The following is a 115,343-nucleotide window of genomic DNA, read 5'->3' on the forward strand; positions in this document are numbered from 1 at the left end:
CGCGGGGCGCCATGTCGAGGGCTTCATTCATTGTGCCGTGGCGGATGGGCGCAGCTCGGGCGACGGTCACGCGGCGAAGCATCGACTCGCACAGCTGGTCGGCCGGGCCAACGTACAAGTGGAGGGGCAACGCAGCGATGGCATGCGATTTCCGCTTGAACTGGCGGTGACCGCGGTCAACGTCGAGGCGGACAAGCGTCTCGTGGTAATCATGCGCGACATCACCGAGCGCCAGGCCCTCGAGCGCAAGCTCGAGCGGATGGCGCAGTACGATGCGCTGACAGGGTTGGCCAACCGCACCCTGTTCGTCGACCGGCTGCGTATCGCACTGGCCCGCAGCCAGCGCCTGCAATCGTCGCTGGCGCTGCTGTATATCGATCTCGATGGCTTCAAGCAGGTGAACGACACGAAGGGACATCACGCGGGGGACGAGCTGCTGCTTGCCGTGGCGCAGCGCATCACGGCAATGGTCCGGCGTACCGATACGGTCGCCCGGTTGGGCGGCGACGAATTCACCGTCCTGCTGGAGGACGTGAACGAAGCGGGCCGGAATGCTCTCGCGGTGGCGGAAAAGATTCTCGCCGAGCTGCAGGTGCCGTTCCCGCTTGGTGCGGCCAGTGTCCGGGTCGGTGCCAGCATCGGCGTGGTCGTGCAGAACGGCGCCGGGCCCGCGACCGATATCGAGCGCATCGTGCAGTTGGCGGATTCCCGCATGTACCTGGCCAAGCAGGGTGGCAAGAATCGGGTCATTGGTCCGTGACCTCCCGGCAAGAGACTATTTTCAACTTGTTAGCTTCCTTCCATCGGGTTCGTGGCGTCGTATCCGTTAAGTCTTTCAAATACCTGGGATGTGTTTGCTAAAAACTTGAAAGGCTACAGCGTGAGAGTCAAAGATTTGTCGATTGCCAAGAGACTGGGCATGGGATTCGGCGTCGTGAGCGTCTTGCTCGTTTTCCAGATCGTGATGAGTAACATCATGCTTGGGCGCATGGATGCGAGCACCGATGCGATCGTGCATGACCGGATGCCAAAGATCCTGGCGACCAAGGACATGCTTCTGGAAGTGAACGATATCGCCATCGCTTTGCGCAATATGATACTGACGCCCGTCGCAGCCGACCGGACGGCGCAGATGGACGAAGTCAAGGCGTCGAGAACCGCGATCGTCGCCATCCTGGGCTCGCTGGATGGATCGATCAAGCGACCCGAGGCACGGGCACTGCTGGAACAGGTCAGGAAGGATATGGATACCTACGTCGCTGGCCAGGATCGGCTGATCCAGCTCGTCAACGACGGAAATGCGGACGCGGCGCGAGCGCTGTTGAGCACGGAGCTCCGGCCCTTGCTGGCGCGCCTCAAGGGTGAGGCAAATGACCTGGTCAGCTTCCAGAGGGGGTTGAGCGATGAGGCGGCCGCAGCCGCCGCGGCAACGCACACCGAGTCGAGATTAGTTTCCATCGTCATCGGTGTGCTCGCCGTCGCCTTCGCTGGCGGCGTGGCCTGGTGGATCACGTCGTCGATCGTGCGACCCGTACGCCGCGCCCTGGAAGTCGCCAATACTGTCGCTGCTGGCGACTTGACCAGCCAGATCGACGTCGAGACGGCGGATGAAATGGGGCAGTTGCTGCAGGCGATGAAAGCGATGAACGACAGCCTGGCGCAGACGGTTGCGACGGTTCGGTCGGGTACCGACACGATCGCGACCGCGGCGGCGGAGGTGGCTACCGGCAGCCAGGACCTGTCGGCGCGCACGGAGCAGCAGGCCAGCTCCCTCGAAGAGACGGCGTCGTCGATGGAAGAGCTGACGTCGACCGTGAAGCAGAGCGCCGACAATGCCCGCCAGGCAAACTCGCTCGCGGAGAGTGCTTCCACCATCGCTACCAGGGGCGGCGACGTGATTGGACAGGTCGTCACGACCATGGACGATATCCGTGCCTCGGCGGCGAAGATCGGCGACATCACCAGCGTCATCGACAGCATCGCGTTCCAGACCAATATCCTTGCGCTCAACGCGGCTGTCGAAGCTGCTCGCGCCGGCGAGCAGGGGCGGGGCTTCGCCGTGGTGGCAAGCGAGGTGCGGAACCTGGCGCAGCGTTCCGCGGCAGCCGCCAGGGAAATCAAGCAGCTGATCGGCGATTCGACGGAAAAGGTCGCCAACGGTGCCGCGCTGGTAGCGCAGGCCGGCGCCACAATGGCGGAAATCGTCTCGAGCGTGAATCGTGTCACTGGCATCATGGGCGAGATCACCACGGCCAGCGCCGAGCAGACTGCGGGGATCGAACAGATCAACCAGGCGGTGGGAGAGATGGATTCGATGACCCAGCAAAACGCCGCACTGGTCGAGCAGGCCGCGGCGGCATCCGAAACCATGAGCGAGCAGGCTGGCAAGCTGGCGGAGGCGGTGTCGGTATTCCGCTTGCACTCGGCTCACGCGCCGCTGCGCAGCGATGCCGGACGCCCTTCGTCACCGGCGAGGCATCCACGACTGGCAATGAGCTGACGAGAAGCGTTTGATGATTGCGGCCTGCAACACTCCACAAGAGTTCGCCGCGAAAAAGGTTCGGCTTCGACACGCAGATCGCTCGTCACCCGCTCCCGGCCGGATCCCGGCTCAGGAATGGGTCAGCACGGCCCGGTCTGCCCGGCCCGGCAGGAAGCAGGCGACCGCGCAGGCGGCGATGGCGGCGGCGGCCAGACCGAGGCTCGCATAGCCCGACAGCTTCACCACCGTGCCGCCGAGGATGGGGCCGATCGCCGCGCCGGTCATCAGCATGGCCGGTGTCGCGCCCACCGCGCGGCCGCTCGGGTCGAGCGCCGCCAGCAGCCCGAACGCGAAGGTGTGGGTAAAGATCATCACGGCGGCGAAGCACGCCGCGCCGGCGGCATAGGGCAGGAAGGTCTGGCTCTGCGTCATCAGCAAGGCCAGCACTGCCTGGACGACGGGACCGCACACCAGCACCACGCGTGGATTGACGCGCTGTTGCAGGAACGCGGCAAGCGGTGCGGGAAGCAGGTTGACGAAGCCCAGTGCGATCAGCACGCCCGCCACGGCAGCGGCGTCGAAACCCCGCTCGGCGCCGATGCGCTCTACGAAGGCGAAGATCATCGCCTGGACGAGGGCCATGCAACTGACGCCGATCGCCGCCAGCCATACCGCGCGCGGCAATTTGCCCGCCATGCGCTGCGCCTCCGTGCTCGCGGCGCGGGACGTGGGGAAGGCCAGGGCGGCGACGCAGGCGGCAAAGGCCATGATGCCGCAGAAGCTCCAGAACAGCGCCGGCGCGCCAAAGGCCGCCACCAGCTTCGGCACGCCGCCCATGAACAGGATGCCGAAGACGCCCAGTGAGAAGCCGACGATGGCGAACAGCCGGTGCGGGTTGCCGCTGCCGCCGATGGTCGCATGCGTCACGCTCAACGCGGTCGCGGCAGCCAGTCCGGCCACCACGTGCAGCACGGCCATCGCCGCATAACCGTCGACCAGCCCGACAGCGCCGAAGGCCAGCGCCGCCACGGCGAAGCCGCCGGCCGCGGTGGCGCGTGCGGGCATGCGGACCGAGCGGGGAGCGACAAACAGGCTTGCGCACACGGCGCCCACCAGGAACAGGGTGGCCAATCCGCCCGCCTGCTGCGGGTCCAGGCCGTAGCCGCTGATCAGCACACCGACCCAGACCGGCAGTGCGACCAGGTCGACCATCCCGGCACAATGCGCCACCATCAGGCAGGCGCGGCCAGCCCGGCTTTCACTGGTTGTTTTCATTCTTGTCTCCTGTATTTTTGGGCCGTTCGTGCGAACGCACCGGCAGGCCGCGCCGATGCGCCTGCCCGCGGCGATTCACTCACCGTTCACGCGGCATGGGACGCCGCGAGACGAGTGCCCTTGTATTTGTGTGTGCTTGCAACGGCTCCTCAATGTAGCGGTGGCATGTCACCGTCACAAGTCGGACCTTTCGATTGCAGGTATCGGCCAGGACGATGGATACCGTCCACCGATAGCGCCGGCGTGCCGGAAAGCGGGCGTGCGTTCCGGCGCAGAGCCGGCGTTTCCCCTGCTAGGAGGTGGCGGACTGCAGGATGACTTCCACCCGATCGCGCCCGCCCGACTTGGCAAGGTACAGGGCGGCGTCGGCGCGCTTGATGGCTTCGCCGAAGTCTTCGCGGGGAGCCAGGGCGGTGACGCCGAACGAGGCGGTCACTTTCAGGCCGCATGGCCAGTCATGCCGGGACATGGCCAGGCGAAGCTTCTCCGCGATCCCCGCAGCCAGCTCCGCAGTCGTGCCGGGGCAGATGATCAGGAATTCCTCGCCGCCCCAGCGCACCAGTTTGTCGCTGGAGCGGATCGCCTGCGTGACCACCTCGGCAAAGGCGCGCAGCACGTCGTCGCCGGCGGCGTGGCCGAAGGTATCGTTGATCGACTTGAAGTGGTCCAGGTCCATGAAGATGATCGACACGCCCTGGGTCATGTCGCCGGACCGGTTCCATTGCTTGAGAAGGAGTTCGCGAAGGCCTTGCCGGTTTAGCGCGCCTGTCAGCGGATCCAGGAAAGCCTGGCCGGCCAGTTCGCGTGTTTCCAGTTGCAGCGTTTCGTTCAACGCACTCAGTGCGGCCAGCCGGGCCTCCCTGTTTCGCAATGTCGAGCGCAAGTGCAGGGCACCGAGCAGGGGCCAGACGATGCCGCAGCAAAACCATGCGGCGGTCAAACCCATCAGCAAATGATTCTGGCTGATCCACTTGCCGTGGAACCGGATCGAACGAAGGTCGATCTCGTGCTGGCCGACCTCGTTGGCCACGCCGCTCGACAGCTCGACGGTCGTGACGTTGTCCAGCCGTACGCGCGATTCCTGCAGTGAACGGTTCTGCAGCTTGACCCACCATGTGGCGGTATGCAGGAGGTCGTAGGGAACGGACAGCGCGCCGTTTTCCGGCACGTCGAATTCGATCTCGTTGACTTTCTGGGAATTGAGTTCAGCGAGATTGGATATGCCCTGCTCGAAATTGCGCAGGTACAGGCGCAACCGACGCGGTCCGGGTCCCCGGTGCCTGACGTCGAGGCTGATGCTGTCGAAATCGGACATGTCCATCCCATGCGATGCGTGGCCCAGGGTGAACCGGATACTGCAATACGGCCACTCGAACTTGCGGACCAGCGTGCAGCGCATCTTGATCACATTGCCTTCCACGACATGCGAAACGATGCTCCCGCCGTGATCCTTGGCATCGTCGAGGACCTGGTAGCTGAAATCACCGTTGGCGGACAGTTCCACCACCCGTTCCATGCCGTAGTGCTGCCATGCCAGCAGGCCGACCGTCAGACAGGTGAGCACGCCCACGAGGTAGTGCATCCATTTCAAGGCTCGGGCTGACAGTTCCATCGTTGTTCCATTGTTGTGCTGCACTGGCAGGCCGGATACGGCGCGGCAACGCATTGGCCATCACGGCCGGGCATGCCACATGCGGAGTGCTGGCAATTTCCCAAGGGCAACAGTTTGCCTCAGCCTTTGCCGGTAGTAAATCGATTCGCGACGCCTATGGCCACGCAACAACGAAATCGGTCGCTAGTTGCTGGAACATTGCCGATTCCGCCTCGACGGCAGTGGGCTGGGCAAGTTCTTCCGAAAGTGGGAGTCTTCGCTCCCCAAATGCGAATGATTCGTATTATTTGCGAACCGTCTATAATGATGCACCATTTTTTCTCACTGCCTTCCATGATCCCGTCCGCGTTTCCCATGACTTCCTTCACGCCCATCGCCTGCGCCGTGGCACTGCTTGCCGCGGGTACCGCGCATGCACAGGAAAGCGGAGCCCCGGCGCCGCAAACCATGCAGACCGTCGTGATCAGCGCCTCGGCGGACGCGTCGGCCGAGGGGCTGACGAAGGCCTATTCGGGCGGCCAGGTCGCCCGGGGAGGGCGGGTCGGCCTGCTGGGCAACGTGGACATGATGGATACGCCGTTCAACGCCACCAGCTACACCCAGCAGCTGCTGCAGGACCAGCAGACCCACAGTGTGGCGGATGTCCTGCAGAACGACCCTGGCGTGCGGGTCACGCGCGGCTTCGGCAACTACCAGGAGATGTACGTGATCCGTGGTTTCGCGGCCAACTCCGACGACCTGGCCTACAACGGTTTGTACGGCATCCTGCCGCGCCAGTATGTGGCGACCGAGCTGCTGGAACGTGTGGAAGTCTTCCGCGGCGCCAGCGCTTTCCTGAACGGCGCCGCGCCCGGTGGCGGCGGCATCGGCGGTTCGATCAACCTGCTGCCGAAGCGTGCCGGCAATGCGGCACTGACCTCCGTCACGGCCGGTATCGAATCCGGTGGACAAGGCTATGCGGCGGCCGATATCGGCCGGCGTTTCGGGCCCGATGGCCGCGCCGGCATCCGCGTCAATGCCGTGCGCCGCGATGGCGACACCGCCGTGGACCGGGAACAGCGCGAGCTGTCGCTGGCTTCCGTGGGGCTGGACTGGAATGGCGGGCACTACCGCCTGTCCGCCGACGTCGGATACCAGGATCACCAGCTGACGGCTGCCCGCCCCAGCGTCAATGTCAACGCCGGCGTGCCGGTTCCCGTCGTGCCGGATGGCCGCAGCAACTACGCGCAGCCATGGACCCATTCGAACGAGCGCGACACGTTCGGCACGCTGCGCGGCGAGCTCGATCTTGCCAGGGACACGGTTACCTGGGCGGCGTTCGGCGCACGGTCGGGGCGCGAGTCGAACATCCTGGCCGCGCCGCGTGTCGCCGCGGCCGACGGCACCGCCGCGATGTACCGCTTCGACAACGAGCGCAAGGATACGGTGCGTACCGGCGAAGTGGGTGTTCGTACGAGGCTGCGCACCGGTGCCGTCGGCCATGCCATCAGCGCCACGGCGACAGGTTTCTGGAGCGATTCGCGCAACGCGTACGCGATGAGCAATTCCACCAGTGCCGGCATGTTCCGCACCAGCCTGTACGCGCCGGTGGACAACATCGCGCCGGCGGCCACCTACCTGGTCGGCGGCCGCCTGGATGCGCCCCTAACCACCAGCAAGACCATCCTGTCGAGCTATGCGATCGCCGATACCCTGTCGCTCCTGGACGAGAAGGTGCTGGTCACCGTGGGGCTGCGCCACCAGCGGATCAAGGATTACAGCTACAACTACAACACGGGTGCGGAAACGTCCGCGTATGACCAGAGCCGCAACACGCCCGTCGCCGCCGTCGTGTTCAAGCCCGCGAAGAACGTCTCGGTCTATGCGAACTATATCGAAGGCCTGCAGAAAGGCATGACCGCTTCCGGCACCGGCGTGATCAACCTGGGCGAGACCTTCGCGCCGACGGTGTCGCGGCAAAAGGAAGCCGGCGCCAAGTACGACGCCGGCACCATCGGCTTCACGGCCGCCGCCTTCGTCACGGCGCAGCCGCAGGCGTACGTCGTGAACAACGTGTATGGGCTCAATGGCGAGCAGCGCAATCGCGGCGTGGAGATGACGGTCTTCGGCCAGCCCGTGCGCGGCCTGCGCCTGCTGGGCGGGCTGACGCTGATCGATGCCGAACAGCGCCGCACCAATGGCGGCCTGCGCGACGGCAACGATGCGGTCGGCGTGCCGGACCGGCAACTGAACCTGAACGCCGACTGGGACGTGCCCGCCGTGCGGGGCCTGGCCCTGAATGGCCGCGTGGCCTACACGTCGAACCAGTACCTCGATGGCGCCAACCTGCAGCGGGTGCCATCGTGGACCCGGACCGACGTGGGCGTGCGTTACCTGGCCAGCCTGGGCGAGCGGACGGTGACCTTGCGCGCGCGCATCGACAACCTGTTCGACCGCGACTACTGGGCCTCCGCCGGTGGCGCGTCGGGTGCCGGCTATCTCGTGCAGGGCACGCCCCGCACGGTGGCAGTGACGGCCGCGATCGAGTTCTGAGGCGCCGCGTCGCGGCCCGGCAAGTCGCGTCGCGGGTTGTCAGGGCGGCGCCGGCGGCGCCGCTTGACCCGGTCGAGGCAACGAAGCCGTGGTGGAAAGTGGCCTCACCCAGATATTCCGGAAGCTGACTGGATCGCCATGATCCTGCAGCTTGATTGGCGCGGCACCATGCTGGCGATAGGACGGCTTGCCGGCATAGACCGTCTCTCCCTGGAGCGCGACATGATGCTGTACCAGCACGCCGTTGTGCAGGGCGGTGACATACGCGGGTGACAGCAAGGCGCCATCGCTGGCAAAGCGCGGCGCGGTCCATAGCACGTCATAGGTCTGCCATTCCCCGGCCGCGGCGCAGGCGTTCGCCAGCGGGATGTGCTGCTTGTAGATGCTGGCCGCCTGGCCGTTCGCGTACGTACGGTTGTCGGCGCAGTCGAGGATCTGGATCTCGTAGCCGCTGTCGATGCCGGTCGAGGCCAGGAACAGGCCGCTGTTTCCCTTGCCCTGGCCGCTGCCCGTGGCCGATGCCGGCACACGCCACTCGAGATGGATCTGGTAGTCCGTGAACAGCCGCCTGGTCTGGATGTTGCCGCTCCCGGCGCGCACGGTGAACACGCCGTCCTTCACGGTCCAGCTGGCCGGTTGGCCGGGCGATGCGGTCGACACCCATTCGCGAAGATCCTGCCCGCCGAACAGCACGATCGCATCCGACGGGGCGGCGGTCGGGGAGCCCGGAGCGACGCGCGCGGGTTCCGGTGCCCATGCTTCCGTGTCCTTCGGGTCCGGCTGGGGAGGCGCCTGGTGTTGCGCGGTGGCGGAAACCATCGCCGAGAATGCGATCCATGCCACGGCCGTCCTTGCAATCATCATTGATCCTGTCATTGTTTTGCCCGGCACGCCCGGGTCGGCGATGCATCCATGCCGCTTGCTTGGCGCTTCCTTGGCTTGGCACTAGCACATGCATCTACCCAAGACCCAACTGCTGGGGTCAGACCCGACGGGTCTGACCCCGGAACTTGCATCGGGGTTGGCTTAACCAAGCGGTATGTTGGCCAGGCTCGATTATGCGATATGCAACGCAGGCCGGCTAGCCGGAGGCACCCGGCGGCGGCCTGGCAGCATTGCAGCATGACAGTGCCCGCGCGCCATCGGCGCACACCGGCGACTATACTTGCAGTCAACGGGCCAGGCATCGGCTCATCGATCGCGAGTCAATTCATGAAGCAGCGCGCGGTATTTGTCGCAACGTCACTGGCGATCCTTGTCGCGCTCACGGTGCCCCCATGGCTTGCATTGCGTGAAGCCCGGCAGCAGGCCTACCGGGCGGAAGCCGACCTGGCGCTCGGCTACGCCAGCGATATCGTGCGGCGGGCCGACGATACCGAGAAACAGGCGCTGGCTGGCATCGACCAGCTGGCGCGATCGGGCCATGCTCCCTGTTCCGCCGCGTCGCAGGCGCTGATGCGGCATATCGACCTGACCTCGATCTACCTGCAGGCCATCGGCCATGTCAGGGATGGTGTCCTGGTCTGCTCATCGATGGGCAACGAGCCGGTCCCGCTGGGGGCGCAGGTGTTTCGTTCGTCGACCGGGCTAGCGCTGTACGCGAGCGTTCCGCTGGACGATGGCCTGAAGAGTCCACTTCTCGGCTTCCAGAAGGGCGACTTCGCGGCGCTGATCCACCGCGACCTGCCGCTCGACGCCTGGACGGCGGTGCCGGGCGTTTCGCTGGCGATGATGCACCTGGAATTTTCGCGCAACGGTCCGCCGGTCACCCATCGGGGGCATATCGAACGGAGCTGGCTGGCGCGGCTGGGAGAGCGCCGCGAGGCGACGATCGTGATGGACGGCCATCTCGTCGCGCTGGTGCGTTCGCGGCAGTTTCCCACGGCGGGTATCGCCGCGGTACCGGTTTCCTACCTGGACCGCCGCACCAGCGCCCTGGCAAAGCGCTTCGTGCCCGCCGGGGTGATCGCCGGCCTGGCTTTGGCGGCGGCGATCTGCATGCTGGCGCGCCGCCAGCTGTCGCTGGCCAGCGCCTTGCGCCAGGGGCTGCGGCGCAACGAGTTCTTCCTGGCCTACCAGCCGATCGTCGAACTGGCGACGGGCCGCTGGGTGGGAGCGGAAGCGTTGCTGCGCTGGCGCCGCTCGAATGGAGAACTGATCGGGCCCGATCTCTTCATTCCGGTCGCGGAGCGCACCGGAACGATCACGAAGCTGACCGAACGGGTGCTGGAACTGGTGGCGCGCGACGTCGGCGATTTCCTCGCCAGGCACCCGACGTTCCATATCGCCGTGAACCTGTCCGCGGCCGACCTGAACTTGCCGGTCACCAGGACCTTGCTCGACAAATTGCTGGCCGACGCGGGCGCCACGCCGTCCAACCTGATCGTGGAGATGACCGAACGCGCGCTGCTGGACATCGCGACGGCGAAACCGGTCATTGCCGGCCTGCGTTCCGGGGGCATCGAGGTGGCCGTGGACGACTTCGGCACGGGCTACTCGAGCCTGTCGTACCTGGAGTCGTTCGAGCTCGATTTCCTGAAGATCGACCGGGCCTTCACCGAGGCCATCGGCACGCGCTCGCCCACCGACCAGGTGGTGCACCACATCATCGCCATGGCCCAGACCATGAGACTGCGCATCATCGCCGAAGGGGTCGAAACCGAGGCGCAGGCCGAGTACCTGCTTGCGCGCGGCGTGCAGTTCGCCCAGGGCTGGCGCTTCGCCAGGGCCATGCCCTGGAACGAGCTGCGGGCCGCCTTCGAGCAGCATAATTCGGGCAGCTGGCGGACCGCGGCGAACGACGTGGCGGACGTGCGGTAACGCGGCCGGCCGCTTGCCGCATGGCGAGCCCGGCGCCGGATCGTCTTCAGCCGGATCGTCTTCAGCCGGATTATCTCCAGCCGGATCAACTTCAGCCGGAGAATGTGCTGGCGGACGCGGTGTCCGCTTCCTGTGCCAGGAACGCCTCCAGCTCGGCCATCGGCATCGGCCGGGCAAACAGGTAGCCCTGGCCTTCATCGCACGCGGCGTCGCGCAGGGCCTCCATGGCCACGGTGGTCTCGATCCCCTCGGCCACCACGGACAGGTTGAGCACGTGCGCCATGTCGATCAGCGCCCGCACGAAGCCGTCGCCGGCGGGATTCTCCGCGACGAAGGAGCGGTCCAGCTTCAGCACGTCGATCGGCAGGCGTTTCAGGTAGGACAGGCTGGAATAGCCGGTGCCGAAATCGTCGATCGACAGGCGCACGCCCAGCGCCTTCAGGCCTTGCATCACTTGCACGGACTGGCCCAGGTCCTCGATCAGCGCGCTTTCCGTCAGTTCCAGTTCCAGGGCCTCCGCCGGCAAGCCCGATTCGGCCAGTGCGGTGCGCACCTGGCCGATCAGGTCGGGCGAGCGCAACTGGCGGGCCGAGATATTGACCGACACATGCAGGGCCAGGCCGAAGCGGTCGTTGACGTGCTGCACGTCGCGGCATGCCGCTTCCAGCACCCAGCAGCCGATGGTGCCGATCTGGCCACGTTCCTCGGCCAGCGGAATGAACTCCAGCGGCGGCACGCGGCCGAACTCGGGATGCTGCCAGCGCAACAGCGCTTCCACGCCCAGCGTGCGCAGCGAGCGCAGGTCCACGCGCGGCTGGTAGTGCACCGAGAACTGCCGCTGCTCCAGCGCGCGGTGCAGCGCCGCCTCGAGTTGCAGGCGGCGCCGGGCGGCCAGGCTCATTTCCGGCTCGAAGAACTGGAACGAACCATCGCCGAGCGCCTTGGCCTTGTACATTGCCGTGTCCGCTTTCTGGAACAGCTCGTCGGTCGACGTGACATCGGTGCCGGCGTGGCTGATACCGATCGACGCGCCGACCCGCATTTCCATGCCGTCCGCGACGAACGGCGTCTCCATCGTCGCCAGCAGGCGCCCGGCGATGGCGACCGCCGCCTCGCGGCCCACGCAGCTGGCCGCGACCACGAACTCGTCGCCGCCCAGCCGCGCCACCACGTCGCCCGGCCGCATGCACGCCTGCAGGCGCTGGCCCACCTGGCGCAGCAGCCGGTCGCCGGTGGCGTGGCCCATCGAATCGTTGACTTCCTTGAACCGGTTCAGGTCGATGAAGAACACCGTCGTCTCGCCGCGGCACTGGGCCAGCATGTCCGACACGCGCCGGTTGATCCAGGCGCGGTTCGGCAAGCCCGTCAGCGTGTCGCGGGTGGCCAGCTCCTCCATCCGGGCCTCGGCGCGCTTGCGCTCCGTGATATCGGTGACGAACGCCGTCAGCGACCGTGCCTGGCCTTGCGCATCGAGTTCGATGGTCTGGTTCACCAGGGCCACCACGTGGTGGCCCTGGCGGTGCAGCAGCACCGTCTCGAGTGCATGTTCGCGCGGGCCAGTGTGGCGGACATCGAGCGCTGCGCCGGCGTGGCCACCCACCAGGATCTGCGCCACCGGCCTGCCGAGCAGCTCCTCGCGCGAATACCCGGACAGCTGGCACAGCGCGGGATTGATGTCGTCGACGATGCCGTCGCCGTTGACCAGCACATAGCCGGCCGGCGTGATGCGGATCGTTTCGCGGAAGCGCCGCTCGCTGACCCAGACCCCCGCCGGTTCGTAGAAAGCCTCGAAGCTGATGCTTTCGCGGCGTGCCATGGCGATGCGCAAGTGCTCCCCGACCACCGATTCGCTCAAGCCGCCGGCCACGTCCCACACCACCTTGCCGATCGCCGCATCGCGGTCGATGCCGGCGAATGCCGCCGCGCGATGATTCGCATACACGATTTCCCATTGCGCGTTGACCGAGAAGAAGCCATCGGTGATGCTCTCGATCAGGGTACGGTTTTGCTCGGCCATGCATTCGAGGCGCTGCAGCATCTCCTTTTCGCGCGCGATATGGCGCGAGACGAACACGGCGCCCAGGCAGTCGCCCGTGACCGGATCGGTGACCATGCGTGTCTTCGATGCCAGCGCCAGATAACGGCCTTCGGTGTCGCGCTTGCGGATCTCGATCGCGTCCGGCCGGGTCTCGCCGGCCAGGATGCGCCCCATGTCATCGTTGGCGTGGGCATGGTCGTCCGGGTGGACGAAGTCGATCGCGGGTTGCCCGATCAACTGTTCCCTTGTCCAGCCGAGGCTGCGCGTGAACGACGCTGAAATGTCGATGTAGCGCCCGTCCAGGCCACAGTAGGCCACCAGGTCGGTCGCGTTGTCGACCATCAGCCGCAGCGTCGCCGCGTCCCGGACCGCGGCCTCGAGCGCATCGCGCCGCTCCGTCATGTCGACCAGCGTGCCCGCATGGCCGCCGCCCTGTTGCCGCGGCAGTCCGGTGACCAGCACATGCCGCCGCTGGCCATCGCTGCAGGCGACCTCCAGCTCGCATTCAAAGGGCTGGCGCCGGGCCAGCACGCCATCGAGTTCGCGCGCCACGGCGGCGCCGTCCACGGTGGCGACCGCTGCCATCCAGTCCGCCAGCGGCATGCCGGCCATTTGCGGCAGCAGCCCGGGACACCACTCCAGCGGCGCTCCGCAGACACCGTCCGCATCGGTGGACCATGCCAGGTGAAGGAACTGTTCTCGGGGCGAGCTGCGTTCGCGAATCATGGTGGGACGGCCTCGTGTGATGAGCAGGGCGGGGCGCCTTGCTCGCATGCTGGATGTTCGATCGGAAGAGTGCCCAAGCCAGTCAATCGGCGGGGGCGAGAGCTCGCGAACCGCATGGCGGTGGGCAGGATGGCCGCAGTGGGAGCTGAATCGACACGGTACCACGAATAATTCCGTGCGGCAATATTCCTGCACGGATGCCGGCCGTTTGTGGCGTCCCGGCAACTTCGCCTGTCTGGCCCTCTAGCGGCCTTTACTGGGCAGGCAATGGTTGCGGCCAATGACACGACGTGTCATACTGGATTTGTCGTGTCATCGGCCGTATCGGAAAGGCCGGCGCGCGGCGGCACGCATTTTTTCCTTCATTTTTCCTTCATTTTCCCTTCACGCAGGAGCCAGGATGACCAACACACTTTCGATGACCAAGCAGGAACTCGTTTCCATCGCCCAGGAGCGCCTGGACCGGGAAGCCACCGACAACGGCTGGTCGGCGCGGCAACGGCTAGCCCTGGCTTGCCGCATCCTGTTCGACGGCGGGCATGATTCCGGCCTCGCCGGCCAGATCACCTGCCGCGCCGGAGAACCCGGCACTTTCCTTACCCAGCAACTGGGCCTGGGCTTCGACGAGATCACCAGCACGAACCTGATCCAGGTGGACCGGGACTTGCAGGTACTGGCCGGAAGCGGCATTCCCAATCCGGCGAACCGCTTTCACACGTGGATCTATCGGGAGCGCCCGGATGTCAACTGCATCATCCATACGCACCCCACGCACGTGGCGGCGCTGTCGATGCTGGAAGTGCCGCTGGAGGTGTCGCACATGGACACCACGCCGCTCCATGACGACTGTGCCTTCCTGAAGACCTGGCCCGGCGTCCCGGTCGGCAACGAGGAGGGCGTCATCATCGCCGGCGCGCTGGGCGGCAAGCGGGCCATCCTGCTGGCCCACCACGGCATGCTGGTGGCGGGCAGTTCGATCGAAGAGGCTTGCGTGCTGGCGCTGCTGATGGAACGCGCCGCGCGCCTGCAGCTGCTGGCGATGGGCGCCGGCACGATCCAGCCGATTCCTACTGCGCTGGCAAGCGAGGCGCACGACTGGATCTCGACCGCCAGGCGCGACAGCGTCACTTTCAATTATTTCGCCCGGCGCGCGCTCCGCCAGCACGCCGATTGCCTTCTCTGACACAGGAACCGTTCACATGACAACTCCATTCAAGGGCATCATCGCCTATCCGGTCACCCCGTTCCGGGCCGATGGCAGCATCGATGCCGCCATGCTCACGCGCCTGGTCGAGCGCATGATCGATGCCGGCGTGCACGCGATCGCGCCACTGGGCAGCACCGGCGAGAGCGCCTACCTGGACGACGACGAATGGCGCCTCGCCGCCGAGACATCGATCGCCGCCGTGGCCAGGCGCGTGCCGACCGTCATCGGCATCTCCGAGCTGACCACGCAGGGCGCCATCCGGCGTGCCCGGTTTGCCGAACGCCTCGGCGCCGACGCGGTGATGGTCTTGCCGGTGTCGTACTGGAAGCTGACCGAGGCGGAAATCATGGCCCACTACCGCGCCATCGGCGACGCCGTCGGCCTGCCGATCATGCTCTACAACAATCCGGCGACGAGCGGCATCGACATGTCCCCCGAGTTCATCGCGCGCATCTGCCGCGAAGTGCCCAGCGTTACGATGGTCAAGGAAAGCACCGGCGACCTGCAGCGCATGCACCGTCTCGACCAGCTGACGGAGGGCCGGGTGCCGTTCTACAACGGCAGCAACCCACTGGCTTTCGCGGCATTGAATGCCGGCGCCGCCGGCTGGTGCACGGCCGCGCCGAACCTGAATGCCGCCCTGCCGCTGGCCCTGTACGAGGCGATCACCGCCGGCGACCTGGCACGCGCGCGCGCCGTCTTCAGGCGGCAGCTGCCGCTGTTGCAGTTCATCGTGAAGATCGGCCTGCCGACCTCCGTCAAGGCCGGTTTGCGCCTGCAGGGCATCGACGCGGGCGACCCGCGCCTGCCCCTGCGGGGGCTGGACGCGGAGCACGAGGCCACGCTCGCGGCCATCCTGGCGGCGCTGGAAGAGTAGGGGAAAAGGGGGAGAAAGCGGCGGGAAAAAAGCGGCGAGTTGCGGCGCTGATGAAGGCCGCGTGGCCGCCCGCCCTTACTCGCCGTCGTGGCTGACGACGACCAGCACTTCCGCCTGCTCCTCGCCGATGCTGCGCGTCCGGTGCGGGATCAGCGCGTTGAAGTACAGCGAGTCGCCGGCGGCCAGTTCCACGGTATGGGTGGGGAACGCCACTTCGATACGGCCCTTGTGCACGAACAGCAGCTCTTCGCCCTCGTGCTCCTTGAAGGCGGACGTCGTGAATTCGCGCGGCGGAAAGACCACGAACGGCAGCATCCGTTTCGACACCGCGCCCGAGGCGATGCTCTGCACCTCGTGCCGGTCCGCATGCTGGTTGCCGAGCGATGTGCGCTCGCTGGCGCGGGTGACGGTGATGTCGTTCGCGGCGTGGCTGTTCGAGATGAGCTGCTCGATATCGACTTCCAGCGCCCGCGCCAGCTTGATCGCGACAGCGATCGACGGCACGCTCAAGCCCCGCTCGACCTTGGAAAGATAGCTCTTCGTCAGTTCCGCCCGCTCGGCAAGCTCTTCCAGCGACCAGGATTTCTGCTTCCTCAGTAGTTTGAGTCGTAACGTCATGGTACTTCTGGCGAGGTGAAAGGCGCATTATAGGTGACGAGGCGGGTGCGTTCGCTGGTATTGCCGGCGATGACGCAAAGCCGCCGACCGTTGCGTGGCACAGACGCCATGGCGCGGTCCAGCCGATCCAGTTGCGTTATGGCGCCGCTGGCACTAGCATGGATCGCAGGACAGGGGCCTGCCTTGAGCCAACGCCTGTGGCGGATCGCGCTGTCATCAGCTATTCCTGACAGCTATTCCTGACTGAATCGGCAGGCCGTTCGAGGACAGCTTGCCGGACCGAACGACCAACCCTGCAAGGACTGCGCATGCCCCCCACATCTGGCAGCCAATCGTCGTCACAGGAAAACCTTGCAGGCACCGGGCCGTACGATGCCGGCACCACCGCGCCTGCCGGCCTGCAGGAAATCTATGAAGCTCTGGAGCGGAAGGCCACCGAAGCGATGGCGTGGTATGCATCGCGACAGCGGGCCAAGAAGCGCGGGGCGCGTTACATCCGCACGGCGGCGATCCTGCTCGGCGCGTTGACCGCGATTATTCCTTCGGTGATCGCGATGATGCCGGAACGGATTTTCATCATGGGAGCGGAAATGGCGGTGGTGCGCTTCAACCCCGTGGCCACCATCACCGGTGTCGCGGCCGCCACCGCCGTCCTGTTCGACCGGTTCTACGGCTTCTCCGCCAGTTGGGGGCGTTATATCGTCACCTATCAGCGCATCCAGCAAGACCTGGACGACTTCCGGATCGGATGGCGCAAGCAGATGCTCAAGTTGAACAGCAACATGCCGCCCACGGATGAGCAGATCCTGGCGGTGTACGATTTCCTTGCCGCGTTTCTGCGATCCGTGAACGACGCGGTACGAGCGGAAACGGAAGCCTGGCTGACCGATTTCAAGAGCTCGGTCGCGGACATCGACAAGACAGTCGACGGCCAGCGGGCCGCCGCCGCGAACATCGCGGCCGGCGGTGCCAAGGGCGCGCTCTCGGTGGTGCTCGCCGATGCGGAGGAACTCGACGGTGCACGGTGGACGCTGCAGATCGACAACCGCAAGGAGGAAGTGAAGACCGGTCAATCGACGGCAACCGTGCCGATGCTGGACCCCGGCATCTACAAGCTGCGCGTGGCGGGTATCCGCAGGGGCCGGCCGGTCGCGGCGGAGTACCCGGTCTGCGTGACTCCCGGCGATGTGACCACCCTGAAGGTGGACAGGCTTGGCTGACCTGGCCGACTTGTGCCCCAACTGCGGGCATGACTACGCGCCGCACGTGGATCGCTGCGAGAACTGCCACCACGACCTCGGTGCACCCAACGTGCGTGCAGCCATGGCAGCCGGCGAACGAGCGGCACTCGAGAAACGCTGCCGCGATGCGCTGGAATACGCGGCAAGCCATGGCTATCGGCACGTCGTCGAAAAATTCAAGCAACATGCCGCGCGCTCCCGTGCCGTGATCTGCAAGAACATCGGTGCAGTCTTCGGTATCGCCGCGCAGGCAAAGGGCAGCTGGCTGATTTCCAGCTATCACGCGCAAGTCGCTGGCGGAGGCCGTGCGCCGGATGGCGACGATTGGGACTTCGCCAGGGCGCACGAGCGCCGCTGGTTCCCGAACTACTCCGACAAAATCCAGTACGGGGCTCTTTCGCTGACTGACACGGGCCTGTCTGGCTGGGGCGAGGTGTCGCTGGTACTGAACGAAACCGCGATCCGCGGCCGCGCATCGGTGGGGGAAGAGAATGCCGTGCATTTCGCGCAGCGGCTTTCCTCGGCGGAGCCGTTCCCCAAGGGCTTCCGGGCGACATGGGACGAACGCGGTGAACTGTGCGTCGCCAAGCTCTTCAAGAAAGTGGACGCCACGACCGGCGAAGCGGATTTCGCCGGCATCCTGATGTCGACACCAAGCGATCGCGACGAGGCCAACTTCGTCGAAGTCCATATCTATGGCACGCTGTTGCTGGAAGGCGTGGAATGCGTGCGTGTCGCACGGGGGTACGAAAAGGATTTCGCCAGCTTGTGGGCGACGCTGGACGACCGGGACATCCGGGTCGAGTTCTTCGACGATGAGAAGGTACAGGCATGAATGCCGTGATTTCCGGCGCATCCGGGATGGCGCTGCTGGTGGATGCCGGATCGTTCCATTCGTTTCACCTGAAAAGCCCGGACACCCGGCGGCTGCGCCAGCCGGAAGAGTATGCGCTGCTGTTCGGCGGCGATCCCAGTGTCGAGTTCCTGGAAAATGTGACGGAGGAAGAGGTACTGTCCCGGCTTCGGGATGCGGTGGAAATTGAACGCGCCACGCGCTTCATGTTGCTGCTGCTGGACGGCGCCTGGCCCACCGACGTACGTGTCGAAGCGGCAAAAAAACTCGAGGACATGCTGGACACGGACAAGGAGCAGCGCATCAAGGACCTGCTCTTCTCGCTGCCACTGCCACCCGGGGAATCCGTGCAGAGCGCATTGCTGCTGTGCCGCGGTCCGCGCGTGAAAGTGCTGCTGGCGGAATTGGTGCTGTCGCAGGAGGCAATCGCTGAAACGCGCGCCGCCTGGGACGCAGCCGTCATGCAGTCGCCGGCAAGCGAGCCCGATCTGCTTCACGCCCGCGCACTGGCGGTGCGCAGCGGCTTGTTCCGCGAGATGGTCGCCTTCACGCTCCAGCGCGCCAGGTTCGACGAGGTACGGGTGCACGCGCGCGCTACCGGCTTCAAGGAGATTCCCGGGTGGGATGCCTTGTTGAACAGCTGGGCTGCGCCGATGCATTCGCGATGGCAAGTCGCTGGCGAAATCATCGCTGCCACCTGGGGCCACCTGCGGCACCTGCACCTTGCCCGGCCCAGCAACCCGCTGCCAGGCATCGCGCCGGCCATGCAGTGGCCGCGTGCCGAATCGGCCGCGCATGGCCCCGATGCCATGGACGATGCAGCAGGCGCCGGGATGCGACGCGTCCGGCGCCTGCGCGACGGCCCGCATTGGTCATCCCTGCTGGGCATTGGCTTCGTGCTGGTTTTGTACATGCTGCAACAGGTGGCCCCTTTCGCCGTGGACGCTCAGCTGCTCCCGCAACTGGCGGGCTACCTGGTCATCATCTTCCTGCTGCTCCAGCGCGCGGGATTCCATTCCGGTGCCGCGACGTATGTGCCGCCATACGTGCCGGCCGGTGACATACAGGCGGACCACGACAAAGCCAGCGTCAGCCAGGCGCTGCTCCGTGCACAGGTCGACGCATTGAATGCGAGGATCGATGCCACCGCCGACGAGGCCCGGCGCATCCGCCGCTGGCGCAACCTGCCTTCCTGGCTGTACCTGGTGCTGGCCGTGGGTTCGCTGCTGGTCTGGTACGTCTTGCCAAACGTGATCGCCTTCGCCGTGGAGCTGCAGTGGTTCTTGATCCAGGTAGCCATCCTTGCGGCGGCCATCGTGGTCTTCCAGCTCTTGAACCACGCCTTTGGCGCATCGCGGGAGTCGCTGCGGCGCGCATTCGCGCAATCCATCGGGGCGCAGGCCGTCCGCGAGGAAGCCAGCCTTGCGCTGGCAGTCGCGCTATCGCCTGCCGGTCCTGCCCGGGAAGCCAGCGCGGGCGGGGCAGGCTGGCTGCATGTGCGCATCCCGGAAATCGACGCATTCGCGGATCGCTCGGTCGACATCATCATCGATGGCAAGGCGCAGCACCATGAAGGCACGAACAGCGTGGTACTGCGGTTGGCAACCGGATCCCATGCACTGGAGTTTGCGGGGCGGAGCAACGCTGGCCACGAGGTCCGGAAGAAGAAGCTGTTCGTCGCGGACAGCGGCACGGTGCGGGAAGCCACGCTGAGGATGTCGGCTGGCGGGCCCGGGCAGGCGGACGACATCGTGCTTTCCATGTGAATCATGGCAGGGAAGCGATGCGGTGTTCAGCGCCACGTGATCACCGGCATTCCATCCCCTACAGCGCCTCCGGCACATACGCGATGTGCCGCTCCTCGTAGATCTCGTAGATGATCGCCAGCATGTCCGCCAGTTCCTGCGAACGGTCCATCGCCCGCGCGCTGAAGATGATGGGCGAGACGGCCTGCCGGTCGTCGATCGGCCGGTAGGCCACGTCGGTGCGGATCATGCCCTGCAGGCTGTCCGGCACGATCGCGATGCCCTGGCCGGCGCCCACCAGGCCGATGGCGATCTGCAGTTCGCGCACTTCGATCACCTGGCGCGGCACCAGCATCCGTTCGCGGAACGTGGCCAGCACCTGGTCGGCAAAACTGGGGCGTGGCGTTTTCGGGTAGACGATCAGTGGGTCGTCCATCAGCTCGGACATCTTCAGCGGCCCCGGCAGCCGCGTCAGCCGGTGGCCGACCGGCAGCGCCACGATCAGCGGCTCCTCGCGCAGCACGATGCGGCGGATCGCCGCGTCTTCTCCCTTCAGCCGGCCGAAGCCGACGTCGATGGTGCCCTCCTTGAGCGCCTTCAGCTGGTCGATGGTGGTCAGTTCGTGGAAGCTGATCTCCACCGTCTGGTACCGGTCGCGAAAGCGCCGCACGATTTCGGGCAGCAGGCCGTACAGCGTCGAGGCCACGAAGCCGATCGACAGCTTGCGCTCGATCTTGCCGACCCGGCGCGTCATCGCCTTCAGGTCCTGCGCCTTGTCGAGCAGTTCCTGGGCATGGGCATGGAAGAACTGGCCCGCCTCGGTCAGCCGCAGCGGCCGCGAACCCTTTTCGATCAGCACCACGCCCAGCTCTTCTTCCAGCTGCTGGATCTGGCGGCTCAGCGGCGGCTGTGCGATGTTGAGCCGCTCGGCGGCCCGGGTGAAGTTCTTCTCGTCCGCGACAGCGACGAAATAGCGCAAGTGGCGCAGTTCCATGACTATACCTTCCAGGTATGGAAAACATACCAAATCAGTGTTGGACGGGGGCTCGTACGGGGCATATTGTACTCATACCGCCCCATACCATACTGACTGAATATGATCTCCAACATCACAACCTATCTCGTGGACGTGCCGACCATCCGGCCGCACAAGCTGTCCGTGGCCACCATGCGTACGCAGACGCTGGTGCTGGTGCGCATCCGCTGCGCCGACGGCATCGAAGGCTGGGGCGAGGGCACCACGATCGGCGGCCTGGCCTACGGCGAGGAAAGCCCGGAAAGCATCAAGGCCAACATCGACACGCACATCGCGCCGCTGCTGGTCGGCATGGACGCCGGCGCGGTCGCGAAAGCGATGGCGAAGGTGCGCAAGGCGATCCAGGGCAACCGCTTCGCCAAGTGCGCCATCGAGACCGCGCTGCTCGATGCGCAGGGCCGCCGCCTGGGCGTCCCGGTCAGCGAACTGCTGGGCGGCCGCGTGCGCGACACCCTGCCGGTGGCGTGGACCCTGGCTTCCGGCGATACCGCGAAGGACATCGCCGAAGCCGAGAAGATGCTGGAACTGCGCCGCCACCGCATCTTCAAGCTGAAGATCGGCGCCCGCAGCGTCAACGACGACGTGGCCCACGTGCTGGCCATCAAGCGCGCGCTCGGCGATGCCGCCAGCGTGCGGGTCGATGTCAACCAGGCATGGAGCGAATTGCAGGCGGTGCGCGGCATCGCCGCCCTGCAGGATGGCGGCGTGGACCTGGTCGAGCAGCCGGTGCGCGCCGAGAACCGCGAAGCGATGCGCCGCCTGGCGCGCCGCTTCGACGTCGCGCTGATGGCCGACGAGGCACTGCATGGCCCGGTCGACGCCTTCAATATCGCGCGCAGCGAAGGCGCCGACGTCTTCGCCGTGAAGATCGCGCAGTCGGGCGGCCTGGTGCCGGCCCAGCAGGTTGCCGCGGTGGCGCAGCTGGCTGGCATTGGCCTGTACGGCGGCACGATGCTGGAAGGCGGCATCGGCACCGCGGCCACTGCCCAGCTGTGCGCCACGTTCGCCGACCTGTCGTGGGATACCGAGCTGTTCGGCCCGCTGCTGCTGACCGAGGAAGTGCTGCGCGAGCCGCTGGTGTACCGCGACTTCATGCTGGAAGTGCCGTCCGGGCCCGGCCTGGGCGTGACCATCGATACCGACAAGCTGCATCGGCTGTCGCGCAAATAAGGAGAACACCATGCTGTTCCATGTCCGGATGGATGTCCAGCTGCCGGCCGCGATGCCGGCCGGGCAGGCCGCGCAATTGAAGGCCGACGAGAAGGCGCTGGCGCAGCGCCTGCAGGAAGAGGGCAAGTGGCGCCACCTGTGGCGCATCGCCGGCCAGTACGCCAACGTCAGCATCTTCGATGTCGGCGGCAACGAAGAGCTGCATGCGCTGCTGATGTCGCTGCCGCTGTTCCCCTACATGAAAATCGAAGTCACGCCGCTGTGCCGGCACCCGTCCTCGATCCGCACCAACGACTTTTGACCAGAACACAAGGAGACAATCATGACCCATACAAATATGACGCACGCCGACATCGACCAGCTCGTGCACAGCTGGATCGTGGCATCGGCGATCCGCCCGGCCAATCCCCGCGTGCAGCAGATCGTGGTGCGCCTGGTGGGCGACCTGTGCAAGGCGATCGAGGACCTGGACATCACGCCGAACGAATTCTGGAAAGGCCTCGAGTACTTCTCGGCCGCCGGCGCGAACAATGAACTGGGGCTGCTGACGCCGGGCCTGGGCCTGGAACGCTTCATGGACATCCGCGCCGACCAGGCCGATGCGAAAGCGGGCCTGGAAGGCGGCACGCCGCGCACCATCGAAGGCCCGCTGTACGTGGCCGGCGCGCCGGTCTGCCAGGGCTGCGCGCGGCTCGACGACGGTACCGAAAGCGAGCGGGCCGAGGTGCTGTTCATGCAGGGCACCGTCTACGGCGAGAACGGCCAGCCGGTCCCGGGCGCGCAGGTGGAAGTGTGGCATGCGAACCTGCTGGGCAATTACTCGCACTTCGACCAGTCGCAGTCGCCGTTCAACCTGCGCCGCACGATCATCGCCGACGACCAGGGACGCTACCAGTTCCGCACCATCATGCCGAAGGGCTATGGCTGTCCTCCGGGCGGCAGCACGCAGCAGCTGCTCGACCTGCTGGGCCGCCACGGCCAGCGCCCGGCGCACATCCACTTCTTTGTGTCCGCCGACGGCCACCGCAAGCTGACCACGCAGATCAACATCGATGGCGATGAATACCTGTGGGACGACTTCGCGTTCGCCAGCCGCGAAGGCCTGGTGCCGCCGGTGGTGCGCGTGGAAGATCCTGCCGCCATCGCGGCGAAGGACCTGAAGCAGCCGTTCGCATCGATCGACTTCGACTTCCGCCTGCATGCCGACAGCGCGGCCGCACCGGCCACCGATGTCGAACGCGCCCGCGCCGCCGCCTGAGGAGCATTGCCATGAATTCGCGAACCATCCCGATCCATCCCGCAAAGCCATCCGCGCAAGCGTTCATCGACGGCCTGCTGGTCGAAGACGAAGCAAAGGGCGATTACCGCCTGCACCGCAGCGCCTTCACCGATGCCGACCTGTTCGAATTGGAGATGAAGCACATCTTCGAAGGCAACTGGATCTACCTGGCCCACGAGAGCCAGATCCCGAACAACAACGATTACTACACCACGCACATCGGGCGCCAGCCGGTGTTCATCGCCCGCAACAAGCAGGGCGAGCTCAATGCGTTCATCAACGCGTGCAGCCATCGGGGCGCGCAGCTGTGCCGCCACAAGCGCGGCAACAAGGCCACCTATACGTGTCCGTTCCACGGCTGGACGTTCAACAACAGCGGCAAGCTGCTGAAGGTGAAGGACCCGGAAGGCGCCGGCTATCCGGAATGCTTCAACAAGGAAGGCTCGCACGACCTGAAGAAAGTGCCGAAGTTCGCCAGCTACCGGGGCTTCCTGTTCGGCAGCATCAACCCGGACGTGGTGCCGCTGGAAGAATTCCTGGGCGGCGCCGGCAAGATCATCGACATGATCGTCGACCAGTCGGCCGATGGCCTGGAAGTGCTGCGCGGCGCGTCCACCTACACCTTCGACGGCAACTGGAAGCTGCAGGCCGAGAACGGCGCGGACGGCTACCACGTCTCGGCCGTGCACTGGAACTACGCGGCCACGACGAACCGCCGCAAGGAACAGGAAGCGCAACCGGGCCGCGAAGACAAGATCCGCGCGATGGATGCGGGCACCTGGGGCCGGCAGGGCGGCGGCTTCTACGCGTTCGAGTACGGCCACATGCTGCTGTGGACGCAGTGGTCGAACCCGCAGGACCGGCCGAACTACCCGCGCCACGCCGAGTACGCCGAACAGTTCGGCGAAGCCACGGCGAACTGGATGATCCAGCGCTCGCGCAACCTGTGCCTGTATCCGAACGTGTACCTGATGGACCAGTTCGGGTCGCAGATCCGCCTGCTGCGCCCGATCTCGGTCGACAAGACCGAGGTGACGATCTACTGCATCGCGCCGAAGGGCGAACCGGACGAAGCGCGGGCCCGCCGCATCCGCCAGTACGAGGACTTCTTCAACGTCAGCGGCATGGCCACGCCGGACGACCTGGAAGAGTTCCGCGCCTGCCAGGCCGGCTATGCCGGCACGGCGATGGCATGGAACGACATGTGCCGCGGCGCCACGCACTGGATCAAGGGGCCGGACGAAGCGGCCAGCGAGATCGGCCTGCAGCCGGTGATGTCCGGCGTGCGTACCGAGGATGAAGGGCTGTACACGGTGCAGCACCGCTACTGGCTGGACGTGATGCGGAAAGCTGTAATGCAAGACGCTCCGAAGGAGGTCCAGCCATGAGCACCGTGACGATCGACACCATCGCCGCCTTCCTGTACCGCGAAGCGCGCCTGCTGGACGACGAGCAGTGGGACGACTGGCTCGAATGCTATCACCCGGATGCGCGGTTCTGGATGCCGTCCTGGGACGACGACGGCACGCTGGTGACGGATCCGCAGCGCGAGATCTCGCTGATCTACTACCCGACCCGCCAGGGGCTGGAAGACCGGGTGTTCCGCATCAAGACGGAACGTTCGAGCGCGACGATTCCCGATACGCGCACCAGCCACAACATCGCCAACATCGAAGTGGTGGCGCAGGAAGGCGAGGAGGGGAAACGCGTCACGGTGCGCTTCAACTGGAACACGCTGAGCCACCGCTACAAGACCGACTTCGCGTACTTCGGCATGTCGCGCTACGTGATCGATTTCGGCGGCGACCGGCCGCGCATCCTCGACAAATATGTCGTGCTGAAGAACGACTACATCAACCAGGTCATCGACGTGTATCACATCTAGTCGATCACGAAGCCACCAGGAGACAGATGATGAACACCCATCGCATCGCCCTGCAGTTCGAAGACGGGATCACCCGCTTCATCACCTGCAACGACAACGAGAAACTGGCCGACGCGGCCTATCGCCAGAAGGTCAACATTCCGCTGGACTGCCGCGACGGCGCATGCGGCACCTGCCGCGGTTTCTGCGAGTCGGGCAGCTACGACATGCCCGAGTCGAGCTACATCGAGGATGCGCTGGAGGCGGAGGATGCCGCCAGGGGATTCATCCTCGCCTGCCAGTGCAAGCCGACCTCCGACTGTGTCGTGAAGATTCCCGCCACGTCGGAGTCGTGCAAGTCCGGGGCCCACACCTTCACCGGCAGGATCGCCGCCGTCGATCACCTGTCGGCGTCGACGATCACGTTCGCCATCGATCTCGACGGCGCCGGGCCGGATTTCCTGCCGGGCCAGTACGTCAATGTCGCCATTCCGGGTACCACGCTGACCCGCTCGTACTCGTTCAGTTCTCCGCCCGGCGCCACGCGGGCGCGCTTCGTGGTGCGCAACGTGCCGGGCGGCCGGATGAGCGGCTTCCTGTCGAACGAGGCGGCGCCGGGCCAGGCCATCACCTTTACGGGATCGTATGGCAGCTTCTACCTGCGGCCGGTCGCGCGGCCCGTGCTGCTGCTGGCCGGCGGTACGGGCATCGCACCGTTCCTGTCGATGCTCGACGTGCTGGCGGCCAGGGGCTTCGCGCAGCCTGTGCGGCTGGTCTACGCGGTGACCAACGACCACGACCTGGTCGGGCTGGAACAGCTGGACCGCATCGCCGCGGCGCATCCGGATTTTACTTACGTGACGACCGTGGCGGCGGCGGACAGCCAGCACCGGCGCAAGGGCTACGCCACGGCGCACGTGGAGCCGGGCTGGATGAACGGCGGCGATGTCGACGTCTACCTGTGCGGCCCGGTGCCGATGGTGGACGCCGTGCGCGGCTGGTTTGCCGAGACGGGTGTCGCCCCCGCCAGTTTCCACTACGAGAAATTCTCGTCGACAGGAGCATGAGATGACGGATCAAGCAAAGACGCCGCGTGAACGTTTCCGCGGCAAGGTCGTGATCGTGACCGGGGCCGCGCAAGGGATTGGCCGCGGCGTGGCGCTGGCCGCCGCGCGCGAGGGAGCGCAACTGGTGCTGGCCGACCGCGCCGGGCTGGTGACGGAGGTGGCCGCCGAGTGCGCCGAGCTCGGGGCGCAGGTATCGGTCGTGCGGTCGGACCTGGAAACCTATGCGGGCGCGGTGGCCGTGGTCGACCAGGCGCTGGCGGACTTTGGCCGTGTCGATGTGTTGATCAACAATGTCGGCGGCACCATCTGGGCCAAGCCCTACCAGGAATACGCCGAAGAACAGATCGAGGCGGAGATCCGGCGCTCGCTGTTCCCCACGCTGTGGTGCTGCCGGGCCGTGCTGCCGGCCATGATCGAACAGCGCGGCGGCGCCATCGTCAACATCTCGTCGATCGCCACGCGCGGCATCTACCGGATTCCCTATTCGGCGGCCAAGGGCGGCGTCAACGCGCTGACCGCCAGCCTGGCGCTGGAACATGCGCAAGATGGCATCCGCGTCAACGCGGTGGCCACCGGCGGCACGGCGGCACCGCCGCGCGTGGTGCCGCGCAATCCGGCCCCGCTCAGCGCGCAGGAGCAGGCGTGGTACCAGGGCATCGTCGACCAGACCCTCGCCAGCAGCCCGATGCACCGCTACGGCACCATCGACGAGCAGGTAGGCGCCATCCTGTTCCTGGCCTCCGAGGAAGCGTCTTATATCACGGGCAGCGTGCTGCCGGTAGGCGGCGGGGACCAGGGATGAACACCATTGAACTCAACGGCGCGGCCTGCCGCTACCGGACCGACGGCGACCCGCGCAATCCCGCCGTACTGATGTGCAATTCGCTGGGCACCGACCACACGATGTGGGATGCGCAGGTCGATGCGCTGTCGCGCTGTTTCTACGTGGTGCGCTACGACACGCGCGGCCATGGCGCATCCGCCGCGCCGCCGGGCCCGTACAGCCTGGAGTTGCTGGCCAACGACGCGCTGGGCTTGCTGGATCACCTGGCCATCAGCAGTGCCCACGTGGTCGGCCTGTCGATGGGCGGGCTGGTCGCGCAATGCCTGGGGCTCTATGCGCCGCACCGCGTGAACCGGCTGGTGCTGGCCAACACGGCGGCGCGCATCGGCACGGCGGCAGGCTGGCGCAGCCGCGCCGAAACGGTGCGCGAGGATGGCCTGGCGACGATCGCCTCCACCTCGCCCGCGCGCTGGTTCACGCCGGCGTTCGCGGCGGAAGACCGCGCCACCATCGAGCCGCTGCAGCGCACCTTGCGCAGCCAATCGCCGGAAGGATATGCGGCCTGCTGCGATGCGCTGGCCGACGCCGACCTGGGCGACGACATCCGCGCCATCACGGCACCGGTGCTGGTGATCGCCGGCGAAGCCGATCCGGTGACTACCGTCGCCGAGGGCGTCGCGCTGTGCACGCGCATCCGCGACGCCAGGCTCGTCACGCTGCCGGCATCGCACCTGTCGAGCATCGAAGTACCCGCCGTCTTCACGCGGGAAATCCAGTCCTTCCTTCACTCCTGAGGCCACCATGAGCGAGACGGTTCGGCCGGACGCCCCGGCCGGCGTGGCGGCGCGCGCGCTGCCGCTGCCGGCGATCGTGGCGGGCTTCCTCGCGGTGCTGGTGTCGTTCGCCGGCCCGCTGGCGATCTTCTACCAGGCGGCCCAGGCCGCGCAGGTGGATGCCGCCACGTTTGCCTCGTGGGTGTGGGGCATCTCGATCGGTGCCGGCGTGACCGGCATCTTCCTCAGCCTCCGCTACCGGGTGCCTGTCATCACCGCCTGGTCGGCGCCCGGCACGGCCCTGCTGATCACGCTGTTCCCGGCGCTTTCCGTGGCCGAGGCGATCGGAGCGTACATCACGGCGGCCGCGATCCTGCTGCTGCTCGGATTGACCGGCAGCGTCGACCGCATCATGCGCCATATTCCGCACGGCGTGGCGGCCGGCATGATGGCCGGCATCCTGCTGCCGTTTGGACTGAGTGCATTCCGCAGCGTGGGCAGCCTGCCGGTCGTGGCGATCGGCATGATCGCAGCTTACCTGCTGTGCCGGCGCATGCTGCCCCGCTATACCGTGGTCGCCGTGTTGGCGGTTGGCGTGGCCCTGGCGCTCGCGGCGGGCCGGGCGGACTTCAGCCACGTCGGCCTGGCGCTCGTCGTGCCGGTGCTGGTCGCACCGGAATGGTCGCTGGGCGGCACCTTCAGCCTCGCGCTGCCGCTGGTCCTCGTCACGCTGACGGGGCAATACCTGCCCGGCATGGCGCTGCTGAAGACTTCCGGCTATGACTTGCCCGCCAGGCCGGTGATGGTGGCCAACAGCGTGGTTTCCCTGCTGGTCGCCGCTACGGGCGGCATCACGATCGCCATCGCCGCGATCACGGCGGCGATGTGCACCGGCCCCGATGCGCACGAAGACCCGCGCAAGCGCTACATCGCCGGGGTGGCAAACGGCGTGTTCTACCTGCTGGCGGGATTGTGCGCCGGGTCGATCGTCACGCTGTTCGCGGCGCTGCCGAAGGAACTGGTCGCCACCGTCGCGGGGCTCGCCCTGCTGGGGCCGATCGCCGCGAATGCCGGCGCCATGATGGCCGCGCGCGACCGCGACGCGGGCCTGGTCACGTTCGTCGCCACCGCTTCGGGCATGACGTTCCTCGGCCTGGGCGCCGCGTTCTGGGGCATCGCGATCGGCATCGCCGCGCATCTCCTCCTGACCCGCGAATAAGGAGAAGCGCACCAGCCTCCAAACAACGCCCATACAGCGATTCAGAACGACGACTATCCAAACATCAGAGGAGACACGAATCATGCGGCAAATCGACCTTCAGCAACTGGCGGACAAGGCCCGCTTCAACCGCTACCACGGCGGCATCCTGGCGTGGTGCGCCATCATCATCATCTGCGACGGCTACGACCTGGCGGTGGCCGGCATCGCGCTCCCGTCGATCATGAAGGACATGGGCGTGACGGCGCAAAGCGCCGGCTTCATGGTCAGCTCGGCACTGTTCGGCATGATGTTCGGCGCCATCTTCCTCGGCACTATCGCCGACCGGATCGGCCGCCGCGCCGCCATCGCCATCTGCCTGGCGCTGTTTTCCGTGTTCACGGCAGCAGCGGGCCTGACGAACGATCCGTACGTGTTCAGCGCGATGCGTTTCCTGGCCGGCCTCGGCATCGGCGGCGTGATGCCGAACGTGGTGGCGCAGATGACCGAGTACTCGCCGAAGAAAATCCGCGCGACGCTCGTCACGCTGATGTTCTCCGGCTACGCGGTGGGTGGCATGCTGGCGGCCTTGCTGGGCAAGGGCATGCTGGAAGCGTGGGGCTGGCAATCCGTGTTCCTGGCCGCCGGAGTGCCCGTCGTCCTGATTCCCTTCGTGCTGAAGGCGCTGCCGGAATCGATGGCGTTCCTGGTCCGCCAGGGCCGCATCGCCGAAGTGCAGGAGATCGCGCGCCGGCTGGAGCCGTCGTTCGTGCCGCAGCAGGGCGACTCGTATGCGCTGGCTTCCGATGGTGCCGCGGCGGGCACGCCGATCAGCCAGCTGTTCAGGGATGGCCGCGGCTTTTCCACCGTGATGTTCTGGATCGCCTTTTTCATGTGCCTGTTCATGGTGTACGCGCTGAGCTCGTGGCTGACGAAGCTGATGGCGGGCGCCGGCTACAGCCTCGGCTCGGCGTTGACCTTCATGCTGGTGCTGAACTTCGGCGCCGTGATCGGCGCGGTCGGCGGCGGCTGGCTGGCCGACCGCTGCCATATCAAGTACGTGCTGATGGGGATGTATGCGCTGGCAGCCGTGTCGATCACGTTGCTGGGCTACCCGGTATCCACGCCCGTGCTGTTCCTGCTGGTCGGGCTGGCCGGCGCGTCGACCATCGGTACGCAGATCGTCACCTATGCGTATGCGGGCCAGTTCTACCCGGCGGCGGTGCGGGCTACCGGCATCGGCTGGGCCTCCGGCGTCGGGCGCAGCGGCGCCATCCTCGCACCGATCGTGATCGGCACGCTGGTCGGCATGGCGCTGCCGCTGCAGCAGAACTTCGCCGCGATCGCCGTGCCTGCCGTGGTTGCGACGATCGCGGTCTCGCTGATCCGGCATGGGCGGTCGGCTTCGGCGGTGGAGCGTGTCGTCGGGGTCTCCGCGTGACTGGCAGCCGGGACCGCACTTGCACTATGATCGCGCCATGGCTGACAACTCTACTTTGCACGGCAATCGACAGATCCTGCGTGGCGAAATCTACTGGGTGGCGCCCGAGGAAGATCGTGGCTCTGTTCCTCCCATTGAGCACCCCGGGAAGTCGAGTCATCTTTCGTACTGCTGCCGCCCACTGAAGCTATTTTCCCGGCAGTGCAAGGTGCAATAGCGGATACGGCTGCCCGAAGGGATCCTTCTCGGAGCGCCCGACCATCCGGAAGCCCATCCTTGCGTAGAACCCGACGGCCTGGTGATTCTGTTCGTTGACATCCACCTTTGTTGCGTTCAGATGGCTGACGGCGAAATGAATCAATGTGCGCCCTGCGCCGCCGCCGCGATGCGCGGGATGCACGAACAGCATCTCGATATTGCCGTCCGCTACACCGATAAACGCGAATGGCTGGTTTGCGGTATCGCGCAGGCAGTACAGCGGCGCGAACGTTTGCAGAATCCGACGTACCAGGGGTATCAGATCGCGGATACCCTCTTCGCTGAGGAAATCATGCGTTGCACGCACGGATTGTTCCCAGACATCGAAAAGACGCGGCAGATCGTTTTCATTTACTTTATCGACAGGCATTCCTTATCCTTGCATTCAGCCAGCGCTATCCTGGAGCGCCGGAAAATTACCATCACATGTGAAAATAAGATCCAGGCCGTGCACGGAAGTGCGACATCTGCCTGGCCACCGGTCAACCAACCCGGTGCGTCGACTGGGCATGCGGCATTTGTTTGCGTCATGCTGCCATTGCGGTGGACCGGTGCGGGAAATGGGAAATGGGAAATGGGAAGTGCAAGAACTATCGTCATGGACGGTGCACTTCGAACCATTCACAAATCAACTCCGTCCTGTCATCGAATTCCACGCCATGGGAAGCTGCGTCCAGCCTGTACCATGCGCCGATGTGGGAGCGGAACCAGTCCAGCGAACGATCGCCCTCGCCATAGTCGAATGCGAACGCCTTGCCAATGTCGCCGAACGCCGTGACGGCGATGCGCTTCGTCTCGAGGATTGCCAGCGGTCTTCCATCGCCATCGATGAGCGCACTGAGTGCGCCCACGAAGGGTACGTCGCCATCGGCATAGTGCCACGCGGCCGACGACGTGGCTGTTTTCACGCCTGACAGGACAAGCTGTGCGCCCCTGTCGGCTTCCGCGCGCGTGCTGCCGATCTTGACAGGGTAGTAGAAGCGGGTTTCCTCGCCAGCGAAGTGGCTCGCGAGGTAGGCCGCGATACCGGGATCGAGGTTCACGGGCAGGCGATTTTGTTTGCTCATAAGATGCTTTCGTTTTTATCGGCATTCCGCTCCGCTTGCGCCAGCCGGCATGCTTTTGGCGCGCAAGGTATCCGCTTTATGGCGTCCGTGCGCCGCATCGATCGCGGGATCGCATCCGTGCCGAAGGTAAAAAGACGCCTCCAGGGCGGCTGCCGAATGTCGTGAGCGTTATGCTCTGAGGGCGTTCCATGGGGCCTACTCAGCCAGTGTCTTGCGCATGACGGCATTGCGCAGCGCTACGCCTCTCACGACTGGAGTCCGCTGTTCCTCTATCAGAAAGCCGAAACGGGCAAAGAACGGCTGCGCAGTCAGGCTGACGCAGGAGAACAGTGCTGGCAGCCGGCGAGCCGACGCAATATCGAGCAGGTGGCGCATCAGGGCAGTCCCAACGCCTTTTCCGGCAAAATCCGGTGCCACGAAAAACTGGTCGATATAACCCGTGTGCTGCAAGTCGGCGAAGGCCACCGGCCGGCCATCGATCTCGACTGCCCACGGACGATTGGCGTCGATCCGGCGATCCCACGACCGCCGGGATTCGGCATCGAGTACACGGGGAGCCCAGGCCGCGATCTGCTCGGCCGTATAGTCACGGCTGGCCAGGCCATGGACGGACGATTGAAAGATGGCGAGAAGAGCGCCTTGCTCTCCTTCGGTATAAGGACGGATGCGCATGCTGTGCAGCGGAAAAAGCGCCAGTATGCCGTCCAGCCTCTTTTAAGTCTGTCAACAATTGTAATCAGATGTCGGCAATCGTGCGGGATCGGCCGTTCACTGAACGGCCGAGTTCGGTAAATGGCGGTAATAAGCCGAAAAGCGAAGCCTCCGCAGGCAAGGGGGTATCGGTTCAGGGTGAAGTAGGCGCTTCGGAAAACCGTGCAGCAATGGCGTCGAGCTCGTTACCGGTCGCTTCGCCGATCCGGCTGTAGAGCGCAGGCCGGCGGCCACGTATCCATCTGCGGCCCGTGCAGCGGTCGAGCAGCGACAGGTCAAGCTGGCCGCAAACCATTTCGTCGCCGGCCTTCCATGTTTCGTTGATGATGCGCCCATAGCAGTCGATCAGCATCGCGTTGCCCGTGCGGACTTCGCCATGATCCTCGCCGACGCCGTTGGAAAATACCAGGAACATGCCGTTGTCGTGCGCCCTCGCGGGCAGCCAGCGCATCAGCCAGCCGCGCCCCTTGTCACCGCGAAACTCGGCCTCGATTGCTCCCGGATCGTTCTTGCGGTTGCGCCACAGGGCTGGATCGATCACGCCCATCGCATGCGGGCTCCTGGATGCGGTGCCGCCTGTCTGGTGCGGCGCGAGCAGGATGTCTGCGCCCAGCAGAGCCGTCATGCGCGCGTTCTCGACCAGATTGTTATCCCAACAGATCAGGATGCCCAGTTTGCAACCCAGCGTCGAGTCGAACACCGTGTAACGGTCGCCGGAAGCGATGTGTTCGCTTTCGAACGCATGGAGTTTCCTGTGCACGTGCCAGCTTCCGTCAGGCTCCGCCACGACATAGCTGTTGTACAGTGTTCCCCGATCATTTTCGATGAGCCCGGCCCCGATGACCATATGGTGTTGCCTGGCAAGTGCCAGCAGGTGCCGGGTACTCGGCCCATCCGGAACTTCTTCGGCCAGCTGTTCGATGCTGTCGCGCGGCATGCCGATGACATGCCAGTACCCGGTGATGCACATTTCGGGAAAGACCGCGAGCTGTACCTTTCGGGATGCCGCTTGCGCGGCAAAATCCGCTATCAATGTCAAGTTGGCTTGCTTGTCTCCCGGGATGTGCTGGAACTGGATGGATGCCGCCTGGATAATCATTTGCCGTGAGCCTTTCGATCTGAATATGGCGTGTGGAGATACTCATCCTGATAATCGTATGGTCAAATGGCCGGCCAGATGTCGGGAAATTGTCGATACGACCGCACGCCCAGCAGACGGCCTCGAGCGACAGCGAGGGCAATTGCTCATCCGTGCAGGGGTGGCGGTCTTTCCGGGCATGCTATCTCCCATATCAGTACTCTTCTGTCGTGCGACCTCTCTTGCTGTCTTCGCCAGCACCCGCTTTGATCGTCGGCACGTTGACCGCGCCTACAGCACCGCGGAGTATATGGCAGGTGCTTGGGCGGCTGCCCGGCATCAAGCCTGACCGGACATTGGCCACTGTCGGCGCCCGCGCAGCGCGGTGCCCCGCGATCGCGCTACCTCTCTCGCTGCCCTGGCCAGTGCCGTACACGGTGGCATTCGACGCGGCGAAAGGACGCTCGTACGACGTGCGGCCTTTGTGATCCTGATGCGAAGCTGCCCGGACGAGCGTTGACTTGCCCGGCCGTGGCGTAGATCATGGAAGAGGTCGAACCCCGGGAACAGGAGAGCACATCAGATGGGCACCCACACGCAAAGCGTCATGGACCGAGCGACATCCGATACGGAGAAGGCGAAGCGCCTTGGCGAATGCATCGTCGCCTGGCTGGTCGAGCAGGAGATCATCCAGCACCGGTTGACCGACTGCTGCTACAAGCCCGGTTATCCTCCCGGGCCGCATTACAGGCGGGCTTGCGGGGGCATTCCCGAGAGCGAGCGGGAAGCCGATTATGCCGATTTCCTGAAATACAACCCCAACGGCATGGAACTGTCGACGACGCGGAATGCCTTCTTCAATGGCCAGGGCGACTACGGCCCCGCGCGTTGCCCCCACTGCGCAGCGGAGCACGATATCCACCGGTTCTATGCGGCTGCCGACGTATGGCTGAAAGGAGGCGAGGGCGAACTGGCGTGCATGCAATGTGGCCAGGACGCGCCGGTGACGGCGTGGGAACACGACGATCTCCTGTTCGGCACGCTGGGCCTGCAGTTCTGGGAATGGCCGGACCTGTCACCTGAGTTCCTGCTGGAGCTCGAGCGGCGCACCGGACATCGGTGGACCTACATGTTCGGGAAGCTCTAGTGTTCCAGATCAGAATTCGCTGGATGAACCCAACGCAACGGTGCTTGTCGGAGCCGATGCTGTGTTGACATACCAAAAGCCGTGGAAGGCACAGCCCGTCACGGCCCACCAAAAGACTTTGGCATGTCCCTTCAGGAAGAAAAACATCTTTCCATTGAAAGCCTCGCGTTGCCCGGCTTTCCTCGCGCCAGGACGATCGGCCGGTATTGTCTGCCAGCCAACGCTGTACGAGTTCCCTCACCAACATGTCGGGCGTCACCCCGGGGTGCGTACCAGTGCCCGACTCAATCGCCGGCACGTTGACGACGCCAGCAGCACTCCGGAGGATCGGGCGTGCGCCCGGGCGGCAGCGTGGCGCCAGGCTGGACCGGACGATAGCAGTTGCCGGTGGTGTAATTTTCTAAATAGACGCGACGTTTTGGAAATTGCTGCGATTACCGGCGTAAGGTAGCAAGGCCCACCGCTTCTTGCTGAGTTACACTTGTCGCAATGAATTCCGCTATCGGCCCAGGCTGTGTAAAAACTCAGAAATGGATAGAGGTGATCAGTTTGCACCCGGCCACTGCATTTCTGCGGTTTGATGGGGCGCTACGTGAGCTGTTCCCATCTTTCGAGCTCGGCGACTGGACCAGTAGGATAACCGCTGCAAACGCACGTTGTAATGCCTGTAAAAGGGCATATGCCCTGACTGCTTCGATCATGCCATCGACACCAAGTAACGTCATCAAGCGCTTCAAGTTATAGGCGAGCACGTGCAGGCTCATCTCGGCCTTCACACGCTCAAGTCCTTTTGTCAGGAAATGCGTGGCGCCCATCCATGACTTGATCGTCCCGAAGGGATGCTCGACCGAGCAACGCCGGATTCGCATGGCGTCCGGATTTTGTTCAAGACGCTCCTGCATGTCGTCAAGCACGTCCTGGTGTTCCCAGCGCGTCACCCGGCGCTCCTGGCTCGGCGTGCACTTATCCTTGAGCGGGCAAGCCTTACAGTTCGAGCTCCAGTAGCGATGAAGCGTCATGCCCTTTTCAACGCCGGAAAATCGCCAGATCAGGGATTGGCCAGCTGGGCAGCGGTACTCGTTCTTCTCCCGATCGTAGACGAAATCGGCTTTGTCGAATCGCCCGTCGGCCTTGGCATTGGACGTCTTTGTCGCTGGCACTACTGCAGTGATGCCGGCTTGGCTGCATGCCAGGACTTCCTCGCCTTTGAAGTAGCCGCGATCAGCGATCGCAGTTAGCGTGTTGGTCCCGATTGCAGTGCGGGCCTTCTTGGCCATCCCTGACAGTTGATCGCGGTCGCTGCCGATATTGGTTACCTCGTGCTCGACGATCAGGTGGTGCTTGGCGTCGACCGCGGTCTGGACGTTGTACCCGACGATGCCCGAGCCTCGCGTCATCATTGAACGGGCATCCGGATCGGTCAGCGAGATCTGCGTTTCGCCAGTCGCTTCCAGCTTCGCTTCGATTTCCTTAAGGACAGCCATCTGCGACTTCATCGCCGCGATTCTATCGTTCAGCCGGGTGCTGCGCGCTTGTTTCGTCGCCGGTTCTTGCCTGTCAGCCGTGTCCAGGTCTGCCAGGTAACGACCGATGTTGGCCTCGATCTCTTCCATCCTGCGCTTGAGCTTGGCCTGCGTGAAATTGCGATCACTGCTGTTGACTGCCTTGAACTTGCTGCCGTCAATTGCGACCATTGCATCGGCGAACAGGTCCAGTTGCTGGCACAGTACGATGAACTGCCGGCAGACATTGCGAATCGCCTTGCCGTTGTCCTTTCGGAAGTTGGCAATCGTTTTGAAGTCCGGCGTCAGCCGCCCCGTCAGCCACATCAGTTCCACATTACGCTGCGCTTCACGCTCGAGCCGCCGGCTCGACTGAATGCGGTTGAGGTAGCCGTAGATGTAGAGCTTGAGCAGTACTGCTGGATGGTAGGACGGTCGTCCGGTCCTGGCCGGCTGCACACGCCCGAAGCCGAGTTTTCCCAAGTCGAGTTCTTCTACAAATACATCGACCACGCGAACCGGATTGTTCTCGGCCACGTAGTCGTCCAGCAGCTCAGGCAGCAACGTCCCCTGTCCTCGGTCTTCGCCTTCGATGAAACGCTTCATCTTGCACCCCGGTTGATGAGATACTCACCCAACGTTTACCGAACTGGTTTCGTTTACACTGCCGGCGTTTTTACACAGCCTGGGCCAGGAGCGGACCTTCACTAACTCTACATAAATTATACGTGTCCTCAGGTTGAGAAATTTTCATGAACAGTGAATTGCATAAACTCCTAAAATCATGCGATGTCCTCGGCGCTTGGGAGTTTCCCCCTGGCGCGAATTGGGATCAATCCATTGACGAGATTAGAAGCCTGAAAATGGAAGTCGACCGTGTACTTGGCGTTCCTACTCGGCTGGATGACCAAGTACAGGACGCGTCTTTTTTTGCGGATCTAGGTGTATTGAAGCAACTGCCTTCGCCCGACAAGACATTGGTTTTATCATATGATTTTTGCTTAAGGTTCTCATGGTTCTCAAGGCTCTTCACCGTATTTGGGGACCGGTGGACAGAATATGACGTGAGCCGAATTTTTGAAGTCCTCGACAAGAATGGCTTCGTTTACGTTCCGTCAAGTGAGCTTGATGAGCTATATGACGGGATCAACGAGCCATTTGAGACTGGCCTCACCTGGTGGACACGGTACTTCGATTATTTATAGACTGGGTTAGCTGCGGCCTGACATGGCGAGCTAAAGACACAGTCCCATTTGAACTTCTACCAAGTACTATGTTGGCGAGTCCGAGTCTAAAGGCAAAGGGTCTGCTTCGGGACGAAACCGGCCATTGGCGAAAGCCCGCGATCAGCCCGTCTATCGACGCCAAGCGGCCTGGCGTTTTGCCAACGGTTTATTCCCTTCGTCCCACTCGACAACCATCCGCCGGCCCCTGACGGCCCACTGCGCAAGTGCGGCGGATTCGCAAAATCGAAGTGCCAGGGCGCGGCCTCGATCGGGTCAGGCGGCGGAAGATAGCGCCGCCAGCGGCTCAGGCATCTGGTCCGATACCGGGCTGGAGTGCGCAGCGATCCAGTCGCTCAGGTCACGCCCGAGAACGCGCAGGCGCGCTGTCTCGACCTGGCGGCGCTTGTACGCGTCGTGGCTGGACGGCCCGGTCATGCTGCGCCGGTGGCTTTCCTTGTCCATCAACTGCAGTTCATAGTCGAAGAAAAAGCCGACGTCATAGTCCTGGCCCGCCGTTTCAGGATAGCCTTGCCCGGCCTGCAGATGGATCATCTTGCGCACCGTGACCTGGATGCTGCTGAAATCGGCCCCGCTGTGGGGATTGTCGGCGCGCGTCTGGCGCTTGGCGACGGCCAGGAGCTCCGCGTCCATCTTTTGCAGCAGCTCGGCCGGATACTCGTGGCTACGCTCCAGCATGCAGCGGTATTTCACGAAGATTTCCTTGGCCGCTTCCAGGTCGAGCAAGGTATTGCGGGTGCGATTGGGTTCAATATTGGTAATGGACAGGATGTGCGCGCGCTGCAGCGTCTCCAGCGCCAGCAGGCATTCGAAGCGGGTGCCGAAGACGAGGCGCACGCCCAGGTGGTCGTAAATGTCCTGCGCGAGATAAGCCGCCTTTTGCAGCAGCTTGAGCAGGATGCTGTTGCGCCCCTTGTTGCGCTTGCGTTCGTGGTGGTGCAGGGGTAGGCACAGCTCGCCGTTGGACAGGAAAAATTGTCCCTCGTCGTCTTCGTGGATGACTTCGTCGAGCGTGGCGAACACCTGGTCGCGGATCGTATTGAAGTGCCTCAGCTCCAGGTTGTTGTCGATGTAGAAAATCGCATGCATCACCTTGAGGATGGCACAGGACCACATGCGCTGCTCGCTATGTTGCTGCGCCTGGTGGGACGCGTAGACCAGCAGCTGGACCGGATCACCGGGCTCCAGCACTTCGCGCGGAATGAGCTTTTCCTGGCCCGGCTGCAGGAACGTGCCGATGATGAAATCGACCGCCTCGCGGTGGCCGTTGCGGATGATTTCTCGCGCGGCCGGCTGGTCCAGGTCGTAGCCGTATTCGCGCACGAATTCGCGCGCATCGTGCAGGTTGCGCAGGGCAAGCGCGCCGAGGTCGATTGCCGAGCGTCCGCTGGCGATGGCCCCGAGGTAGCCCCAATTTAACGAGAATTTGCGCTTGGTCTCGAGCGTGGGCCGGAATTCACTCATATCTGCTGCCTTGATTTGCTTCGCTCGATCAAGTATCCGGTCGTTCGGAATTGAGGTCAATCAATATCCGATGCTGTGGTGCATCAATTCTCCTTCCGGCCACAACGTTGCGTGCCGTGTCGCCAGGAATACATGGACGGGTACCCGGCACCTCCCTTGGTCATGGACATCCCTGCAACGTTACAAGAATCCCGCTGTAGGGTGAAACCTCCTAGTCGCGGCGTTCCGTCAGTTTTCGCTACACTCCGGTATTGGCGAAAAGGCATCTCGCGCCCGATCTAGTGTGCAGCTGTCGCCGGTCAGCCCTGGCTGAGCCATCTGGTGCGCCCCCGCCGAGCTAGCGTGCATGATTTAAACTCCATGCTTATTTCTGCACTTCGCCGTTTAGTTGCAGAACATTGGTCTGATAGTCGAACTCATAATTGTCCTCCCCGTTACCTTCAGTAGCCGATATGGAGGCGCGAATTTTTTGTCCAACTAGGCTGGTTTTTAGTTCCGCTTCATGATGGCAGCTGATCGAGCTCGACAGCGCCGATTCGCCGCCTTTCATCGTGAGGAAGTAGTAGGCTACGGGGCAAGTACCATTAGCCCCCGTGCCTATGCTCAGCACTGCTACCTCAGTGTTGCCGATACTATACTTCGCCAGTATGTCGAGATCCATTACGTCTTCTAAAAGAACTTTATCATTAAGCATAACGTTTCCGTAGATGCTGTCCTTTTTTGACAAGATGAGTACGCCGCCATTCGTTTGAAACGGCTCTAAAGAGGGTTTCGTCCCTGGTTGACCCGGCGACTCTTCAGCGCGGGAAAGGTCGCCCGCCCCCTGTTGCGTGTCGCCTCGTGCCTTTGCACCAGTTGGACGCAGTTCTACGACGCCTGCAGAGTCAACGGGTTGAAATTCAAGATTGTCCAGACCGTCCAGCAGGCGCCATCCTTTTTCGGACTTGATTAGGGAGCCAGTACCCTTTACATCGTATTCCTTAGCGCGGCTAGGCTTACCATTTTGGGCAAAAAGCAGGAGAGGGATCCATTTCGAACACGCCATCAGTTGCTCAGCGGTCTCGGGCGTCGGTGCTGCGAAAAACTCATCAAACTGCTGATCCGATACGGTTACCCGCAGTTTCCCTTTAAACTCAACAATATATTGTCCTTCGCGCGGAATTCCATCCGTTTTGACAACGTCACTCACTTTCCATAAAGGGCACGAAAGCTCTTCAATAACAAATGGTGTAATATCTGCAGCCCCTGGCTTCGACGGCGAGCAAGCACCTATCGAAAACGATAACCCTATTGCAAGGAGCGGACTGATTAAGTTTTTCATCTCACGCGAATATAAATTTGTTGAGGTACGAGGGTGACATGCACGGCTGCGTCTCGCGCGATGCTGGCGCCCGGCCACGATGCTGGGAAATTGTCTCACGGCAATTGGCTGGGATACCGGGTTCGTTCCGATTTCTCGTTTGCCGGTTGCATAGCTGCAACGGCGAAGGCGTGGTAGCTATTCCTGAAGTCGTAACAACGACGCTTTCAGAATCGCGTCAGCAGCGGTAACAAACTGCTCGTAAGTCTAAGAGTATTCGACGACGAAATGCGCGCCCGGCTGCGCGCGGAAGACCGCCTGGTTCGCTGGGGTGGCGAAGAATTCCTGGTGCTGCGCCGCGGCGCCTCCGTCGATGAAACGCTGGCGCTGGCCGAGCGCTTGCGTGGCGCGATGGCCGATATCGCCTGGCCGTCCGGCCTGCGCGTCACCGCATCGTTCGGTGTCACCGGCACGCACGAGGGCGAAGACATCGGCGTGGCGCTGCGCCGGGCCGACCACGCGCTGTACATCCCCAAGAAGAACGGCAGGAACCGCGCCGAGTGCGCACGGGATGCGCAGCGGGCAGTCGATCATGGTGTCGCATCGTAGCCGTTATCGCAGGTGGAGCGCCGCCCGATGCCGCCCAGCGCGGCGCGTGGCTCATCCATGCAACACTCCGCCCCATTTTGGTAGCGCTAATCCAGTCTCCGCGTTAAAATTTCTTCTGGGTAAATAAAGTAACCCAAAACCCAACATCCGGCCGTAACGCCGTGAAGTTAGGCCGACCCCAAGGGCAACTTCCGGGGTCAGACCCGGCGGGTCTGACCCCAGCCCCTCGCCGTTGGGGTGCTTGCATGCGCTTTCAATGTGTCAGGTAACGCTTAACTTAACGGCATTAACATCCGGCCGCTAATGCCGAGACCCTTTCGCCTCCGGCGAACATTTCCGGAGCAGGGCGTGATCCATACCGATTCCCGTATTTCCAGGCCATCACCGTCGGGCTCGATCCCGGGCGGCAGCCGTGCGAGCGCCGCGGCAGTGGCAGCCTGACTCCGCAACCCGATCGCCGCCACACCATGGTCCTGTATCCCCGCACGCTGAAGTCGCGCATCGCCATCCTGGTGGGCGTGCTCGCGCTCGCGTCGGCGGTGCTGGCGTCGCTGGCCGTGCTGCATCCGATGCGCCAGCAGATGCGCGCCGTCGTCGGCAACCAGCAGGCGGCGCTGCTCGCGAGCACGGCGGCCGCGCTCGACCAGCAGATCAGCGACCGGCGCACCCTGCTGCGTGCCGTGGCGGAAAGCGCCGCGAGGGAGGGCGGGCTGCGGCCCGCTGGCCTCCAGTCGCTGCTGGAACAGCATCCGGTACTGCGCGACGAATTCGACAACGTCGTGGTGCTCGATGCGTCGGGGACGCTGATCGCCAACCTGGCCGACCGGCGGGCCACCGGTGACCGGGGCGCCGCGAAGGCCAGGACGTTCCGGGAAACCATCGCTACCCGCGAGGGCGTGATCTCGCCGCCGTATCGCAGCCCGTTCACGGGCAAGCCGACCATCGTGCTCCTCGAGCCGGTGATCGGCGAGGACGGTTCGGTCGCCTATGTCCTCGGCGGCGCCCTCAGCCTCGTCAACGCCCGCTTCATGGGGCAGTTCCTGGCATCCCGGCCCGGCTCGTCGGCGTATTTCTTCCTGATCGACCAGCAGGGCACCATCCTCTATCATCCCGATGCATCGCGCGTGCTGCGCAATGTCTGGCGCGAGGAGGGCGGCATCACCGACACCACGCGGCAAGCCCTGGCAGGGTTCGAAGGGTGGACCGAGGGCATTACCAAGGAAGGCCAGCGCGCGCTCCTCGCCGCCACGCACCTGCGGCGCACCGGGTGGACGCTCACGGTCGTCTATCCCGCGGCCGAAGCCTTCGCGCCATTGCAGCAAGGCGAGGATGCTGCCTGGCTGTCGGCGGCAGCGGTCACGTTGCTGGCCGCAGGCGCCGGCCTGTGGCTGGTGTCCCGTTTCCTCCGGCCGCTCAGGCGCCTGCACCGGCAAGTCGACATGCTGGCCGCCGGCACGGCGGACATCGGCGTGCTGGATTCGGCACGGGCCGACGAAATCGGCAGCCTCAGCCGGGCGTTCTTCGGCCTGTCGCAGCAGCGGCGTGCCGCCGAGGAGCGGCTTGCCCTGCTGAGCCGGACGGATGTGCTGACGGGATTGAACAACCGGCGCATGTTCGAGGCGGAGCTCCCGGCGGCGATCGCGCGCGCCCGCCGCCAGCACCAGGGGCTGGTACTGGCGTTCCTCGATATCGACCGCTTCAAGGACATCAACGACACGTTCGGGCATGCCATCGGCGACCGGGTGCTCGGCGAGTTCGCCGACCGCCTGCGCCGGAGCGTCCGCGAAGTCGACACGATCGCGCGCCTGGCGGGCGACGAATTCGTCATCATCTTCGAGACCATCGACACGCAGGCGCGCATCGCACCGATCGTGGACAAGCTGCTCGCGGCCATCCGTGAGCCGTTCGCGTGCGGCGGCATGATGCTGGACGTGACGGCGACGGTCGGGGTGGCGTACAGCACCGGCAAGGTCGCGCCCGACAAGCTGCTCAAGATCGCCGACGATGCCCTGTACGAAGCCAAGGCCGCCGGCCGGAACACCTGGGCGCTGCGCCACGTGGATGTCGCCGCGGATCCGCTGAAGGATGCCGGGCCGCCGGCGTCCTGACCATCAGGGCCGGGGCGCCGGTCTGCCGCACGGGAGCGGCGCGCGCGGATGACGGGGGCACCTGCTATACAATCCGGTCTTCAAGACAACGATTGTCATGTTTACCCGCGATGGCGTTACCGATATGTCGATAGCAGTGCTCCCGGATCCGGGCTTTGACGATGCGCGGCAGGGCGACGATGGCCTGTTCGACTACCGCGGCCCGATGGCCAGGAAGATGCGCGAGCTTGACTGGCGCGCCACGCCGCTGGGACCGGTGCACGCCTGGCCCGCCAGCCTGAAGACCGCGGTCAGGATCCTGCTGCAGTGCCAGCTGCCGATGTACATCGCCTGGGGCCGCGAATTCGTCCAGCTGTACAACGATGCCTACTTGCCGATCCTCGGCGCCAAGCATGCCGGCGCGCTGGGTGGCGCCGCGCCGGAGACATGGCACGAGATCTGGCATGTCATCGGCCCCATGTGGCAAGAGGTGTGGGAGGGCAAATCGTTCGGCTTCGACGACTTCAAGCTCACCATCGACCGCTTCGGCTACAGCGAAGACTGCTACTTCAACTATTCGTACAGCGCCGTGCCGGACGACGCCGGCAACGTCGGTGGCGTCCTTGTCACGTTCACCGAGACCACCCAGAAAGTCCTGTCGCAGCGCCGCCAGAGCTTCCTGCTGTCGACCGCGCACAGTTTCCGCGAGCTGACCGACCCCTTCGACATCATGCGCGCCGCCAGCGAGCTGCTGGGAACGCACCTGGGCGTCGCGCGGGCCGGCTATGGCGAGATCGATGCGGCGGGCGAAACCGTGTCCGTCAAGGACGACTGGACCGCGCCAGGCATGGCCAGCCTGGCCGGCGAACAGCGGCCGCTGGCCAGTTTCGGCCCGGCGATCATCGACGTGCTGCGCCGCGGCGAGGTACTGCGGCTGGACGATATCGCCACGGATGCCCGCTCCGCCCCGTATGCGGCGGGCTATGCCAGCATCGGCACGCAGGCGCTGCTGGTGGTGCCGATCATCCGCGACGGGCGCTTCGCGGCGATCCTGTACCTGCACCAGCCGGCGCCGTGCCAGTGGCGCGACGAAGACGCGGCGCTCGCGCGCGACGTGGCCGACCAGACCTGGGAAGCCGTGGCGCGCGCCCGCGTGGAACTGGACCTGCGCGAAAGCGAGGATCATTTCCGCCACACCGTCGCACTCAATCCCGATGTGCAGTGGACCGCCGACGCGCAAGGCATCGTCGATCCGCTGCCGCCGCGCTGGCAGGAGTGGACCGGGCAGCAGGCCGGCGATGGCGACTGGATGCTGGCCGTGCATCCGGACGACCGGCCCAGGGCAGCGCATGCCTGGGCGCATGCCGTGCTGGCAGGGCAGCCCTTCGACGTGCAGGCGCGCATCCGCCTGGCCGATGGCCGCCATCACTGGATGCACGCGCGCGCCACGCCGCGCCGCGACAGCGCGGGAAGCATCGTCAAGTGGTACGGCATCACGCAGGATATCCAGGCGTACCGGGATGCCATCGACGACCAGGAACGGCACCGCCAGGATTTTCGCAAGCTGGCCGAGACCATGCCGAACCATGCGTGGGTGATGGACGGCGCGGCCCGCCTTTCCTGGTGCAATAACGAGTTCCTGGCCTATGCGGGCATGGGCGAGGACGCGCTGCATGGTACCGGCTGGACCGCCATCGTGCATCCGGACGACCTTGGCCATGCGCTCGACGCCTGGCGCGAGTGCACGGCGACCGGCGCCGCCTACGACAACGAACTGCGCCTGCGCCATGGCGGCAGCGGCGCCTACCGCTGGTTCATCGCCCGGGCCCTGCCCGCGCACGATCCGGTGACGGGCGAGCTGCGCTGGATCGGCACCAGCACCGATGTGCACGCGCAAAAGTCCCTGGCCGATTCGCTCGCCACCATCAACCATGGGCTGGAAGAAGAAGTGGCGCGCCGGACGGCCGACCGTGACCGCATGTGGCGCCTGTCCACGGACGTGATGCTGGTGGCCCGCTTCGATGCGACCATCGTCGCCGTCAATCCGGCGTGGACGGAGCTGCTCGGCTGGACCGAACAGGACCTGCTGGGCCAGCGCTTCCTCGACCTGGTGCATCCCGACGACGTGGCGGCGACCGTGGCGGAGTCCGGGCGCCTCGCCGACGGTATCAAGACCATGCGCTTCGAGAATCGCTACCGGCATCGCGACGGCTCGTACCGCTGGCTATCCTGGACGGCGGTGCCGGACGAGTCGTTCATCCATGCGGTGGCGCGCGACGTCACCCAGGAAAAGGAGCAGCGCCTGGCCCTGCAGCACGCCGAGATGGCGCTCCGCCAGGCGCAAAAGCTGGAGTCGATCGGTAAGCTGACGGGCGGCGTGGCGCACGATTTCAACAATATCCTGCAGGTGCTGCAGGGCAGCCTGCAACTGCTGCAGGGGCATGTCCGCGGCAACGCGGCGGCCGGGCAGCGCATCGCCACGGCGCTGCGCGCGGTGGAGCGGGGCGGGCGGCTGTCCGCGCAGCTGCTGGCGTTCGCGCGGCGCCAGCCGCTGCAGCCCACCGTCCTCGATCCCCGCCTGGTCCTGGAAAGCATGGACGAACTGCTGCGCCGGGCGGTGGGCGACGAAATCGCGTTCCAGGTGGTGTGCGGCACGGCGCCATGGCCGGTATCGGTCGACAAGGACCAGCTGGAAAACGTGCTGCTGAACCTCGTCATCAATGCGCGCGACGCCATGCCCGGCGGCGGCACGCTCGCCGTGGAAATCGCCAACGTGGCGCGGGTCGACGGCGACCTGGCCAGCCACGCCGGATCGATCGCGGGCGAGCACGTCATGTTCGCGGTGGTGGACACGGGCACCGGCATGACGCGCGAAGTCCTCGAGCAGGCCTGCGAGCCGTTCTTCACCACCAAGCCGGTGGGCGAGGGCACCGGCCTCGGCCTGAGCATGGCCTACGGCTTCGTGCAGCAGAGCGGTGGCCATTTCCGCATTGCCAGCGAGCCGGGCAAGGGCACGGCCGTGCGCCTGTATTTCCCGCGCTGCACGGAGGCCGGCGCGCCCGTGTCGCCGGCAGCGCCGCCGCGCTGCGAAGGGGGCAGCGAGACCATCCTGGTGGTCGAGGACGATCCCGACGTGCAGGCTACCGTGGTGGGCATCCTGAAGGACCTCGGCTATCACGTGGTGTGCGCAAGCTGCGCCGAGGCCGGGCTGGAACTCATCCGGAGCGGCACGCCGGTCGACCTGCTGTTCACCGACGTCATCATGCCCGGCGCGATGCGCAGTCCCGAGATGGTCCGCCATGCCAGGGCGCTCCTGCCGGGGCTGGCCGTGCTGTACACCTCGGGGTATGCGCAGGACGCCATCGTCCACGACGGGCGGCTCGACCCGGGCGTGCAGCTGCTCTCGAAGCCGTACAGCCGGGAGCAGCTGGCCGGCCGTATCCGCCGGATGCTGGGCAACGGCAACACGGGCCGCTGATCCCGCGCGCCGGCGCAGGGCCGCCGGCCCGGCGCCAATCGGGCGCGACTTGTGTTGCGATTACATTACCATTGCATGCTTGCAGCATAGAAGGATGTCCGTGGGCGCTTCGCCCGGCAAGGCGCGGCGCCACGGACGATGCCACGATGATCAACCGGACCGGCACGTGCGCGGAGGCTCGCCGGTCATTGCGGGAGCATGCCCATGAAACACACCCAGACTCCGCCGCCGGATCGATCCGAGATCGATATCGACAGCATCGTGCCGGCCGATTTCCCCGTGCCGGACGACGTGCTCGACATGATCGACGATGCGGTAGCGGCGCCCGATGCCGCGTTCGACGAACACGCCATCGCGCTGCAATATTGCGGCACCGCCTATCACGCCCGTTTCGCCACTTGCCAGGCCCTGGCGCAGCAGCTGTGTGCGCTCATCAGGGAACGCGGCGAAGGCTCCCCTTCGCAGGCGGAACAACGCCATGTGCTGGTCCGCTACCGGAGCGCGCTGGCGCTTTCCGGCTGGACGTCGCTCGAGGAAGCCTACTGGGTAACGCACCGGATGGCGCTCTGGCTCGGCTGGCACGGCGCCGTGGCGCGCACGCGCGGGCCGGTGCACTGACGCGGCGAATGGATTGATTTCCCGCGCCCGGCCGGCAGTTCGCCGGTTTCGCGGTCCGCAGCGTGATCAGCGTGATATCGGAAGGCCTGCCCAGCCGGATCGGGAAGCCCGGCCACAGCCCGGCGCCATTGCTCACGTAGAGCATCCCCCGGCCCACCGCATAGCGCCCGGATACAAAACCCCTGTTGAAGCGCGCGATGATCCAGTCCAGGCCGACGGCGTGCCCGCCATGGGTGTGGCCGGACAGTTGCAGGTCGACGCCCAGCGGCTGGTTGTGCAGCACGTTGGCCGGCCGGTGATCGAGCAGCACCACGGGCAGGCCAGCCGGCTTGCCGGCCAGGGCGGCGGCGGTGTCGGGAACGCGCTGCCCGTGGCGGGCGGCCATCAGGTCGGGAACGCCGGCCAGCACGAAGCCCTGGCGGATCACCACGTGGCGGTTCTCCAGCATGGCGATGCCGAGTTCGTCGAACTTGCGCATCCACGCCACGTAGTCGGCATAGTATTCATGGTTGCCCGCCACCGCGTACACGCCGTCCCTGGCCGACAGGCCGGCCAGTGGCGCCACGTCGGCGGCCCGCGCGGCGGGCGTGCCGTCGACCAGGTCGCCCGAAATGACGATCAGGTCCGCCCCCGCGGCATTGGTGGCCGCGACGGTCGCCGCGGCCCACGGCGCCTGCAACAGGCGGCTCAGGTGCAGGTCGGTCAGGTGCGCGACCTGGTAGCCGTCGAGTTCCGCCGGCAGGCCGGCCAGCGCGACGTCCATCCGCTTGACGGCCGGCACCCTGATGGCCTGCGCCACACCGATGCTGGCCAGGACCAGGCTGGCGACCAGGAAGGCATGGGGTGCCGCCCGGTTGCCCAGGATGGCCCGCCCGGCCGCGCGCGACGGCAGCCACGCCGCCAGGCCGGCCAGGTCGCGGAGCAGGAGCAGCGCCGCCGTCGTGGCCAGCGTGCCATACGCCACGCTGACGCCGATCAGCGCGGCCCGGGGGATTTCCGGCGACGCGATGGTGCCGCCGAAGACGCGGGCGACCAGCCAGTGATGTTCGATCAGCGCCATGAGCAGGGCCGCCAGCGCGGCCTTGCCGGCCACGCCGAGGCGCAAGGTCCAGACGTACCGCCAGATCAGGTACGCGCCGAGGACGAGGTTTACGATGGGCAGCACGGGAAAATCCTTGGAGTCGTTCGATGACCCTGCACCGCTGTGGGCAGGGCCGTTCGGGATGAGTGGAAAACGCGGGCGACAGCGTAGCACGGATGGGCTTTTCATGGCTGAGCACTGCGCGCTTCCGACCGCGGTCAGCCAGGCGACGCCGGTCGTGGAGCCCGCCATGCGCGGCGAAGGGACGCCAGGGGATGTGAGGCAGGGCAAGCAGTGACAACAAGTCCGTGCGATGCGTCCTTGCCGGCTGCAATGCGGTACTCTCTTGTTTACTTTCAGTTGCATTCCCTGGTGACGGCGCGCTGTTGCGCTGGCCAGATGAATGACGGTTCATACATGAAGTGCATACGCTTCGCCAAGCTGGCATGGCCACTGTTTCCTTCCTCGTCCGCGTGCTGCTGGCGATCGGCCTCTGCCTGTCCACGGCGGCCTTCGCCGCGCCCCTGCGCGTGGTGCTGGAACGGAACTACCCGCCGTTTGCCTTCCGCAATGCCGACGGCAAGCTGGAAGGCTATTCGGTCGACCTGTGGCGCCTGTGGGAGCAGCAGACGGGCATAAAGGTCGAACTGCATCCGGTCGACTGGCCCGATGTGCAGCGGCTGCTGCGCGAAGGCCGGGTCGACGTGGCCGACACCATTTTCCACACCGAAGGGCGCACCGCGTACCTGGATTTCTCCGCGCCCTATGCGGACGTGACGACGTCGATCTATGCGCACCGGGCCATCACCGGCATCCATGATTTCGCCAGCCTGAAAGGATTCGCGGTCACGGTGCAGGTCGACGATGCCTGCGTGGAGCGGCTGCAACGCCGCCGCGTGGATGTGCGGACCATGTCGTACCAGGCGCTGCTTGCCGGGCTTGCCGATCGCAGCGTCAAGCTACTGTGCATGGACGACAACGCAGCCAACTACGATTTCTTCCGGCTCGGCGTGCATGACGAGTACATGAAAACGGTCGAAGTCGCGCAAACGCAGGTGCGCCGGGCGGTCAGGAAGGGCGACGCGGCGACGCTGGCGCTGGTCGAGGGCGGCATGGCCCGCATCAGCCCCGACGATATCGCCGCCCTGCACGACAAATGGATGGGACGCCCGCTGGGCTTCGCCAGCTACGGGCGCCCGCTGCTGCAGGCGCTGGCCGTGCTGGGCGGGCTGGTCCTGCTGCTGGGTGCGTGGCTGGTGTCGGTGCGCAAGGCGGTGCGCACCCGCACCGGCGAACTGGAGTACGAGAAGGCGCAATTGCGCACGCTGATCGAGAGCAGCACGGACCTGATCTGGCTGAAGGATGCCGCAGGCATCTACCAGGCCTGCAACCGGCAATTGACGGCACTGCTCGACCGGCCCAAGGAAGAGATCATCGGCAAGGACGATGTCGCGCTGTTCGGCGCGCAGGCGGGGGAACGCTTCCGGCGCGACGACATCGCCGCGCTGCTGGCCGGCCGCGCGCTCACGGCGGAAGACCACGTGGCGCTGCCGGGCCAGGCCGGCGAGCGCGTGTTCGAAACCATCAAGACCCCGATCCGGAACGCCGACGGCACGGTGCTCGGCGTGCTGGGCGTGGCGCGCGACATCACCGAGCGGCGCGAGCGCGAACGCCTGCTGTTCGAGCAGGACAGGCTGCTCCAGGAAATGAGCGCGCTGGCCCGCATCGGCGCCTGGGAGCTCGACCCGGCCGATGGACAATTGCGCTGGACCGACGAGGTGGCGCGCATCTGCCAGGCCGTGACGGCCCGGCCGCTGACGCTGGAACTCTTCCTGGGCTGCTGCAAGGTGAGCGACCGGAAAGTGGCCGAGCAAGCCTGCGCGGCGGCCATCGCGCGCGGCGAGCCGTTCGACCTGGAACTGGAGTTCGAGACGTCGGGTCCGCGCACCTGGGTGCGCATGCTGTGCAGCCCCGTGCTCGACGGCGACCGGGTGGTCAAGCTGCGCGGCACGGTGCAGGACGTGACCGAGCGCCGCGCGCTGGAAGAGTCGATGCGCATGGCGAACCTGATCTACCAGACCAGCCCGGAAGCCATCGTCGTCACCGATGCCGACAACCGCATCGTCGACGTCAATCCCGCGTTCACGGCACAAACCGGCATGTCGCTGGCCTCGGCCCGTGGCACGCGCCCGGGACTGTTCGAATCGGCCATGCACGACAGCGGCTTCTATGCGCACCTGTGGCAGCACCTGGTGGCCGATGGCCAGTGGCAGGGCGAAGTGCTGGACCGCGATGCCAACGGCACCGAGACCACCATGTGCGTCGATATCCGCATGATCCGCCAGCCGGACGGCGGCATCTTCCGCCACGTGATCCAGTTCCACGACATCAGTGCCCAGAAACAAAAGGACGAGCTGATCTGGCGCCAGACCAACTTCGACGCGCTGACCGGGCTGCCGAACCGCCGGCTGTTCCTCGACCGTCTCGAACAGGACATCCGCAAGGCGCACGGCGCCGGCGAGGCGCTGGCCGTGCTGCAGCTCGATTTCGACCGCTTCCGCGACATCAACGACAGCTTCGGCGCCGCCCAGGGCGACCGGGCGCTGATCGAGCTGACCGGGCGCATCGCCGGCTGCCTGCCCGACGATGCGACGATGGGCCGCCTCGGGGGCGATGCGTTCGCGCTCGTGATCCACGAAGTCGAGGGGCAGTTGCATCCGGAGCCGCTGGCCCAGGCCGTGATCGAGGCCGTGGCGGCGCCGCTGCACCTCGACCCGGACGGCGTGGCCTACGCGTCCGCCAGCGTGGGCATCAGCGTCTATCCGGAAAACGGCAGCGATGCCATCCAGCTCGTCAGGCATGCCGAGCACGCGGTAAGGCTGTCCAAGGAAGCCGGACGCGGGCAATTCCAGTATTTCATGCCGGAGCTGCACGAGCGGGCGCATGTGAACTTCTTGCTGACCAACGACTTGCGCGAGGCATTGGCCCGCCATGAGCTGGCCGTGCACTACCAGCCCATCGTCGAAGTTGCCACGGGCAATATCCGCAAGGCCGAGACGCTGCTGCGCTGGCGCCATCCGGAACGCGGCATGGTCAGCCCGGCGCTGTTCATCCCGCTGGCGGAAGAGGCGGGGCTGATCCGGGAGATCAGCGAATGGGTGGTGGAGGAAGCCATCGCCAGCGTGTTGCGGTGGAACCGGATGTACGGCCGCGTGATCGAACTGAGCGTCAACATATCCGCATCGCAATTCGAGCAGCGCGGCCCGCTGTCCTGGCTCGACCGCGTGGTCCAGGCGAACTTGCCCCACCACAGCATTACCGTGGAAATCACCGAAGGGGTGCTGGTCCACGATGCCGAGCAGGTGAACCGGTGCCTCGGCACGCTGCATGCCGCCGGGGCAAAGGTGTCGATCGACGACTTCGGCACCGGCTTTTCGGCGCTGTCCTACCTGAAGCGCTTCGAGATCGATTACCTGAAGATCGACAAGTCGTTCATCGACAACCTGCCCGGCGACAGCGGCGACAAGGCGCTCACCGAAGCCATCGTCGACCTGGCGCACCGGCTCGGCATCGAGGCCATTGCCGAAGGCGTCGAGACGGGCGCGCAGCGCGATGCCCTGGCCGCCATCGGCTGCGACTACATCCAGGGCTATTTCTATTCGAAGGCGGTGACCCGCGAAGTCTTCGAGCGGCTGCTGGAAGGGCAGGTGGCCCATTGAGGCTGGTGCTGTTTGGCCAGTTGAAGGCGCCACATATCTCAAGCGCGCCGGCATGCCACCAGCCGTTCGCCGTTGGGGTGTATGCATGCGCTTTCAATGTGTCGGGTAATGCTTAACTTGACGGCATCAACCACGGCGCAGACTCAGGCGCGGCCATGCCAAGAACACCCCCTGTCATTCTTGCCAAAACACCCATATAATTGAATGATAATGAGAACGATTTGCGTTTAATGGGGATGCACGCATGGTTCATGATTCAACAGTGTCACGTTCCTTCGCATGGGTGGCCCCGTGACCGCCGCCATCATCGGCTTCGTGCTGCTGGCCGCCGGCACGCTGGCCATCTACCTCGCTTCGCCGCACCAGAGCTGGCTTGCCAGGCCCTTGCCGGCCCGCCCGGCGCGCGTGGCGGGATCGCTGGCGCTGCTGGCGGCCCTGGCGGCCATGCTGCAGGCATGGCGCCCGCTGGCCGCCGTGTTCCTGTTCTGCACGTGGACCATGCTGCTGTTCGTCGCGTGGCCGTACCTGGGCGCCTGGCGGCGCGCACGGCCATGAGCGCGCGCGAGCGCACGCCCGCCACGTGGTGGGCGCAGACCCTGGCCGGCATCGCCTGCGGCTTCGTGCTGGCGCTGCTGGCCAGCGCGCTGTTCGTCCGGCTGGGCCAGTCCATCGCGCCGCCGACGCGCACCCAGCTGGCGATGTGGCTGATGCCGCCGGTATGGCTCGGCGTGGCCGGCGGCGTGTATTTCTTCCCCACCGGCCGGCATGCGTGGGCCTGGCTCGGCGGCGCATCGCTGCTGGGCATCCTGCTGTACTCCCTGACCCGACCGTGACGCCATGCGCAGTGAACTGATCCGCACCTACAAATCCCTGCATACCTGGACCGGCATCGTGGCCGGCATGGCGCTGTTCATCGCCTTCTATGCCGGCGCGCTGACGGTCTTCAAGGAGCCGCTGTCGCGCTGGGCCACGCCGCCGGGCATCCACGGCGCGGCGGTACCGCTGGGAGACGCGCCGGCACTGATTGCCGCCACGCTGGCGGCGCGGCCGGCCACCGCGGATCGCTTCCGGCTCGACCTGGTCGACGAGGGCACCGGGGCCGGCGGCGTGCGCCTGAGCTGGGATGAAGCCGGCGACATCGCGGACGACCACGACCGCAGCAACGACCGCCATTTCAGCGCCACGCTGGCACCCGACGGCAGTGTCCGGGTAGCGGAACAGCGGCCGGCAAAGCTGGCCGAATTCCTCGACGTGCTGCACCGCGTGGTCGGCCTGCCGTACGACACCGATCCGAACCGCTGGGTGATGGGCGTGGTGGCCGCGCTGTATGCGCTGGCGCTGATATCGGGGGTGGTGGTGCTGCTGCCCACGCTGGCCAAGGATTTCTTCGCACTGCGGCTGGGCCGCAACCTGAAGCGCATGTGGCTCGATGCGCACAACGTGATCGGCATCGTCAGCCTGCCGTTCCACGTGATCATGGCACTCACGGCCACCGTTTTTGCTTTCCACGACGGGCTGTATGCCGCGCAGGATACTGCCCTGTACGACGGCAAGATCGACGCGCTGTGGCGCGCGGGCACGCCGAAGCCGCCGCGCGTGGCGCCGGATCCGGCCAGGTTGCTGGCGCCTGCGGAACTGGTGGCGCGCGCCCGTGCCGCGGCGCCCGGCTTCGAGCCCGTCGCGCTGCACTATGCGCGGGTGGGCAAGCCCGGCGCGAATATGCGCGTGTGGGGGCGCGCGCCCACCGATATCGCCCGGACGCCGGAGGGCGGTTTCATCCTGATGGATCCCTATACGGGCCGCATCGGCGGCACCGACTACACGCCGGGACTGCAACCAGGATCGGCGGCCACGCTGACCAGTTTCTTCGCGCTGCATTTCGCCAGCTTCGGCGGGCCAACGGTGGCGTGGGCGTATTTCGTGCTGGGCCTGGCCGGCGCCTTCCTGTTCTACACGGGCAACCTGCTGTGGGTCGAAAGCCGGCGGCGCAGCGAGCGGGCCGGCCATGGCCCCGTCGAGCAGCGCCGCGCCACCCGGTGGATGGCGGCGGCCACGGTCGGCGTCTGCCTGGGCTGCATCTGCGCCGTGTCGCTGGCGATCGCCGCGGCCAAGGGCCTGCACGGCGTCGTCGCCGATCCGGGCGAATGGCACCGCGTGGTCTACTACACGGTGTTCCTGGGCGCGGTGGCGTGGTCATTCGTGGCGGGCGCGGCGCGCGCCGGCGTGCACCTGCTTTGGGGCGCCGCCATCGCCACTGCGTTCATCCCCGCGCTGTCGCTGGCCGCCTGGCTCGTGCCGGGAACCTGGTGGGTGTCGGCCGACACGGCAACGCTGGCCGTCGACCTGGTGGCCGGTGGCGGCGCGCTGGCGTTCGCGGCGATGGCGCGGCGTACCGGCCGCAGGGTTGCGGCGGGCCGCAGCGACAGCGTCTGGGCAGCGTCCCGGCCCGGGATGGCCGCCTGACGGCCATCTTTTCGTCCGCCTACCGGTACCGGATGGTCCAGCTGACCACCAGCGGTTCGCGCATGGCGAAGGCGCCGGCGCGGCACCGCACCACCGATTTCATCGGGCCATACGGGGCGCGGTACAGCGCGCTGTCGCCCGCCGGTTGCACGGTGCAGTTAGCGGGGCCGCGCACTTCGAAGGCATGCACGGCGCCTTCCTTGAAGCGCACCGTGCCGCCTTCCAGCGCGGCGCCGGCCGAGAACGACGCGAACTCCAGGCTGAGATCGGCCACGTCGAGCGGTGCCGCAGGGATGTAGCGGTCGGTGCGCGTGATGGCGCCCGGCTGCAGCGTGTATTCGGTTTCGACGCGGATGCGGGCATCCTGCTGCGGCAGGTTCTTGCCGAGGCGGGTCAGCTCGTCCTGCCGGTACGTCACGGCATGGCCAGCGCCCCGCGCGCTGCTCTGGATATCCTTCATGAACGCTGTGGCCATCAGCTCGCTGCCGTCCGCCAGCGTGAACTTGGGCAGCAGTTGCGGATGGGCGTAGCCGCTGTCGGCGATACCGGCCACGACGTTGTCGGCGAAGGGCAGGGGATAGTACGGGCTGTTGGCATGCTGGCCCTGGCCGCCGTTGATCAGCGACAGGCTGAAGACATGCCCGCTGTCGCGCCAGATCGCCAGTGCGCGGTCGTACTCGCCGCGCGCGAAACGGGTGAGGCTGAACTTCGGGCGCGTGCGGTCGAGCCATTCCGCGAGATCCTTGCGCGGCGCCACGCCCTTCATGCCGGCGCGGTCCCACATCTCGCTGGTGGCGATCAGCTGGTGCAGCAGCGAGAAGTTCTCGCCCAGGATACGGTGCTTGCCGCGGTACGTGTCGGTGCGCCGCCCCTGGTTCCACAGGTCGACGGAGCCGATGCGCGGGTCGTACCAGAAATCCATGTAGCGCTCGGCGATGCGTGCCGAGTAGGCATAGGCGTACTCCTTTTCCTCGGGGCTCAACACGCCGAGGTAGGCCGCTGTGGACAGGATCTCCAGCATGGCGGTCTCGCCGTAGGGCCCCAGGCTGCGGCCCATGGTGAAGCCGCTGCCGTTGGCGGTGGCGCTGTTCAGGGCCACCTCGGCCGACTTGCGCAGCAGCGCCCTCAGTTCCGGCGTCACCGTCATGCCGGTCTCGATGAAGCGTTCGCAGATCTCGGCGCTCAGGAGGATGCTGTAGCGGTCGAAGCGGCCTTGGCCATCGGTCTCGTCGCTGAAGCCGTACTCGCCGGAGTAGGCGGCATAGTGCCTGAGCATCTTGTCGAGCAGGACTTCGCTGGCGCCCTGGTCTTCCCAGCCCATCAGCATGCGCAGCCGGGCGATGCTGAAGGCCACCCCGTAGTAATTGGTCGGCAGGTCGACCAGTTCGAAGCCGGGCTGGCGGACGAAGGTGCGCCAGTCGAGGCGATCGCGCAGTTTCGCCAGCGTGGCGGGGCGCACGGCGCGCTCCAGCAGGCCGACCTGCTTCAGGCGGTACAGCGCGCCGATGTAGTAGTAGATGCCCCAGGTCTCGTTCTCCATGCCGATCGTCAGGTCGGCCAGGCCGGCATAGTCGCGCAGCATGCCGGGCAGGCGCGGATCCGCTGGGTCGAGGTGGACCAGCAGGTCGGCCAGGCCGGTGGCGATCTTGCCGGGCAAGAACTTGTCCTTGCTTTTCAGGGCGGCCTGGCCGTCGATCGTGATGGCCTCCCGTTCCTTCACCAGTTTCTGGAACAGCGTTTCAAGTTGCGGGTAGGCCTTCGCGACGCTGTGCTGCAGCGGTTGCTGGGCGAGGGCGGGCGCGGCGAACAGGCTCGCGGCCGCCAGCAGGGGGAAAACAAGGCGCATCGTGTCTCCATTTTGTTAAACGTTTTCTAAAAATATAGGATATGACGTTGGGAAAGTAAAGTCTGCATGATTAATAGCCACCCCAAGAGCGAATTCCGGGGTCAGACCCGCTGGGTCTGACCCCAGCACTTCGCCGCTGGGGTGAATGCTTGTGCCTCCGATACGCCGAGTAGCACGTGGCCGGGGGGGCGGATCGGCTAGTTAACACCATTGACCCGCTACACGCTTCAGTTATACTCGGCGGAATTAAGTTAAACGTTTTCCTTCACCACGGAGCCAACCCATGAGCCACGAACCCTCCTCCAAACCCTTCCAACGCCTGCTGCTGACCGGTGCCGGCGGCGGCCTCGGCACCCTGCTGCGCGAGCGCATCAAGCCGTGGGCGGAGGTGATCCGCGTCAGCGACGTACGCGACATCCCCGCCGCGCAGGCCGGCGAGGAAGTCGTGCGCTGCGACCTGGCCGACCGCGACGCCGTGCTGGCGCTGCTCGACGGCGTGGACGCCGTGCTTCACTTCGGCGGCGTGTCCGTCGAAGAAGAGGCCAGCAAGATCGTGCAGGCCAATATCGTCGGCCTGCACAACCTGTATGAAGCGGTCCACAAGCACGGCATCAGGCGCGTGATCTACGCCAGCTCCAGCCACGTGGTCGGCTTCTATCCCACCACCGAGGTGGTCGACGCCAGCGCGCCGCTGCGCCCCGACTGCCTGTATGGCGTGTCGAAGTGCTTCGGCGAAGCCCTGTCGCGCTACTACTACGACCGTTTCGGCATCGAGACCGTCTGCCTGCGCATCGGCTCTTCGTTCGAGGAACCGCGCAACGCGCGCATGATGGTCACCTTCCTTGCCCACGAAGACCTGGTGGAGCTGGTGCGCTGCGCGCTGTTCACACCCCGCGTCGGCCACACGATCACGTTCGGCGTGTCCGACAACACCGTGCGCTGGTGGGACAACCGGCAGGCCGCGCACCTGGGATTCGTGCCGAAGCACAGCTCGCGGCCCTATGCCGAACGCTTCCCGCAAGCCGGCGCCTGGCCGCCGGCGGACGACATCGCCGCCACGTTCCAGGGCGGCCCGTTCGTGCTGGCCGGGCCGATCTACAAAGATTGACGGCGCCGCAGTGACGTCGCAGCATTGACGTCCCGCTTTGCGGCGCCCCCCTTGCGGGACGGCGCCGCGGCCGCGGAGCGAAACGGTCAGAACTTCACATCCAGCTTGGCGCTGAAGTAGCGGAACACATCGCGCGGCGGCACCCAGCTGTCGACCGTGATGTTCGGCGACGTGGACGTGGGCCCGGCCCGGAAGCTCGGCCCGCTGGCGTTCGCGTTGGGGATGTAGAACCGGTCGAACAGGTTGTTGACGCGGAAGCTCAGGCGCCAGCGGTCGCCCGCTTCGCGGATGCCGAAGCCCAGGTCGGCGATCGTGTAGCCGGCGTTGACCGACCGCGGATCGTTGTTGATGTTGGTCTGGTAATCCCCCTGGTAGCGCACATTGCCGTTGACGAAGGCGCGGAAGGGCAGCGACGTGAAGCGCATGTCGTAGTTGCTGCCGATATTGACCTTGATCTTCGGCGTGCCCGGGAACACACCGCCGGACAGGTCCTGGATGCCGGTGGTGGCGCCGGCGCGGATCGGGAAGCACTGGCGGTTCCAGCCGCCCAGCGAACCGCCTTCGCCCAGCCCCGTGCCGCCGATCGCGGGATTGGTGTTGTCCTGGTAGCAGGGGCCGTTCTTCCAGTCGACGATGCCGGGCCGCGTGTAGGCCAGCGCGGCGTTGACCGACCAGTTGGCCGACAGCAGCATGTTGGCGTCGAGCTCGAAACCCTTGGTGCGGATTTTCGGGATCGAGTGGAGCTGGGTGTAGATGGTCGGGTCGTCCGGCAGCACGAACGAGGTGTTCTGCTGGTAGTGCTCGAAGTCGGTCTTGTAGACCGTCGCGGCGATCGACAGGCGGTTGTTGAACAGGTTGGCCTTCGCGCCCAGCTCGTAGGTGCGGCTGGTTTCCGGATCCACCGGGAAGGCGGCCGATGCGCGCAGGCCGCTGGTCACATCGTAGGCCTTGCCCTTGTGGCCGGTGGCCGTCATCGCGTACACCATCCAGTCGGCGTTGAGCTGCTTCTGAAGGCTCAGCTTGCCGGTGGTGGCCCAGTCCTCGTTGCCGCTGCTGCTGAACACGTCCACGCCCACCGGGCCGGGCACGAAGGTGGAGCGGTCCAGCTGGTCGGTGTAGAAGCTGCGCTCGTAGTTGAAGCCCGATTCCTCGAGGTTGCGGCGCACGCCGGCGACCAGGGTCCAGGTGGGCGCGAAGTCCCAGGTGCCCTGGCCGAACACGGCCTTGTTCACGTTGTAGATGTCGGTGTAATAGTTGGTGGGGCTCGATGGCGAGTTGGCCGCGCAGCGTACCGGCGCCACGCAGAAGCCGCGGATGAAGTGGCGGTCGATCTCGTTGCGGGCCCACCACAGGCCGGCCACGTAGCGCAGGGCGCCGCCGTCCGGCGAGACGAGGCGCAATTCCTGGGTCTTCGAGCGGATGTCGTAGGAGCCGAACTGGCTGTTGCCGACGGTGAAGCGGGTCTCGCCGGGGCGGGCGATGGTCGGCACGTCCGTGAAGTCCTGGTCGCGCGAGTCGTTCGCCTTGTAGCGCTGCCAGGACGAGATCGACATCAGCACCGCGTCGTTGGGCAGGGTGTACGACAGCTTCAGGCCCGTTCCGGTCGTGCGGGAACTGATCCCGGTTGGGAAGTCGCGCCGCACCGACCGGTTGTCCGGATTGGTGGGATCGATGCCGGCCAGGACCAGCGTGGCCGGCAATTGCGGATTGCCGTTCATGTAGGCGGTGGACAGGTCGACCGGCACGCGCGCCAGGTCGCCGTTGGCGGCCGAGCCGGTGGTGCGGTAGAACGCGTTCACGGCGGTGACGCCGCGCGTGTTCGACTGCTCGTTATATTGCGGCATGAAGTCGATGTCCAGGTTCGGTATCGGCGTCCACGTGAACTTCGCCATCATGGTCTTGCCGGACGATCCATTGACCTTCTCGCCGGTGGTCAGGTTGGTGAAGTTGCCCGGCATGTCGCTCTTGTTGACGGCGATGCGCATGCCGAAGGTGTCCGTCATCCGCCCGCCCACCGAAGCGGCCAGGCGCCATTCGTGGTCGTTGGTATAGTAGGCGCTGCCCCGGTACACGACCGGCCCGCTGATCGGCTTGGTGACGATGTTGATCGCGCCGGCCACGGCCGACTTGCCGAAGAGGGTGCTCTGCGGGCCTTTCAACACTTCCACGCGCGACACGTCGGCCAGGTCGCGGAAGGCCTGGAACTGCACGGCGATGGGGATATCGTCGATGATCACCGAAACATCCGATTCCACGCCGATGCCGACCGACACGGTGCCGATGCCGCGCATGAACAGCGCGTTGTTGGCGGCGGTGGTGCCGGAAGCCTGGGTCAGCGATGGCGTGAGCGCGACGACATCCTCGATCTCGCGCACGTTATTGCGCTGCAGGGTTTCCTCCGACAGCACGGAAATGGCCATCGGCACGCTCTCGAGTTTTTCGACGCGCTTGTTGGCCGTGACGACCACCGACTGCAGCCGGTTCGGATCGGGCTGGGCTTCGGTTTCCGTGGCTAGCCTGGCTTGCGATGCCTGTGCGGTTTGCGTGGCTGGTGCAGCCTGCGTGGCGTCCCTGGCTTCCTGGGCCAGTGCGGGCGACGCCCACTGCGCGACGGCGAGCGCGACTACCGCGGCCACGCGCTTGCGCGCCGGCAGGGTTCGGGCTGCGGCCGGGCCTTCTCCTGCGGTGCGGGCTCCTTCTGGTTCCATGGCCATGCCGGCCCCTGCGATTTCGCTCTTGTTCAATCTGGTCTCCTCCAATTGTTCAAAAAACAGCCGGGCCCGGGTAGCGGCCGCCGCGGTCCATCCCGCGGCGCCGATCCCGATGCTCCGGCCCCTTGTTTCAGCTGCCGCCCGGCGCCGCCTTCAGGCGCAGCAATGCTTCAAGAAAGCCGTCGTCGGCTCGATTGAGCGGCACCGCGGCCTGCTTGCGCGCGGGCCGGTGGCCGGCGGCATGCCTGAGGAGGAGGCCGCCGTGTTCTCCCAGCGATGGGGGAAGTAATGAGGGAAGGATGAAGGGTGCAAGATGATCGTCTCCTGATATATTAGCTACGTCGATCGTAGGCAGGAGAAAGCTTGAAGTCAACAAAATCAGGAAAACGATTAACTTCGACTTGCAAAAGTGTTGCGGGGAGTGTTCAGGGGTGTGGGAAAGGAGGAAAGCCTGCACGCACTGGCATTCTTGCGGCAGTTTGAGAAAACGTTTGCACTGATGCGACCCGCTACATCGCCGTCGCATCAAGGAAGGTGGCCCGGGAGATCGGGATCAGGGATGCCGTTCAGATTAGTCCACCCCAACTGCAAATTCCGGGGTCAGACCCGGCGGGTCTGACCCCAGCCGTTCGCCGTTGGGGTGAATGCGTGCTCTTCCGATGTGCGGGGTTAACGCTTGACCGGACGGCGCTACATCCAAGCCCCGTCACCGCACCCGGCGGCAAAGCGCCAGCCCGAGCACGCCGATGCCCAGCATCAGCCACGATGCCGGCTCGGGCACCAGCGAAATTGCGCCCGGCCCGGTGATGGTCACGCTGTACGCGCCGAACTGCTCGTTGTTGAACCCGGCCATGACGAGTACATATTCTTCGCCGCCGATCAACTCGTCCGCGAAGCCTGAGGAATTAGCGCTGAACAAGTCATCGCTGGCGGCCAGTCCTCCCATCAGCGGGGTCGCGGGATCGAAACCATAGTAGAGAAAGAGAAAAGTGTCGAAGAGTCCCGTGCCGTAGAACGCATACTCGCCACTCTCCGCGACTGTGAATTCGATGATGTCGTAGTGCGAACCGATGCCGTTCGTCGACAGGGCGGTGAAATCGGCAAGCGGGCGGTCGAAGGTCGGGCTGCCGGTGGTATCGCCGGTGACGGTCACGATATCGGCACGGGCCGATTGGGCCAGTCCGGCAAGGAGGAAGACAATCGCTAGGACGGGGCGGAACAGTGCGGATGGTTTCATGGCGTGCTCTCCGTGGATGGTGGGTTGCCTGACGATAGGCAAACCAAGTATCACGCCGCCATGGCGACCGGAGGTTGCTGCGCGGGGACAGCTGCAAAAAGTTCCTCGCACCGCCTCCTCGCTGGGCAAGCTGGACAGCGCGGAGGTCCGCACCTCTCCCTTAAGGCATGGGCGCCGCGCCGATGCCCGGCCTAGAATGGGATTTTCCGACCAGGGAGTGCCCCATGACGACCCCTCGACAGCACCAGCCGGCGAAACGCCCGGTTCCCGCCGACGCCAGACCGGCCAGCGTGCCAGATGACGAACTGGACGAGGCGCTGGACGAATCGTTCCCCGCCAGCGATCCCGTGGCGGTGTCGATCACCCACGTCGACATGTCCCCGACCCGGCCCGCGCCCGCGGTCAAACCCCGGTCCAGGCCGCGCTGACGCTTCGCGCGCAGCCCGCGCCGGTCACGCTCACAGCAGGACGCTCACAACAAAAATTTCCGGCTTCCATCCACCGCCAGCGCCGCGGGGGCGCCGCTCTCGTCCTTCAACCCCACCCCGGTCAGCTGCCGCCGGCGCGCTTCGGCCAGCAGGTAATGCAGCCGGGCCGCCGCCTCGCCATAGGTTTGCCCGGCGGGCCGCACGTTCGAGATGCAGTTGCGCCGCTCGTCGGTCAGGCCCACGGCCGGCATCCACGTGATGTACAGGCCCATGCTGTCCGGCGAGCTCAGGCCCGGCCGCTCGCCGATCAGCACCACCACAAGCTCCGCACCCAGCAGTTCGCCGACCTCGTCGCCGACCGCCACGCGCCCCTGCCGCACCACCGACAGCGGGGCCACCGACCAGGGCTCGCCCTGCACCCGTTCGCGCAGCAGCGCGAGGAACGGAGCGGCGTGCTGCGCGACGGCGAGCGACGAGAGACCGTCCGCCACCACGAAGGCGACGTCGAACGGCCGTGTATCGGCGATGGACGGATCGCGCCGGGCCAGCGCACGCGACGCCGCGTCCAGCCTGCGGCCCAGGTCCGGCCGCTGCAGGTAGACGTGGCGGTTTTCCGCGGCGCTGTGCAGCGCCAGGCAGGGGCCCGCTTCCGGCCACGCCGCCTGCAGCTCGCGTGCCAGCGCTTCGGCATCGAGCGCGAGGTGGACGGCGTCGCGGGCGCGCGCATGGGCCAGCTGGAAGTCGAGCTGGGCGGCGGTAGGCTGGCTGACGCCCGTGTGGCCGAGCGCGATGCGCGCGGCGGTGAACTGGCGCAGCCCCTGCCAGGGGTCGGGTTTGCCGAGGGGATCCGGCATGGCGGGCTCCTTCAGGAAAGCTGCAGCAAAGCATGCTGGAACGGCGCGGGCAGCGTGCGGCCCAGGGTCGCTTCGCCGTCGGCGGTGAAGATGCCCAGGTCGCGCAGCCACCTTTCGAACTCCGGCGCCGGCCGCAGCCCCAGCGCGCGGCGCACGTACAGCGCATCGTGGAACGACGTGGTCTGGTAGTTCAGCATGATGTCGTCCGAACCGGGAATGCCCATCACGAAGGTGCAGCCGGCGGTGGCCAGCATTGTCAGCAGCACGTCCATGTCGTCCTGGTCGGCCTCGGCATGGTTCGTGTAGCACACGTCGCAGCCCATCGGCAGGCCCAGCAGCTTGCCGCAGAAATGGTCTTCCAGCCCGGCGCGCGTGATCTGCTTGCCGTCGTACAGGTATTCCGGGCCCATGAAGCCGACCACGGTGTTCACCAGCAGGGGCTCGAAGCGGCGCGCCACGGCATAGGCGCGCGCTTCGCAGGTCTGCTGGTCGACCCCGTGGTTGGCATTGGCCGACAGGGCGCTGCCCTGGCCCGTCTCGAAGTACATCACGTTGTTGCCCACGGTGCCGCGCCCGAGCGACAGGGCGGCGGCGCGCGCCTCGCCCAGCAGGGCCAGGTCGATGCCGAAGCTGGCATTGGCCGCCTGCGTGCCGGCGATCGACTGGAACACCAGGTCCACCGGTGCGCCCCGTTCGATGGCGGCGATGGTGTTCGTCACGTGCGTGAGCACGCACGACTGGGTGGGAATGGCGTAGCGGGCGATGATCTCGTCGAGCATGCCGACGATGTGGATCACCTGGGCCACGTTGTCGGTGGCCGGATTGATGCCGATCACCGCATCGCCGCTGCCGTACAGCAGGCCGTCGAACAGGCTGGCGGCAATGCCGGACGCATCGTCCGTGGGATGGTTCGGCTGCAGCCGCGTCGACAGCGTGCCGGGCAGCCCGATCGTGTTGCGAAAGCGCGTCACGGGCCGGCACTTGCGCGCCACCAGCACCAGGTCCTGGATGCGCATGATCTTCGACACGGCGGCCGCCATCTCCGGCGTGATGCCGGGTGCGAGCCGCGCCAGCGCGGCCGTATCGGCTTCGTCGCCCAGCAGCCAGTCGCGGAAGTCGCCTACCGTCAAATGGCGCACGGGGGCGAAGGCGGCGGCGTCGTGCCCGTCGACGATCAGCCGCGTGACCTCGTCCGTTTCATAGGGCACCACCGCTTCGTTGAGGAAGGTGGTGACGGGCAGGGCGGCCAGCGCCATCTGCGCCGCCACGCGCTCCTCGGCGCTGCCGGCCGCCACCCCGGCCAGGTAATCGCCCGAGCGCGCCGGCGTGGCCTTTGCCAGCAGCTCGCGCAAGCCGGCGAAGGTATAGGTCCGGGCGCCGACGGTATGGGAGTATTGCGGCATTGCTGTCGAGCTCCACTGTTGAGATGACGGTCAGAACGTCTGCGACGCGCTGACCACCAGTGCCGATCCTGCCACGTGCTTGCCGGTGCCATCCGCATCGAAGAATGTCCACAGCGGGACGGCGCCGCGCGCCGCCTCGCCATCGTTGTGCATGGCGGCCACGCTGAACGACCAGGCCTTGTACTGCTTCGTCACGCCGATCTTCACGTCCGTGAAATCATAATCGCCCAGGTGCCGCAAGTGCTGCCGGCCAGCGTGCAGGTTGAGCACGAGGCCGGGCGCCAGCTCCGGCGACCAGTTGACTTCCAGGTAGCTGGTACCCCGGGTCGCCACTGGCTGGCCGCTGAAAGGATCGGCGGAGAAACCGAACCAGTGCTTGCTCAGGCCCACCCAGCCCGTCACATTGACGCTGCCCAGGTTGACGGCCAGCTTGGCTTCCTGCGTATCGTAGTCGATATGCCGGCCGCCCGATTGAAAGCCCGCGCCGGGGAACCAGTAGGTCACGATGCCGGCATCGATATTGTTGCCGTCGCCCCAGGCGAAGCGGTAGCCGCCATACACGTCGATCTCGGTACCGCTGCCGTTGTTGTAGGCCGCCTGCGAGACGCTGGAGGCGAACAGCCCGAGGTACAGGCCGCTGGAGTGCACGCCATCGAACGTGCCCTGCACCACGGGCCGTTTCTGGGTCTGCGTCAGGCCGCGGAAGCGGTAGTCGGATGCCAGCGTGAGGTTGCCGGACAGCGTCCACGGGGCATCCTGGGCGGCCGCGCCGGCGGCCCAGGAGGCGATGGCGAGGGAAACAAGCAGGTGGGCAAAGGTGCGGGGCATCAGATGGTCTCCACGGTGGGGGCGGCGGGGTGCCTGTCGCGGCCGAGCAGGAATACGGCATAGCCGGCGGCCAGCAAGCCGAGATAGACGCAGAAGATCAGGAAGTTGTAGTACACCATGGTGACCAGGCACACCAGCGCCGCGGCGACGGCGAAGCCCGGCACCCACGGATAGCCGGGCGCGCGCCACGGGCGCACCATGTCGGGTTCCGTGCGGCGCAGCTTGAACAGGCTGAGCATGCTGACGATGTACATCGTGATGGCGCCGAACACGGACATGGTGACGATATTGGCTGTCAGCGTCTGGCCGCCGAAGCTCACCCACTGGTCGCTGAAGATGGCGGCGATGCCGATCACGCCGCCGGCCAGCACGGCCAGGTGGGGCGTATGCAGGCGCGGATGGATGGTCGCCAGCCGGCGCGGCAGGAAGCCTTCGCGCGCCAGGGCGAAGATCTGCCGCGAGTAGCCCAGGATGATGGCGTGGAAGGAAGCGACCAGGCCGAAGAGGCCGAGCCAGACCAGCATGTGGAGCCAGCCGCTGTCCGCGCCGACGATGGTCTTCATCGCCTGCGGCAGCGGATCGTTGATGTTCGACAGCTTGGTCCAGTCGCCCACGCCGCCGGCGAACACCATCACGCCGATGGCCAGCGCCACCAGCGTGAGGATGCCGGCGATATAGGCGATCGGGATCGAGCGCTGCGGGTCCTTGGCTTCCTCGGCCGCCATCGCCACGCCTTCGATCGCCAGGAAGAACCAGATCGCGAACGGGATCGCCGCGAGCATGCCGGGAACCGCCGCCATGCTGAAGCCATCCTGTCCGGCCCAGCCGCCGCGCACGAAGTTGGCCATCGAGAAGCCGGGCGAGACGACGCCCATGAAGACCAGCAGCTCGCCGATGGCCAGCACGGTGATCAGCAGCTCGAAGGTGGCCGCCAGCTGCACGCCGGCGATGTTGAGCGTCATGAACACGAGGTAGGCGCCCACCGCGATCCATTTCGGATCCAGGTCGGGGAATTGCACGTTCAGGTAGGAGCCGATCGCCAGCGCGATTGCCGGCGGCGCGAAGACGAACTCGATCAGCGTGGCCGCGCCGGCCAGATAGCCGCCGGTGGCGCCGAACGCCCGCTTGCTGTAGGCGAAGGGGCCGCCGGCCCGCGGGATGGCGGTGGTCAGTTCCGTGAAGCTGAAGATGAAGCAGGTGTACATCAGCGCGACGAAGATCGCCGTCACCGTGAAGCCCAGCGTGCCCGCCGAAGCCCATCCATAGCTCCAGCCGAAATACTCGCCGGAGATCACCAGCCCGACGGCGATTCCCCAAAGCTGGACAGTGCCCAGCGTTTGCCTGAGCGCCGGCGCGCCCGGTTTGCCTGCCATGTTCATGCTGTTCTCCTGTTGGCTCATGCATTGACATGCCCCACGCGGGAAGCATCGTGGAACGCAAATTGCTAAATCGAGTGTAGGAAAGCTTCGCTCGACAACGTTAGTGGAAATCGGCAAAGTTCCCGTCAGTGCGGCGCATTTACCACGGCGGCGGCCACCCGCACCGCCGCCGGCAACCCCGTCCCAAGGTGAACCAGTCATGCACCAGATTGAAACCACGTCCGCACCTTCCTGCCGCTCGGTGGAACCCGGCTTGCTGCGGCGCGTCACGGCCGACGATGCCGATGACCTGGCACGCCATCTCACCGGCTGGGAACAGGTCTACGACCAGATCACGTGCGGCGCCTTCGTCGGCGCGCTGGATGAATGGCAGCTGCCCGGCGTGCAGGTGTTCCGCGAGCGCATCAACCAGTCGGTCCACCAGGCGTGCCGCGTACGCGAGGATGCGCTGTGGTTCGGCCTGCCGCTGGAGCTGGAGGCCAGCCGCATCAACGGCCGCAAGGCGGGCGCCGCCACGGTGATGGCCCGGCCGGGCGGCAAGGCCTTCGAACTGGTCACCCCGCGCGACCACGATATCTATGGCATCGTGGTCAGCCGCGGCCTGTGCGAGGACAGGGCGCGGCAGCTGGGCTGCGAGGAAGGACTGGCGGGGCTCGACGGCGCTGAAATCCTGCGCGTCGACCCGGCCGCCCGCGCCGCCTGCCTGCGCATGCTGTCCGCCTTGCTGGACGGTGCCCGCGACGGCGACGGCTGCGACGAAGCATCGGCCGGGGCCACCCGGCATCGCGTGGTGGACACGCTGCTGCGCATGCTCGGTGCGACCAGCATCGAAGCGGCCGCGCTGAAGAGCCAGCAGCGGCGCCGCGGCATCGTGGCCAAATGCCGCGACTACCTGTACCTGCACCGCGACCGGGCGGTCAGTATTCCCGAGCTGTGCGAACACGCCTGCGTCAGCCGCCGCACGCTGCAATACTGCTTCGAGGATGTATTGGGCGTCAGCCCGGTGGTGTACCTGCGCAGGCTGCGGCTCAACGCCATCCGCCGCATGCTGCGCGACGAGCCGCCGCATGCCCGCGGCATCGGCCGGCTGGCGGCGGACTGGGGCATCGATAACTTCAGCCAGTTTTCCAGCGACTACAAGAAGCTGTTCGGGAAAACGCCGTCGGCCTGCGCCAGGGGGACCGCGCGCGCGGGTTGACGAATGGCGCCCGTTCGTTGTCCTCGCGCGATGCCTTACTTGCGCCCGGCCGCCGAGCGGATGGCGCGGCTCACTTCGAACGATGCCTGGCGCGCCAGGCGGCCCAGGATCTGCGTGCCGTCGGCGCCGAGCTTGCGTGGTTTGGTATCGATGACGCACAGCGAGCCGAGCGCAAAGCCCCGGTCGTCCACGATCGGCGCACCGGCGTAATAGCGGAAATGCGGCGCACCCGCGACGGCGGGGTTGTCCGCGAAACGGGGATCGGTGTCCAGTTCGCAGATTTCCTGGACACCGGACTGCAGCAGCGTGTGGTTGCAGAAAGCCCAGTCGCGCGGCGTTTCCTGCAGCTCGAGCCCTACCCGTGCCTTGAACCATTGCTTGTCCTCGCTGATGATGCTGATCAGGGCGACCGGCATCGCCAGGCTCAGGGCAGCCAGTTCGGCGATATTGTCCATCGTTGCTTCGCGCGCGCTGTACAGGAGCCCCGAGCGGTGCACCGCCGCCAGGCGCGCGGCTTCGTTGGCGCCCACCGGGAACGGCGCATCCAGCAGCGCCGGGGGCAGGGGCATCGGGATGCCCGGCTTCAGCGGCGAATGCTTCGCCAGTTCCTCGGTCAGGTGCTCCGGCATCGTGTGCAGGGGGATCAGCGTATAGCGCAGGTCGGGACCCACCATGGCGGCGATCCGCGCGCGCGGCAGGCCGGTCGCGATCACCAGCCGCAGGCGGTTCAGCAGCGGTACGTCCTGCAGCGCCGCCAGGAAGTCCGGCAGCAGGTCGTCCGCCGTTTCAACCTGCACCACCAGCATGTCCGGCACGGTGGCGCCGAGCATCACCGCGGCGGCAACCGGATTGTCGAGGCAGGATATGCCTGCCGCCCGCAGCGATGTGAACGCCCCGTACCAGTTCGCATGGTGGCGTGCCGGCGCCAGCACCAGCACTTCCCAGCCGGGCGCCTTGACGTCGCCACCCTGTGCCAGCGTTGCCAGCACATCGGACTCGTACATGCGCCGGTGGCCGCCGGGCGTCTTCCACGACGGGATCACGCCGCTCTCGATCCAGAGCTGCGCCGTGCGCGCCGAGACGCCGAGGATTTTCGCTGCCTGGGCCGTCGTGATGATGGAGCTGTTCATGGCCGGCAGTATAGCCGAGGCGCTGCTTGCAGGCGGGCGCGCGCCGTCACTGCGGCACCGCGTCGAGCACGCCCTCGCCGGCCAACCGCGCGGCCTCGTCGACCAGCGCGCGCAGCTTCGGCTGGTTCTGGCTGCGCATCGGGAAGTACAGGTACAGGCCGGACGTTTCCGGGACATGGCGCCCCAGCGTGCGCACCAGGCTCCCGCTGGCCAGGTCGCCGGCGATCTCGATGTCGGGCAGGCAGGCGATGCCGAGGCCCTGGCGCGCCAGCTCGGCGATCAACCGCGTATCGTTCGCGCACAGGGCGGCTGGGGTATCGATCTGGATCTCGCCCTCGCTGCCGGTGAAGCGCCAGGGCGGCAGGACGCCTGCGGTGGCGAAGCGATAGCGGATGGCCGCGTGCTCCAGCAGGTCGCGCGGCGCGGCTGGCTCGCCGTGCCGGGCGAAGTAGCCGGGCGATGCCACCATGGACCAGGGCAGCGGGCGGCTGAGCCGGATGGCCACCATATCCTGCGCGATCGCCTGGCCCAGCCGCACGCCGGCATCGTAGCCGGCCGCCACCAGGTCGACGAGCCCGTCGTCGAGCGACAGGTCGAACGTGATATCCGGGTACTTCGCCCGCATGCGCGGCACCAGGTGGCGCGCCAGCAGGAAACCGAATGCGCGCGGCGCCGTGACACGCAGATGGCCGGACGGCCGGGCCTGGAACCGGGCCAGTTCGGCGAACGCGCCATCGATCTGGTCCACCGCGGGTTTCAGCTCGCCCAGCAGGGCGGTGCCGGCATCGGTCAGCGAGACGCTGCGGGTGTTTCGCGTGAACAGCGTGACGCCATGCCGGTTTTCCAGGGCCCGGACGCCCTTGCTCACGGCGGTCGGGCTGACATTGAGGCGCCTGGCCGCCAGCGTGAAGCTGCGGTGTTCGGCGACGGCCAGGAACAGCCGGATCAATTCTAGCGAGCTCATCGTATTCATTATGAACCACAGGTTCATCGAGCATCCCTGTACCGCTAGTTTTTCGCCATGGTGAGCGGCCCTACACTGGGTAAAACACTCAAGGAGAACACCATGAACAAGAAGCCTTCCACCTTGCCGCCTTCCCCCGTGCTGCCATCCGCCGTGGCGGCTTATATCCAGGCAGCGAATGACCAGGACGCCGCAGGCGTCGCCGCCTGTTTCGTTGCCGATGGCACGGTGCGTGACGAGGGAGCGACCCGGCGCGGCAGCGCGGAAATCGCCGCCTGGGTGCGTGACACCGCCACGCGCTATCAGTCCACCATCGAGCCGCTTGCCATGGTGGGCGACGATGCGCAGTGCGAACTCAGCGCTGTCGTGTCGGGGAATTTCCCCGGCAGTCCCGTCACCCTCAAGTTCCATTTCGTGCTGGTGCCAGGCGGCATCGCCTCGCTGGCGATCGGCGCGTGAAGCTCGACTGCGCGCTATCCCAACGTAAAATAAATTCGATAGAATCGGAAAAATCGATATAATCGGCACTGCATTCAAAAAATGCAACAGCCCGCCGGGGCCTGTCGTGGCTCCTGGCGCCCTCCTTTTATCGAAAGCATGCACATGACCAGTACGAACTCAACGGAACCCGGCTTCGCGGAAGCGGTCCGCGCCAACCAGCTGCACCTGTCCACGTCACAGAACACCCGCTTCGACTTCATCGTGTGCGGCGCCGGCTCGGCGGGGTCCGTCGTCGCGGCGCGGCTCGCCGAGAATCCCGAAGTGCGGGTGCTGCTCCTCGAAGCGGGGGGCAGCGACGAGGTCGCCAGCGTCACCGATCCCGCGCAGTGGCCCCTGAACCTGGGCTCGGAACGCGACTGGGGTTTCATGGCCGAGCCGAACGAACACCTGGGTGGCCGCGCCATCCCCATGAACATGGGCAAGGTGCTGGGCGGCGGCTCCAGCATCAACGTGATGGTGTGGGCCCGGGGCCACCGCGCCGACTGGAACCACTTCGCCGCCGAGGCGGGCGACGATGCGTGGGACTACCAGTCCGTGCTGGGCATCTACCGGCGCATCGAGGACTGGCATGGCCCGGCGGACCCGGAGCGCCGTGGCCGGGGAGGGCCGGTCCACGTCGCACCCGCCGCGGATCCCAAGCCCGCCGCGACCCTGATGCTGGAAGCGGCCCGTTCGCTCGGCGTGCCGACCTTCGACAGCCCGAACGGCGCGATGATGGAGGGCGACGGTGGCGCGGCCCTGAACGACCTGCGCATCGCCGGCGGCAAGCGCCTGTCGATCTTCCGTTCCTATACGTATCCGCGCATGGCCGCGCCGAACCTGACCGTCCTCACCGGCGCGCTGGTGTCCCGGCTGGTCTTCGAGGGCAACCGGGTCACCGGTGTCGACGTCATCGTCGATGGCCGCCTGCGGTCGTTTACCGCGGAGCGCGAAGTCGTGCTGTCGCTGGGCGCGGTCAACACGCCGAAGGTTCTGATGCAGTCGGGCATCGGGCCGGAACAGGAATTGCGGCGGCATGGCATCGGCGTGCGCCAGCACCTGCCCGGGGTCGGCCAGAACCACCAGGACCATGTGTCGTTCGGCTGCATCTGGGAATACGCCGAACCGCAGGAAGTGGGCAATGGCGGCTCGGAAGCCACGCTGTACTGGAAGAGCGATCCCGCCCTCGACGCGCCGGACATGCTGCACTGCCAGGTCGAGTTCCCCGTGCCCAGCGCCGAGAATGCGGCGCTCGGCGTTCCCGCGCATGGATGGACGATGTTCGCGGGGCTGGCGCACCCCAAAAGCCGCGGCCAGCTGCTGCTCTCCGGGCCCCGCGCCGGCGATGCGATGATCATCCGGGCCAACACGCTGGCCGATCCGGACGACATGGAGGCGGCGCTGGCCAGCGTACGCATGTGCCGGGAGCTGGGCAACGCGGCGGCCTTCAAGGGCTTCGTCACCCGCGAGAGCATGCCGGGCAACCTTCACGGCGAAGACATGCGGCGCTACCTGCGCAATGGCGCCGTCACCTACTGGCACCAGTCGTGCACGGCGAAGATGGGGCGCGACGCCATGTCGGTGGTCAACGGGAGCCTGGAAGTGTATGGCGTGGCGGGCCTGCGCATCGCCGATGCATCGATCATGCCGCGCATCACCACCGGCAATACGATGGCGCCCTGTGTCGTCATCGGCGAGCGCGCCGCCGATGCCATCAAGGCGAAGTACGGGATCTGACCGCAGTGCCGTCAAGTCAAGGCAAGGCAATTGGTTGAGTTGGCGTTGGCGTGCCTGGTGTCGGACATTTTTTCCGGGCGATTCATCCGGGAAAATTGTCGGACACCGGTGTTCGCCGGTTGCCATGCCCGCGCCCGCGACTGGCCTGTCATTCCAGGTCCCTCACGCCCCGGCCCGCACCAGCACGCGGGCCGGCGAGCCACTGACGCCGGTGAGCCGCAAAGGCAGGGCGATGATGTCGCCAGTGGACGCCAGTTCGCCGATGTCTTCCAGCGTATCCTCGGCGAGGAATTTTCCCGCCTGCGCCACGCGGCGGTGGAACCACAGCGGGTCGTCGTGCGCCGGCGTCACGCAACCGACCATGACGATCATCCGGGGCGGCAGCGCCAGCAGGGCGTCGATGGCCGGCGTGGCGGCCCGGTGCGGCGCGCGCGCATCCAGCAGGAGGTGCGATTCGCCGGCCCACTCAGGGCGGAAGTCCGGGTCGGCGAGGTGTCCGGCCATGACCAGGCGATAGGTGCCGACGCATGCGGCGGCGGGCAAGGTGTCCAGCGTGGCGCCACCATCGGCGAAGTGGCAGGGCGCATCGATATGCGTGCCCGTCTGCGTGCCCAGCGCCAGGCGCCAGACCTCGAAGCCCGCCCTGCCCCGTTCGGCCCATCGCTCGACGACCAGCGGCGGGTCGGCATAGCCGTCTTCCTGGTAGATCCACAGGTCGTCGTCCAGCTTGCGCGTCAGGTCGATCCATTCGCTCATCGGGTTGCCTCCGTGGCCAGTCAGTGCCAATGGTATCGCGGCTGCGCATTGTCGTCGCGGCAATGCCGACCGCGGCGATTTTGCTTGTCCAATGGTGACCACTGTTGTACACGGGCGTCAGGAAGCAGCGGCGCTGCGACCTACCGCATAGTTTCCTTGGGGAAAGTTCGCCATTCAGCCATAATCATCAGTATCCCACTACCAGCCGGCTCGCGTTTCCGGAGCAGCCCATCCGATGCCGTCCATCGCCCGCGTTTTAATTCCTGTCATGTTCGCCGCCTCACTGTCTGGCGCCCTTGTCGCGCGGGCTGAGGGTGGCAATGCGGAACAGGCCAAGCTGAAGACCGTTCACGCCCTGGCGGAACGGTCGACCACGGAAGCACTCACCCTGTTGCAATCCTTGCAGGCCGCACTCAGGGACGATGCGCCCTATGCGCTACGGCAGCAGCTGTTGCGCACCGAAGTCGACTTGCGCACGGATGCGGGGCAGATGGACGAAGCATACGCTGCGGAACGCAAATCTCTGGCACTGGCGATTGCACACAACGACCGTCCAGCTACCGTGCGCGCGCGGCTCGGCGAAGTGCGCCAGCTCCTCGACAAAAACCGCCTGGATGCGGCGCAGGCTGCGATGGACCGGATACTGGCCGGACTGCCTGCGGACTTGCCGGTAACCGTCAAGGCGGCCGTCGAGAGCGTCCAAGGCGATATCGCCAACAACAAGGGCAAGTTCGATGCGGCGCTTGCCGCTTTCCTGCGCGCCTTGCAGCTGTTGCAGGGTGTACCGGACGCCGGTGCGCAGCGGGCTGCGTTGCTCGGACGGATCGCCCAGATCCATATCAATACCGACAATCCGCGAAAAGCCGTCGAGACCACCCGCCTGGGACTGGCCGAAAGCGGCCTGTCCGCCGCCGCCGCCGGGCCGCTGGAGTACACCGAGGGCATGGCCCTGATCAGGCTGGACCGTGGCGCGGAGGGCATCGATGCGCTGCAGCGGGCGCTCGCCGCCGCCAGGGGCGCTGGACTGGTCAGGCTGGAGGCGACCGTACGGGGCAATATTGCCGATTACTACTTGCGGCAGCATGACTACGCGCGCGCCGAGCGCGAAGCGCGGCTGGCCATGGCTGCCTCCGGCAAAGCCAACGATGCGAACCTGGCCATGATGGCCAGTGCCAACCTGGGCTTTGCGTTGATGGGACAGGGCAGGATGGCCGAGGGCGCGACGTACACGGATGCCGTGATTGCCGAGATGCGCCAGGCGGGTATCGACGCGGACCTGGAAGCAATGCTGGACGAAAAGGGCCGCGCGCTGGAGAGAGCCGGGCTCTACAAGAGCGCCCTGGCGGTCGTGCGCGAACAGCAGCAGGTACAGCAAGGTACCGCTCGCATTGCGCGCGACCAGGCGATCGCCAGGCTCCAGGAAGAATTCGATGCCAGCCGGCGCAGCCAGAAGATCGCGCTCCTGGAACGGGAAAACCACCTCAAGGATGCGGAACTGGGCAGCCGGCGCATGGCACAGCTGGCTACCACCTTTGCCGCCGTACTGACAGTGCTGGCCGGAACGGCCATCTTCCTGTTGTACCGCCGCACGGCCAGGAACAATGCGCACCTGCAGCAGCTCAACGCCCAGCTGGAATTCCATTCCACGCGCGATGCGCTGACGGGCTTGCTCAACCGGCGCTCCTTCCTCGACCGGATGCAGGCACGCGCCGGGCACGGCGAGGACGACCGCCGTGCCGGCCCGGAGCAAGGTGTCGACTGCTTCGTGCTGCTCGACATCGATCACTTCAAGAGCATCAACGACACCTGGGGCCATGGCGTGGGCGATGCCGTACTGGTCGACGTGGCACGCCGCTTGGCCAGTGCCGTTCGCGATACCGACATGGTGTTGCGCTGGGGCGGCGAGGAATTCCTCGTCTTTGCCCCGGCCATCGATCCGGCGCGCATCGCCGGCATGGTAAAGCGGGTGCTGGAGGCGATCGGATCGGCGCCGGTCGCGGCCGGTGCCAGCACGGTGCCGGTTTCCGTCACGGCGGGCGTCGTCGCGCTGCCGTTCGCCGGCGCCGCGGATAGCCGCGCTGACTGGCAGGCCGCCATCCGTATCGCGGACTGGGCGCTCTACCAGGGCAAGGCGCAGGGGCGCAACCAGGCACGCATCGTCACCCACCTTGCCGCCCCCGTGGCCACGGTGCTCACGGCACTCGACGGGACCGCGGGCGCCGCGCCGGTGGACGGCATGATCGGCATGGAGCGGGTCGACGGGCCGTGAGCGGTCGCTGAACCTGACCGGCGATATGGCCGCCAGCGTGGCATCTACCGGTAATCGTCCGCCACCAGCCCGTACTTCTGCATCTTGTGGTACATGGTCTGCTTGGGCAGCGTGAGCGCGGTGCAGGCTGAGCCCACGTTGCCGCCGGCGCTGCGCAAGGCCTGTTCGATGAGGGCGCGCTCGAACGCGCCCACCTGGTCCGCCAGCGAGGCCGCCGGCGTCTCGGCCGCCGCCGGGCCGGTGGCCATGCCGGGCAGGGCGCCGCCCAGGCCCAGCACGTAGCGGTCGGCGGCGTTGCGCAGCTCGCGCACATTGCCGGGCCAGTCGTGCCGCAGCAGCGCCTGCATGTGCGCGGCGGGCACGGACGGTACGTCGCGCCGGTAGCGGCGGGCCGCATCCAGCATGAAGTGCTCGAACAGCAGCGGGATATCGTCGCGCCGCTCGCGCAGCGGCGGGATATGCAGCACGATCAGGTTCAGGCGGTAGTACAGGTCGGCGCGGAACTGGCCGGCCTTGACCAGCTCCTGGAGGTCGTCCTTCGAGGCGGCGATCACGCGCACGTCCACCGGCAGCGGCTGGACCGAGCCGAGGCGCTCGACATGGCGTTCCTGCAGCACCCGCAGCAGCTTGACCTGCATGGCCAGCGGCAGGCTCTCGATCTCGTCCAGGAACAGCGTGCCGCCCGACGCATGCTCGATCTTGCCCACCTGGCGCTTGCCCGCACCCGTAAACGCGCCGGCCTCGTGGCCGAACAGTTCACTCTCGAAGATGGTTTCCGGGATGGCGCCGCAATTGATGGCCACGTACTGGTGGCGCGCGCGCTCGCTGAATTCATGCAGGCAGCGCGCCACCAGTTCCTTGCCGGTTCCCGTCTCGCCATACACCAGCACATCGGCGGGCTGGCTGGCCACCTCCAGGATCAGGCGACGCAGTTCGCGCATGGCGGGCGCGTTGCCGAGCAGCGCGGCATCGATGCCCTGGCTGTGCGCCAGGCGCTGGCGCAGCTCGTGCACTTCCAGCTGCAGGCGGCGCTTGTCGGCCGCGCGCCGCACCACGTCGGCCAGCTGGACGGACGAGTAAGGTTTTTCAATGAAATCGTAGGCGCCGTCGTGCATGGCCTGGACCGCCATGGCGATATCGCCATGGCCCGTCACCAGGATGACCGGCAGGTCGGGATCGACTGCGCGGACCGCCGCCAGCAGCTCCAGCCCGCTCATGCCGGGCAGCCGCACGTCGCTTACCAGCACGGCGCGGCTTTGGCTTGCCAGCAGCTCGCGCGCCGGTTCGGCGCTGTCGAAGGCACGCACGGTGAAACCGGCCAGGTCGAGCGCCTGGGCGCTGCCTTCGCGCACGGCGGGGTCATCCTCCACCAGGATGACTTCGATCGCATTCACATCCATTGCAATGGCTCCTCTCTGTTGCATCACGGCCCCGCGGAGGCCGGCCGGAGTTCGATGATAAAGCAGGCGCCGGTGGCGGCGCCCTCGGCGCGCAGGGTACCGCCGAAGTCGCGGATGATCTGTTCGGAAATGGCCAGGCCGAGCCCCAGGCCTTCGCCTTGCGGCTTGGTGGTGAAGAAGGGTTCGAACAGGCGGGCGCGCGCTTCGTCCGACAACCCCGGGCCGCTGTCGGCGACGCGGATCAGCACCGATCCCGGCTTTTCCCAGACGCTTACCGACAGTTCGCGGCGCGCGCCCCGCTCCAGCGTGCCCAGCGCGTCGAGCGCATTGCTCAGCAGGTTCAGCAGCACCTGTTCCAGCCGGTTGCTGTCGCATAGCGCATAGATGTCGCCCTGGCTGATGTCGAGCGTGAAGGCCACGTTGTCCAGCTGCAGGCGGCGCTCCACCAGCACCAGCGCATTCGACACGGCGGTGTGCACCGAGACCGGCGCCAGGTCGGCGTTGGACTTGCGCGCGAAGCTCTTCAGCTTGCCCGTGATGCCGCCCATGCGCGCCACGATCTGCGAGATCTTGGCCAGGTTGTCGCGCGCTTCGGCCATGCGGCCGCGATCGAACAGCAGCACGGCATTGTCGGACATGGTGCGCAGCGCCGTCAGCGGCTGGTTCAGTTCATGCGTGATGCTGGCCGACATCTGGCCCAGCACGGCCATCTTGCCGGCCTGGTACAGCTCGTTCTGGGTGCGATGCAACTGCTGCTCGGCCTGGCGGCGCACGGCCATTTCATCGATCAGGCTTTGCGTCGTCTGTTCCAGCCGGGACGTGCGTTCGGCCACCATCAATTCCAGGTTGTTGTAGGCCGCCAGCAGTTGCTCCCGCGCTTGCAGGCGCTGGCGGTTGCCGCGCCGGCGCTGGCGCAGGTACAGGAACAGCACCACCAGGAAGCCGTAGGCCATGCAGGTGAACAGCACGGCCGCGCGGGCGTTGGCGCGGGCCTGGCTCAGGTCGGACAGGTAGATGAAGGTCCACTGGCGCGGTGCCAGCGAACGGGTTTGCGCCAGCAGGGGCGGCGCGGTGCCGCTCCGGGTGACGCCGGGCGTATCGATGACGAGTACGCGGGTACCGTCGGCGCGTGCCTCCTCGTGGCGGATGGGCAGCGGCGGCAGCGGCAGGCGGTGGTACTGGCGCGTTTGCGACAGGCTGGCGCGCACGCTGGCGGGCAGCGGGCGCAGCGCATGGTACTTCCACGCCGGCAGCGACGACAGGAACACCACGCCGTTGGCATCGGCCAGCATCACCTTGTCCGCGCCCTGGATCCAGCCCCGTTCCAGCGCTTCGATATTGACCTTCACCACGGCCACGCCCAGCATGCGCCCGTCGCGGTACACGCCGCGCGCATAGAAATATCCCGGTTCGCCGCTGGTGGTGCCCACGCCGTAGAAGCCGCTGGGGCGGCCGCGCAGCGCGTTCTGCAGGTAGGGGCGGAAACCGATGTCGTCGCCGACGAAGCTGTCCTTCTGGCGCCAGTTGCTGGCCGCCAGCGTGCGGCCGCGCAGGTCGACGATGTAGATGATGCGGGAGCCGGCCTGCCGGGACAGGCGCTCCAGGTAGCTGTTGACTTCATGGCGGCGCGCCGCATCGCCGGGGTGTTCCAGCAGTGCCAGCACGTCCTTGTCCAGCTCCAGCATGTGCGGCAGGAAGTCGTATTTGTCGAGCAGGTTTTCCAGGCTGGCCGCGTAGGTTTCCAGGCGTTGCGCACCGGCCGCGCGCAGCCGGTCCGTGCTCACTTCCCCGGTCCACCAGTAGGCGGCCCAGGCCAGCGCCACGCCGCCGGCCAGCGCCAGGCACCATGCCAGACGCACCGGCTCGAACCAATGCCGACGCGGCGGCCGCCCGGGTGGGGCGGCCGCCGCGTCGGAGGGATCGGCAATGGTGTCGGGCAGGGCGGGCATCCCGGCAACTATAGCAAATGCGGCGTGCCGCGCCGCTTAGAACTTGTGGCGGATGCCGAGGTTCAGGGCGGCGTTGCCGGTACCGTCGTCGCTGGCGTTGCCGACCTTGTAGCTGGCGCCGTTGTCGTTGTCGATATGGCCGTAGGCGGTGTACAGGTCGGTACGGGGCGACAGGCCGTACAGGTAGCCGATACCGAACTGGCGCGCATCGCGCTTGGCGGCCGAGCTGTCGTCGCTCTGGACGGCGGAGAACAGCACGCCGTGCGGACCGGTCACGTACGTCAGGCCGAGCAGCACGTCGCGGCTGTCGTCGCCCAGGCCGCGGTTGCGCGCGAAGGCGGCATGGCCGATCAGGTCGCCCAGCTTGTAGCGCACTACCACCGCCGAGTTGCTGGCGTGCTGCGGCAGCAGCGGGTCTTCGCGGCGATGGTGGGTGAGGATCAGGGTCAGGTCGCCCGGTGCGTAGGTCAGCGCACCGCCCATTTCGCGCCTGCGGGTGGCGTCGCCCGCCACTTCGCCCGCGCCGTATGCCACCTCGGCCGAGAAGCCGGCCATGACAGGAGTGCCGTACACCACCGAGTTGTCCATGCGGCGGTTGGCCGCGATGATGTTCATGGCCTGGCCGGCCAGGCCATCCTCGAACGGGTCGGCGATGTCGCCCAGCGCCTTGTAGTACGGCGAGTACTGGCGGCCGGCCGTCAGGCTGCCGAACTTGCCGGCCAGGCCCACGAAGGCCTGGCGGCCGAACAGGCGGCCGCCCTGGCCGGACGTGCCGGTATCGATATTGATGCCGCTCTCCAGCGTGAAGATGGCGGACAGGCCGCCACCCAGGTCTTCCTTGCCCTTGAAGCCCAGCCGCGAGCCGTAGGCCACGCCACCGGTGAGGTTGGCGCTGCTGCCGTTCGGCGTGCCGTATTCCTTGACCAGGCCGGCGTCCATGACGCCGTAGACCTTGACTTCTGATTGTGCGTGGGCGGTGGCGCAGGCCATTGCCAGCGCGGCGGTGATTGCATATTTCATGGCATCTCCTTGTGGTTATAAATGTTGGGAATGATTGATGTGAGGGGTGAAAAACTCGTGTGCTTCATGCTGCCTGGATGTCGCGCGGCTTGTCGCGCGCCGGGGCCTCGTCGTCGAGCGCGCCTTCCCATTTCGCCACGACGGCCGTGGCCACCGCGTTGCCCACGGCGTTGGTGGCCGAGCGGCCCATGTCGAGGAACTGGTCGACGCCCATCAGCAGCAGCAGGCCCGCTTCGGGGATGTTGAACTGCGTCAGCGTAGCGGCGATCACCACCAGCGATGCGCGCGGTACGCCGGCCATCCCCTTGGAGGTCAGCATCAGCAGCAGCAGCATGGTGATCTGCGTGCCGACCGACAGGTCGATACCGTAGGCCTGGGCGATGAACAGCACGGCGAAGGTGCAGTACATCATCGAGCCATCCAGGTTGAACGAGTAGCCCATCGGCAGCACGAAACTGGAGATGCGGCGCTCCACGCCGAACTTGTCGAGTGCCACCAGCAGCTTCGGATATGCCGCTTCCGAGCTGGCGGTCGAGAAAGCCAGCAGGAACGGTTCGCGGATCAGCCCGACCAGGCGGAACACGCGCGGGCCCAGCACCGCGAAACCGGCACCGATCAGCAGCAGCCACAGGCAGAGCAGGCCCAGGTAGAAGCCGCCCATGAATTTGGCGAAGGTGGCCAGGATGCCCAGGCCGTTGGTGGTGACCACGGAGGCCATCGCGGCAAACACGGCCAGCGGTGCCATGACCATGATGGCGCCGGTAATGCGCAGCATCACCTGCGCCAGTTCGTCCACCACGGCCACCAGCCGCTTGCCGGACTCGCCCAGCGCACCCAGCGCGGAACCGAAGAAGATCGAGAACACCAGCACCTGCAGGATCTCGTTGTTGGCCATCGCCTCGATGGGCGACTTCGGCACCACGTGCGTGATGAAATCCTTCAGCGTGAACGCCGCCGTCTTCAGGCCGGTGGTCGCGTCGGTGGGGGGCAGCGGCAAGCCCAGGTTGGTGCCCAGTTGGAGCAGGTTGGACAGCCCCATGCCCAGCGCCAGCGACACCAGCGAGGCCAGCACGAACCAGGCGAAGGCCTTGGCGCCGATGCGGCCGGCAGCCTTGCCGTCCGCCAGGTTGGCGATGCCGATGGTCAGCGTGGAGAACACCAGCAGCGCGATGATCATCTTGATCAGGCGCAGGAAGATATCCGTCACCAGCGAAATGTGGCCGGATATCTCCGTGGTGACGGCCTTGTCGGGGAAGATCGTATGGCAGGCATAGCCCACCGCGATGCCGAGCAGCATCGCGATCAGGATATACAGGGTGAGAGGGCGCCTTTTTTGCATTGCAGTCTCCGTTTTATAGAAACCGCGGTGGGCCACCGCGGCGGTGGGTCGTAGATAGCAAATGCCATGCCACTCTTGTCGGATTGTCCAAGTTATTGTTTTTATTGGAATTGATGCCGGCGACGGTGGCTGGGCGTATGAAAAATTGGACGGGATTCCGCCCGGTGGTCCAATACTCAGGACGGTCCGGTGGCGAGCGGGCCGCCGGGGGCATGGCCCGGTGCGGGTGGTGCGTGGTATCTTAAAAAAACAACCATATCGAGACACCGCCACACATGAAGATCGACCCGATGCCACCCCTGAACAGCCTGGTGGCGTTCGAGGCAGCCGCCCGTCACCTCAGCTTTACCGTGGCCGCCACGGAGCTGAACGTCACCCAGGGCGCGATCAGCCGGCAGGTGCGGCTGCTGGAGGATTACCTTGGCACGCCGCTGTTCGAGCGCACCACCCGCCGGATTGTCCTCAGCAGCAAGGGCGAGCAGTACTACCGCGATATCCACGATGTGCTGACCCGGCTGGCGCGCGCCACCGGTGCGGTGCGGCAGTGGCAGGGCACGCAGCAGCTCACGGTGTTCACCAGCACGGCGCTGGCATCCATGTGGCTGCTGCCGCGCGTGGCCGAATTCCAGCGGCAGAACGACGAGATCGAACTGCGCATCATCGCCAACGACCAGGTGAAGGATTTCAGCCGCCTCGATTGCGACCTGGCCGTGTTCTACAGCGGCCAGCAACCCGAGGGCATCCACGCGACGCCGCTGTTCGCCGAAGAGGTCTTCCCCGTGTGCAGCCCGGAATACCTGGCGAAGCATCCCGGCCTGGCGGAGCCGGAACAACTGCGCGACTGTACCTGGCTGTGGCTGGAAGATCCGCAAAGCGGCTGGATCGGCTGGCCGGAGTGGTATCGCCGCATCGGCCACCAGCCGGTGGAGCCGCGGCGCCGCGTCAACATCAACAGCTACGCGATGCTGATCCAGTCCGCCGTCGCCGGCCAGGGCGTGGCGCTGGCGTGGGCCAACCTGGTCGACCGGCACCTGGAAACGGGCGCGCTGGTGCGGCCGATCGACGCGGCCCTGCGCACCAGCGGCATGTTCTACCTGCTGGAACCGGAAGACCGGGGCGCCTGGCGCCACAGCGTGCGGCGCTTCCGCACCTGGCTGCTGGAGCAAGTCGCCGGCGATAATTCATGAGAAAAACTCACAAATAGCCGTGTAAAACTCGTTTGTCGATCGTCCCCCCGCCGCCCGAAACTAGGTGCCACAACACCTGGGCCTTCGGACCCGCAGACAGAGGAGATCGACATGAGCCACACCCCTTCCCAGCGCATCGCCTTCCACCAGCTCGAAGACGTGCTGCGCCCCATCCACCAGGCCAGCGGGCTGGGCAACGAGTTCTACACCGAGCCATCCGCGTTCGCCCTGGAGCGGGACAACGTGATGGGCAAGACCTGGGCCTGCGTGGGCTTTGCCAGCGACCTGCCGAACAAGGGCATGGTCAATCCGGTCGACTTCATGGGCCTGCCGCTGCTCCTGATGCGCAACCGCGACGGCGTGCTGCAGGTCTTCCACAACGTGTGCAGCCACCGCGGCATGAAGCTGGTGGACCAGCCGGGGGAAGTGCAGGGCGTGATCCGCTGCCCTTACCACTCCTGGACGTACGACCTGAACGGCAGCCTGAAAGGTACGCCCCACATCGGCGGCATCAACCAGCACAAGGACGAGCGCTTCGCCTGCGAAAAACACGGCCTGAAGCCGATCCGCAGCCAGGTCTGGATGGACATGGTGTTCGTCAACCTGTCCGGCGACGCGGCCCCGCTGGAGGACATGCTGGCGCCCCTTACCGAACGGTGGTCGCAGTTCCTCGGCCGCGACGGCATGGGCCTGCTGCGCCGCAAGGGTAGCGGCGACGCCACCAGCATCGAGGTGAACTGCAACTGGAAACTCGCGGTGGAGAACTACTGCGAGGCCTACCACCTGCCCTGGGTGCACCCGGCGCTGAACAGCTACTCGCGCCTGGAAGACCACTACAACATCCTGTTCGCCGGGCACTTCGCCGGCCAGGGCAGCTACGCCTACAACCTGTCCGACGTCGCCGGCACCAACCTGCCGACCTTCCCGGCATGGCCGAAGGACCGGCTGCGCAACGCCGAGTATGTCGCCTTCTTCCCCAACGTGCTGCTGGGGATCCAGGCCGACCATGCGTTCGCCATGCAGCTGCAGCCGATCGCGCCGGGCAAGACCATCGAACACCTGCGGCTGTTCTACGTGGGCGACGAGGCGCTGGACGACAAGTACGCCGCCTGCCATGCCGCGGTGCTGGAAGCCTGGCGCGTGGTGTTCGCCGAAGACGTGGCCTCGGTCGAGGGCATGCAGAAGGGCCGCGCCTCGCCGGGCTACCAGGGCGGCGTATTCTCGCCCGAAATGGACGTGCCCACGCATTATTTCCACCAGTGGGGCGCGCGCCAGCTGCTGGCGGCGGCCCGGTCCGGCGCGGCCGCGGCCTGAGGAGCGGCCATGTTCCCGATCAAGCCGCACTGGCTGAACTACATCGATGGCGAATGGTGCGACAGCGCGCGTTCGCTGACTGTCCACGATCCCGCCACCGGCGAGCCGCTGGCCACCATCGCGGAAGCCGGCAGCGACGATGCCGAGCGTGCGCTGGCCGCGGCGCGCCGCTGCGCCGACCGCGCCGAACTGACCCGCGTGCGCCCCGCGCAACGCGTGACCTGGCTGCTCCGCATCGCCGAGGAAATCCGCGCGGTGGCCGACGAAGGCGCATGGGTGCTGTGCCACGAGAACGGCAAGAGCCTGCGCGATGCCCGGGATGAATTCACCGAGGCGGCCCGCTATTTCGAGTACTACGCCGGCATGGCGGACAAGATCGAGGGCACCTCGATCCCTCTGGGCAACGGCTACATGGACTTCACGGTCTACGATCCGATGGGCGTGTCCGCCCAGATCGTGCCGTGGAACTTCCCCGTGTCGATCTGCGCCCGTTCGCTGGCGCCGGCACTGGCCGCGGGCAACGCGGTGGTCGTCAAGTCGCCCGAACTGTCGCCGCTGGGCATCTGCGTGCTGTTCCAGGCCATCGCGAAAGCGGGCTTGCCGAAAGGCGCCGTGAACCTGCTGTGCGGCCCCGGGCGGCAGGTCGGCGCACACCTGGTAGCGCACCGGCACGTCGACCAGATCGTGTTCACCGGCTCGGTGGCCACCGGCCAGTCGATCCTGCGCAGCGCGGCGGCGCGCGCCATCCCCAGCGTGATGGAACTGGGCGGCAAATCGGCCGCGCTGGTGTTTGCCGACGCCGATCGCCGGCAGCTGCTCGACAGTGTGAAGAGCGGCATCTTCTTCAACGCCGGCCAGGTATGTTCCGCACTGTCGCGCCTGCTGGTGCAGCGCGCCGTGTACGACGAGGTGGCCGATGCCGTGGCCGCGCTTGCGGAAGGCCTGCGCATCGGCCCCGGCCGCGACGATCCCGACCTCACGCCGGTGATCAGCGCCGGCCAGCTCGAACAGGTCGAGGCGATGTGCCGCCAGGCCGTCGACGAAGGTGCGCGCCTGGCCACCGGTGGCGGCGCGTGCCGCGAGCGGGCCGGCTGGTTCATGCAGCCGACCGTGTTCCGCGACGTGACCCCGGCCATGTCCATCGCCCGGGAAGAAGTCTTCGGCCCCGTGCTGGCCGTCATCCCGTTCGATACGGAAGAGGAAGCGCTGGCGATCGCCAACGGTACCGAATTCGGCCTGGTGGCCGGCGTCTTCACGCAGGACATCAGCCGCGCCATGCGCTGCGCGCGCCGGCTGAAGGCGGGCCAGGTATTCGTCAACGAGTGGTATGCGGGCGGCATCGAGACCCCGTTCGGCGGCGTGGGCCTGTCCGGCTTCGGCCGGGAGAAGGGGCAGGAAGCGCTGTACAGCTATGTGCGCACCAAGAACGTCGGCATCCGCGTGGCCGGCGAATGAAACAGCAGCAGGAGGAGACGACCATGAAGACATGGCTTTGCATCATCTGTGGCCTGGTCTACGACGAGGCGAAAGGCTGGCCGGAAGACGGCATCGCGCCCGGCACGCGGTGGGAGGACGTGCCGGACGACTGGCTGTGCCCCGACTGCAAGGTGGGCAAGGGCGACTTCGAGATGCTCGATGTCAGCGTGCCGGTGGCCGCCGTGGCGGCGGCGCCAATGCAGCAGACCGTCGTCGCGGCGGCGCTGCCGCGCCAGCCGATCGTCATCGTCGGCAGCGGCCATGCCGGCTACGGCCTGGCCGCCGCGCTGCGCAAGAACGATCCGGCGGCCGAGATCCGCGTGGTGACGGCCGATGACGGCTTCGTGTACTCGAAGCCGGCACTGTCGATCGGCGTGGCGCAGGGCAGGGACCCGGCCGCCATGGCGACCGAGTCGCCGCTGGCGATCGAACAGCGCCTCGGCATCCGCGTGCATCCGCATTGCCGCGTGGAGCGGATCGATGCCGGGGCGCGGCGCCTGCATACCAGCCTGGGCGAGATGGCATACGGCCAGCTGGTACTGGCCTGCGGTGCCCGGCCCGTCCGTCCCGCCATCGACGGCGCGGTTGACGCGGTGCTGAGCGTGAACAACCTGCAGGAGTACCGCCGGTTCCGCGAGCGGCTTGCTGGCGCGCGGCGCGTCGCCATCCTGGGCGATGGCCTGATCGGCTGCGAATTCGCCAACGACCTGGCTGCCGCCGGCATCGAAGTCACCGTGGTGGGACTGGGCCGCTGGCCGATGGAGCGCCTGCTGCCGGCGCCCGCCGGGCAGCGGCTGCAGGCGGCGCTGGCCGGCCTCGGCGTCCAGTGGCGCCTGGACACTACGGTGCGGCGCATCGACCGCACGGCCGACGGCTATCGGCTGGCGCTGGCCGACGGCCAGCACGTCGAGGCGGACCTGGTCCTGTCCGCGATCGGCCTGCGCGCCGACGTGTCGCTGGCGGCGGGGGCCGGCATCGCCACCGGTGCCGGCATCCAGGTCGACGCGCACCTGCGGACGTCGCAGCCCGGCATCTACGCGCTGGGCGACTGCATCGAGATCGAAGGCCAGTGCCTGCCCTACCTGGTACCCAACAACCACGGCATCCAGGCTCTCGCCCGCACGCTGCTCGGCCAGCCCACGGCGGTGGCGTATCCGCCGATGCCGGTCACGGTCAAGACGCCGGCAATGCCGCTGTGCCTGCTGGCGCCCATGGCCGGTGCGGCCGGCGCATGGCAGTGCATGCCCACCAGCGATGGCCTGCAGTGCGTCTTCCACGATACACAGGGCGCGCTGCGCGGCTTCGTATTGCTGGGTGCCGCGGCGCAGGCCCAACGCAACGCCTTCCTGCAAACCTGCCAGCAAGATCAACGCGCCGCTGCCTGAAAGCACATCATGACCAAGCACATCAATCTTCCCTTCGACGACGGCGGTTGCGGCTGGTATGCGGCCCTCGCCCCACGCCCGGACGTGCGGCGCCTCCAGAGCCGGCAGCGCGCCGACTATGCGGTGATCGGTGCCGGCTTCGCCGGCCTGGCCGCCGCGCGCCGGCTGGCCGAACGCCTGCCGGAAGCGCGCATCCTGCTCGTCGATGCCCAGCGCGCCGGCTTCGGCGCTTCGGGGCGCAATTCCGGCTTCGTGATCGACCTGCCCCACAAATTCGCGCTGGAGCATCCCGATCCGGCCCACAAGCAGCGCCTGCTGCGGCTGAACCGGGCGGCCATCGCCCAACTGCGGGGCCTGATCGAGCAGCACGGCATCGACTGCCAGTGGTCGCATGCCGGCAAGTACCAGGGCGCGGTCGGGCCGCGCGGCCAGGCCTACCTGGACCACTTCGAACGCCTGCTGGGCGAGCTGGGCGAGCCGTTCCGCCGGGCCGGGCGGCAGGAGCTGAAGGCCGTGCTCGGCACCGAACACTACAGCGATGCGATCTTTACGCCAGGCTGCTACCTGATGCAGCCGGCCGCGCTCGTCGCCGGGCTGGCGCGCTCGCTGCCGCCCAATGTCGAGCTGCTGGAAGAGTCGCCGATCCGCCGACTCGAGCGCGACGGGCAGGGCGGCTGGACGCTGCATGGCGACGACGGCAGCATCGCCACGCCGACGCTGCTGCTGGGCACCAGCATCTTCACGCAGGAATTCGGCTACCTGCGCAACCGCCTGCTGCCGGTCATGACGTTCGCCAGCTGGACGCGGCCGCTGACGGATGCCGAACTGGCCCGCCATGGCGGGCAGCTCGACTGGGGGCTGACGCCGGCCGACCACGCCGGTACCACCGTGCGCATGACGCAGGACCGCCGGCTGATCATCCGCAACACCTACAAGCACGTGCCCCGCTACGGCCGCAGCACCAGCGATGCGATGCGCGAACAGGTGCGCGCCAAGCACCGCGCCGCCTTCCTGGCCCGCTTCCCGCAACTGGCCGACGTGCCCTTCAGCCACACCTGGGGCGGGGTGTATGCCATCTCGCGCAACTTCACCAATTTCTTCGGTGAGCTGGACCAGGGCGTCTACGCCACGGCCTGCGACAACGGCGTCGGCGCGGCCTGGGGCACGATCTCCGGCACGCTGCTGGCCGACCGGGCGATCGGCGCCGGTTCGGAACAGCTGCGCGACATCGAGGCCGTCACCGGCATGCCCTCGCGCAATCCGCCGGAACCGTTCCTCGGCATCGGCGTGCGCTCGCGCATCCAGCTGGCCGCGTGGTCGAGCAGGAGCGAGCTGTGAGCGCGGGTGTCAGAGACGGCGCGGCGGGCAGGCGCCCCGTGGTGCTGGTCGATCACGCTTCGCTCGACTACACGCGGCGCGGCGGGCCGCCGGATGCCGCCTGGGTGGCGCGCGCGGTGTCCAACGAGGTGTCGCCTCACATCGGCTTCGGCTTCGCCCGCTGGGAAGGCGCCGAGGTGGCGTGGACCGTGCTGTACGACGAGCTCATCTTCGTGATCGAAGGTACCCTCGAGCTCGAGGCCAATGGCGAGCCCTTGCGCATCACGCCGGGACAGCTGGTCTGGATACCCGAGGGCAGCGAGCTGGTATATGGAGGGCACGCGCTGTTCGGCTACGTGGTGCGACCGGCGAACTGGAAAGAGCTGCATGGGCTCGCTTGATGGCGTCCGGCGTGCCGGCGACGCCGGGGGAGGCTGAGCCATGTCCGTCATCGGCAAGAGCTTTGGCGCGCTGTTCCTGGCGGCCGCGGTTCTGCAGTTCGGCGCCACGCTGCTGATCTCCCACCTTGCCCTGCGCCTCGGCGCCGATGGCGCATCCGAATTCCGGATCGGCGCACTGATGGCGGCCAACGCGCTGGGCATGGCGATCGGCGCGGGCGCGGGCCGGGTGTCGATCGAGCGGATCGGCCACGTGCGGGCATTCGCGGCCAGCACCGGCATCATGGTGGCTGCCGTGCTGGCCCACGAGCTGGGCGCGGCGCTGTCGTTCTGGATCGTTCTTCGCGTCATCGCCGGCATCGCGCTGATGACCCAGGTGATGGTGCTGGAAAGCTGGCTGAACGAGCGCGCCGACGGGCCGCAACGGGGGCAGGTACTGGCGGGTTACATGGCCGCGACCTATGGCGGCATGATGCTGGGGCAGCTCGGCGTCGCGGCGGGTGGCGGTGGCGGTGGTGCCGTCATCGTGGTGGGCGTCGCGTTCGCCTGTTGCGTGCTGCCGGTGGCGATGATGCGTACCGCACCGCCGGCCGTGTCGCCGCAGGCGGGGATCACGTTCGGACAGATCATGCGCCGCGTGCCGCGGCCGCTCGCCGTCGTCCTCGTGTCGGGCATGCTCAACAGCAGCTTCTTCGGGCTGGCGGCGATCTATGCGGCGCAGCATGGCATGAGCGCCGCCGCGACGGCGGTGTACCTGGCGTGCCCCGTGGTGGCCGGGCTGCTCGCGCAGTTCCCGCTGGGGGTACTGTCCGACCGGCTCCCGCGTCCCGCGCTGGTGCGCGGCGTGGCGCTGGCGCTGGCGCTGGCCAGTGCGGCCCTCGGCACGGGGCAGTCCATGCCTGTCGCGTTACTGCTGGCGCTCGCCTGCTGCGCGGGGGCGCTGCAGTTCTGCCTGTATCCGCTGGGTGTCGCATGGGCCAACGACCTGGTCGAGCCGGCCATGCGCGTGGGCCTGGCCGGTGTGCTGCTGACCACCTTCGCCGCCGGCTCCTGCGTCGGGCCGCTGCTGGCTGGCGCCTGGATGAGCGGAGCGGGCGCCTCGAGCCTGTATTACTTTTTCGCGGCCTGCGCCGTTGCGCTGGCCGTTGCGGCCGGCAGGGAAGGGTGGCCGGCAGCGCCATCGGCCTTGCCGATTCATGACAAAAGCTGATGACACGACGATTTTTCATGATTTGTCGTTGATGCAACGCGGTCCGAAGATGGCAGCCAGCCACCGGCTTTCGCAGCGCTGAATTCCCGCACCAGACGGGAAGCGCGCCGCGACCTATAGTGAACACAATGGAGACAATATGAAGCAGATCGCCTCAGGCCTTCCCGCGGCCGCCCGCGTGGCCACCCACGCATCCCTGGATGTCAATATCGAAGTGCTCGGGCTGAAAGTACACCGTGTCATCTTCCCCCTGTCGATCCTTATCGTACTGGCGCTCGTGCTCGGCGCGCTGTTCGATCCCCCGGCCGCCGCCGCGGCGCTGGAGGGCATCAGGACGGCAACCCTGAAGCACCTGGACTGGCTGATCATGATCGGCGGGAACGTGATGGTGCTGTTCTGTGCCGTGCTGGCGGTATCGCCGTACGGGAAAATCCGGCTGGGCGGCAAGGAGGCGCGGCCCGAGTTCCGTACCTTGTCCTGGTTTTGCATGATGTTCGCCGCGGGCATGGGGGTCGGCCTGCTGTACTGGGGCGTCGCGGAACCGGTCGCACACTATACCGCCTGGTTCAAGACGCCGTTCGACGTGGCCGCCCGTACCCCCGAGGCCGCGCACGCGGCGATGGGCGCGACGATCTTCCACTGGGGCTTCCACCCGTGGGCCATCTACCTCACGGTGGCCATCGTGGTCGGCTACTTCTCGTACAACAAGGGCCTGCCGTTCTCGCTCAGCTCGGGCCTGCAACCCCTGCTCGGCAGGGCGCACAAGGGCGCCATCGGCCATGCCGTGGACATTTTCACGGTGGTGCTGACCGTGTTCGGCTTGGCGACCTCGATCGGGCTGGGCGCCATGCAGGCAACCGCCGGCATCACCCACGTGCTCGGTTTGCCGAACACGATCATGTACCAGATGCTGTTCATCGCCGTCGTCACGCTGCTGGCCGCCGTGTCGCTGTGGCGCGGCCTCGATTCGGGGCTCAAGCTGCTCAGCAACGTCAATATGCTGCTGGCCCTGCTGCTCTTCGCGATCGTGGTGGCCGGCGTGGGCGTGATGGCGTTTTCGTCGGGCGTGCTGCACACGGCGGTCGACTTCGGCCGCTACTTCCTTCCGCTGAGCAACTGGATCGACCGGACGGACCAGGACTGGTACCACGGCTGGACCGTGTTCTACTGGGCATGGTGGTGCACCTGGGGCCCGCTGGTCGGCGTGTTCGTGGCGCGCGTGTCGAAAGGCCGCACGCTGCGCCAGCTGGTCGGCGTGGTGCTGGTGGCGCCCACCGTCGTGGCCATCTTCTGGTTCACCGCCTTCGGCGGCGGCGCCATCGGCAACGTGGCCACGGGAACCGGCGCGCTGGCCAGCGGCACGATGAACGTCGACATGGCGATCTTCCATTTCCTGGAAACGCTGCCGATGTCCGGTGCCACGTCGATGCTCGTCGTCGTGCTGCTGGTGATCTTCATGGTCACCTCCGTCAACTCGGGCGCCATGGTGGTCGACAGCCTGGCTGCCGGTGGCGACCCGGACACGCCGGCGGTGCAGCGCGTGATCTGGCTGCTGATGATCGCATTCGTGACGGTGATCCTGTTCGTCATCGGCGACAATACCGCCCTCAAGGCCATCCAGGCCGGCGCGGTCGCCATGGGGCCGCCCTTCATCGCGCTCATGCTGCTGCTCATCGCCGGCTTCGTCAAGGCCATCGCCAAAGAGCCGCGCTGATCGTTTCGCGGAGCGGAGTACCGCTCCGCGCGACAGCCATCGGGACCATCAACGCTACCGGAAGACCGGTGCCCTGGCGCACCGGGAAGGAACAACATGATCAGCATTCAACTCCGGCGTGCCTGCGCCGCCGCCATGCTGGGCCCCGCCGTGCTGGCGGCCGGCCATGCGCATGCGGAAGAGCCGGCATCGCCGCTCACCATCGGCGGCGCGATCCGCTTCAATTACGTGCACAAGGGCTGGCAGGCGGAAAAACCGCGCGGCTTCGTCGGCCTCGATACCGTGCGCCTGGAAGTCAAGTACGACGACGGCACCCGCATCGCCTCGGCCCAGTACCGCTACAACCGCTTCCCGGAAGGGCAGGGCGGCTACTGGCAGCATTTCTTCCATCACGGCTGGGTCGGCCTGCGCCTGGCCGACCGCAGCACCGTGCACGTCGGCCTGGACAAGGTGCCGTTCGGACTGCTGCCTTTCGCGTCCAACAATTTCTACGAGTCCATCGCCTTCTATGCGGGCTTCGAAGACAAGTACGACGCCGGCCTAACGTATGCCAGCGCCCCCGGCAAGCTGGAGTGGCAGCTTGCCTTCTTCCCGCGCGACGGTGGTTCCTACGGCGGCGGCGACAATACCGCACCGGCGTCGAACCGCTACTCCTACAACATCGTCCGCGACGACGATGAACACGGCTACGGCACGGGCCAGCGCGACAGCGAGCGCAACACGCTGGTCGCGCGCGTCGCCTGGCACGCCGATACCGCGATCAAGCAGGAATTCGGCGCCTCGGTGCTGGGCGGCGAGATCCGCAACGGCGCCGGCAAGGACACCCGCCGCAACGCCATCGCCATCCACTACCGTGCCACGCCAGGGCCGGTGACCGTGATGCTGCAGGCAATGCGCTACCGGTACAGGACCAGCCACGCCCCCACCCAGACCTACGGCGGCCTGGACGCCAACAGTTTCGTGATGGTCGGCGGCTTCGGCTATCCGTACCCGGTCGCGACGAAAGGCGACATCTATATCGCCAACGTCAGCCATGACATCCCGGGCACGCTGGGCCCGTTCAGTGGCTTCAAGGTCTACAACGACTACAGCGCACTGCACAAGCGCGTCGGCAGCTACGGCCCGTCCAGGCAGAACGTGGCGGGGGTTTCCTTCTCGGCCGGAAAATGGTTCTTCTACGCCGATCTCATGATGGGCAAGCATCATCCCTACATGTCGCCGGACTTCGGCGGGCTGGCCTCGACAGCGGGCCAGCATGACCGGTGGGCGCGGCGGATCAACTTGCAGGCGGGATATTACTTCTAGGAGGCCAACGACGGTTGGCGGGATATAAACCAAGGTCTGCCCTTGAAATGCCGGCACGGCGATCTATACTGTATGGATATACAGCAATTTGATCTCGGCCAAGGCTGATAATGGAACCGGAACCGGACTCGGCATCGAAACCGGAACCGGAACCGGCGAAGGCTCGACGGACGCGCATGGCCGGCTGGGCAAGGGAATCAGTGCCCGGATTGCGATCAATCGCAGCACCTGCACCATGAGGAGAGCACAGGCTTTCCCGCGAGTAGGGGTATATCGTTGTTTTTCGCTTGTTTCTGCTTGTTTCCGTTTCCTTCCCGCCTGTTGTCCAACCTGAGGAGATACGCCATGATCCACGAACTGTTTGCCTACCTGTGCGTGCGCGACGCCAATGCGGCGATCGATTTCTACGGCAAGGCATTCGGCGCGGCCGAGAAGTTCCGGCTGACCGAACCCGGCGGCCGTATCGGACACGCCGAGCTCGATTTCGGCGGCGTCACGCTGATGCTGTCGGACGAGTATCCGGAATACGGCATCAGCGGCCCGCGCGGCGTCGAGAGCCCGCCCGTCACGATCCACTTGCACGTCGACGATGCGGATGCGGTGGTGGCCCGCGCGCTGGAGGCGGGCGCCAGCCTGGAGCGCGAGGTCCAGGATGAATTCTATGGCGAGCGCGGCGGCGTCGTGCGCGATCCGTTCGGGCACCGCTGGAACATCGGTCACAGCATCGAGGAGTTGAGCGCGGAAGAAATGCAGCGCCGCTATACCGCCTACATGCAGCAGCCGGCGGGATAGGACCGGCAGTTCCGAGGTGGCGCCCGGTGCGCGCAGCGCACGGCCAGGGGGGCCGGCTCCTCCGGCATGCCGGGCCTGTCGTATTCCCGTAACAAAAGCCTCCTAAGATGGGACGCAGGATGCGCGGCAGTTCGGGGTCATCCCGCTGCCGCCGGTCCGGCGCGCGCTGGCGACATGATTTCGTTGCATCGTCCGGTTCGACTATGTTAACGTTAACGCTCATCGTCTCGCCGGCGCCGCGCAAGGCCGAGGCACGGCCCACCCACCCATCACGGAGGATGCATGACCCGACTTTCCCGCCGCCGCTTCCTGGGCGGCACGGCCGCCGCCGGCGTGCTCGGCGCCATGTCGCCGCTGCTGCGCGAGGCGCTGGCGGTACCGGCGCGCCGCGCCACCGGCACGCTGGCCGATGTGCGCCATGTCGTCATCCTGATGCAGGAAAACCGTTCGTTCGACCACTATTTCGGCACGCTCGCCGGGGTGCGCGGCTTCGGCGACCGCATGGCGATTCCGCTGCGCGACGGCCGCACCGTCTGGCAGCAGCACAATGGCCGCCGCATCGTGATGCCGTACCGGCTCGACGCCCGCGCCGGCAATGCCCAGCCGGCGCTCGACCTGCCGCATACCTGGCCGGACGCGCAGGCGGCATGGGACGACGGCCGGCTGAACGCCTGGCCGCGTTCCAAGACCGATGCGTCGATGGCGTACTACACCCGCGCCGAACTGCCGATCCAGTTCGCGCTGGCCGAAGCGTTCACGCTGTGCGATGCCTATCACTGCTCGCTGCAGGGCGGCACGAATCCCAACCGGCTGTTCCTGATGACCGGTACCAACGATCCGTCCGGCCGGCATGGCGGCCCGGCGATCGACAACCGCATGGAAGGCTTCGGCCCGCCCGAACAGGGTTTTACCTGGGCCACCTACCCGGAGCGGCTGGAGGCGGCCGGCGTCAGCTGGAAGGTCTACACCGACATGGCGGACAACTACGACTGCAACATGCTGACGACGTTCCGTACCTTTCGCGAAGCCCACGCATCACGCCACAATGATGCGCGACCGAACGCGCTGGCGGACAAGGGCATCAGCAGCACGCTGGCCAATGCGACGCTGGACGGCTTGCGCGACGATGTCGTCAACGGCCGCCTGCCGCAGGTGAGCTGGGTGATCTCGCCGCGCCTGTATTCCGAGCACCCGGGGCCGTCGACGCCGGTGCAGGGCGGCGCCTACACGCTGCAGGTGCTGGAAGCGCTGCTGGCCGATCCCGAGGTGTGGAGCGGTACCGTGTTCCTGCAGATGTACGACGAGAACGACGCCTTCTTCGACCATGTGCCGCCGCCGGCACCGCCGGCACTGCTGCGCGACCGCACGCGCTCGGGCAAGTCGACCGTGGCCTTCGGCGACGAGTGCCACGGCGACGGCCTGCTGTACGGGCTGGGGCCGCGCGTGCCGATGGTGGTGATGTCGCCATGGAGCAAGGGCGGCTGGGTCAATTCGGAGGTGTTCGACCACACGTCCGTGCTGCGTTTCCTGGAGCGCCGTTTCGGTGTGGCCGAACCGAACATCAGTGCCTGGCGCCGCGCCGTGTGTGGCGACCTGACGAGCTGCTTCGACTTTGCTTCGCCGGATGCCGCCACGCCGCGCCTGCCGGTATTCGGCACGGCGCAGGCCGATGCGGAACGGGCGCGCCAGCGCGCCACGCCCGCCATCGACGTGCCGGTGGAAGGCGCGCAGGCGGCGCCCCGGCAGGAACCGGGCACGCGGCCCTCGCGCGCGCTGCCGTATCGGCTGGAAGCGCGGCTGGATGCGCGGCCGGATGCGCGGCTGGAAGCGCCGGCCGTACCGGGCGCCAGCGGCGTGCCGCTCACCTTCGTCAACAGCGGCACGGCGGGCGCCGTGTTCCACGTCTACGACCGGCTGCGGCTGGGCCGTCCGCCGCGCCGCTACACGGTCGAAGCGGGCAAGGAGCTGGCCGAGCTGTGGACTCCGCCCGGGGAGGAGGGCGCCATTCCGCCCGAGGCGTACGACCTGTGGATCCTCGGGCCGAACGGCTTCCATCGCGCCCTGCGCGGCAGTGGCCCGCAGGATCTCGCTGTGCACGGCGTGCGCGAGGGCGACCGTCTCGCACTGGAGCTGCGCAATACCGGCACCGTGGCACGCCAGGCCACGCTGACCATGCTGGCCTATGCCGATGCGGCACCGCGCACGGTCGTTGTGGCGCCGGGCGGCGTCGAGCGCATCCGGCTGCCCGGCCCGTGGTACGACGCGCAGGTGGAGAGCAACGGCGCGGCATGGCGCTTCGCCGGCCGTGTCGAGACGGGCTTCGATGGCACCAGCGATCCGGCCATGGCCGCTGGCCTGTGAGGTGTCCAGTGGCCCCGTCGTCCGGACTGGCGGGCCGTGGAATGCGGCGTGGAAGGGCAGGCCGGACGCCGCGCCGGTAGTTTTACCGAAGCCGTTGCAAAAAGAACTTTCTAAGCACGACAAGAAATGATAACGTTAACGTTATCAACCTGAATGAAGATGCAAGAGCGCATGAAAACACCTCCCGTAACATTGATCACCATCGCCGAGCAAGCCGGCGTCTCCGTGATGACCGTCTCCCGCGCCCTGAACGACGAAGGCTCGGTCGCCGCGAAAACGCGCGAGAAGGTGCGCAGGATCGCCGCCGAGCTGGGCTACTCGCCCAACCTGTCGGCCAAGATGATGAAGGGCAGCCGCACCAACGTGATCGGCATCCTCGTCAACGACCTGCAGTCGGCGGTGATCAACGAGATCATCGGCGCCGTCAGCAGCGCGGTGCGCAAGCTCGAGATGGACCTGGTGATCTACAACTCGATCGGCGACAGCGACAACGCGCCCAGCCGCGGCCTGGGCAGCATGCTGCAGGGACTGTGCGACGGGCTGCTCCTGATCCTGCCCCGCATCAGCGACATGCACCTGCGCCAGCTGGAGCAGCGCGGCCTGCCAGTGGTGCTGGTGAACTACTGGCGTCCGACGGATCTGCCGGTGGTCCGTGGCGGCAACAGCGACGCGGCGGCCGCGGCCACGCGCCACCTGCTGCAGCTGGGCCATCGCCGCATCGGCTTCATCGCCGGTTCCGCGTTCACCGGCCAGAGCCAGGAACGCCAGGATGGTTACGAATCGGCCTTGCGCGGTGCCGGCGTCGAGGTCGATCCGAAGCTGATCGCGGCAGGGGACTTCGGCCGGCGTTCCGGGTACGAAGCGGCCAGCGCGCTGCTGACTGCCGAGGATGCGCCGACGGCGATCTTCGCGGCCAACGATGAAATGGCGTTCGGTGCGATCGACGCCGTGCGCGCCTGCGGCCTGCAGATGCCGCAGGACGTTTCCGTGGTCGGCTTCGACGATATCCCCGCGGCCGCCCACGTGCACCCGGCGCTGACGACGGTGCGCCAGCCGCTGGCCGCCATCAGCGAGGCGGCGGTGCGCGAACTGCTGGTGCGGATCACCGGGGCCGGCGGCGAACGGCAGCGCGTGGAGTTTCCTTCCGAACTGGTGCTGCGCGATTCCACCGCCAAGGCGCCTGGACGCGCCGGTTCCAATCCTGCGCCTGGACGCGCCGGTTCCAATCCTGCGCCTGGACGCGCCGGTTCCAATCCTGCGCCTGGACGCGCCGGTGCCAATCCGGCCCCACGCCGCGCCGGCGCGTCGAAGTCCGCATCCCGCACCGCCGCAGCAACGACAACGACGACAACGACAACGACGGCAACGACGGCAAAGACTCCCGTCGCTGCTGGCACGGCCGGCAAGCGCGCCCCGAAGAAGGCCTGAGCGATGACCACGCCATCCACCCGCGCGCCGGCCGGCTACCTGTCGCGCCTCGGCCGCGACCTGGCGCGCAACCGTGTCGCCTACCTGCTGCTGCTGCCGGTGGTCGCGTACTTTGCCGTGTTCCACTACGTGCCGATGTATGGCACGCTGATCGCGTTCAAGGACTTCAACCCGGCCGCCGGCATCGCCGGCAGCGAGTGGGTGGGCCTCGACTGGTTCCGCCAGTTCTTCAACGGCCTGTTCGTCGAGCGGCTGATCGCCAACACGCTGCTGCTCAACATCTACGACGTGCTGTTCGGCTTCCCCGCGCCGATCATCCTGGCCCTGCTGCTGAACGAGCTGACCAGCGAGCGCTTCCGGCGCTTCGTGCAGACCATCACCTACCTGCCGCACTTCATCTCCGTGGTGGTGGTGGCGGGCATGCTGCTCGACTTCGCCGCCCGCGACGGCATCCTGACCCAGGTCGCGGTGGCGCTGGGCGGCACGCCGGACCCGCTGATCAACGACCCGTCGTGGTTCCGCACGCTGTTCGTCGGCTCGGAGATCTGGCAAAGCGTGGGGTGGGGCTCGATCATCTACCTGGCCACGCTGTCGGCCATCAATCCGTCGCTGTACGAGGCGGCGCGGATCGACGGCGCCAACCGCTGGCAGCGCATGGTGCACGTCACGCTGCCCGGCCTGCTGCCCATCGTCAGCACGCTGCTGGTGCTGCGGCTGGGGCAACTGATGACGGTCGGCTTCGAAAAGGTGATCCTGCTGTACAACCCGGGCACCTATGAAACGGCGGACGTGATTTCCACCTACGTCTACCGCCACGGCATCCTGGATGCGAACTACAGCTACGCGGCCGCCGTCGGCCTGTGCAACTCCGCGGTGGCGCTGCTGCTGCTCGTCGCCGCCAACCGCCTCAGCCGCAAGCTGACCGGCAACAGCATCTGGTAGGAGAAACCATGCAAACCCGTGCCATGCCCGATACCCCCGTACTGCCGCGCCCGGGCACCAGCCTGCGCACGTTCCGGCCCCGCCAGGGCTGGGGCGGCGCCATCTTCGACACGCTGAACATCACCGTGCTGTCGCTGCTGTGCTTCATAACGTTCTACCCGTTCTACTACGTGCTGATCGCCTCGCTCAGCGATCCGCTGGCGCTGGCCACGCACCGGGGCCTGATGCTGCTGCCGCAGGGCCTGTCCTTCGAGGCCTTCGAGCGGGTCTGGCAAAACCCGATGGTGCGCAGCGGCTTCGTCAACACCCTCGTCATCGTGGTGGGCGGCACGGCGCTGAACCTCGTGCTGACCTGCTGCGGCGCGTATGCGCTGTCGCGGCGCCGGCTGATGCTGGAAAAGCCGGTCATGCTGATGATCATCTTCACGATGTTCTTCACGGGCGGGCTGGTGCCGAACTACCTGCTGGTGCGTGACCTGGGCCTGCTGGACAGCCGCTGGGCCGTGATCCTGCCGTTCGCCGTCAGCGCGTGGAACCTGATCATCCTGCGCTCGGCCTTCAACGCGGTACCCAAGGATTACGAGGAAGCGGCCCGCATCGACGGCGCCGGCGACTTCACCATCCTTGCGCAGGTCTACATACCGCTGTGCATGCCCACGCTGGCGGTGGTGGCGATGTTCTACGCGGTGGCACACTGGAACGGCTACTTCTACTCGATGATCTACCTGTCCGACCGCGAACTGTTCCCGCTGCAGCTGGTGCTGCGCGAGATCCTCGTTTCCAGCAGCACCGATTCGATGATGACCGGCGAGGCGGCGGGGCGCGAAGCGCTCAGCACCACGATCAAGTACGCCACCGTGATCGTGGCCACGCTGCCGGTACTGGCCGTGTACCCGTTCCTGCAGCGCTTCTTCGCCAAGGGCGTGCTGGTGGGAGGGATCAAGGAATGACGATGTTTTTTTCGGCTCCGCGAATGTTAACGTTATCTAAACTCTTCGTGGCCGCGCTGGCGCTGCCGCTGCCAGCCCTCGCGGCCCCCGCGGCGCCTGCGCTGCCGATCGTCGACAAGCCGCTCACGCTGACGTGGTTCGTCAACTTCAACGCCAAGGCCGCGGTATCGATGAACAGCTATGCCGAGCAGACCGCCTACCAGGTGCTGGCCGAGCGCACCGGGATCCACGTGCGCTTCGACCATCCGCCGCTCGGCGCGGAAAAGGAGCGCTTCAACCTGCTGGCCGTGTCGGGCAAGTACCCGGACGTCATCGAGGCCGACTGGTTCGGCTATCCGGGCGGCTCCGAGAAGGCGCTGCGCGACGGCGTCATCATCCCCCTGAATGACCTGATCCGCCGCCATGCGCCGAACTTCCAGGCGCTGCTCGATGCCAATCCCGAAGTGTTCCGGCAAGTGTCGACGGCCGATGGCCGCATCTACGCGTTTCCCATGCTGCGCCTCGACCCGGAAGTGCGCAATGTGCGGGGGCCGCAGATCCGCGCGGACTGGCTGCACAAGCTGGGCCTGGAAGCGCCGCGCAGCATCGACGACTGGTACCGCGTGCTGAAGGCGTTCCGCACGCGCGATCCGAACGGCAACGGCAAGGCCGACGAGATCCCGTTTTCCGTGATGACGATCAACGGCGACCGCGCCGTGCCCGGCCTGCCGGCGCCGATGTGGGTCTTCCTCGGCGGCTTCGGGCTGGCCCCGGAGTTCTTCCACAAGGATGGCCAGGTGCGCTACAGCCCCGCCGAGCCGGCGTACCGCGACTTCCTGGTCACCATGCGCCGCTGGTATGCCGAAGGGTTGATCGACCCGGACTACGTGTCCCAGACCGAGCGCCAGTTCGATGCGCGCATGACCAACAACCTGGTGGGTGCCTACGCCGGCTTCAATGGTGGCGGGCTGGCCCGCTTCACCAGCATGAACCGCCAGCGCTTCCCCGGTTTTCGCCTGGTAGCGGTGCCGTATCCGAGCGGCCCGGGCAGCGGTGGAAAGCACTACCTGACGTGGCCCGAGGCGGGGCAGGTCTACTCCGGCCTGGGCGCGGCGGTCAGCAGCCAGAACCGGCACGTGGTGGAAACCATCCGCTACCTCGACTACGGCTATTCGAAGGCGGGCGGCCGCGTGCTGTCCTATGGCCGGGAAGGGCTCAGCTACACGATGGTGGACGGCCTGCCGCGCTATACGGCGCAGGTGATGCGCCATCCGAAGCTGTCGGTGGCCGAGGCGATCTACGTGCATGCCCGCGTGCAGAGCGCGCCGCTGGTGCAGGAGGCGAACTACCTGCAGCAGTTCTACACGATGCCGGAACAGCGCGAAGCCGTGTCGATCTGGGCCAGCGCCGCGCCGGACCTGCTGCTGCCCGCGCTGGAAGTCGATCCGGCCGACTCGCGCAAGTTCAACGCCATCATGAGCGACCTGAAGCTGTATATCGCCGAGATGACGACACGCTTCATCACCGGCCGCGAGCCGATGGAAAACTTCGACCTGTACCTGAAGAAGCTCGACCAGGCCGGCGTGCGGCGCGCCACCGCCTACATGCAGAAGGCCTACGACCGCTACCAGTCGAAATCTCCCGCCGGACCCGCTCCGGCCCAACGCTGACCAGAACGGACGAGAACGACATGCCACCACTTACTCACCACCTGTGGGCCGGAGCCGCCGCATACCAACGCGCGGCCAGAAATGTGAACGTTAACAGTGGCGTACCTGCCGCTGAAATCCAATGACCAACGACATGACTGTACCCATGCATTCTTCCCCGCCGACCGGCGACGACGTGCTGGAAGGCGCGCTGGACCTGGCCCTGGGCCAGCTGGCGGCCAACCTGCGGCGCTTCACGGAACGCTTCCCCGACGACACCACCACCGCCAACCACTACACGCTGCGCCGCTACGAAGACCATCCCGCCGGCGTGAATGCCGGCTGGACCAGCGGCTTCTGGACCGGCATGCTGTGGATGGCCTATGAACTGACGGGCGCCATGGCGTTCCGCCAGGCCGCGGCCAGCCAGCTGCCCAGTTTCGCCTGGCGCCTGGAGCAGGATATCCAAGTCGACCATCACGACCTGGGCTTCCTGTACATGCCTTCCGCGGTGGCCGCGTGGCGCATCACCGGCGAGACGGCGCCGCACCGGATGGCGCTCCAGGCGGCCGACCGGCTGATGCGGCGCTACCTGCCGGGCGCCGGCATCATCCAGGCGTGGGGCGACCTGGACGACCCGGCACAGCGGGGCCGGATCATCATCGACTGCCTGATGAACCTGCCCCTGCTGCACTGGGCCAGCGCGCAGAGCGGCGACGGGCGCTATCGCCAGGCCGCGCTGTCGCACCTGCGCCAGTCGCGCAAGTACCTGGTGCGCCCGGATCACTCCAGCTTCCACACCTACCACTTCGATCCGGTGACCGGCGACGCGCTGGGCGGCAGCACGGCGCAGGGCGCGTCGGACGATTCGTGCTGGGCGCGCGGCCAGGCCTGGGGGATCTACGGCTTCGCGCTGAACCACCGCCACGCGCCGGAGCTGGGCCTGCTCGACATCGCCTGTGCCCAGGCCGACTACTTCCTGGCCCGGCTGCCGGAACACGGCATCGCCTACTGGGACCTGGCCTACGGCGACGGCAGCGGCGAGCCGTGGGACAGCTCGGCCTCCGCCATCGCGGCATGCGGGCTGCTGGAAGTGTGCGCGCTGTTGCCGGAGGGCGCACTCCACGCACGCTACCGCGCCGCGGCGCTGCACCTGCTGGGCAGCCTGGCGCGGCGCTGCGCCGCGCGCCAGCCGGACAGCGACGCGCTGCTGCTGCATGGCGTGTACAGCAAGCCGCACGGGCAGGGCATCGACGAAGCCAGCCTGTGGGGCGACTTCTTCTACCTGGAAGCGCTGGCGCGGGTCACGCGCGGCTGGACCAGCTACTGGTAGCGGGGAGGCGGAGGAGACAGACAACGACGGCACGCAAAATCGGCCAGAAAAAAATCGGCATCCAAGGATCGGCTTAAAACCGGGTAGTCAATAACACAGCAGTTCTCATCAGGAGAGAAACATGATTGCGCACTTCAGCACTTCCATCAGCCTGCCGCCGCTGCGGCCCCTGACCGCGGCCATCGCCCTGGCGATGCTGGGCGCCGTGCCGGCCCAGGCCCAGCAGGCCGACAGCGGCAAGCTCGAACAGGTGGTGGTCACCGCCAACAAGCGGGCACAGAACCTGCAAGACGTACCGGCGGCCATCTCGGTGATCAACGACGCCACGCTGCAGCGCGCCAACGTGCGCGACATCGACGACCTGCCGTCGCTGTCGCCGGCGCTGACGATTTCCTATGGCTCGCAACCCGGCAACAACAGCATCAACATGCGCGGCATCGGCACCTTCTCGCTGGGCATCGGCACCGAGTCCGACGTCGCCGTGATCGTCGACGACATCCCGATGGGCCTGCAGGCCGGCGCCTTCAAGGACATGACGGACATCTTCCGCGTGGAAGTGCTGAAGGGCCCGCAAAGCACGCTGTTCGGCAAGTCTTCCATTGCCGGCGCGCTGAACATCACCACCAAGCCGATCGCCGGCACGCGCAAGGCCAGCACCAGCTTCCTGCTGACGGACGACAAGGAGTGGCGCGCCAGTGCCAGCGTGTCCGGCCCGCTGACCGACACCCTGCGCGGCCGCGTCACCGTCAGCAAGACCGGTTTCGGCGGCGTCGTCGACAACCTGTACGACGGTTCGAAGCTCAATGGCAGCCGCGGCGAAACCATCATGGGCAAGTTCGAATGGAACCCATCCGACCAGTTCCAGGCCGTGTTCTCGCCGCATTACAACCGCACCAACCGCAACGGCTGCGTGAATCCGTACACGTCGATCACGCCGGGCGGCTACTACCAGAACGTGCCCCAGTTGCCGGCCACCGAACTGAATGCCGGCATTCCGATCGGCCCCGGCAACACGGCCGTCAGCAACGATTACCCGGCCGGCGGCAAGTTCCGCGATGCCGGTGCCGGCCTGCGCCTGAACTGGCAGTTCGGCGACGACTCCGTGCTGGCCGGCCATAACCTGACCTCCATCACGTCATTCGGCAATTACCACATGGACGATTTCCAGGACGGCGACGGCACCAGCAGCGACATCCTGCGCTACCTGCCCGTCAATGGCCGGCCCACCGGCCTCTCCGGTGGCCTGTACAGCTTCGGCACGTTCGACGTGAAATCGATCACGCAGGAAGTGCGCCTCACGTCCCCCGATACCGGCAAGTTCCGCTACGTGACCGGATTCTGGTATGGCCGCAACATGCTCAACCGCCTGCTGGTGCGGGCGCCGGTGAGCAGCTACGTCACCGCCTACGAGGCGCAGGCCTGGAACACCAACTACGCACTGTTCGGCCAGGCCAGCTATGCGTTCGCGGCGAAGACCAGCCTGATCGCGGGGCTGCGCCTGAACCGCGAGGATTCGGGCTACGGCTTCACCCGCTACACGCCGCCGCCCGCCGCGCGCGTGCCGACCGAGTTCTATACGGACGACCACTCCGACAACGCCGTCACCGGCAAGGTGGGCCTGGAACACCATGTGAGCCGCGACACGATGGCCTACGCGACATTCTCCACCGGCTACAAGGGTGTCGCCTACGATCTCACCAGCGGCTTCAACGCCGCCGTGGCGCGCAAGCAGCCGGTCGATCCGGAAAAGGCGAAGAACTTCGAACTGGGCCTGAAGACCGCGCTGCTGGACAACCGCGCCACGCTCGACATCGCCCTGTTCAACACGAACTTCCGCGGCTTCCAGCAGGCGGCCGGTTTCGTCGACGACGACAATGTCTTCCGGACCACGCTGCACAGCATCGGCGGCCTGCGCACGCGCGGCCTCGAAGTGGATGGCACGCTGCGCGCCAGCCGCGCGCTGCTGCTGAACGCCAGCTTCGCCTGGACCCAGGCCACCATCACGGAATTCGAGAACGGCCCGTGCCACTGGGTGCTCAACGCGGCCGGCACGGCGGCCATCGTGGGCGGCAATTGCGCGCCGAACCCGAAATACGCAAACGCCAATGTGCAGAACCTGAAGGGGGCCACGCTGCCGAACGCGCCGAAGATCAAGGTCAACCTGGGCGGCCAGTACGACGTGCCGCTGCAGGCCGCCGGCTTCGACCTGTTCGTCACGGGCGCCTGGCGCTGGCAAAGCCGCACCCAGTTTGCGCTGAACCAGGACCCGGTGACGGTGCAGGGCGGCTACGGCGTGGCCAACCTGGGCTTCGGCATGAAGGACAAGCGCGACCGCTACAAGCTCTCGTTCTTCGTCAACAACCTGTTCGACAAGACGTACGCGATCGGCCTGGGCAACTCGGTGGCCACCGGCACGTGGAGCGCGAAGGCACCGAACCCGGTCGCCGTGGTCAGCACCACCTCGTGGCTGCCGCCGCGCGATTACACCCGCTACGTCGGCGCCCGGCTCGACCTGAATTTTTGATTGGTCCGTGGGTCATCCGCACCGGCTCCCCCTGAGGCGGATGGCTCTTTCGAAGGGACGCGGCTTCCGGCCTGCGTTCCCTTTTTTTTCGTTCGCATCCTTGTTCATCCACCATGCAAAACTCTCCTTCCTTCACGATCTCCGGCGACCGTTTCCTGCTCGACGGCGCACCGCTGCGCGTGCTGTCCGGCGCGCTGCATTACTTCCGCGTGGTGCCCGGCCAGTGGCGCGACCGGCTGCTGAAACTGCGCGCCATGGGCCTGAACACCGTGGAAACCTACGTGGCCTGGAACCTGCACGAGCCGCGGCCCGGCGAGTTCCGCTTCGACGGCGGGCTCGATCTCGCCGTGTTCGTGCGGCTGGCGCAGGAACTGGGCCTGTACGTGATCGTGCGGCCCGGACCCTACATCTGCGCCGAATGGGAGTTCGGCGGCCTGCCGGCCTGGCTGCTGGCCGATCCGGCCATGGAAGTGCGCTGCTGCTATCCGCCCTACCTGGACGCGGTGCGGCGTTTCTACGCGGCGCTGCTGCCGCAACTGCTGCCGCTGCAGGTCGGGCACGGCGGGCCGATCCTCGCCATGCAGGTGGAAAATGAATACGGCAGCTACGGCAGCGACAGCCGGTATGTGGAATGGGTGCGCGCGCTGATGGTGGAACTGGGCGTTGAAACGCTGCTGTTCACGTCCGACGGTGCCACCGACCACATGCTGACCCACGGCACGCTCCCCGCCGTGTACAGGACGGCGAATTTCGGCTCGCGCGCGGCCGGCGAGTTCGCCAAGCTGCGTGAGTACCAGCCGGACGGCCCGCTGATGTGCATGGAGTTCTGGAACGGCTGGTTCGATCACTGGGGCGAGCCGCACCATACGCGCGACGCGGCCGATGCGGCACAGGCGCTCGACGAGATCCTGGCCAGCGGCGCATCCGTCAATGTCTACATGTTCCATGGCGGGACCAATTTTGGCTTCATGAACGGCGCCAACACCGATCTCGACACGCGCGCCTACCAGCCCACCGTCAACAGCTATGACTACGACGCGCCGCTGAGCGAGGCGGGCGAGCCGACCGCCAAGTTTTACGCCTTCCGCGAGGTGATCGCGAAATATGTCGACCTGCCGCCGCTGTCGCTGCCTGCACCCGCGCCGATCCTGGCGCCAACCGCGGCGCGCTTTGCCGGATCGGCCGCGCTGGCCGATGCGCTGCCCGTGCTGGCGACGGCGCACCGCGATATCGTGCCGCGCGCCATGGAAAGCCTGGGGCAGGACTATGGCTTCCTGCTGTATCGCACCACGGTCGAGCATCCGCCGGGCAAGGTCACCTTGTCCGTCGAATGCGTGCACGACCGCGCCCAGGTGTTCGTCAACGGCGTCGAGGCGGGCGTCCTGGCGCGCGATGGCGGCGGCAAGCTCGAGATCGACCTGCCCGCCGGCCCGGTGACGCTGGACCTGCTGGTCGAGAACATGGGGCGGGTGAACTACGGGCCGGACCTGCAGGACCGCAAGGGCCTGCTGGGCTGGGTGCGGCTGGGCATCAACAAGCTGTATCACTGGACCATGTTCCCGCTGCCGCTGGCCGACCTGTCGCGGCTGGAATTCGGCGCCGCCGCGACGGCCGGCCCGGCATTCCACCGCGCCGTGTTCGACGTGGCGGCGCCGGGCGACAGCTTCCTGTCGCTGCCCGGCTGGAGCAAGGGCGTGGCCTGGGTGAACGGCTTCAACCTGGGCCGTTACTGGGAGAGGGGACCGCAGCAGGCGCTGTACGTACCGGCGCCGCTGTTGCGGCAAGGCGAGAACGAGCTGATCGTGTTCGAGCTGCACGGCGTGCGCGGTGGCGACGCCGTGCTGGGCTGGCCGTTGGCGCGCTGAGGAAGCGCTGATTCATCGCTGATGGATGAGATTAGTCTCGAAAAACGTGTCCAGCAAGACGCAAATGTCCCGTCATACCGGGCATGACGGCAATGCCGCTTGGATAAGCCCACCCCAAGTGCAAATTCCGGGGTCAGACCCGCCGGGTCTGACCCCAGCCCTTCGCTGTTGGGGTGAATGGATGCGCTTTCAACGTATCGGGTAGTGCTTAACTTAGCGGCATTAGGGTATCGCGGGGCATTTGTGGCGCAGCTAGGGGCGTTTTCTCAGGGCTAAGATCGCCGCCATGAATTGATCAGCTGTTCCCTAGCGGACCTCGGCAGGCGCCAGCCGGAAGCTGGCGCTGAACGAGCGGCCCGCCGCGCCGGTCACGTCGACCGCCAGGCGGATCGCCGGCCGCAGTTGCAGGATCGCGATGCCGGGCGAGGTCGCCACGATCTCGCCGGCCGCGCGCGCGATATCGATCGTGACCGGCGCCGTGCCGGCCTGGGTGGGATCGGCCACGGCCACATGCAGCAAGCCGTCATCTTCCCGCACGATGACGGCCGCCTTGCGGTCGCTGGCCAGGTAGGGCGCGTCGTTCATCTTCACGACCGCGGCGCCGTCCGCCCAGAAGGTCGCGCCGACCAGGCCGAGCGCCGTGTCGCGCACGGCGGCGACCGCGGCCGAGCGCTCCAGTACCGTGACGGTGGGCGCGGCCGCATAGGCGGCCGCCTGCGCCGCGCTGCGGCCGGGCAGGATCACATACGCATAGCCGGCGTCGCGCGGATTGCTGCCATGCGGCAGGGCCAGGCTGTGGAAATGGTTCGTCACCACGTTCGTGCCACCACTGGCAGACATCGTGCGCCATGTCGCGCTGCGTGTCTCGCGCAGGCTGTCCAGCGCAGGCTTGTCGGGGAAATACCACGCCACGTCGGAACCCGGCACGTTGCCAGCCAGGTGGGCCCACCGCACGGCGCGCAGGCTTGCGACGCTGCCGGACACCGGGCGCTGCACGGCGCCGTCGACGGTCAGCACGTTGCCGCCGTGCGCAGCAAGCTTGCGGTTCTCGACGATCGTCTCGACCGGCACGCCATCCCTGCTGGCGATCCCGCTGCCGACGGCCACGATCCGGTCGCCGAACAGGAACCAGGACTTGCGCCCCGTGAGCGTGCTCCCGGTCACGCCCGCCGTCGCGAACGCCATGCCGGCCACGCCGTACTTGCCGGCCAGCGTGGCGCCGCCGGCCCAGCCGCCCGTGTTGGGATATTTTTTCCAGTCCACCGGCACGCCCCTGCCGGAACGGTCCGTGGTCGTGCCGGGCAACCGCCGCTTGTCGATGGTAGGCCAGTAGCCGCCCAGGTAGCGGGCCTGGTCGGCGTCGTACAGCGCGAGCATGCCCATGCCGGTCCACCAGCCGGCCAGGTTCTCGCCGTTGCCGTATTCGAAGGCCGAGATCCGGTCCGAGAACAGCGCCAGGCTGGCGGCGAAGCCGGGGCCGCGCTGGACCACGCGGTCCATCGATGCGAAGACGCGCACGCCTCCCGGCTCGGCCGCGGCGGCCACGCGCGAATCGGCCATCAGCGCCTTGATCGCGGCGATGTCGTCGACCGGCAGCGGTGCCGGGACGAAGGCATCGGTTCCCGTTTTTGCGGTGGCAAGCGGCGCGGCATAGCTGCCGCCGAAGGTCGTGTCGCGCGCGATCCAGCCCTTGGCGGCGGCCGCGATGGCGGCGCTTTGCCGCGGATACGCCGTGCTGCCGGCCCGCGCCAGCCGCACCAGTGCCGCGATGGTGCTGCGCCCGGCCGTGTGGTCGGTCGAATTGTGGCGCGCGATGGCGCGCCCCCGCACCGCGTCCATCATCGCGCCGTCGTGGATAAATGGAGCATAGGCGGTAGTAGCCCAGTCGAATACGTTGGCCACGTTCGGATCCGTCAAGGCCCACCGCGAACCTTCCAGCAGGAACAGCAGGCGGGACATGTCGTCGATCACGGCGGGGCCGTACGCGCCCGTGTAGGGCACGTAGTCGTGCTGGATGAAGGAACCGTCGCGGTAGAAGCCGTCACCCTGCGTCACGTACAGCAGCGCGGGGCCGATGGCGGCGCGGCCCTGCGCGATCTTCGCCGCCGACTGGCCCAGCACGCCGCGCAGGATCACGGCAAGCGACTTGTCGAGCAGGTTGGCGCCCGTCTCGGCGGCCAGCACGGTGCCGTCAGGTTTCAGCCGCACCGCCGGGTCGGGCACAAAGCGGTCGATGGCGGCCAGCCACGCGGCGCGCTGGGCCGCGCTTAGCCGCTCATGCATCAGCGTCATCGTGTTGACCAGCGCCAGCGGCGTGCCGATATGCCAGTCCCACCAGTTGCCGTACCAGGTGACGGTGGCGTTGTAGCGGTGCGCGTGCAGCCAGTCGAGACCCGCCACGATATCGGCCGCCAGCGCCGCATCGCCCCGCAATGGCGAGCCGGCGGTGGACCAGGCCAGCGCCATCGCCTGCAGGCGAACGTAGCTGTTCGTGATATTGGCCGAATTCTCCGGCGCGGCCAGGTCCGGCCACAGCGCGCCGCGTTCCGGGCGCTTGTCCATCGCATCCCAGTGGCGCCGCGCGTTGGCGGCCAGGGTCGCGACGGCCCGGGCGATGTCCGGATCGCGTGTGTCGATGGCTTCGCCGCCGGTCAGGCGCGCATGCCACCTGGTCCGCAACTGGTCGAACTCACTGGCCTCCATGGCCAGGACGGCCTGGGGGGCGCACGCCAGCAAGGCGGCATACAGGATGGGTATTGCACGGTGGCGGGTGCGCGGGGCAGGGCGGATCGGCATAGGTCTCCATTGTCGATGCGCTGGCGGCAGGCTGCAAGCTAGCGCCAGGGAGGAATAGATAACGTTATCAGTTTTCGTCGGCCAGGGAGTGCTTGAAGCATTGCACTGCCAAGACACAAGGGCTAATATACACGGAACAATAGTTAACGTTAACATTCTGAGGGGGTAAACCACCATGGCGGCGATCTCGTTACAACAGGTGCGCAAGTTCTACGACAACGGTTTCCACGCCGTGCGCGATTTCAGCCTCGATATCGGCGATGGCGAATTCGTCGTCTTCGTCGGCCCGTCCGGCTGCGGCAAGTCGACCACGCTGCGCATGATCGCCGGCCTGGAAGACATCTCCGACGGCACGCTGCGCATCGGCGGCACGGTCGTCAACGACCTGCAGCCGAAGGAGCGCGATATCGCCATGGTCTTCCAGAGCTACGCGCTGTATCCGCACATGACGGTGCGGCAGAACATGGGTTTCGCGCTGAAGCTGGACGGCGTGCCGAAGGCGGCGGCCACGCAGCGGGTGGACGAGGCGGCGCGCATGCTGCAGCTCGATCACCTGCTGGAACGCCGGCCGAAGGAACTGTCCGGCGGCCAGCGGCAGCGGGTGGCGCTGGGCCGTGCCATCGTGCGCAAGCCGCAGGCGTTCCTGATGGACGAGCCCTTGTCCAACCTCGACGCCAAGCTGCGCGTGGAGATGCGCGCCTCGATCCTGAAGCTGCACCGCCAGCTTGGCGTGACCACGGTCTATGTCACGCACGACCAGGTGGAGGCAATGACGATGGGCGACCGCATCGTCGTCATGAAGGGCGGCGAGATCCAGCAGGTGGCCAGCCCGATGGAGCTGTACGAGCGGCCCGTCAACGTGTTCGTCGGCGGCTTCATCGGCTCGCCGGCGATGAGTTTCCTTGACGGGGAATTGCGCGATGGCTGCGTGGTCGGCGACGGCTACGCCTTGCGCCTGCCGGCGGCGATGGCGGACCGCGTGGCGGCCGGCCTGGCGATGACCGGGGGCCGCGCCGTGAAACTGGGCCTGCGCCCGGAAATCCTGTCGCTCGACCCGGCGGCCGGCGCACCGCTGGCCGCCGTGGTGGACGTGGTGGAACCGCTCGGCGCCGAGACCATCGTCACCTTGCGTGTGGGCGGCGGGACCGTGGTGGCGCGGCTCGTCGGCCACGCGAGGCTGGCGCCGGAACAGGCGCTGACGCTGTACCTGGACACGGCCCGCGTGCACGTGTTCGACGCGGCCAGCGAGGCGAACATCGGCCTCGGCCCGCGGGAGGCCGCATCATGCCCGCGCTGACCCTGCTGGCGATCGACGAAGGCCGCCAGCGGCTGCACCTGGTCGATACGGGCGATGCGCGCGCCGGCTGGCAGTGCGACCTGGCCGACTTTCCGCTGGCGCGCGACCTGCAGCGCATCGGCCGCGACCGCACGCTGGTGGGCTTCGAGCGCGGCTTCGTCGAACTCGACATCGCCACCGGAGCCGTGCTGCGCGCCTGCGACCGCTGGACCGGCGTGACCGCCGCGCGCCGCCTGCCCGACGGCCGCACGCTGGTGACCGGCATGAACCTGGACGGCGGCGTCGACGGCATCCACGTGCTGACCCTGGATGCGGACTTGCGGCAGGTCGCCGCGGTGCGCCGCGACGGCGACTACGTTCGCCTGATGCGGCCCGCCGGGGACGGCTACCTGCTGTGCACCAACGACCATATCCTCGAGACGGATGCGCGGTTGCGGCCCGTGCGCAAGCTGGCGGCGCCGGGCTTCGAGCACGCCTGGAAGGCCGAGCGGCTGCCCTGCGGCGGCACGCTGGTGTCGGCCGGCTATGGCGGGTTCATGGCCCGCTTCGACGAGGAGGGCGCGCTGGTGCATACCTTCGGCAGGGCAGGGCAGGTCCCGGACGACGTGGCGCCGCATTTCTATGCGACGTTCCAGGTGCTGGACGACGGCCGCGTCATCGTCGCCAACTGGCAGGGGCATGGCCCGGACAACGGCCACAAGGGCCGCCAGCTGCTGTCCTTCGGCGCCGATGGAACACTGCTGGACACGTGGTCGGACCCGGCGCGCATCTCGTCGCTGCAGGGGATCCTCGTGCTGTGACGTGAAGCCTGACCGCGACCCGCCGCGCCCATGGCGCCGCACGCCGCCTATTGCGCCCTGGCGCCGCCGCCTGCCGGGGCCGCGCCCGCCAACTGTTCGCCCGCGCCGGCCGCCCGGTACTGCTCCACCTGTGCGGGCGGCACGGGACGCCCGAAGTAGTAGCCCTGCATTTCCACGCAGCCGAGTTCCCTGAGCGGGGATGCCTGGGCGCCGTTTTCCACGCCCTCGGCGATGACGTGGATGCCCAGGCCACGGCTGATATCGATGACGCCCTTGACGATGGCGCGCGAGCGCGCGCTTTCCTGCAGGCCGCCGATGAAGGAGCGGTCGATCTTCAGCTTGTCGACAGGCAGTCGCATCAGGTATGACAGGCTGGAAAACCCGGTGCCGAAATCGTCGAGGCTGAGTGTGACGCCCAGTTCCTTCAGCTGGTACATGATGCTGATCGCGCGGTCGACGTCGTGCACCGCCACCGATTCCGTCAGTTCCAGTTCCAGCAGGTGCCCGGGCAGGCGATGGGCGGCCAGGGCTTCGCGCACCGAACCGGCGATGTCGCCATGCAGGAACTGGCGCGGCGACAGGTTCACGGCGACGGGCAACGGCATGCCGCCCGCATCGGCCCAGGCGCGCAGCTGCCGGCATGCTTCGCCCAGCGTCCATCGCCCGATGTCCACGATCAGGGCGCTTTCCTCGGCGACGGGAATGAAGTCGGCCGGCGAAATCAGGCCCAGTGCCGGGTGCTGCCAGCGGATCAGGGCCTCCACGCCGGCCATCCGGCCGCTCTCGACGTTGCGTTTTTCCTGGTAAAGCAGGAACAGCTGGCCACCCGCCACCGCACCCCGCAAGTCGTGTTCGAGGGAGCGATGATTGAGCCGGTACAGGGCCTGGTTGAAAGCGCTCATCAGTCCGTGGCCCAGGGCCTTGGCTTGCCGGACCGCTTCATGTGCGGTATTCAGCCACGCCCCGGCATCGGCCCAGCTGTCGCGCAGCGGCGCGTACCCGGTGGTCAGGCTGCAGTGGATGACCAGGTCGTCGCTGAGGACCAGCTGGTTCAGCGCTTCGTGCACGGCGCCGAGGCGGCCGGTTGCCGCGGCCAGTGTCGTGTCGCCTTGTACCAGCAGCGCGAACATGCCGCCGCCGATCCGGGCACAGGTATCGCGTGCGCCGGCGAGCTCCTTGAGCCGCTCCGCCACCACGGCGATCAGGCGGTCGCCGATCCGGTGGCCCAGCCGTTCGTTGATGCCGGCCAGGTTGTCGATGTCGATGAGCGCCAGCAGCGCCGTGCCGCTGCGCCGTGGCGCGAGCGCCAGCATTTCCTCGATCTTGCGGTCGATCGCGAAACGGTTGGGCAGGCCTGTCAGCGGGTCGCGCAGCACCTGGTTCTTCAGCGAATGGACCCGCAAGTGCGGGTCCGGGCCTTGTTGCTGCGTGGTCCAGGCGTCCACCAGTGCCAGCGATTCCAGCGCCGTCTGCCGGAAGTACAGCAAGTCTTCGATGGTGCGGGCCAATGCCTGCAGCAGCACGATTTCCTGCGGCGCGGGACTGCGCGGCACCGTATCGATCACGCACAGGGTGCCGATCCGCCTGCCGGCCGAATGAATGGGGATGCCCGCATAGAAGCGGATGCCAGGGGCGCCCGTGACGAGGGGATTGCCGGCAAACCGGCCATCGCGGGTGGCGTCTTCCACGATGAAGGGCTGGTCGGCGAGGATCGCGTGGCCGCAGAACGACACGTCGCGCGGCGTTTCGCGGGCATCGAGGCCGCAGCTCGACTTGAACCACTGCCGCTCGTCGTCGACCAGCGAGATCAGGCTGACGGGCACCGACAGCGAGGCGCAGGCGACACGGGTCAGCCGGTCGAACAATTCCTCGGGCTCGGAGTCGAGCAGCTACGTGGCGCCCAGGGCGATCAGCCGTTCGGCCTCGTCGGCAGGACAGGGCGGCGGCAGGTAGGCCAGCCCAGGGGACTCGCCGAAGCCTTCCCCGATTCCTTCGCCGCCCCCGGCAAGGTGCGCAGTATCGTTCCCGGCATTGTCGTTCCCGGCATTGCCGTTCCCAACATTCTCGTTCCCAGTCTTGTCGATCATCTTCAGCATCGGCGTGCGCCGCCCGGTTGCCGTCGGCCGGTCGGGTCCGCGTGCGGGGGCGGGGCAGCGGTTGGCGGACCGGTCGGCTACATGGTTGGAAAGGCTACCATTCTGCCATGTTTGCCGCGCACTGGATGACCATCTTTGCGACACCCGGGACGGTGGCGACGGCCGGTCGCAGGCACTTGCCGCCCCAGCCTGCCCGCCGGTTCAGCGCATCAAACCGCCGCCGCCCGGACAAAACCTTCGATGACCCGGTTGAACGCCGCCGGATGCGAGACGTTCATGCCGTGCGACGCCCCGGCGATGGTGCGCTTTTCCGCGCCCGCATGCCACGCCAGCAGTTGCGCGGCGTTGTCGCGATACATGCGGGGGCTGCGCTCTCCTTCGACGAGAAGCAGCTTGCAGCGCAGGCCGGCGGTGTCCGCCTGCGTGTAGGCCGGCAGCGGATCGCGGAACTGCTTGGGCAGGGTGGCAGCGTTGTCGATCGCCATGCGGCGAAAGCCCGCGGGGCTCTTGCCCCAGGCCCCCGGCATGCTGACCGAATCGACGAACAGTTCGAGCCCGGCGTCGACGTCGCCTTCCTCGATCAGCGCGGCTGCCCGGGCGCGCAGGGCCACGGTCGCCGCCGGCAATTGCGCTTCGGCCATGCCGGCAACCTGCAAGGGGCCACCCGGGTCGGCCAGCGTCAGCGTCTTCACCAGGTGCGGATATTCACGCGCCAGGTGGAAGGCCACGCAGCCGCCGCGCGAATGGCCCACCAGGTGCACCGGCCCCACTTGCATCATGGCGATGAAGTCGGCCAGTTCCTCGACATGGGTGCGCCAGCCGAACTCGCCCGGCATGCGGTCCTGGTCGTCCGGCCAGTAGTGGCTCAGGCTGACCGACATGCAGAAGAACTGTTTCGACAGCGCGCTGGCCTGGCTGCCCCAGTAGCGGTAATCGCACAGCGAGCCGTGGATGAACAGCAGCGGTTCGCCATAGCCGCTGGCCACGTAGGGCACCCGGGTGCCGGAGGGCAGCGTGGCAAAGTACACCTCGGGGAGGGCAAGGCTGGACAGGTCGGTTCGTGCGTTCATGGGTGGGCTCCTTTCCGCTACTATGCATGACCCACTCGTTCAAGAAAATCGCATAATATTGATCGTTGCTATCAGATTTATTGATAGCGATGCATTCGAAATAATACGGGACCCCCATGAAAGCACTCGACCTGGATGTCCTCGCGATGATCGTCGCGGTGGCCGACACCGGCAACATCAGCCGCGCGGCCGAAGTCGTGCACCGCTCGCAATCGGCGGTCAGCATGCAGATCAAGACGCTCGAGGCGGCGCTGGGCAAGCCGCTGTTCGTGCGCAAACCGCGCAGCGTGACGCCGACCCAGGACGGCGAAGTATTGCTGACCTATGCGCGGCGCATGCTCGCCCTGCGCGAAGAGGCATGGGCCGCCGTGGTGCGGCCCGACGTCACCGGCCGCGTCGTCATCGGCGTGCCGGACGACTATGCCTCGTCGCTGCTGCCGGCGATCCTGAAGAAGTTTTCCGCCACCTACCCGAGGGTGGAAATCCAGGTGGTCGGCCTGCCCAGCGTGGCGCTGGCGCCGATGGTGAAGGATGGCTCGGTCGACCTGGTCTGCGCCACGCGAGTCAAAGGCCTGTCGGGCGAATTCATCCGCTTCGAACCGATGGTGTGGGCGGCGTCGCCTGGCGCGGCCGGCATCTGGCGCGAGCGGCCGTTACCGATCGCCGTGTTCCTGCCCGGCAGCGTGGCGCGGGAAAACGCCATCCGCAGCCTGGAGCGGGCGAGGATCACGTACCGGACGTCGTTCGAGAGTCCCAGCCTGATGGGGCTTCTCAGCATGGTCGAGGCCGGGCTTGCCGTCGCCCCGCTGGCGCAGTGCGCGGTGCCGCGCCACCTGACCTTGCTGGGGCAGGCGCAGGGCTTGCCGGAGATCGATGCGCTGGAAGTCATCCTGGCGCGCAGTGCCAAGTCGCGGCGCCCGCCGTGCGATTTCCTGGCGGAGCGGATCATGGCGGAGTTGCGGCGCTGAAAAATGGTGAGTAAAGAGCTGGTGAACAAAGAGCTGGTGAACAAAGGCCGCGCACGCAGGCTTCGCGTGCGCGGGCCGAGGCACGCGGGCGACTGGCGTCACCCGCGGCTCACAGATTCAACTCAGGCCGACTTGCCCTGTTTCGAACCGTGCTGGTTGCCCTGCGCGGCCTGGCCACCCTGCAGGTTGCCCTGGGTCGATGCCTCGCCATCCACCTTGAACTGGGCGGAGCCGGCTTCGCCGCGGACTTCCGCCTGCATGCTGCCGTGGTGGGTGCTGCCGTTGCCGCGCTGCGCGCCGTCCTGGGCGAACGGATCGCGGAAGTTCTTCAGCGATTCTTCCTGGTGGCGCAGCGAGCGGTCGGTTTCTTCGGCGGCGGTGCGCGCCACCTGGTCAGCCAGCGCGCGTGCCGTGCGCGAGGTTTCCTGCACGTGCTGTTCGGCGACCTGGGCGAAATCGACCTGGCTGTCGGCGGCCACGCGCGAGATGTGCTGCTGGTAGGCGCGCAGCTTTTCCGTGGCAGGCTGGGCGCGTGCGGCGGTCACGGAGATCAGGTCGGAAGGACGGTCGGTGGTCAACAGCTGGTGGCCGACGATGGTGCTTTCCTCCAGCATGGTCTGGCCCAGCTGGATGTTCAGCTGGCACAGTTCCTGGAACGAACGGGTCAGCGATTTCGACACGTCGTTC

At 66.6% G+C, this 115,343-nt stretch carries 88 protein-coding genes and 1 pseudogene (2 of these 89 cut by a window edge); 55 read left to right on the forward strand and 34 right to left on the reverse strand.

The window, feature by feature from the left end; translation table 11 throughout:
• Window positions 1–760, forward strand: partial view of a sensor domain-containing diguanylate cyclase gene (locus tag OU994_RS13025; RefSeq protein WP_281611077.1) — the 3' end only. 1,700 nt of this gene lie to the left of the window's left edge; only the last 760 of its 2,460 coding nucleotides appear in the window; its start codon lies beyond the left edge, outside the window; the stop codon is at window positions 758–760.
• 120 nt (window positions 761–880) lie between these two features.
• The gene (locus tag OU994_RS13030) at window positions 881–2,500 is read left to right on the forward strand and encodes a methyl-accepting chemotaxis protein (protein WP_281611078.1); all 1,620 of its coding nucleotides are present in this window, start codon (window positions 881–883) and stop codon (window positions 2,498–2,500) included.
• Between the two features lie 111 nt (window positions 2,501–2,611).
• Here the strand turns inward: OU994_RS13030 and OU994_RS13035 are convergent, their stop codons facing one another.
• Together OU994_RS13035 and OU994_RS13040 are read right to left on the reverse strand one after the other, a co-directional pair.
• Window positions 2,612–3,757, reverse strand: coding sequence for an MFS transporter (locus OU994_RS13035; protein ID WP_281611079.1), 1,146 nt, complete (start codon window positions 3,755–3,757; stop codon window positions 2,612–2,614).
• A 292-nt stretch (window positions 3,758–4,049) separates the two neighbouring features.
• Window positions 4,050–5,369 (reverse strand): diguanylate cyclase, encoded by a 1,320-nt coding sequence (locus OU994_RS13040; RefSeq protein WP_281611080.1) that lies wholly within the window; start codon window positions 5,367–5,369, stop codon window positions 4,050–4,052.
• 354 nt (window positions 5,370–5,723) lie between these two features.
• Between OU994_RS13040 and OU994_RS13045 the strand changes: the two genes are divergently transcribed.
• Window positions 5,724–7,901 (forward strand): TonB-dependent siderophore receptor, encoded by a 2,178-nt coding sequence (locus OU994_RS13045; RefSeq protein ID WP_281611081.1) that lies wholly within the window; start codon window positions 5,724–5,726, stop codon window positions 7,899–7,901.
• Window positions 7,902–7,940: 39 nt separating this feature from the next.
• Here OU994_RS13045 and OU994_RS13050 read toward each other — a convergent pair whose 3' ends face one another.
• Entirely contained in the window at window positions 7,941–8,765 is an 825-nt protein-coding gene (locus OU994_RS13050) for a DUF1080 domain-containing protein (protein ID WP_281611082.1), read from the reverse strand.
• A 348-nt stretch (window positions 8,766–9,113) separates the two neighbouring features.
• On the opposite strand from OU994_RS13050, the gene OU994_RS13055 reads away from it, so the two are divergent.
• Window positions 9,114–10,721: an EAL domain-containing protein gene (locus OU994_RS13055; RefSeq protein ID WP_281611083.1), complete on the forward strand. Its 1,608-nt coding sequence runs from the start codon at window positions 9,114–9,116 to the stop codon at window positions 10,719–10,721.
• 91 nt (window positions 10,722–10,812) lie between these two features.
• On the opposite strand, the gene OU994_RS13060 is transcribed toward OU994_RS13055, so the two are convergent.
• The gene (locus OU994_RS13060; RefSeq protein WP_281611084.1) at window positions 10,813–13,485 is read right to left on the reverse strand and encodes an EAL domain-containing protein; all 2,673 of its coding nucleotides are present in this window, start codon (window positions 13,483–13,485) and stop codon (window positions 10,813–10,815) included.
• Window positions 13,486–13,885: 400 nt separating this feature from the next.
• On the opposite strand from OU994_RS13060, the gene OU994_RS13065 reads away from it, so the two are divergent.
• Entirely contained in the window at window positions 13,886–14,668 is a 783-nt protein-coding gene (locus tag OU994_RS13065) for an aldolase (RefSeq protein ID WP_281611085.1), read from the forward strand.
• A 16-nt stretch (window positions 14,669–14,684) separates the two neighbouring features.
• Window positions 14,685–15,569 (forward strand): dihydrodipicolinate synthase family protein, encoded by an 885-nt coding sequence (locus OU994_RS13070; protein WP_281611086.1) that lies wholly within the window; start codon window positions 14,685–14,687, stop codon window positions 15,567–15,569.
• Between the two features lie 75 nt (window positions 15,570–15,644).
• Here OU994_RS13070 and OU994_RS13075 read toward each other — a convergent pair whose 3' ends face one another.
• Window positions 15,645–16,187: a helix-turn-helix domain-containing protein gene (locus tag OU994_RS13075; RefSeq protein WP_281611087.1), complete on the reverse strand. Its 543-nt coding sequence runs from the start codon at window positions 16,185–16,187 to the stop codon at window positions 15,645–15,647.
• A 308-nt stretch (window positions 16,188–16,495) separates the two neighbouring features.
• Between OU994_RS13075 and OU994_RS13080 the strand changes: the two genes are divergently transcribed.
• Genes OU994_RS13080 through OU994_RS13090 form a run of 3 tightly spaced genes read left to right on the forward strand, consistent with a single transcriptional unit; the run spans window position 16,496 to window position 20,047 of the window.
• Entirely contained in the window at window positions 16,496–17,407 is a 912-nt protein-coding gene (locus tag OU994_RS13080; RefSeq protein ID WP_281611088.1) for an SLATT domain-containing protein, read from the forward strand.
• Entirely contained in the window at window positions 17,400–18,263 is an 864-nt protein-coding gene (locus OU994_RS13085) for a hypothetical protein (RefSeq protein ID WP_281611089.1), read from the forward strand. Before OU994_RS13080 ends, OU994_RS13085 begins: the two co-directional genes overlap by 8 nt.
• Window positions 18,260–20,047 carry a hypothetical protein gene (locus OU994_RS13090; RefSeq protein ID WP_281611090.1) on the forward strand — a complete coding sequence of 596 codons (1,788 nt, stop codon included), beginning with the start codon at window positions 18,260–18,262 and terminating at the stop codon, window positions 20,045–20,047. Before OU994_RS13085 ends, OU994_RS13090 begins: the two co-directional genes overlap by 4 nt.
• A 58-nt stretch (window positions 20,048–20,105) precedes the next feature.
• Here OU994_RS13090 and OU994_RS13095 read toward each other — a convergent pair whose 3' ends face one another.
• The gene (locus OU994_RS13095) at window positions 20,106–21,020 is read right to left on the reverse strand and encodes a LysR family transcriptional regulator (RefSeq protein WP_281611091.1); all 915 of its coding nucleotides are present in this window, start codon (window positions 21,018–21,020) and stop codon (window positions 20,106–20,108) included.
• Window positions 21,021–21,122: 102 nt separating this feature from the next.
• Here OU994_RS13095 and OU994_RS13100 point away from each other — a divergent pair, with 102 nt between their 5' ends.
• From OU994_RS13100 to OU994_RS13145, 10 genes are all read left to right on the forward strand, one after another.
• Window positions 21,123–22,232, forward strand: a complete 1,110-nt coding sequence (locus OU994_RS13100; RefSeq protein WP_281611092.1) for a muconate/chloromuconate family cycloisomerase — start codon at window positions 21,123–21,125, stop codon at window positions 22,230–22,232.
• Window positions 22,233–22,242: 10 nt separating this feature from the next.
• A complete protein-coding gene (catC, locus tag OU994_RS13105) occupies window positions 22,243–22,533 on the forward strand; it encodes a muconolactone Delta-isomerase (RefSeq protein WP_281611093.1) in 291 nt (96 codons plus the stop codon).
• A 36-nt stretch (window positions 22,534–22,569) separates the two neighbouring features.
• On the forward strand, window positions 22,570–23,490 hold the full coding sequence (gene catA / locus OU994_RS13110; protein WP_281611632.1) for a catechol 1,2-dioxygenase: 921 nt from the start codon (window positions 22,570–22,572) through the stop codon (window positions 23,488–23,490).
• Between the two features lie 11 nt (window positions 23,491–23,501).
• A complete protein-coding gene (benA, locus tag OU994_RS13115) occupies window positions 23,502–24,899 on the forward strand; it encodes a benzoate 1,2-dioxygenase large subunit (RefSeq protein WP_281611094.1) in 1,398 nt (465 codons plus the stop codon).
• On the forward strand, window positions 24,896–25,396 hold the full coding sequence (benB, locus tag OU994_RS13120; RefSeq protein WP_281611095.1) for a benzoate 1,2-dioxygenase small subunit: 501 nt from the start codon (window positions 24,896–24,898) through the stop codon (window positions 25,394–25,396). Before benA ends, benB begins: the two co-directional genes overlap by 4 nt.
• Window positions 25,397–25,425: 29 nt before the next feature.
• Window positions 25,426–26,442, forward strand: a complete 1,017-nt coding sequence (benC, locus tag OU994_RS13125) for a benzoate 1,2-dioxygenase electron transfer component BenC (protein ID WP_281611633.1) — start codon at window positions 25,426–25,428, stop codon at window positions 26,440–26,442.
• Window position 26,443: 1 nt separating this feature from the next.
• Window positions 26,444–27,244, forward strand: a complete 801-nt coding sequence (locus tag OU994_RS13130; protein WP_281611096.1) for a 1,6-dihydroxycyclohexa-2,4-diene-1-carboxylate dehydrogenase — start codon at window positions 26,444–26,446, stop codon at window positions 27,242–27,244.
• Window positions 27,241–28,020 (forward strand): 3-oxoadipate enol-lactonase, encoded by a 780-nt coding sequence (gene pcaD, locus OU994_RS13135; protein WP_281611097.1) that lies wholly within the window; start codon window positions 27,241–27,243, stop codon window positions 28,018–28,020. The genes OU994_RS13130 and pcaD overlap by 4 nt, the downstream gene beginning before the upstream one ends.
• 7 nt (window positions 28,021–28,027) lie before the next feature.
• Window positions 28,028–29,218, forward strand: a complete 1,191-nt coding sequence (locus tag OU994_RS13140) for a benzoate/H(+) symporter BenE family transporter (protein ID WP_281611098.1) — start codon at window positions 28,028–28,030, stop codon at window positions 29,216–29,218.
• Window positions 29,219–29,300: 82 nt separating this feature from the next.
• On the forward strand, window positions 29,301–30,638 hold the full coding sequence (locus OU994_RS13145; RefSeq protein ID WP_281611099.1) for an MFS transporter: 1,338 nt from the start codon (window positions 29,301–29,303) through the stop codon (window positions 30,636–30,638).
• Window positions 30,639–30,825: 187 nt separating this feature from the next.
• On the opposite strand, the gene OU994_RS13150 is transcribed toward OU994_RS13145, so the two are convergent.
• The 4 genes from OU994_RS13150 to OU994_RS13165 form a co-directional block, all read right to left on the reverse strand.
• Window positions 30,826–31,266 carry an acetyltransferase gene (locus OU994_RS13150; protein WP_281611100.1) on the reverse strand — a complete coding sequence of 147 codons (441 nt, stop codon included), beginning with the start codon at window positions 31,264–31,266 and terminating at the stop codon, window positions 30,826–30,828.
• A gap of 226 nt (window positions 31,267–31,492) precedes the next feature.
• Entirely contained in the window at window positions 31,493–31,963 is a 471-nt protein-coding gene (locus tag OU994_RS13155) for an ASCH domain-containing protein (RefSeq protein WP_281611101.1), read from the reverse strand.
• A gap of 195 nt (window positions 31,964–32,158) precedes the next feature.
• Entirely contained in the window at window positions 32,159–32,635 is a 477-nt protein-coding gene (locus OU994_RS13160) for a GNAT family N-acetyltransferase (RefSeq protein ID WP_281611102.1), read from the reverse strand.
• Window positions 32,636–32,807: 172 nt separating this feature from the next.
• A complete protein-coding gene (locus OU994_RS13165) occupies window positions 32,808–33,773 on the reverse strand; it encodes a nitrilase family protein (RefSeq protein ID WP_281611103.1) in 966 nt (321 codons plus the stop codon).
• A gap of 562 nt (window positions 33,774–34,335) precedes the next feature.
• Between OU994_RS13165 and OU994_RS13170 the strand changes: the two genes are divergently transcribed.
• A complete protein-coding gene (locus OU994_RS13170) occupies window positions 34,336–34,899 on the forward strand; it encodes a hypothetical protein (RefSeq protein WP_281611104.1) in 564 nt (187 codons plus the stop codon).
• Between the two features lie 680 nt (window positions 34,900–35,579).
• On the opposite strand, the pseudogene OU994_RS13175 reads toward OU994_RS13170, so the two are convergent.
• Window positions 35,580–37,007: pseudogene (locus OU994_RS13175) on the reverse strand (IS1182 family transposase); the annotation flags it as partial.
• 146 nt (window positions 37,008–37,153) lie between these two features.
• On the opposite strand from OU994_RS13175, the gene OU994_RS13180 reads away from it, so the two are divergent.
• Entirely contained in the window at window positions 37,154–37,606 is a 453-nt protein-coding gene (locus OU994_RS13180; RefSeq protein ID WP_281611105.1) for a hypothetical protein, read from the forward strand.
• A 294-nt stretch (window positions 37,607–37,900) separates the two neighbouring features.
• On the opposite strand, the gene OU994_RS13185 is transcribed toward OU994_RS13180, so the two are convergent.
• Both OU994_RS13185 and OU994_RS13190 read right to left on the reverse strand, forming a co-directional pair.
• Window positions 37,901–39,169 (reverse strand): TIGR04552 family protein, encoded by a 1,269-nt coding sequence (locus OU994_RS13185; protein WP_281611106.1) that lies wholly within the window; start codon window positions 39,167–39,169, stop codon window positions 37,901–37,903.
• Window positions 39,170–39,473: 304 nt separating this feature from the next.
• On the reverse strand, window positions 39,474–40,430 hold the full coding sequence (locus tag OU994_RS13190) for a hypothetical protein (RefSeq protein ID WP_281611107.1): 957 nt from the start codon (window positions 40,428–40,430) through the stop codon (window positions 39,474–39,476).
• Window positions 40,431–40,664: 234 nt separating this feature from the next.
• Here OU994_RS13190 and OU994_RS13195 point away from each other — a divergent pair, with 234 nt between their 5' ends.
• From OU994_RS13195 to OU994_RS13205, 3 genes are all read left to right on the forward strand, one after another.
• Window positions 40,665–41,018: a GGDEF domain-containing protein gene (locus OU994_RS13195; protein WP_281611634.1), complete on the forward strand. Its 354-nt coding sequence runs from the start codon at window positions 40,665–40,667 to the stop codon at window positions 41,016–41,018.
• Window positions 41,019–41,485: 467 nt separating this feature from the next.
• Window positions 41,486–43,126: a diguanylate cyclase domain-containing protein gene (locus OU994_RS13200; RefSeq protein ID WP_281611108.1), complete on the forward strand. Its 1,641-nt coding sequence runs from the start codon at window positions 41,486–41,488 to the stop codon at window positions 43,124–43,126.
• A 97-nt stretch (window positions 43,127–43,223) separates the two neighbouring features.
• A complete protein-coding gene (locus tag OU994_RS13205; protein ID WP_281611109.1) occupies window positions 43,224–46,583 on the forward strand; it encodes a PAS domain-containing protein in 3,360 nt (1,119 codons plus the stop codon).
• Window positions 46,584–47,016: 433 nt separating this feature from the next.
• On the opposite strand, the gene OU994_RS13210 is transcribed toward OU994_RS13205, so the two are convergent.
• A complete protein-coding gene (locus tag OU994_RS13210) occupies window positions 47,017–48,366 on the reverse strand; it encodes a metallophosphoesterase (RefSeq protein ID WP_281611110.1) in 1,350 nt (449 codons plus the stop codon).
• A 362-nt stretch (window positions 48,367–48,728) separates the two neighbouring features.
• On the opposite strand from OU994_RS13210, the gene OU994_RS13215 reads away from it, so the two are divergent.
• From OU994_RS13215 to OU994_RS13230, 4 genes are all read left to right on the forward strand, one after another.
• Window positions 48,729–52,001 (forward strand): EAL domain-containing protein, encoded by a 3,273-nt coding sequence (locus OU994_RS13215; RefSeq protein ID WP_281611111.1) that lies wholly within the window; start codon window positions 48,729–48,731, stop codon window positions 51,999–52,001.
• Between the two features lie 291 nt (window positions 52,002–52,292).
• The gene (locus OU994_RS13220; RefSeq protein ID WP_281611112.1) at window positions 52,293–52,556 is read left to right on the forward strand and encodes a hypothetical protein; all 264 of its coding nucleotides are present in this window, start codon (window positions 52,293–52,295) and stop codon (window positions 52,554–52,556) included.
• The gene (locus tag OU994_RS13225) at window positions 52,553–52,834 is read left to right on the forward strand and encodes a hypothetical protein (RefSeq protein ID WP_131146482.1); all 282 of its coding nucleotides are present in this window, start codon (window positions 52,553–52,555) and stop codon (window positions 52,832–52,834) included. Before OU994_RS13220 ends, OU994_RS13225 begins: the two co-directional genes overlap by 4 nt.
• Window positions 52,835–52,838: 4 nt before the next feature.
• Window positions 52,839–54,464, forward strand: coding sequence for a PepSY domain-containing protein (locus OU994_RS13230; protein ID WP_281611113.1), 1,626 nt, complete (start codon window positions 52,839–52,841; stop codon window positions 54,462–54,464).
• 19 nt (window positions 54,465–54,483) lie between these two features.
• Here the strand turns inward: OU994_RS13230 and OU994_RS13235 are convergent, their stop codons facing one another.
• Window positions 54,484–56,310 (reverse strand): hypothetical protein, encoded by a 1,827-nt coding sequence (locus tag OU994_RS13235; RefSeq protein WP_281611114.1) that lies wholly within the window; start codon window positions 56,308–56,310, stop codon window positions 54,484–54,486.
• Window positions 56,311–56,593: 283 nt separating this feature from the next.
• Here OU994_RS13235 and OU994_RS13240 point away from each other — a divergent pair, with 283 nt between their 5' ends.
• Complete coding sequence (locus tag OU994_RS13240; RefSeq protein ID WP_281611115.1) at window positions 56,594–57,418, forward strand: NAD(P)-dependent oxidoreductase; 825 nt, start codon at window positions 56,594–56,596, stop codon at window positions 57,416–57,418.
• A gap of 86 nt (window positions 57,419–57,504) precedes the next feature.
• On the opposite strand, the gene OU994_RS13245 is transcribed toward OU994_RS13240, so the two are convergent.
• The 3 genes from OU994_RS13245 to OU994_RS13255 all read right to left on the reverse strand — a co-directional run bounded on the left by OU994_RS13245 (window position 57,505) and on the right by OU994_RS13255 (window position 61,366).
• On the reverse strand, window positions 57,505–60,162 hold the full coding sequence (locus OU994_RS13245; protein WP_281611116.1) for a TonB-dependent receptor: 2,658 nt from the start codon (window positions 60,160–60,162) through the stop codon (window positions 57,505–57,507).
• Between the two features lie 97 nt (window positions 60,163–60,259).
• Window positions 60,260–60,586, reverse strand: coding sequence for a hypothetical protein (locus OU994_RS13250; RefSeq protein WP_281611117.1), 327 nt, complete (start codon window positions 60,584–60,586; stop codon window positions 60,260–60,262).
• A 249-nt stretch (window positions 60,587–60,835) separates the two neighbouring features.
• Window positions 60,836–61,366 carry a PEP-CTERM sorting domain-containing protein gene (locus OU994_RS13255; protein ID WP_281611118.1) on the reverse strand — a complete coding sequence of 177 codons (531 nt, stop codon included), beginning with the start codon at window positions 61,364–61,366 and terminating at the stop codon, window positions 60,836–60,838.
• Window positions 61,367–61,590: 224 nt separating this feature from the next.
• On the opposite strand from OU994_RS13255, the gene OU994_RS13260 reads away from it, so the two are divergent.
• Entirely contained in the window at window positions 61,591–61,794 is a 204-nt protein-coding gene (locus OU994_RS13260) for a hypothetical protein (RefSeq protein WP_281611119.1), read from the forward strand.
• A 44-nt stretch (window positions 61,795–61,838) separates the two neighbouring features.
• On the opposite strand, the gene eutC is transcribed toward OU994_RS13260, so the two are convergent.
• The 4 genes from eutC to eat are packed head-to-tail and all read right to left on the reverse strand — an operon-like array spanning window position 61,839 to window position 66,279.
• Entirely contained in the window at window positions 61,839–62,648 is an 810-nt protein-coding gene (gene eutC, locus OU994_RS13265) for an ethanolamine ammonia-lyase subunit EutC (RefSeq protein WP_281611120.1), read from the reverse strand.
• A gap of 11 nt (window positions 62,649–62,659) precedes the next feature.
• Window positions 62,660–64,051: an ethanolamine ammonia-lyase subunit EutB gene (locus OU994_RS13270; RefSeq protein ID WP_281611121.1), complete on the reverse strand. Its 1,392-nt coding sequence runs from the start codon at window positions 64,049–64,051 to the stop codon at window positions 62,660–62,662.
• 30 nt (window positions 64,052–64,081) lie between these two features.
• Window positions 64,082–64,879 (reverse strand): TorF family putative porin, encoded by a 798-nt coding sequence (locus tag OU994_RS13275; protein ID WP_281611122.1) that lies wholly within the window; start codon window positions 64,877–64,879, stop codon window positions 64,082–64,084.
• Window positions 64,879–66,279, reverse strand: a complete 1,401-nt coding sequence (gene eat / locus OU994_RS13280) for an ethanolamine permease (RefSeq protein ID WP_373922589.1) — start codon at window positions 66,277–66,279, stop codon at window positions 64,879–64,881. Before eat ends, OU994_RS13275 begins: the two co-directional genes overlap by 1 nt.
• 178 nt (window positions 66,280–66,457) lie before the next feature.
• Between eat and OU994_RS13285 the strand changes: the two genes are divergently transcribed.
• A complete protein-coding gene (locus OU994_RS13285) occupies window positions 66,458–67,456 on the forward strand; it encodes a helix-turn-helix domain-containing protein (protein WP_281611124.1) in 999 nt (332 codons plus the stop codon).
• 35 nt (window positions 67,457–67,491) lie between these two features.
• On the opposite strand, the gene OU994_RS13290 is transcribed toward OU994_RS13285, so the two are convergent.
• Together OU994_RS13290 and OU994_RS13295 are read right to left on the reverse strand one after the other, a co-directional pair.
• Window positions 67,492–68,586, reverse strand: a complete 1,095-nt coding sequence (locus tag OU994_RS13290) for a GAF domain-containing protein (protein ID WP_281611125.1) — start codon at window positions 68,584–68,586, stop codon at window positions 67,492–67,494.
• A 46-nt stretch (window positions 68,587–68,632) separates the two neighbouring features.
• Entirely contained in the window at window positions 68,633–69,550 is a 918-nt protein-coding gene (locus OU994_RS13295) for a LysR family transcriptional regulator (protein WP_281611126.1), read from the reverse strand.
• Window positions 69,551–69,652: 102 nt separating this feature from the next.
• On the opposite strand from OU994_RS13295, the gene OU994_RS13300 reads away from it, so the two are divergent.
• Both OU994_RS13300 and OU994_RS13305 read left to right on the forward strand, forming a co-directional pair.
• Complete coding sequence (locus tag OU994_RS13300; RefSeq protein ID WP_281611127.1) at window positions 69,653–70,009, forward strand: nuclear transport factor 2 family protein; 357 nt, start codon at window positions 69,653–69,655, stop codon at window positions 70,007–70,009.
• Between the two features lie 144 nt (window positions 70,010–70,153).
• Window positions 70,154–71,767, forward strand: a complete 1,614-nt coding sequence (locus OU994_RS13305; RefSeq protein WP_281611128.1) for a GMC family oxidoreductase — start codon at window positions 70,154–70,156, stop codon at window positions 71,765–71,767.
• Between the two features lie 162 nt (window positions 71,768–71,929).
• Here the strand turns inward: OU994_RS13305 and OU994_RS13310 are convergent, their stop codons facing one another.
• Complete coding sequence (locus OU994_RS13310; protein WP_281611129.1) at window positions 71,930–72,523, reverse strand: cyclase family protein; 594 nt, start codon at window positions 72,521–72,523, stop codon at window positions 71,930–71,932.
• Window positions 72,524–72,758: 235 nt separating this feature from the next.
• Here OU994_RS13310 and OU994_RS13315 point away from each other — a divergent pair, with 235 nt between their 5' ends.
• Entirely contained in the window at window positions 72,759–74,792 is a 2,034-nt protein-coding gene (locus OU994_RS13315) for a GGDEF domain-containing protein (protein ID WP_281611130.1), read from the forward strand.
• Between the two features lie 44 nt (window positions 74,793–74,836).
• Here OU994_RS13315 and OU994_RS13320 read toward each other — a convergent pair whose 3' ends face one another.
• From OU994_RS13320 to OU994_RS13335, 4 genes are all read right to left on the reverse strand, one after another.
• Window positions 74,837–76,192 carry a sigma-54 dependent transcriptional regulator gene (locus OU994_RS13320; RefSeq protein ID WP_281611131.1) on the reverse strand — a complete coding sequence of 452 codons (1,356 nt, stop codon included), beginning with the start codon at window positions 76,190–76,192 and terminating at the stop codon, window positions 74,837–74,839.
• A gap of 23 nt (window positions 76,193–76,215) precedes the next feature.
• Window positions 76,216–78,141, reverse strand: coding sequence for an ATP-binding protein (locus OU994_RS13325; RefSeq protein ID WP_281611132.1), 1,926 nt, complete (start codon window positions 78,139–78,141; stop codon window positions 76,216–76,218).
• Window positions 78,142–78,177: 36 nt separating this feature from the next.
• Window positions 78,178–79,161 carry a porin gene (locus OU994_RS13330; RefSeq protein ID WP_281611133.1) on the reverse strand — a complete coding sequence of 328 codons (984 nt, stop codon included), beginning with the start codon at window positions 79,159–79,161 and terminating at the stop codon, window positions 78,178–78,180.
• Window positions 79,162–79,225: 64 nt separating this feature from the next.
• The gene (locus tag OU994_RS13335) at window positions 79,226–80,500 is read right to left on the reverse strand and encodes a dicarboxylate/amino acid:cation symporter (RefSeq protein ID WP_281611134.1); all 1,275 of its coding nucleotides are present in this window, start codon (window positions 80,498–80,500) and stop codon (window positions 79,226–79,228) included.
• 275 nt (window positions 80,501–80,775) lie between these two features.
• Between OU994_RS13335 and OU994_RS13340 the strand changes: the two genes are divergently transcribed.
• The 18 genes from OU994_RS13340 to OU994_RS13425 all read left to right on the forward strand — a co-directional run bounded on the left by OU994_RS13340 (window position 80,776) and on the right by OU994_RS13425 (window position 105,629).
• Entirely contained in the window at window positions 80,776–81,687 is a 912-nt protein-coding gene (locus tag OU994_RS13340) for a LysR substrate-binding domain-containing protein (protein ID WP_281611135.1), read from the forward strand.
• Window positions 81,688–81,798: 111 nt separating this feature from the next.
• Entirely contained in the window at window positions 81,799–83,001 is a 1,203-nt protein-coding gene (locus OU994_RS13345; RefSeq protein ID WP_281611136.1) for an aromatic ring-hydroxylating dioxygenase subunit alpha, read from the forward strand.
• Window positions 83,002–83,010: 9 nt separating this feature from the next.
• Complete coding sequence (locus tag OU994_RS13350) at window positions 83,011–84,456, forward strand: aldehyde dehydrogenase family protein (RefSeq protein ID WP_281611137.1); 1,446 nt, start codon at window positions 83,011–83,013, stop codon at window positions 84,454–84,456.
• Window positions 84,457–84,479: 23 nt separating this feature from the next.
• The gene (locus OU994_RS13355) at window positions 84,480–85,862 is read left to right on the forward strand and encodes an FAD-dependent oxidoreductase (RefSeq protein ID WP_281611138.1); all 1,383 of its coding nucleotides are present in this window, start codon (window positions 84,480–84,482) and stop codon (window positions 85,860–85,862) included.
• 9 nt (window positions 85,863–85,871) lie between these two features.
• On the forward strand, window positions 85,872–87,200 hold the full coding sequence (locus OU994_RS13360) for an FAD-binding oxidoreductase (RefSeq protein ID WP_281611139.1): 1,329 nt from the start codon (window positions 85,872–85,874) through the stop codon (window positions 87,198–87,200).
• The gene (locus tag OU994_RS13365; RefSeq protein WP_281611140.1) at window positions 87,197–87,580 is read left to right on the forward strand and encodes a cupin domain-containing protein; all 384 of its coding nucleotides are present in this window, start codon (window positions 87,197–87,199) and stop codon (window positions 87,578–87,580) included. Before OU994_RS13360 ends, OU994_RS13365 begins: the two co-directional genes overlap by 4 nt.
• A 40-nt stretch (window positions 87,581–87,620) precedes the next feature.
• The gene (locus OU994_RS13370) at window positions 87,621–88,787 is read left to right on the forward strand and encodes an MFS transporter (protein ID WP_281611141.1); all 1,167 of its coding nucleotides are present in this window, start codon (window positions 87,621–87,623) and stop codon (window positions 88,785–88,787) included.
• 139 nt (window positions 88,788–88,926) lie between these two features.
• The gene (locus OU994_RS13375) at window positions 88,927–90,501 is read left to right on the forward strand and encodes a BCCT family transporter (RefSeq protein ID WP_281611142.1); all 1,575 of its coding nucleotides are present in this window, start codon (window positions 88,927–88,929) and stop codon (window positions 90,499–90,501) included.
• A 96-nt stretch (window positions 90,502–90,597) separates the two neighbouring features.
• On the forward strand, window positions 90,598–91,806 hold the full coding sequence (locus tag OU994_RS13380; protein ID WP_281611143.1) for a hypothetical protein: 1,209 nt from the start codon (window positions 90,598–90,600) through the stop codon (window positions 91,804–91,806).
• 345 nt (window positions 91,807–92,151) lie between these two features.
• Window positions 92,152–92,598, forward strand: coding sequence for a VOC family protein (locus OU994_RS13385; RefSeq protein ID WP_281611144.1), 447 nt, complete (start codon window positions 92,152–92,154; stop codon window positions 92,596–92,598).
• A 282-nt stretch (window positions 92,599–92,880) separates the two neighbouring features.
• Window positions 92,881–94,959 carry a phosphocholine-specific phospholipase C gene (locus OU994_RS13390; RefSeq protein ID WP_281611145.1) on the forward strand — a complete coding sequence of 693 codons (2,079 nt, stop codon included), beginning with the start codon at window positions 92,881–92,883 and terminating at the stop codon, window positions 94,957–94,959.
• Between the two features lie 171 nt (window positions 94,960–95,130).
• Window positions 95,131–96,387, forward strand: coding sequence for a LacI family DNA-binding transcriptional regulator (locus OU994_RS13395; RefSeq protein ID WP_281611146.1), 1,257 nt, complete (start codon window positions 95,131–95,133; stop codon window positions 96,385–96,387).
• Between the two features lie 3 nt (window positions 96,388–96,390).
• Window positions 96,391–97,329, forward strand: coding sequence for a sugar ABC transporter permease (locus tag OU994_RS13400; RefSeq protein WP_281611147.1), 939 nt, complete (start codon window positions 96,391–96,393; stop codon window positions 97,327–97,329).
• 8 nt (window positions 97,330–97,337) lie between these two features.
• Entirely contained in the window at window positions 97,338–98,279 is a 942-nt protein-coding gene (locus tag OU994_RS13405) for a carbohydrate ABC transporter permease (RefSeq protein WP_281611148.1), read from the forward strand.
• A 23-nt stretch (window positions 98,280–98,302) separates the two neighbouring features.
• The gene (locus tag OU994_RS13410; protein ID WP_281611149.1) at window positions 98,303–99,928 is read left to right on the forward strand and encodes an extracellular solute-binding protein; all 1,626 of its coding nucleotides are present in this window, start codon (window positions 98,303–98,305) and stop codon (window positions 99,926–99,928) included.
• 145 nt (window positions 99,929–100,073) lie between these two features.
• Window positions 100,074–101,240, forward strand: a complete 1,167-nt coding sequence (locus OU994_RS13415; protein WP_281611150.1) for a glycoside hydrolase family 88 protein — start codon at window positions 100,074–100,076, stop codon at window positions 101,238–101,240.
• 121 nt (window positions 101,241–101,361) lie between these two features.
• Entirely contained in the window at window positions 101,362–103,764 is a 2,403-nt protein-coding gene (locus OU994_RS13420; RefSeq protein WP_281611151.1) for a TonB-dependent receptor, read from the forward strand.
• Between the two features lie 113 nt (window positions 103,765–103,877).
• Entirely contained in the window at window positions 103,878–105,629 is a 1,752-nt protein-coding gene (locus OU994_RS13425) for a beta-galactosidase family protein (RefSeq protein ID WP_281611152.1), read from the forward strand.
• Between the two features lie 306 nt (window positions 105,630–105,935).
• Here the strand turns inward: OU994_RS13425 and OU994_RS13430 are convergent, their stop codons facing one another.
• Window positions 105,936–108,425 carry a polysaccharide lyase 8 family protein gene (locus OU994_RS13430; RefSeq protein ID WP_281611153.1) on the reverse strand — a complete coding sequence of 830 codons (2,490 nt, stop codon included), beginning with the start codon at window positions 108,423–108,425 and terminating at the stop codon, window positions 105,936–105,938.
• A 175-nt stretch (window positions 108,426–108,600) separates the two neighbouring features.
• Here OU994_RS13430 and OU994_RS13435 point away from each other — a divergent pair, with 175 nt between their 5' ends.
• Together OU994_RS13435 and OU994_RS13440 are read left to right on the forward strand one after the other, a co-directional pair.
• Window positions 108,601–109,722, forward strand: coding sequence for an ABC transporter ATP-binding protein (locus OU994_RS13435; RefSeq protein WP_281611154.1), 1,122 nt, complete (start codon window positions 108,601–108,603; stop codon window positions 109,720–109,722).
• Window positions 109,710–110,522 carry a hypothetical protein gene (locus OU994_RS13440; protein WP_281611155.1) on the forward strand — a complete coding sequence of 271 codons (813 nt, stop codon included), beginning with the start codon at window positions 109,710–109,712 and terminating at the stop codon, window positions 110,520–110,522. Before OU994_RS13435 ends, OU994_RS13440 begins: the two co-directional genes overlap by 13 nt.
• Window positions 110,523–110,569: 47 nt before the next feature.
• Here the strand turns inward: OU994_RS13440 and OU994_RS13445 are convergent, their stop codons facing one another.
• From OU994_RS13445 to OU994_RS13455, 3 genes are all read right to left on the reverse strand, one after another.
• Window positions 110,570–112,387 (reverse strand): bifunctional diguanylate cyclase/phosphodiesterase, encoded by a 1,818-nt coding sequence (locus tag OU994_RS13445; RefSeq protein WP_281611156.1) that lies wholly within the window; start codon window positions 112,385–112,387, stop codon window positions 110,570–110,572.
• Between the two features lie 24 nt (window positions 112,388–112,411).
• Window positions 112,412–112,618: a hypothetical protein gene (locus tag OU994_RS13450; protein ID WP_281611157.1), complete on the reverse strand. Its 207-nt coding sequence runs from the start codon at window positions 112,616–112,618 to the stop codon at window positions 112,412–112,414.
• Between the two features lie 209 nt (window positions 112,619–112,827).
• The gene (locus OU994_RS13455) at window positions 112,828–113,688 is read right to left on the reverse strand and encodes an alpha/beta fold hydrolase (protein WP_281611158.1); all 861 of its coding nucleotides are present in this window, start codon (window positions 113,686–113,688) and stop codon (window positions 112,828–112,830) included.
• A 116-nt stretch (window positions 113,689–113,804) separates the two neighbouring features.
• Here OU994_RS13455 and OU994_RS13460 point away from each other — a divergent pair, with 116 nt between their 5' ends.
• The gene (locus OU994_RS13460) at window positions 113,805–114,656 is read left to right on the forward strand and encodes a LysR substrate-binding domain-containing protein (RefSeq protein ID WP_281611159.1); all 852 of its coding nucleotides are present in this window, start codon (window positions 113,805–113,807) and stop codon (window positions 114,654–114,656) included.
• A gap of 122 nt (window positions 114,657–114,778) precedes the next feature.
• Here the strand turns inward: OU994_RS13460 and phaP are convergent, their stop codons facing one another.
• Window positions 114,779–115,343 carry the 3' portion of a phasin family protein gene (phaP, locus tag OU994_RS13465; protein WP_281611160.1) on the reverse strand. Its footprint extends 80 nt past the window's final position, so 565 of the gene's 645 nt are visible here — the last part of the coding sequence; the start codon falls outside the window, past its right edge; the stop codon is at window positions 114,779–114,781.

The organism is Pseudoduganella sp. SL102 (assembly GCF_027856995.1).
GTDB lineage: Bacteria > Pseudomonadota > Gammaproteobacteria > Burkholderiales > Burkholderiaceae_D > Rugamonas > Rugamonas albidiflava.

Bases quoted from the DNA above. Each gene is read 5' to 3' on its own strand.
- OU994_RS13035 (WP_281611079.1), bottom strand. From the start codon at position 3,757: ATGAAAACAACCAGTGAAAGCCGGGCTGGCCGCGCCTGCCTGATGGTG.
- OU994_RS13040 (WP_281611080.1), bottom strand. From the start codon at position 5,369: ATGGAACTGTCAGCCCGAGCCTTGAAATGGATGCACTACCTCGTGGGC.
- OU994_RS13045 (WP_281611081.1), top strand. From the start codon at position 5,724: ATGACTTCCTTCACGCCCATCGCCTGCGCCGTGGCACTGCTTGCCGCG.
- OU994_RS13050 (WP_281611082.1), bottom strand. From the start codon at position 8,765: ATGATGATTGCAAGGACGGCCGTGGCATGGATCGCATTCTCGGCGATG.
- OU994_RS13055 (WP_281611083.1), top strand. From the start codon at position 9,114: ATGAAGCAGCGCGCGGTATTTGTCGCAACGTCACTGGCGATCCTTGTC.
- OU994_RS13060 (WP_281611084.1), bottom strand. From the start codon at position 13,485: ATGATTCGCGAACGCAGCTCGCCCCGAGAACAGTTCCTTCACCTGGCA.
- OU994_RS13065 (WP_281611085.1), top strand. From the start codon at position 13,886: ATGACCAACACACTTTCGATGACCAAGCAGGAACTCGTTTCCATCGCC.
- OU994_RS13070 (WP_281611086.1), top strand. From the start codon at position 14,685: ATGACAACTCCATTCAAGGGCATCATCGCCTATCCGGTCACCCCGTTC.
- OU994_RS13075 (WP_281611087.1), bottom strand. From the start codon at position 16,187: ATGACGTTACGACTCAAACTACTGAGGAAGCAGAAATCCTGGTCGCTG.
- OU994_RS13080 (WP_281611088.1), top strand. From the start codon at position 16,496: ATGCCCCCCACATCTGGCAGCCAATCGTCGTCACAGGAAAACCTTGCA.
- OU994_RS13090 (WP_281611090.1), top strand. From the start codon at position 18,260: ATGAATGCCGTGATTTCCGGCGCATCCGGGATGGCGCTGCTGGTGGAT.
- OU994_RS13095 (WP_281611091.1), bottom strand. From the start codon at position 21,020: ATGGAACTGCGCCACTTGCGCTATTTCGTCGCTGTCGCGGACGAGAAG.
- OU994_RS13100 (WP_281611092.1), top strand. From the start codon at position 21,123: ATGATCTCCAACATCACAACCTATCTCGTGGACGTGCCGACCATCCGG.
- catC (WP_281611093.1), top strand. From the start codon at position 22,243: ATGCTGTTCCATGTCCGGATGGATGTCCAGCTGCCGGCCGCGATGCCG.
- catA (WP_281611632.1), top strand. From the start codon at position 22,570: ATGACGCACGCCGACATCGACCAGCTCGTGCACAGCTGGATCGTGGCA.
- benA (WP_281611094.1), top strand. From the start codon at position 23,502: ATGAATTCGCGAACCATCCCGATCCATCCCGCAAAGCCATCCGCGCAA.
- benB (WP_281611095.1), top strand. From the start codon at position 24,896: ATGAGCACCGTGACGATCGACACCATCGCCGCCTTCCTGTACCGCGAA.
- benC (WP_281611633.1), top strand. From the start codon at position 25,426: ATGAACACCCATCGCATCGCCCTGCAGTTCGAAGACGGGATCACCCGC.
- OU994_RS13130 (WP_281611096.1), top strand. From the start codon at position 26,444: ATGACGGATCAAGCAAAGACGCCGCGTGAACGTTTCCGCGGCAAGGTC.
- pcaD (WP_281611097.1), top strand. From the start codon at position 27,241: ATGAACACCATTGAACTCAACGGCGCGGCCTGCCGCTACCGGACCGAC.
- OU994_RS13140 (WP_281611098.1), top strand. From the start codon at position 28,028: ATGAGCGAGACGGTTCGGCCGGACGCCCCGGCCGGCGTGGCGGCGCGC.
- OU994_RS13145 (WP_281611099.1), top strand. From the start codon at position 29,301: ATGCGGCAAATCGACCTTCAGCAACTGGCGGACAAGGCCCGCTTCAAC.
- OU994_RS13150 (WP_281611100.1), bottom strand. From the start codon at position 31,266: ATGCCTGTCGATAAAGTAAATGAAAACGATCTGCCGCGTCTTTTCGAT.
- OU994_RS13155 (WP_281611101.1), bottom strand. From the start codon at position 31,963: ATGAGCAAACAAAATCGCCTGCCCGTGAACCTCGATCCCGGTATCGCG.
- OU994_RS13160 (WP_281611102.1), bottom strand. From the start codon at position 32,635: ATGCGCATCCGTCCTTATACCGAAGGAGAGCAAGGCGCTCTTCTCGCC.
- OU994_RS13165 (WP_281611103.1), bottom strand. From the start codon at position 33,773: ATGATTATCCAGGCGGCATCCATCCAGTTCCAGCACATCCCGGGAGAC.
- OU994_RS13170 (WP_281611104.1), top strand. From the start codon at position 34,336: ATGGGCACCCACACGCAAAGCGTCATGGACCGAGCGACATCCGATACG.
- OU994_RS13180 (WP_281611105.1), top strand. From the start codon at position 37,154: ATGAACAGTGAATTGCATAAACTCCTAAAATCATGCGATGTCCTCGGC.
- OU994_RS13190 (WP_281611107.1), bottom strand. From the start codon at position 40,430: ATGAAAAACTTAATCAGTCCGCTCCTTGCAATAGGGTTATCGTTTTCG.
- OU994_RS13200 (WP_281611108.1), top strand. From the start codon at position 41,486: ATGGTCCTGTATCCCCGCACGCTGAAGTCGCGCATCGCCATCCTGGTG.
- OU994_RS13205 (WP_281611109.1), top strand. From the start codon at position 43,224: ATGTTTACCCGCGATGGCGTTACCGATATGTCGATAGCAGTGCTCCCG.
- OU994_RS13215 (WP_281611111.1), top strand. From the start codon at position 48,729: ATGGCCACTGTTTCCTTCCTCGTCCGCGTGCTGCTGGCGATCGGCCTC.
- OU994_RS13225 (WP_131146482.1), top strand. From the start codon at position 52,553: ATGAGCGCGCGCGAGCGCACGCCCGCCACGTGGTGGGCGCAGACCCTG.
- OU994_RS13230 (WP_281611113.1), top strand. From the start codon at position 52,839: ATGCGCAGTGAACTGATCCGCACCTACAAATCCCTGCATACCTGGACC.
- OU994_RS13235 (WP_281611114.1), bottom strand. From the start codon at position 56,310: ATGCGCCTTGTTTTCCCCCTGCTGGCGGCCGCGAGCCTGTTCGCCGCG.
- OU994_RS13240 (WP_281611115.1), top strand. From the start codon at position 56,594: ATGAGCCACGAACCCTCCTCCAAACCCTTCCAACGCCTGCTGCTGACC.
- OU994_RS13255 (WP_281611118.1), bottom strand. From the start codon at position 61,366: ATGAAACCATCCGCACTGTTCCGCCCCGTCCTAGCGATTGTCTTCCTC.
- OU994_RS13260 (WP_281611119.1), top strand. From the start codon at position 61,591: ATGACGACCCCTCGACAGCACCAGCCGGCGAAACGCCCGGTTCCCGCC.
- eutC (WP_281611120.1), bottom strand. From the start codon at position 62,648: ATGCCGGATCCCCTCGGCAAACCCGACCCCTGGCAGGGGCTGCGCCAG.
- OU994_RS13270 (WP_281611121.1), bottom strand. From the start codon at position 64,051: ATGCCGCAATACTCCCATACCGTCGGCGCCCGGACCTATACCTTCGCC.
- OU994_RS13275 (WP_281611122.1), bottom strand. From the start codon at position 64,879: ATGCCCCGCACCTTTGCCCACCTGCTTGTTTCCCTCGCCATCGCCTCC.
- eat (WP_373922589.1), bottom strand. From the start codon at position 66,279: ATGAGCCAACAGGAGAACAGCATGAACATGGCAGGCAAACCGGGCGCG.
- OU994_RS13285 (WP_281611124.1), top strand. From the start codon at position 66,458: ATGCACCAGATTGAAACCACGTCCGCACCTTCCTGCCGCTCGGTGGAA.
- OU994_RS13290 (WP_281611125.1), bottom strand. From the start codon at position 68,586: ATGAACAGCTCCATCATCACGACGGCCCAGGCAGCGAAAATCCTCGGC.
- OU994_RS13295 (WP_281611126.1), bottom strand. From the start codon at position 69,550: ATGAGCTCGCTAGAATTGATCCGGCTGTTCCTGGCCGTCGCCGAACAC.
- OU994_RS13300 (WP_281611127.1), top strand. From the start codon at position 69,653: ATGAACAAGAAGCCTTCCACCTTGCCGCCTTCCCCCGTGCTGCCATCC.
- OU994_RS13305 (WP_281611128.1), top strand. From the start codon at position 70,154: ATGACCAGTACGAACTCAACGGAACCCGGCTTCGCGGAAGCGGTCCGC.
- OU994_RS13310 (WP_281611129.1), bottom strand. From the start codon at position 72,523: ATGAGCGAATGGATCGACCTGACGCGCAAGCTGGACGACGACCTGTGG.
- OU994_RS13315 (WP_281611130.1), top strand. From the start codon at position 72,759: ATGCCGTCCATCGCCCGCGTTTTAATTCCTGTCATGTTCGCCGCCTCA.
- OU994_RS13320 (WP_281611131.1), bottom strand. From the start codon at position 76,192: ATGGATGTGAATGCGATCGAAGTCATCCTGGTGGAGGATGACCCCGCC.
- OU994_RS13325 (WP_281611132.1), bottom strand. From the start codon at position 78,141: ATGCCCGCCCTGCCCGACACCATTGCCGATCCCTCCGACGCGGCGGCC.
- OU994_RS13330 (WP_281611133.1), bottom strand. From the start codon at position 79,161: ATGAAATATGCAATCACCGCCGCGCTGGCAATGGCCTGCGCCACCGCC.
- OU994_RS13335 (WP_281611134.1), bottom strand. From the start codon at position 80,500: ATGCAAAAAAGGCGCCCTCTCACCCTGTATATCCTGATCGCGATGCTG.
- OU994_RS13340 (WP_281611135.1), top strand. From the start codon at position 80,776: ATGAAGATCGACCCGATGCCACCCCTGAACAGCCTGGTGGCGTTCGAG.
- OU994_RS13345 (WP_281611136.1), top strand. From the start codon at position 81,799: ATGAGCCACACCCCTTCCCAGCGCATCGCCTTCCACCAGCTCGAAGAC.
- OU994_RS13350 (WP_281611137.1), top strand. From the start codon at position 83,011: ATGTTCCCGATCAAGCCGCACTGGCTGAACTACATCGATGGCGAATGG.
- OU994_RS13355 (WP_281611138.1), top strand. From the start codon at position 84,480: ATGAAGACATGGCTTTGCATCATCTGTGGCCTGGTCTACGACGAGGCG.
- OU994_RS13360 (WP_281611139.1), top strand. From the start codon at position 85,872: ATGACCAAGCACATCAATCTTCCCTTCGACGACGGCGGTTGCGGCTGG.
- OU994_RS13370 (WP_281611141.1), top strand. From the start codon at position 87,621: ATGTCCGTCATCGGCAAGAGCTTTGGCGCGCTGTTCCTGGCGGCCGCG.
- OU994_RS13375 (WP_281611142.1), top strand. From the start codon at position 88,927: ATGAAGCAGATCGCCTCAGGCCTTCCCGCGGCCGCCCGCGTGGCCACC.
- OU994_RS13380 (WP_281611143.1), top strand. From the start codon at position 90,598: ATGATCAGCATTCAACTCCGGCGTGCCTGCGCCGCCGCCATGCTGGGC.
- OU994_RS13385 (WP_281611144.1), top strand. From the start codon at position 92,152: ATGATCCACGAACTGTTTGCCTACCTGTGCGTGCGCGACGCCAATGCG.
- OU994_RS13390 (WP_281611145.1), top strand. From the start codon at position 92,881: ATGACCCGACTTTCCCGCCGCCGCTTCCTGGGCGGCACGGCCGCCGCC.
- OU994_RS13395 (WP_281611146.1), top strand. From the start codon at position 95,131: ATGAAAACACCTCCCGTAACATTGATCACCATCGCCGAGCAAGCCGGC.
- OU994_RS13400 (WP_281611147.1), top strand. From the start codon at position 96,391: ATGACCACGCCATCCACCCGCGCGCCGGCCGGCTACCTGTCGCGCCTC.
- OU994_RS13405 (WP_281611148.1), top strand. From the start codon at position 97,338: ATGCAAACCCGTGCCATGCCCGATACCCCCGTACTGCCGCGCCCGGGC.
- OU994_RS13410 (WP_281611149.1), top strand. From the start codon at position 98,303: ATGTTAACGTTATCTAAACTCTTCGTGGCCGCGCTGGCGCTGCCGCTG.
- OU994_RS13415 (WP_281611150.1), top strand. From the start codon at position 100,074: ATGCATTCTTCCCCGCCGACCGGCGACGACGTGCTGGAAGGCGCGCTG.
- OU994_RS13420 (WP_281611151.1), top strand. From the start codon at position 101,362: ATGATTGCGCACTTCAGCACTTCCATCAGCCTGCCGCCGCTGCGGCCC.
- OU994_RS13425 (WP_281611152.1), top strand. From the start codon at position 103,878: ATGCAAAACTCTCCTTCCTTCACGATCTCCGGCGACCGTTTCCTGCTC.
- OU994_RS13430 (WP_281611153.1), bottom strand. From the start codon at position 108,425: ATGCCGATCCGCCCTGCCCCGCGCACCCGCCACCGTGCAATACCCATC.
- OU994_RS13435 (WP_281611154.1), top strand. From the start codon at position 108,601: ATGGCGGCGATCTCGTTACAACAGGTGCGCAAGTTCTACGACAACGGT.
- OU994_RS13440 (WP_281611155.1), top strand. From the start codon at position 109,710: ATGCCCGCGCTGACCCTGCTGGCGATCGACGAAGGCCGCCAGCGGCTG.
- OU994_RS13450 (WP_281611157.1), bottom strand. From the start codon at position 112,618: ATGCTGAAGATGATCGACAAGACTGGGAACGAGAATGTTGGGAACGGC.
- OU994_RS13455 (WP_281611158.1), bottom strand. From the start codon at position 113,688: ATGAACGCACGAACCGACCTGTCCAGCCTTGCCCTCCCCGAGGTGTAC.
- OU994_RS13460 (WP_281611159.1), top strand. From the start codon at position 113,805: ATGAAAGCACTCGACCTGGATGTCCTCGCGATGATCGTCGCGGTGGCC.